This window comes from Stenotrophomonas sp. IS26 (assembly GCF_054188265.1).
This window is the reverse complement of sequence record NZ_JBSZJV010000003.1, coordinates 222027-327860: the sequence shown is the minus strand read 5'-3', so window position 1 is coordinate 327860 and position 105834 is coordinate 222027. Positions and strand designations below refer to the sequence as shown.

Sequence of the window (105834 nt, the reverse complement as noted above, 5' to 3'; positions counted from 1 at the left end):
CTGCTAGAATCTGCGCCCCGATGTTGCCTGGGTAGGGCATCGGGGTGTAACCAAACGGGAAAAGAGGCGCAGGATGCTCCTCGTGTTCCCCAGACCAGGAAGGGTCGCGCCATTCAGGCTTTGTCAACAGTACCCCTGTTGACTGCCAACTTGTATGCGCGCTATACTTTTTGTCTGGGCAGATCGGGAGACCGGTCTGCCTCGATTTTTGAGGTCTACGGAAAGATCTTGTCGCCGCGCAGGAATGTGCGGCGTCTGCATTCAGGATATTCATGGGACAAGGCAACCCAGAGGCCTTGTCCGTCGCTCTTTTAACGAAGGAACCCACCGTCATGGCGGACCAAAAGATCCGGATTCGGCTGAAGGCGTTCGATCATCGTTTGATCGACCGTTCGGCCAGCGAGATCGTAGAAACGGCAAAGCGGACCGGCGCGCAAGTGCGTGGCCCGATCCCCCTGCCGACCAAGATCGAGCGTTACACCATTCTCGTCTCGCCGCACGTCGATAAAGACGCGCGTGACCAGTACGAGACCCGCACGCATAAGCGCGTGCTCGATATCGTTGACCCGAACGACAAGACCGTGGACGCGCTGATGAAGCTCGAACTGGCTGCCGGCGTCGACGTTCAGATCAAGCTGACCTGAGGACTACGACCATGACGAAGAAATATTCGTTGGGCTTCGTGGGCCGCAAGGCTGGCATGAGCCGCGTGTTCACCGAAGATGGCCAGGCCATCCCGGTAACCCTGATTGAAGCTACCCCGAACCGCATCGCGCAGATCAAGACCGTCGAAGCTGACGGCTACAGCGCCGTGCAGGTGACCGTCGGCGCGCGTCGCGCTGCCCTGGTCAACAAGCCGGAAGCCGGTCACTTCGCCAAGGCGAAGGTCGACGCGGGCCGTGGCCTGTGGGAATTCCGCGTTGAAGACGCGCAGCTCGGCGATTTCGCCGTTGGCGGCGAAGTCAAGGCGGACATCTTTGAAGTTGGCCAGAAGGTCGACGTCCAGGGTGTCACCAAGGGTAAGGGCTTCCAGGGCACCATCAAGCGCTACAACTTCCGTATGGGCGATGCAACCCACGGTAACTCGCTGTCGCATCGCGCGCCGGGTTCCTTGGGCCAGCGCCAGACCCCGGGTCGTGTTTTCCCGGGTAAGAAGATGTCCGGCCACATGGGTTCGGTGCAGCAGAGCACCCAGAACCTTGAAGTGGTGAAGGTCGATGTCGAACGTGGTCTGATCGCAATCCGTGGTGCCGTTCCGGGCGCAGCGGGTGGTGACGTGATCGTTCGTCCGGCTAGCAAGGCATAAGGAGAGATGACGATGGAACTCGTTATCACGGGTAGCAACAACAAGGTCTCGGTCTCCGATGCCGTGTTCGGTCGCGATTTCAGCGAAGATCTGGTTCACCAGGTCGTCGTTGCTTACCGCAACGCCGGTCGCGCCGGCACCAAGGCACAGAAGACTCGCTCTGAAGTGGCTGGTACCACCAAGAAGTCGAAGAAGCAGAAGGGCGGCGGCGCGCGTCATGGCGCACTGACGGCTCCGATCTTCATCGGCGGCGGTGTCACCTTCGCGGCCAAGCCGCGCAGCTTCGAGCAGAAGGTCAACCGCAAGCAGTACCGTGCAGCCATGTGCGCGATCCTGTCCGAGCTGAACCGCCAGGGCCGTCTGACGATCGTGGAGTCCTTCGATGTCGAAGCGACCAACACCAAGTCGTTGATCGCCAAGCTGGCCGGCCTGGAAGTGGGCAAGCGTCCGCTGATCGTCACCGAAGATGCTTCCGAGCACCTGTACCTGTCGGCGCGCAACATTCCCTACGTGGAAGTGCGTGACGTGCAGGGCCTGGACCCGGTGTCGCTGGTCGGTGCCGACACGGTCGTCATCACCGCTGATGCGGTCAAGAAGGTCGAGGAGTGGCTGGCATGAGCAGCAACGAAAAAGTCTTCAGCGTGCTGCGCGCTCCGCGAGTCTCCGAAAAGACCGCGCGCCTGCAGGAACATTCCAACCAGTATGTCTTCGAAGTTTCGAACGAAGCCACCAAGGCCGATGTAAAGGCCGCGGTTGAGCAGCTGTTCGACGTCAAGGTCGAGTCGGTCAACGTGCTGAACGTGAAGGGCAAGAACAAGTCCTTCCGTAACCGCACCGGCCGCCGCGGCGATTGGCGCAAGGCGTACGTGCGTCTCGCCGATGGCCAGTCCATCGATGTAACGGCCAAGGCCTGAGGTCCATCCCATGCCATTGATGAAATTCAAACCCACTTCTCCCGGCCGTCGTTCGGCCGTGCGCGTGGTCACGCCCGATCTGCACAAGGGCGCGCCGCATGCAGCGCTGCTGGAGCCGCAGAGCAAGTCCGGTGGTCGTAACCACCACGGCCGCATCACCACCCGTCACGTGGGCGGTGGTCACAAGCAGCACTACCGAGTCATCGACTTCAAGCGCAACAAGGAAGGCATTCCGGCGCGCGTGGAACGCATCGAATACGATCCGAACCGCACCGCCCATATCGCCCTGCTGTGCTACGTCGACGGCGAACGCCGCTACATCATCGCACCGAAGGGCCTGAAGGCCGGTGACCAGGTGATCGCGGGTTCGGATGCGCCGATCAAGACCGGTAACACGCTGCCGCTGCGCAACATCCCGGTCGGTACCACTGTCCACGGCATCGAACTGAAGCCGGGCAAGGGTGCTCAGATCGCGCGTGCCGCCGGCGCTGCCGTGCAGCTCGTCGCTCGTGAAGGTATCTACGCCACCCTGCGCCTGCGCTCGGGTGAAATGCGTAAGGTGCCGGTCGAGTGCCGCGCCACCATCGGTGAAGTCGGTAACGACGAACACAACCTGGAAAAGCTGGGCAAGGCTGGCGCCAAGCGCTGGCGTGGTGTCCGCCCGACCGTTCGTGGTGCTGCCATGAACCCGGTTGACCATCCGCACGGCGGTGGTGAGGCGAAGGCCGGCCAGGGCAACCCGCATCCGGTCACCCCGTGGGGTGTCCCGACCAAGGGTTACAAGACGCGCCATAACAAGCGCACCCAGCAATTCATCGTCCGCGATCGTAGGGGCTAATCGACCATGGCACGTTCACTCAAGAAGGGCCCGTTTGTCGATCACCACCTCATCAAGAAGGTGGAAGCCGCTGCGGGTAGCAAGAAGCCGATCAAGACCTGGTCGCGCCGTTCGATGATCCTGCCGGAAATGGTAGGCGTCACCATCGCCGTTCATAACGGTAAGAACCACGTTCCGGTGCTCGTCAACGAGAACATGGTCGGCCACAAGCTCGGCGAATTTGCCATCACCCGGACCTTCAAGGGTCACGGTGGTGACAAGAAGTCGGGCAAGTAAGGAGAGATGACAATGGAAGCGAAAGCAATCCTGCGCTCCGCGCGCATCTCTGCGCAGAAAGCCCGCCTGGTCGCTGACCAGGTGCGCGGCCTGCCGGCCGAGCGTGCGGTCAACCTGCTGAAGTTCTCGGACAAGAAGGCTGCCCACCTGATCAAGAAGGTGGTGGAGTCGGCTATTGCAAACGCCGAGAACAACCAGGGCGCCGACGTCGACGAGCTGAAGGTACAGACCATCATGGTAGATGAAGGTCCGACCCTGAAGCGTTTCATGGCGCGGGCGAAAGGCCGCGGCACCCGCATCCTCAAGCGCACCAGCCACATCACTGTGGTTGTGGGCGCCGGCAAGTAAGCGGAAAGGAAAACACCATGGGTCATAAAGTTCATCCGATTGGTATCCGCCTCGGCATTTCCAAGGACTGGAACTCCAAGTGGTACGCCAACAAGGCCGAGTTCGCTGGTTATCTGGCAGCCGACCTGAAGGTGCGGGAAATGCTGCGCAAGAAGCTTGCGCAGGCCGGCATCAGCAAGATCCTGATCGAGCGTCCGGCAAAGACCGCTCGCGTGACGATCCACACCGCCCGTCCGGGCGTGGTGATCGGCAAGCGCGGTGAGGACATCGAGAAGCTGCGCAAGGAAGTGAGCGAAATGATGGGCGTCCCGGCGCACATCAACGTCACCGAAGTGCGTAAACCCGAGCTGGACGCACAGCTGGTTGCCGAGTCGATCGCGCAGCAGCTTGAGCGTCGCATCATGTTCCGCCGCGCGATGAAGCGTTCGGTCGGCAACGCGATGCGCCTCGGTGCCCTGGGCATCAAGGTCAACGTCGGTGGCCGCTTGAACGGCGCAGAAATCGCCCGTTCGGAGTGGTACCGCGAAGGCCGCGTGCCGCTGCATACGCTGCGTGCCGACATCGACTATGGCTTCGCTGAAGCCAAGACGACCTACGGCATCATCGGCATCAAGGTCTGGATCTACAAGGGCGAAGTCTTCGATTTCTCCCAGGTTGGCCAGGAAAAGCAGGACGACTCCCCGCGCAACGATCGTAACGATCGCGGCGATCGCGGTGACCGTCCGTCGCGCCCGGCTCGTGAAGCGAGGTAACGACAATGTTGCAACCCAAGCGAACCAAATACCGCAAGGTACACAAGGGCCGTAACGATGGTCTGAGCTGGAGCGGCAACGCTGTCAGCTTCGGCGAATACGGCCTGAAGGCAACCGCTCATGGTCAGCTGACCGCGCGTCAGATCGAAGCGGCTCGCCGCTCGATCAGCCGCTACGTCAAGCGCGGCGGCAAGATGTGGATCCGAGTGTTCCCCGACAAGCCGATCACCAAGAAGCCCATCGAAGTCCGAATGGGTTCTGGTAAGGGCAACGTGGAGTACTGGGTAGCCCAGATCCAGCCCGGCCGCATGATCTATGAAATCGAAGGCGTCGCAGAAGACGTGGCACGTGAGGCGTTCCGCCTGGCTGCTGCCAAGCTCTCCGTGACCACCACTTTCGTGACCCGGACGGTGCTCTGATGGATATCAAACAACTTCGCGAAAAGTCGGCTGACGACCTGAAGAGCCACCTGATCGACCTGCGTAAGGAGCAGTTCTCGCTCCGTATGCAGCAGGTCACTGGCCAGCTGCCGAAGACCCACGAAACCCGCCGGGTTCGCCGCGAGATCGCTCGCGTCAAGACCCTGCTCGGCAGCACCAAGTAAGGATGGCCGCGATGAGCGATAACAACGACAGCAAGACGCTGCGCACGGTCGAAGGCCGTGTCGTCAGCAACAAGATGGACAAGACGGTCACCGTGTTGGTGGAGCGCCTGGTCAAGCACGCCCTGTACGGGAAGTACATCAAGCGTTCGACCAAGCTGCACGCACACGACGCCGACAACACCTGCAACGAAGGTGATGTCGTTCGTGTGACCGAGATTGCTCCGATGTCCAAGACCAAGAACTGGCGCGTGGTGGAAGTCATCACGCGTGCGGTTCAATAAGGAGATCTGACTCATGATCCAGATGCAGAGCTACCTCGAAGTCGCGGACAATTCCGGTGCCAAGGAAGTGATGTGCATCAAGGTGCTCGGCGGCTCCAAGCGCCGCTACGCGCACATTGGCGACATCATCAAGGTCACCGTGAAGGATGCAATCCCGCGCGGCAAGGTCAAGAAGGGTGAAGTGTTCGACGCCGTCGTGGTGCGTACCCGCAAGGGTGTGCGTCGCGCCGATGGTTCGCTGATCCGTTTCGATGCCAACGCCGCGGTCCTGCTCAACAACAAGCAAGAGCCGATCGGTACCCGCATCTTCGGACCGGTGACGCGTGAACTTCGTTCCGAGAAGTTCATGAAGATCGTCTCGCTCGCTCCCGAAGTGCTGTGAGCGACAGGAGATAATCATGGCTAACCGTATCAAGAAGGGCGACCAGGTTGTCGTCAACACCGGCAAGGACAAGGGCAAGCAGGGCGAAGTCGTCCGCGTCGACGGCGATCGTGTGATCGTCGCCAACGTGAACATCGTCAAGCGCCACACCAAGCCGAACCCGCAGGCAGGCGTTGCCGGCGGCGTGGTCGAGCGTGAAGCGTCGATCCATATCTCCAACGTGAATGTGCTGAACCCGGCTTCGGGCAAGGGCGAGCGCGTTGGCTTCAAGGTGCTGGAGGATGGACGCAAACTGCGTGTGTTCCGCTCCAGCGGTGAGGCGCTCGACGCCTGAGGAATGAGCAGATGAATTCCCGTCTCGAAAAGTTTTACAAGGAAGAAGTGGTGCCGGCGCTGATGAAGCAGTTCGGCTACACCAATCCGATGCAGGTTCCGAAGCTGGTCAAGGTCACCCTGAACATGGGTGTCGGCGAAGCAGCCACGAACAAGAAGATCCTGGAAAATGCCGTCGCCGACATGGCCAAGGTCTCCGGTCAGAAGCCGATCGTGACCAAGTCCCGCGTCTCGGTGGCATCGTTCAAGATCCGCGATGGTTGGCCGATCGGCTGCAAGACCACGCTGCGTCGTGAAAAGATGTACGAGTTCATGGACCGTCTGATCAACATCTCGTTGCCGCGCGTGCGCGACTTCCGTGGTGTCTCGGGTCGTTCCTTCGACGGTCGTGGCAACTTCAACATGGGTGTGAAGGAACAGATCATCTTCCCGGAAATCGACTTCGACGCTGTCGACGCGATCCGCGGCATGGATATCGCCATCACCACCACCGCCAAGACCGATGCGGAAGCGAAGGCGCTGCTCGCAGCGTTCAAGTTCCCGTTCCGTAACTGATACGTCGAGGAATCCGAAATGGCAAAGACCTCCATGGTCAACCGCGACCTCAAGCGTGCGAAGCTGGCCGTCAAGTACGCCGGCAAGCGTGAAGAGCTGAAGAAGATCATCTCCAGCGCGACCGCGTCGTACGACGAAAAGGCCGAGGCCGTCATCAAGCTGCAGAAGCTGCCGCGCGATTCGTCGCCGAGCCGTCACCGCAACCGTTGCGAGCTCTCGGGCCGCCCGCGTGGCGTGTACAGCAAGTTCGGCCTGGGCCGTAACAAGCTGCGCGAAGCCACCATGCGTGGTGACGTGCCGGGCCTGCGCAAGGCCAGCTGGTAAGGGATTCGTCCCTTCAACTGCCCGGTGCCTTCATGGCGCAGGGCAGGGGAGAGGGGCCGGTTTTCCGGCTCTGATCCCGGATTAAGGGAGCCCGACGCAAGTCGGGCTCTTTTTGCCGTATACTCCCGCGTCTTGCTCGCCCGCAAGGCGTGAGCAGTGTGTGAAGACGGGCCCTGGCCCATTCCAGGTAGACACAAGATTTTCGCGAAAGCGGATATCGGTGCACTCAAAGGTATCGACTATGAGCATGACTGATCCCATCGCCGACCTGCTGGTACGCATCAAGAATGCGGCCGCGGTTGGCAAGCAGACGGTGAAAGCACCGTCCTCCAAGATCAAGGTGGCAATCGCAGAGGTGTTGAAGGCCGAAGGCTATATCACCGATCTGCGCGTGACCAAGATCGAGAACAACAAGGCCGAGCTTGAAATCGTCCTGAAGTATTTCGAGGGCAAGCCGGTCATCGAGACCCTGAAGCGCTTCTCGCGTTCGGGTCTGCGCCAGTACCGTGGCAAGTCCGAGCTGCCGAAGGTCCTCAACGGCCTGGGTATCTCCATCATCTCCACCTCCAAGGGCATCATGACTGATGCGCAGGCGCGCCAGTTGGGCGTCGGCGGCGAAGTCCTGTGCTTCGTGGCCTAAGGCGAGAAGGAACCAACTATGTCCCGCGTAGCCAAGAAGCCAGTCAACCTGCCCAAGGGCGTTGAACTGAACATCCAGCCGGAATCCGTCAGCGTGAAGGGCCCGAAGGGCACCCTGTCGCTTGCCAAGGTTGCTGGCGTTGAAATCACTGTCGACAACGGCGTTGCCACCCTGGCCGCCAACGATGCCTCGCTGGTTGCCCTCACCGGCACCGTGCGCGCCATCCTGGCCAACATGGTCAAGGGCGTCACCGACGGCTTCGAGCGCAAGCTTGAGCTGGTCGGCGTCGGCTACCGTGCTGCCATGCAGGGCAAGGATCTGAACCTGTCGCTCGGGTTCTCGCATCCGGTCCTGTTCGTGGCGCCGGAAGGCATCACCATCTCGACCCCGACCCAGACCGAAGTGCTGGTCCAGGGCACCGACAAGCAGCGCGTTGGCGAAGTTGCCGCCAAGATCCGTGGCTTCCGTCCGCCGGAGCCCTACAAGGGCAAGGGTGTGAAGTACGCCGGCGAAGTCATCATTCGTAAGGAAGCCAAGAAGGCCTAATTCAGGTCCTCAGCTTTCCAAGGAAAAAGATCATGAACAAGAACATCGCTCGTCTGCGTCGTGCCAAGTCGACCCGTGCACACATCCGTGTGCTCGGCGTGCCGCGCCTGTCGGTGCTGCGCACCGGCCAGCACCTGTACGCCCAGGTCTTCACCGCCGATGGCTCCAAGGTGCTGGCGTCGGCCAACACCACCCAGGCCGACGTCAAGGAAGGCCTGAAGAACGGCAAGAACAGCGACGCCGCCACCAAGGTTGGCAAGCTGGTCGCCGAGCGCGCCAAGGCTGCGGGCATCGAGAAGGTCGCTTTCGACCGCTCGGGCTACCGCTACCACGGCCGCATCAAGGCACTGGCTGATGCAGCCCGCGAAGGCGGCCTGCAGTTCTAAGGGATAAGGAAGCGGGGCTGGTCCCCGCTTCCGCCTGCCTGCCGGCGCGGGTTGCGCCGGGCGACGTCCTTCTTCTGCAGGGGCGCTCGATCCACCGCTTCATTTCACAGCTATAAGCGGCATTGAGCCGTACATACTCAATCAATCAAGGAATCAACATGGCAGAAGAACGTCAGCAGCGGGGTCGCGATCGCGATCGCCGCGAAGAGAAAGTCGACGACGGCATGATCGAAAAGCTGGTCGCGGTCAACCGCGTCAGCAAGACCGTCAAGGGCGGTCGCCAGTTCACCTTCACCGCACTGACCGTGGTCGGTGATGGCGCAGGCAAGGTTGGCTTCGGTTATGGCAAGGCGCGTGAAGTGCCGGTCGCGATCCAGAAGTCGATGGAACAGGCTCGCAAGAACCTGGCCAATGTCGATCTGAACAACGGCACGTTGTGGCACCCGGTGAAGTCCGGCCACGGCGCAGCTCGCGTGTTCATGATGCCGGCCTCCGAAGGTACCGGTGTGATCGCCGGTGGTGCCATGCGCGCCGTCCTGGAAGCCGTTGGCGTCAAGAACGTGCTGGCCAAGGCCGTCGGCTCGCGCAACCCGATCAACCTGGTTCGCGCCACGCTGAAGGGTCTGAGCGAAATGCAGTCGCCGGCCCGCATCGCGGCCAAGCGCGGCAAGAAGGTGGAGGATCTCAACCATGGCTAATGACACCACCAAGACCATCAAGGTCCGTCTGGTTGGCGGCCTGCGCGGCGCCCAGGCACGTCACCGCCTGTCGGTGAAGGCGCTTGGCCTCGGCAAGCTCAATAGCGTACGTGAACTGAAGGACAGCCCGCAGGTTCGCGGTCTGATCAACAAGGTCCACTACCTCGTCAAGGTTGAGGAATAATCCAATGACCATGCATCTCAATGAACTGAGCCCGGCACCGGGCGCTCGTAAAGAGCGTACCCGCGTCGGTCGTGGTATCGGCTCCGGCCTGGGCAAGACCTGCGGCCGCGGCCACAAGGGTTCGTTCGCCCGTAAGGGTGGCGGCAAGATCAAGGCAGGCTTCGAAGGCGGCCAGACCCCCATGCAGCGTCGTCTGCCGAAGGTCGGTTTCCGTTCCAAGATCGCCAAGGACACCGCTGAAGTGCTGTCCTACCAGCTTGAGCGTCTGGAAGCTGGCGAGATCGACTTTGCCGCGCTGCGCGCTGCCAAGCTGGTCCCGAGCACCGCTAAGCGTGCCAAGATCGTCATGAAGGGTGGCCTGACCAAGGCATTCACCCTGAAGGGCGTCGCTGCAACGGCCAGTGCCAAGGCCGCGATCGAAGCTGCCGGCGGCAGCGTACAGGAGTAAGACATGGCGCAAGCTGGCATTGGTAACCTCGGCGGCGGGCTCGGCAAGTTCACGGAACTCCGCCAGCGACTGCTGTTCGTCATCGGGGCATTGATCGTCTACCGCATCGGCTGTTATGTGCCGGTGCCTGGCGTCAATCCCGATGCCATGCTTGCGCTCATGCAGGCGCAGGGCGGCGGCATCGTGGACATGTTCAACATGTTCTCGGGCGGCGCCCTGCACCGTTTCAGCATTTTCGCGCTGAACGTGATGCCGTACATCTCGGCATCCATCGTGATGCAGCTGGCGGTCCACATCTTCCCGGCATTGAAGTCGATGCAGAAGGAAGGTGAATCGGGTCGTCGCAAGATCACCCAATATTCCCGCATCGGCGCCGTGTTGCTGGCGGTGGTGCAGGGCGGCAGCATCGCGCTGGCGCTGCAGAACCAGGTCTCCCCGGGCGGTGCCCCGGTCGTCTACGCACCGGGCATGGGCTTCGTGCTCACCGCCATCGTCGCGCTGACCGCCGGTACCATCTTCCTGATGTGGGTCGGTGAGCAGGTCACCGAGCGCGGCATCGGCAACGGTGTGTCGCTGATCATCTTCGCCGGCATCGTGGCCGGCCTGCCGGGCGCGGTCATCCACACCGTGGAAGCCTACCGCGACGGCAACATGAGCTTCATCGCCCTGCTGCTGATCGTGCTGGTGGTGCTGGCCTTCACCTACTTCGTGGTGTTCGTCGAGCGCGGCCAACGCCGCATCACGGTGAACTACGCACGTCGCCAGGGTGGCCGCAACGCGTACATGAACCAGACCTCGTTCCTGCCGCTGAAGCTGAACATGGCGGGCGTGATCCCGGCCATTTTCGCCTCGAGCATCCTGGCATTCCCGACGACGCTGGCCATGTGGTCCGGCCAGGCCAGTTCGGCCACGTGGCTGCAGAAGGTCGCCAACGCCCTCGGGCCGGGCGAGCCGCTGCACATGATCGTGTTCGCCGCGCTGATCAGTGGGTTCGCGTTCTTCTACACCGCGCTGGTGTTCAACTCGCAGGAAACCGCCGACAACCTGAAGAAGTCGGGCGCGCTGATTCCGGGCATCCGTCCGGGCAAGGCCACCGCCGACTACGTGGATGCCGTGCTGACCCGCCTGACGGCCGCCGGTTCGCTGTACCTGGTGATCGTCTGTCTGCTGCCGGAAATCCTGCGCACCCAGCTCGGCGCCTCGTTCTACTTCGGCGGCACCTCGCTGCTGATCGTGGTGGTGGTGGTGATGGACTTCATTGCCCAGATCCAGGCGCACCTGATGTCGCACCAGTATGAGAGCCTGTTGAAGAAGGCCAACCTGAAGGGCGGCAACCGCGGCGGTTTTGCCCGCGGCTGATTGACCTGTTACACTAGTCTTCTTGTTGCGAAGGCCCTCCGGTTCCCGGACTGGCCTTCCAAATCGAAGGGCGGCCCCTGCAGCGGTTTCGGGTGGGGGTGTGATGTGGTGGTCCTGCGCGGGAGTAGCGCGGGCGGCGGCGGGGGCAACCTCTGCAGTCAACGACATCCGGCGCCGGAGCATGGGCACACTCCCCACGCCGGGTCCATGGAACCTTCTGGTTCCACGGGCTTCCCAGTAAACCGAGACCTTGATAGAATCGCTAGTTCACTTTTTTGATCCATCCTGCCGGATTGGCGCGCCCATGGTGCGCTGTCGGCCATCACTCAGCTGGAGAACCGCGTCATGGCGCGTATTGCAGGCGTCAACCTGCCAGCCCAGAAGCACGTCTGGGTCGGGTTGCAAAGCATTTACGGCATCGGCCGTACCCGTTCGAAGAAGGTCTGCGACGCCGCAGGCGTGACCTCGACCACCAAGATCCGCGATCTGTCGGAGCCGGAAATCGAGCGTCTGCGTCTCGAAGTCGGCAAGTACATCGTGGAAGGCGATCTGCGCCGTGAAATCGGTATCGCGATCAAGCGCCTGATGGATCTGGGCTGCTACCGCGGTCTGCGTCACCGTCGCGGTCTGCCGCTTCGTGGCCAGCGCACCCGTACCAACGCCCGCACCCGCAAGGGCCCGCGCAAGGCGATCAGGAAGTAAGGGACCTAAGAAATGGCTAAGCCCGTCGCTAAGACCAAGAAGAAGATCAAGCGCGTCGTCACTGACGGCGTCGCCCACGTCCACGCTTCTTTCAACAACACCATCGTGACCATCACCGACCGTCAGGGCAACGCTCTGTCGTGGGCGACCTCCGGTGGCGCTGGCTTCCGCGGTTCGCGTAAGTCCACCCCGTTCGCTGCCCAGGTGGCTGCCGAGAAGGCCGGCCGTGCCGCGCTCGACTACGGCGTCAAGTCCCTGGAAGTCCGCATCAAGGGCCCGGGTCCGGGTCGTGAGTCGGCCGTGCGCTCGCTGAACAACGTGGGCTACAAGATCACCAACATCATCGACGTGACGCCAATCCCGCACAACGGGTGCCGTCCGCCGAAGAAGCGTCGCGTCTAAAGGAGCGATAAGAAATGGCTCGTTATATCGGTCCTACCTGTAAGCTCGCCCGCCGCGAAGGCGCCGACCTTTCCCTCAAGAGCCCGGCCCGTGCGCTGGACTCCAAGTGCAAGCTGGAGCAGAAGCCCGGCCAGCACGGCGCCACTGCCCGTAAGGGCAAGCTGTCCGACTACGCTACCCAGCTGCGTGAAAAGCAGAAGGTCAAGCGTATCTACGGTCTGCTGGAGCGTCAGTTCCGCAACTACTACAAGAAGGCCTCGACCAAGAAGGGCAACACCGGCGAGAACCTGCTGCAGTTGCTGGAAACCCGTCTTGACAACGTCGTTTACCGCATGGGCTTCGCAGTGACCCGTCCGGCTGCCCGTCAGCTGGTCTCGCACCGCGGTGTCACCGTGAACGGCAAGTCGGTCAATCTGGCTTCGTACCAGGTCAAGGCTGGCGACGCCGTCGCTCTGTCCGAGAAGGCTGCCAAGCAGCTGCGCGTCCAGGAAGCCCTGACCGTGTCTGCTACGCATGACCTGCGTCCGTCGTGGGTTGAAGTTGATTCCGGCAAGTTCGCCGGCATCTTCAAGGCCGTGCCGGATCGTTCGGACCTGCCTGCGGATATCAACGAAGCGCTGATCGTCGAGTTGTATTCGAAGTAATTCACATTGGAGAACCTCCGGGTCACACCGGAGGTTCGCAGGAGAACCCGCAACATGACGGTTACCGCCAACCAGGTTCTGCGTCCTCGCGGTCCGCAGATCGAACGCCTTACCGATACCCGCGCCAAGGTCGTCATCGAACCCTTGGAGCGTGGTTACGGGCATACGCTGGGCAACGCCCTGCGTCGCGTGCTGCTGTCGTCCATCCCGGGCTTCGCCATCACGGAAGTCGAAATCGATGGCGTACTGCACGAGTACACCACGCTTGAAGGCTTGCAGGAGGACGTGCTGGAAGTCCTGCTCAACCTGAAGGATGTGGCCATCCGCATGCATACCGGCGACAACGCTACGCTGTCGCTGTCCAAGCAGGGTCCGGGTGTCGTTACCGCTGCTGATATCAAGATTGACCATAACACCGAGATCCTCAATCCGGCTCATGTGATCTGCCATCTCACCAAGGATGTGGCGATCAACATGCGTCTGAAGGTCGAGCGCGGTTTCGGCTACCAGCCTGCTGCTGCTCGTCGTCGCCCGGATGAAGAAACCCGTGCCATCGGCCGCCTGGTCCTGGATGCGTCGTTCTCGCCGGTCCGTCGCGTCGCCTATTCGGTGGAAGCGGCCCGCGTGGAACAGCGTACCGATCTGGACAAGCTGGTGCTGGACATCGAGACCAACGCGACGATCGATGCCGAGGAAGCCGTGCGCACTGCCGCCGACATCCTCAGCGATCAGCTGTCGGTCTTCGGTGACTTCACCCACCGCGACCGCGGTGCGGCGAAGCCGGCCAACAACGGCGTGGATCCGGTGCTGCTGCGCCCGATCGACGATCTGGAGCTGACCGTGCGTTCGGCCAACTGCCTGAAGGCAGAGAGCATCTATTACATCGGCGATCTGATCCAGAAGACCGAAGTGGAGCTGCTCAAGACCCCGAACCTCGGCAAGAAGTCGCTGACCGAGATCAAGGAAGTCCTCGCACAGCGCGGTCTTTCGCTCGGCATGAAGCTGGAGAACTGGCCGCCGGCCGGTGTCGCCCAGCACGGCATGCTCGGCTGATCCAGCGCTACGCAAGATGCTTGACCCCGCACCTTCGGGTGCGGGGGCTTCACCCGCAACACCCCGCACCGACAGGTCGATAGCCTGCGGTGACGGCCAGCCAGGACGGCTGGCACCGGACCATCCGCAGTCCAAGCAGCAACGCCAGGATGGCGACAGCGATACCCAACCGATCCAACATTCACTTCAGGAATCACCGTCATGCGTCATATGAAGTCCGGTCGTAAGTTCAACCGCACCAGCGCCCATCGCGAAGCAATGTTCAAGAACATGGCCGCGTCGCTGTTCAAGCACGAGCTGATCAAGACCACCCTGCCGAAGGCCAAGGAACTGCGCCGCGTTGCCGAGCCGCTGATCACCCTGGCCAAGGTTGATTCGGTTGCCAACCGTCGTCTGGCGTTCGCTCGCCTGCGCGACAACGAAGCCGTCGGCAATCTGTTCACCACCCTGGGCCCGCGTTACGCGAGCCGTCCGGGCGGTTACCTGCGTCTGCTGAAGTGCGGTTTCCGCGCTGGCGACAATGCGCCGATGGCCTACGTGGAGCTGGTCGATCGTCCGGCTGCTGTGGCTGAAGCCGTCGAAGAGTAATCTTCGAGCTGTACCTGTTATTCGGTGAAGAACCCGGCCTTGTGCCGGGTTTTTCCGTTTCTGGGGTTTGATGGCGGCAACGGCAACGGCAACGGCAACGGCAGGAGCATCGCGCTGCGGGTGAGGGTGGGGCTTCGGCGCGGGCGGGTTGGCGGGACACGCCGTGAATCCGTCCATGGAGGCTCATGTCGCGCCATCCATGGCGCTCATGGTCCCGCCAACCCACCCGCGCCAACGCCTGCACACATGGTCGGTGCGCAGGGGGTAAAGCAAAGCATGTGGCGGTCGCGGTGCGTGGGTAGTGCCGGCCGCTGGCCGGCTCCTCAGTACCGTCGCTGCGTTGGGGTGGTTCCGCCTGATGTACGGAACATGCTGTCCGGTCCGCTGCGCCGATGGTCGGCAGGTGCGCATGGACGTGGGCGGTCACGGCCCTGTTAATCTTGGGGCCTGGACTTTCACGAGTGTTGGCAATGAATCCATTGCGTTGGAGTTTCCGCGCCCAGTTCCTGTTGGGGTTTCTGGTCTGCGCGGCGCTGTTGGGGTATGCGATCTTCCTGCAGTTGAAGATGGGGCTGGAGCCGTGTCCGTTGTGCATTTTCCAGCGGATTGCATTCGCGGCATTGGGGCTGCTGTTCCTGATCGGAGCGCTGCATGGTCCGCGTGATCCGGCCGGGCGGAAGACGTATGGGGTGCTGGCCTTCATCGCGGCCGCGGTCGGTATCGGTATTGCCGGGCGCCATGTGTATGTGCAGTTGCTGCCGCAGGACATGGGCTCGAGCTGTGGGCCGCCGCTGAGTTTCCTCAGTGAGACGATGGGGCCGTTCGAGGTGTTCCGCACCGTGCTGACCGGTACCGGCAACTGCGGCAACATCGATTGGCAGTTCCTGGGCCTGACGATGCCGATGTGGAGCCTGGTGTGGTTTGCGGCATTGGCGGTGTGGGCGCTGGTGACGGCGTTCCGTGCCCGTCGCCGCCACTGAGGCGTTTCTCAACTCAGTGACCTCGGCCTGGCCACGCAACGCGTGCCAGGCCGGGTGCTGCGATCAGGTCTGGATGCTGCTGATCTGATTGAATGGCAGGGCTTTCTCGCGAAGCTCAGAAGTCCTGCTGCAGGCTGAGGTAGGCGCCGCGGCGGGGACCCCATTGCGGGGCGAAGACGCCGATGCCGCCGCCGTCGCGCAGTTGGTAGCTGCGGTCCAGTGCGTTGACCAGGGCGAGCTGTGCATGCAGTGGGTGGCCGCTGTCGGCGTTGAAGTCGTGGCCGGCGCTGAGGTTGAGCTGCAGGTAGGCAGGGAGTTCGCCGCCATTGGGAACGCCATCGGCATCCGAGCGCAGGCCGCTGCCGAAGACGTAGTCCGCGCCAAGACGGTTGTGCCCGGCGAAGGCGTAGCTGATGCCGCCGGACGAGGTCAGTTTCTGGTCGTGGTCCAGATGGATCCAGTTGTTCTGGACGTAGGCCAGTGCCTCGGGAGCGAGGTTGTATTGGCCGGTGATGACCTGCTTGCCCATGGCCTTGTTGTAGGCGGCGTTGACGTAGGCGCTGAGCGGGCCGTTGCTGTAGTCGGCGCTGAACTCCACGCCGTGGATGTGGCCGAGGCGATAGTTGAAGGTGGAGTAGATGTAGGCGGCGCCGAACTGGCCTTCGTCCTGCAGGCGGTCGACCTTGCGGTCGTAAGCGTCCAGGCCCAGGGTGAGGTGTTCGCCCACCTGCTGGGAGACGCCGATGTCGTAGTAGTCGCTGCGCTCGGACAGCGGCGTGGTGCTCCCCCCGGTCGGTTGCTGGTTGGTGGTGCCGTCGTAGAGTGCGATGTCGCTGCTGGCCACCAGTTCGCTGGCCGGCGGGGTGAAGTAGCGCGAGTACCCGGCGTGCACGGTAGTGCTGTCGGTGGCGTTCCAGACCACGCCCACCCGCGGGCTGAGCTGGCCTTCGGTGCCGCCGAACGCTTTGTAGCGGTCACCGCGCAGGCCGTAATTGACCGTCCAGTCCTCGCCGAGGCGCCATTCGTCCTGCAGATAGACCGCGGTGGTGGTGGCGTTGAAGGCGCTCGCCTCCGGAATGCGCAGGGGCGTGGTGCTGGCCTGCTGGCCGTCGGCGTCGACCGGGAACACCCAGGTGTCGCTGCCGGCGGGCGCGTTCGGCGTTGACGTACAGGCCGTAGCGCAAGGTGTGGTTTTCGCCCAGCGGGGTGGAGAAATCGGCCTGCACGGTGTTGGCGCGGTTGCTGCGTTCCACCTGTGAGGCGACGCCGTTGAAGATCAGATCGCCGGCGAGGTCCGGGTTGAAGGACAGGTCGCTGTACCGCTGCCCGGCCGAAACCTGGTAGGCGGTGCTGCCCAGCGCACCCTGCAGCACCAGCATGCCGAAGCGGGTGGTCTCGCGCTGGGTTTCGTCCAGCGCGGCGGAGTCCGCAGTGACCGTATCCAGGTAGCCGAACTGCGGGGTCTGGCCAGGGTTGACCGGGATCTGGAAGCGGTTGTTGGAGAACCCGGCGAACAGGCTCAGGCGGGTGTCGTCGTTGACCAGATAGGTCAGGTCGGCGAATGCCTTGCCCTGGTGGGTGTCATCGTGGTCCGGCCTGCGCGAGGCGGTGGGGTTTTCCATGCCGACCTGGTTCTGGTCGTAGTTGCCGGTCAGATACCAGCTCCAGCGGCCCTGGCTGCCCCACCACGAGGCGTTGGGGTTGACCTTGCCGTAGGAGCCGGCAGTGAGGCCGGCGCTGCCGCCATCGCCCAACTCGGCGCCGCTGCGGGTGGTGATGTCCACCACAGCGGCCGTGCGCTCGCCGAACTGCGCCGGCAGCGCACCGTCCATCAGGCGGATGCTCTTGATCGCGCGGGCATCCAGGGTCTGGCCGAAGCCGGAGATCGATTCGGGCAGCAGCACGCCGTTGAGGCGGTACTGGAGGTTGGCATGGTCGCCGCGCACATGGACGCCGCCGTAGGAGTCCTGGACCACGCCCGGGGCCTGCAGCAGCACCTGGTTCAACGGGGTGGAGGCACCCCGCGGCAGGTTCTGGATATCTTCGGCGGTGATCTGGTACTGGCTGCTGCCGATATCCGGCGACAGCGCATTGCGCGCCTGGTCGAGTTTGGCGCTGACCGTGACCGCATCCAGCTCGGTCACCGCAGGGGCGGCGCTGGATGGGGTGGCGGCGAGGGCGGGCAGGCCGGTCAGGGCCAGGGAAACAGCGATACCGGTAGCAAGCAGGGAGGGCTTCATGAGGATGGCTTGGCTGGGCGATGGGAGGAGGGGCCGGCCTGGCAAGTGTTACTCCGTAACAAATCATGCGCCTGTCCGACGCCGCTGGACCATGCGCGATCTGGCCGATCGCCGTGACCTTTCTTCAGCGTTCAGCCTCCGGGCACGTGCCCGCCCCTTTGCGCCGGGGGCGCGCTCTGCGACCATGACCGGCCCCACACCCCGGAAGTCCGTGATGAGCCTGTCCGCCCCGCCTGTAGCCGATCCCGCCGCGACCGCTGTCGACGCTGCCTGGTCGCCGGAGAGCTGGCGTGGCAAGCCGGCGCTGCAGATGCCAACCTACCCGGACCCGCTGGCACTGGATGCCGCCCTGCACGAACTGAAGCGGCTGCCGCCGCTGGTGACCTCCTGGGAAATCCTGGCGCTCAAGCAGCAGCTGGCCGATGCCCAGGAAGGCAAGCGCTTCCTGCTGCAGGGCGGTGACTGCGCGGAGAATTTCAGCGACTGCGAATCCACCACCATCTCCAACCGGCTCAAGGTGCTGCTGCAGATGAGCCTGGTGCTGGTGCACGGCATGCGCAAGCCGGTGATCCGGGTCGGGCGTTTCGCCGGGCAGTACGCCAAGCCGCGCTCGGCCGATACCGAAACCCGCGACGGCCTGACCCTGCCCAGCTATCGGGGTGACGTGATCAATGCGCCGGAGTTCACCGAGGCCGCCCGTCTGCCGGACCCGCGCCGGATGCTGCAGGCGCATGCGCACTCGGCGATGACGATGAACTTCGTGCGGGCGCTGATCGATGGCGGCTTCGCCGATCTGCACCACCCCGAATACTGGAACCTGGAGTGGGTGCGGCACTCGCCGCTGGCTACCGATTACCAGAAGATGGTGTCCTCGATCGGCGATGCGGTGCGTTTCATGGAAACCCTGTCCGGCACGCAGGTGTACAACCTCAACCGGATCGATTTCTACACCTCGCACGAAGCGCTGCTGCTGCCCTACGAACAGGCGTTGACCCGCCAGGTGCCGCGCCAGCAGGGCTGGTTGAACCTGAGCACGCATTACCCGTGGATCGGCATGCGCACCGCCGCTCTCGATGGCGCACACGTGGAGTATCTGCGTGGCGTGCGCAACCCGATCGCGATCAAGGTGGGCCCGTCGGTGCAGCCGGACCAGCTGCTGCGCCTGATCGACGTGCTCAACCCCGAGGACGAGCCGGGCCGCCTGAGCTTCATCCACCGCATGGGGGCGGCACAGATCGCCGAAAAACTGCCGCCGCTGTTGAATGCGGTCAAGCGCGATGGCCGGCGCGTGCTGTGGGTGTGCGATGCGATGCATGGCAACACCGAGAGCACCAGCAACGGCTACAAGACGCGGCGTTTCGACAACGTGCGTGGCGAGGTCGAGATGTCCTTCGACCTGCACGCCGCGGCCGGCACGCGGCTGGGCGGCGTGCATCTGGAGCTGACCGGTGAGGACGTGACCGAATGCACTGGCGGTGCGCGTGAGCTGACCGAGCGCGACCTGGAACGCGCGTACCGTTCCTCGGTGGATCCGCGCCTGAACTACGAGCAGTCGCTGGAAATCGCGATGGCGATCGTGCGCAAACAGGCGCACTACGCCGACTGATACCGGTGCGTGTCCTCGACACGCACCTTACATTCGCCTGACACGATGGTCATGGTGGCACCGGCATGCTGTGCACTTCCTTGCGAAGAACACAGGAGCGTGCAGTGACCGTGGACTGGCAGCAGGCAGCGCTGTATCTATGGCCGATCTCGATCGCACTGGCGATCGGGATCAGCGGCTGGTGGTTGTTGATGGCGTTGACGCGGCGGCTGAAAGACCGCGACTACCGCCGCGCCCGCATCGCGCGCGTGATCAGCCGGCCGCTGGCATTTGCCCTGCCGCTGTTGCTGTTGATTCCCGCGCTGGAAGCGACGCCGCTGCACGAGCACCGGCTCGAACAGGCACTGCGGCTGCTGCACATCGGTGTGACCGGCTGCGTCATCTGGCTGCTGGTGCGGGCCGTGGCCGCGGGCGAGCAGGCGATCCTGCGCGACCATCCGATGGAGGTGTCCGACAACCTCGAAGCGCGCCGCATCCAGACCCAGACCCGGGTGCTGAGCCGCGTGTTGATGGGCGCGATCATCCTGGTCGGCGTCTCGCTGATCCTGCTCACCTTCCCGATGGTGCGCCAGATCGGCACCGCGCTGCTGGCCTCGGCCGGCATCATCGGCCTGGTCGCCGGTATCGCGGCCAAGCCGGTGTTCGGCAACCTGATCGCCGGCCTGCAGATCGCCTTGACCCAGCCGATCCGGCTGGACGATGTGGTGATCGTCGAGGGCGAGTGGGGCCGTGTGGAAGAGATCAACAGCAGCTACGTGGTGGTGCGGATCTGGGATGCGCGACGCATGGTGGTGCCGCTGACCTGGTTCATCGAACACCCGTTCCAGAACTGGACGCGGCGCAGCGCCGATCTGCTCGGCACCGCCTTCCTGTGGCTGGATTACACCGCGCCGATCCCGGCGATCCGCGCCGAACTGGAGCGCATCTGCAACGGCGAGGCGCTGTGGGATGGCCAGGTCTGCGTGACCCAGGTGACCGAGACCAGCGAACACACCCTGCAGGTGCGTCTGCTGGTGAGCGCACGCAACTCCGGCGATGCCTTCGATCTACGCTGCATCGTGCGCGAACGCATGCTCGATTTCCTCGCCCGCGAACATCCTCAGTCGTTGCCGCGCACCCGCGCCGAGCTCAATCAGGAGGCCACGCCGACGCGCCGCGCGCGTTCGCAGCCGGCCGAGGACGTGCGTTCGCCCGGTGCCGAAGATGGGGAGCCGGCGGTCCTGCCGGACCCGGGTGACGCATCCCGGTAATGCCGGCCGTTGGCCGGTACACGCCCCTCAGGGCGCGACGCCGTTCGTCAGCAGGGTGTCGGTCTGGAATCGCGGCGGGCGACGTGCGCGGGTGCGCTGCTCGTAGGCGTAGCCCAGCTCGATCAGCCGCGGCTCGCTCCAGGCGGTGCCCATGAACAGCAGCCCCAGCGGCAGCCCGTTCACGTGCGCCATCGGCACGGTCAGGCTGGGGTACCCCGCTACCGCGGCCGCGCTGTAGCTTTCACCGGGGAAGTCATCGCCGCGGCCGGGCCGGATCGGCCAGGCCACCCCGGTGGTCGGTGCCACCAGCGCATCGAGGTTCTGCTCGCGCAGCACTGCATCGATGCCGTCCGGGCCGGCCAGCCGGCGCGCATCGCTGCGTGCGCGGATGTACGCCGGGGTGCCCAGGCCGCCCATGGTGGTGGCGGTGTCCATCAGGTCCTGATCGAACAGCGCCAGTTCCTTGCCCGCATGCTGCCGGTTCCACGCGATGACGTCGTCCAGCGTGCGCACCGGCGCCTGGTAGGTGGTGAAGTAGCGCTGCAGCCCAGCCTTGAACTCATGCATCAGCACGATCTGCTCAGCCTCCTGCCACTGGCCCTGGGTCGGCAACTGCACCGGCACCACGGTCGCGCCCGCGTCGCGCAGCACGGCCACGGCATGCTGCAGGGCCGGGGCGATGCCCGGCTTCTGCAGCAGGTCGCCATACAGCACGCCGATCCGCGCACCGCGCAGGCCATCGGCGTTCAAGCGCGAGGTGTAGTCGTACACGGCGCGCCCCGGCATGGTGGCGGTAGCCGGGTCAGCCTCGTCCCGGCCGGCCATGGCGGTCAGCAGGGCGGCCGCATCGGCCACGCTGCGCGTCATCGGGCCGGCGGTGTCCTGGCTGAAAGAGATCGGGATGATGCCTTCGCGGCTGACCAGTCCCACGGTCGGCTTCAAGCCGACCACGCCGTTGACCGCGGCCGGGCAGACGATGCTGCCGTCGGTCTCGGTGCCGATCGCGGCCACCGCCAGATTGGCCGAGACCGCCACCGCGCTGCCACTGCTGGAGCCGCACGGGTTATGGCTGAGCCGGTAGGGATTGCGGGTCTGGCCGCCGCGCGCGCTCCAGCCGGAGATCGACTGGCTGGAGCGGAAGTTGGCCCACTCACTGAGGTTGGTCTTGCCCAGGATCAGCGCACCCGCCGCGCGCAGCCGCTTGACCAGGAACGCATCGTCGGGGCGGAAGCCTTCCAGCGCGAGCGAACCGGCCGTGGTGCTCATGGGGCTGGCGCCGATGTTGTCCTTGAGCAGCAGCGGGATGCCGTGCAGCGGGCCGCGCAGCTGCCCTTGGCGGCGCTCGGCGTCCAGCTGGGCAGCTTCGCGCAGCGCATCGGGATTGAGCTCGATCACCGCGCGCAGGCGCGGGCCGGCCCGGTCGAGGCGGGCGATGCGGTCCAGGTAGGCGCGGGCCAGAGTGACGCTGTCCAGCTCGCCGCTGGCCATCCGCGCTTGCAGCGCGCTGATGTCGGCCTCGGCATAGGCGAAGGGCAGCGCTGCGGTCGGTGAGGGCGTGGGCGATTCGCGGGCATGCAGAGGCGCCGGGCCCGGGCTGCAGCCGGCCAGTGCGATGAGCATCAATGACGTCAGTGTCAGGCGCATGCCTGTTCCCCCGAACCGGCCGACAGGCTAACCAGCACAGGCGGCGCTTGGCAACTCAAGCCGCGTTGGCGATCGTGCCGTGGCGTTTGCGGATATCGCGGGCAAGTACGCCGACCACGATCAGATTGATCACCAGCACCGACCACGAGGCCCAGCCCGGATGGCGGAGAATGGCGTAGATATCGAACGGCAGGTAGATGCCGGCGGTGACGCAGCCCAGCCAGGAAGCCCAGGCTTTGGCGCGCCAGAGGCCCCAGGCCTCGAATAAGTGCAGGACGCCGTAGGCGACCATCGCAGCAGCCGCCAGATGCACTGCATCGGGGCTGATCATGTTGAGCAGCGAGGGCAGGGTGCCGTGATCCGGGTCCAGGCTGAACCGGCGGATCAGGGCATTGACCGCATCGCGCAGGGGCTGCGGACCGAGCATTTCCAGCCCGGTCGCAGCCAATAGCGCCAGAACCGCCTTGCTGGCTTCCAGCAAGGCGATCAGGTGAAGCCCCGGATGCTTGTGAGGATCCGGGTTATAGGGCTTGTCGATCACGACAATGGGTCCGATCAGCCGCCGCGCGAGGCCTTCTTGCGGTCGCTTTCGGTCAGGCCCTTCTTGCGAAGGCGGATTTCCTTCGGGGTGATCTCGACCAGCTCGTCGTCTTCGATGAAGTCCAGGGCCTGCTCCAGCGAGTACTTGATCGCCGGGGTCAGCTGGATCGCATCGTCCTTGCCGGAGGCGCGCATGTTGGTCAGCGGCTTGGTCTTGATCGCGTTGACGGTCAGGTCGTTGTCCTTGGAGTGGATGCCGACCAGCTGGCCTTCATACACGTTGTCGCCTTCAGCAGCGAACAGCTTGCCGCGTTCCTGCAGCGGGCCCAGGGAGTACGCCGGGGTGGCACCCGGGGCATTGGCGATCATCACGCCGTTCTGGCGCTTGGCGATCGAACCCTGTTCCTTCGGGCCGTAATGGTCGAACACGTGGAACAGCAGGCCCGAACCCTGGGTCAGGGTCTTGAACTCGTTCTGGAAACCGATCAGGCCACGGGCCGGGATCTGGTATTCCAGGCGCACACGGCCCTTGCCGTCCGGCTCCATGTTCTTCAGCTGGCCCTTGCGGGTGCCCAGCTTTTCCATCACGCCGCCCTGGTGCTGCTCTTCGATGTCCACCACCAGCTGCTCGATCGGCTCCATGGCCTGGCCGTCGATCTGCTTGATGATCACTTCCGGACGCGACACGGCCAGCTCGTAGCCTTCACGACGCATGTTCTCGATCAGCACCGACAGGTGCAGTTCGCCACGGCCGGAGACCAGGAACTTGTCGGCGTCTTCCAGCTGTTCCACCTTCAGGGCCACGTTGTGGACCTGCTCGCGATCCAGGCGGTCCTTGATCTGGCGGCTGGTCAGGAACTTGCCACCGGACAGGTCCTTGTTGCCGGCGAACGGCGAGTTGTTGACCTGGAAGGTCATCGAGATCGTCGGTTCATCGACGGTCAGCGCCGGCAGGGCTTCCGGGGTATCCGGGTGGCACAGGGTGTCGGAGATGGTCAGTTCCGGAATACCGGAGATGGCGACGATGTCGCCGGCCTCGGCGGTGTCCTGCTCGATGCGCTCCAGGCCCAGGAAGCCCAGCACCTGCGCGACCTTGCCGTTGCGCTTCTTGCCTTCACGATCGATGACCGCGACCTGCATGTTCTTCTTCAGGGTGCCGCGCTGCACGCGGCCGATGCCGATCACGCCCACGAAGTTGTTGTAGTCCAACTGGCTGATGCGCATCTGGAACGGACCTTCCGGGTCCACTTCCGGCATCGGCGCGTGCTGCATGATCGCTTCGTACAGCGGGGTCATGTCGCCGTCGCGCACGGTGTCTTCCAGGCCCGCGTAGCCGTTCAGGGCCGAGGCGTAGACGATCGGGAAGTCGAGCTGCTCATTGGTGGCGCCGAGCTTGTCGAACAGGTCGAAGACCTGGTCGATCACCCAATCCGGACGCGAGCCCGGACGGTCGACCTTGTTGACCACGACGATCGGCTTGAAGCCCATCGCGAAGGCCTTCTGGGTCACGAAGCGGGTCTGCGGCATCGGGCCGTCCATCGCATCGACGAGGATCAGCACGGTGTCGACCATCGACAGCACGCGCTCCACTTCGCCGCCGAAGTCGGCGTGTCCCGGGGTGTCGACGATGTTGATCCGGTTCTTGATACCGGTCTTCTTGTCTTCCCAGGTGATGGCCGTGTTCTTGGCCAGGATGGTGATGCCGCGTTCCTTTTCCTGGTCATTGCTGTCCATCACGCGCTCAGCGAGCACGGTGCGCTCGGAGAGGGTGCCGGACTGCTTGAGCAGCTGGTCGACGAGGGTGGTCTTACCGTGGTCGACGTGGGCGACGATGGCGATGTTGCGAAGATTTTCGATAGACATGCGAAAGGGGGCCAGTCGGCGCCGGATTTGGAAAAAGAAGTCCAACATTATACGGCCAAGATGACCAATCGCGAAAAGTACGTCGCAAGCCTTGCCGGACGGGCATTCAGCTGTGTGAGGGGCGCCTGTCCGGGTGGCCGCGATGATGCAGGAAGCACCATCGCCCCCTGAGTCAGGGGGCTGCCGCGAAGCGGCGGGGGTGTGGGTGCTGGTAAGAGGGGCCCGCGGTTCGCGCAGCGAAGCGTGGGGCGGCAGCGCGCATGCGGTGGTGCATACCACGGGTGTATCCTATGGGGCTAACGACAAACCCCCGTACCCCAAGGATTTGCATGTCCCTCATCGCCACTTTCGACACCACCCAGGGCCCGATCAAGGTCGAGCTGTTCGCCGACAAGGCCCCGCTGACGGTCGCCAACTTCGTCAACCTGGTCAAGCACGGCTTCTATGACGGCCTGGTCTTCCACCGCGTGATCCCGGACTTCATGATCCAGGGCGGCTGCCCCAAGGGCCAGGGCACCGGCGGCCCGGGCTACAAGTTCGAAGATGAAAAGAATGGCGTGAAGCACCAGGTCGGTTCGCTGTCGATGGCCAATGCCGGCCCGAACACGAACGGCAGCCAGTTCTTCATCACCCACATCAAGACCGATTGGCTGGACGGCAAGCACACCGTGTTCGGCCAGGTGCTCGACGGCCAGGCCATCGTGGACTCGGTCAAGCAGGGCGACGTGATCCATTCGATCACCCTGGAAGGCGACACCGACGCCGTGCTGGCCGCCCAGGCCGAGCGCGTGGCGGAGTGGAACAAGCTCATCCCCAGCGCCTGATCCGATCCCGACGGCCCCCTGTGAAGGGGGCCGTTTTTACGATTCTTAGCAGAGGAAATCCCCATGAAAGCACCTGTTCGTGTTGCCGTGACCGGCGCCGCCGGCCAGATCGGCTACGCCCTGCTGTTCCGCATCGCCTCCGGCGACATGCTGGGCAAGGACCAGCCGGTCATCCTGCAGCTGCTGGAGCTGCCGGTCGACAAGGCCCAGGCCGCCCTGCGCGGCGTGATGATGGAACTGGAAGACTGCGCCTTCCCGCTGCTGGCCGGCATGGTCGGTACCGATGACGCCGAAGTGGCCTTCAAGGATGCCGATATCGCCCTGCTGGTCGGCGCGCGTCCGCGCGGCCCGGGCATGGAGCGCAAGGATCTGCTGCTGGAAAACGCCAAGATCTTCACCGCCCAGGGCGCGGCGCTGAACAAGGTCGCCAAGCGTGACGTCAAGGTGCTGGTGGTCGGCAACCCGGCCAACACCAATGCCTACATCGCCATGAAGTCGGCACCGGATCTGAACCCGCGCAACTTCACCGCCATGCTGCGCCTGGACCACAACCGTGCACTGAGCCAGCTGTCGACCAAGCTCGGCAAGCCGGTCGGTGGCATGGAGAAGCTGATCGTGTGGGGCAACCACAGCCCGACCATGTACCCGGATTACCGTTTCGCCACCGCCGAGGGTGCCTCCATCGCCGAGGCGATCAACGACCAGGAATGGAACGCCTCCACCTTCATCCCGACCGTGGGCAAGCGCGGCGCGGCGATCATCGAAGCCCGTGGCTCGTCCTCGGCCGCCTCGGCCGCCAATGCCGCCGTCGACCACATCCGTGACTGGGTGCTGGGCAGCAACGGTAAGTGGGTCACCATGGGCGTGCCATCCGACGGCTCCTACGGCATTCCGGAAGGCGTGATCTTCGGCTTCGCGGTCACCACCGAGAACGGCGAGTACACCCTGGTCAAGGATCTGCCGGTCGACGACTTCAGCCAGAAGTACATCGACAAGACCCTGGCCGAGCTGGAAGAAGAGCGTTCGGGCGTCGCCCACCTGCTGGGCTGATCGCACGCCACGACAGGTGCCGAAGAGAACGGCAGGAGCCGTTCTCAACGGTGCAAAGCGCCGGCCCGAAGGGTGAGCGCCAGGACGGCGCGAATATCGTTGGTCGGTACGAATTGAAAAAACGCCGGGCATTGCCCGGCGTTTTTTTTTGTTCTTCGCCCATAGGCGGTGCAAAGGCGCGTACTGAGTCTTTTCCGCGCGGCGGTCGGTGGGTCGGGCGCTGGGCCCCCATACCCTTTCCGGCGAATGTCCCCCGGCGTCGGCCTTCGGCCGCCCCCTCCTCCTTTATTTCGCCTACAAGGGTACGGGGGGCCCAGCGCCCGACCCACCGATCGGCCCTACGACCAAGGTCGGACGGCCCGCGCCTCACCATCGGACTATGCTCGATCCCATGACTTTGTCTGGGAGGGCCGTCATGCGTTACGAAGATGTCTATCGACGTTCGGTCGATGAACCCGAGGCGTTCTGGGGCGAAGAGGCCCATCGCATCTATTGGCATACCCCGCCGCAGCAGATCCTCGACTACAGCAATCCGCCGTTCCGGCGCTGGTTCGTCGGCGGGGAAACCAACCTCTGCTACAACGCGGTGGACCGTCATCTGGTCGACCGTCCCGATCAGCTCGCCCTCGTCGCCATCTCCAGCGAAACCGGCGTTACCCGCGAGATCACCTACCGCGAACTGCACCGCGAAGTGAATGCCTTCGCCGCCGTGCTGCAGCGGCTGGACGTACAGCGTGGCGACCGCGTGGTGATCTACATGCCGAACATGGCCGAAGCGGTGTTCGCGATGCTGGCGTGTGCACGCATCGGGGCGATCCACTCGGTGGTGTTCGGCGGTTTCGCCGCGCACAACCTGGCACTGCGCATCGATGACGCCGAACCGAAGCTGTTGATCGCCGCCGACGCCGGCAAGCGCGGTGGCAAAGTGATTCCGTACAAGGCGATGGTCGATGCCGCCTGCGCCGAAGCCGCCTCGCCGCCACCGCATGTATTGATCGTCTCACGCGGGCTGGACCCGGCCGAGCCGAAGGTGCCCGGTCGTGACGTCGATTACGCCACGCTGCGTGCCGAGGTAGGTGACCAGGATGTACCGGTGGTGTGGCTGGAATCCAGCGAGCCGAGCTATCTGCTCTACACCTCCGGCACCACCGGCAAGCCGAAGGGCGTGCAGCGTGATGTCGGCGGCTACGCAGTCGCGATGGCGCAGTCGATGGAGACGGTGTTCGACTGCAAGCCCGGCCAGGTGATGTTCTCCACCTCGGATGTGGGCTGGGCGGTCGGGCATTCCTACAACGTGTACGGCCCGCTGATCGGCGGCTGCACCTCGTTGCTCTATGAAGGGCTGCCGACCCACCCGGACCCGGGCATCTGGTGGGCGCTGTGCGAACAGTACGGCGTGCGCACGCTGTTCTCCTCGCCGACCGCGATCCGCGTGCTCAAGAAACACGACGCCGATTTCATCCGCCGCCACGATCTGGAAGCATTGAAGTACGTCTTCCTCGCCGGCGAACCGCTCGACGAGCCGACCGCGCACTGGATCAACGACGCACTCGGCAAGCCGATCATCGACAACTACTGGCAGACCGAAACCGGCTGGCCGGCACTGACCCTGCTGCCGGGCGTGGACATGAAACCGGTGCGCTTCGGCTCGCCCGGTTTTCCGAACCTCGGCTACCGGATGAAGGTGATCGACGAGAACACCGGCGAGACCGTCGCGCCGGGGCAGAAGGGCGTGCTGGTGATGATCCCGCCGCTGCCGCCGGGCTGCATGACCACGGTCTGGAAGGACGACGCGCGCTTCATCCAGAGCTACTTCAGCCACTTCAAGGAACTGCTGTACAGCTCGCTGGACTGGGCGATCCAGGACGAAGACGGCTACACCTTCATCCTCGGCCGCACCGACGATGTCATCAACGTGGCCGGGCACCGCCTGGGCACGCGCGAGATCGAAGAATGCATCGCCGGCCATCCGCTGGTGGCCGAGGCCGCCGTGATCGGGGTCAAGGATGAACTCAAGGGCCAGGTGCCGCTGGTGTTCGTCACCCTCAAGCAGGCCATGCAGGGCGATGGCAGTGCCGTCGCGGCCGAGATGATGCAGCGGGTGACCAACACCCTGGGCGCGGTCGCACGGCCGGCGCACATCCATATCGTCAACGCGCTGCCCAAGACGCGTTCGGGCAAGCTGCTGCGACGCTCGCTGCAGGCGCTGGCGGAGGAGCGTGATCCAGGGGATCTGTCGACCCTGGACGACCCGGCGGCCTTGGACGAGATCCGGCGCGCGCTGGGGAGCTGACCCGGTAGGCCCCCCGCACGATGCTGCAGCGCATTACCGGCGACACGAACGCTCGGGTAAGCTGCGGACGTGATCGTTGCGGGTCTTGCCGGCGGCACGCGCGCGCTGGGGATACGGCGCGCCTGGGGCGGCCGCCGGACATTGATGGCCTGGAAGATCACAGGGGGCGCGCAGGTAGCGGCGAACGGCCGGCCGACGCGTGTGATAGGGCACCACGTGAAGGGGGAACACATGGCGTATATCCAGGCCAAGACGGCCGCTGGCCGTCAGGAAATCGAGGACCGTGCGCGGCGCTTGCCGCCTGCGCTGCGGTCCATGCTGCTGATGGTCGATGGTCAGCGCGATGACGCCGCGTTGACCGCGTTGTTGCCGGGCCTGCGCGCACCGGACGATGCGCTGGCGCAGCTGTCGGCATTGGGGTTGATCGAGATCGTCGGCGGGAGTGCCGCACCGGTCATTGCTGCAGCGCTGACCGCCGGGCGCGAGCAGGATCCGGAGCTGTACAAGCGGCTGTATGACTGGATGAGCGAATCGGTGCGCAGGCATCTCGGTCTGAAGGGGTATTTCATGCAGTTGAAAGTCGAGCGCTGCACCGATGCCGGCGGCCTGGAAAAGCTGTGGCCGGACCTGGCCGCTGCGATCAGCAAGGCGAAAAGCCCGGCACTGGCCAACCGCTGGCTGGAAGAAACGCACGCGCTGCTGCACACCGAGGTCGTGATCGCCTGAGGCGATACGTCGACGGCAGCCAGGCAGCACGCTGTTTAGAATGCGTGCTGTTTCGTGTGCGGGAGGATGGCGATGGTGGATGAGATCGAGGACGACGGCGCCCCGGGTGGGATGCCATCGATGCCGCGTTGAAGGCGGTGTATCCCACGCAGGCGCCGCAGCATTACGGCCCGGTGCTGCGTTCGCTGCTGGGTGGCGAGGACCCGCTGGACGGCATCAGCGCATATTGGAACGATGCGCCGCTGCCGCACTGGCACTTCGTCAGCTATGGCTTCTCCGAGCTGTATGAAAAAGAGAGCGATGATCCGGCCACCAGTGGCTACGGCTTCGAGCTGAGCGTCCGGGTTGCCGCTGCGGCAGGCAGCGAGCCACCGCCGTGGGCGATGAATTTCCTGCAGAACCTGGCGCGCTACGTGTTCGCCAACGGCAAGGTGTTCCAGCAGGGCCACTACCTCAATGCGGGCGGGCCGATCGCCGCCGACACCGATACGCCACTGCGGCACGTCGCCTTCATGCGCGACCCGCAGCTGCCGCCGCGCGAGACGCCCAACGGTTCGCTGGCGTTCCTGCAGGTGATCGGGCTGACCGATGACGAGATGGAGGCGGTGAAGCGCTGGTCGACCACCGGCGTGCTCGAGGCGCTGCTGCCGAAGATGCCGCTGTGGATCACCGATATCGCGCGTGGCTCGCTGCTGGACGATCCCGCACTGGCGGCCGCCGTGGCCGAGGGTGCGGCACGCGAGGGCTCGCAGACGGCCTATCTGTTCCTGGAAAAGCTGGGCGGGTCGGTGCAGGGCGAGGGCGCAGGGCAGCAGTTGACCGTGACGCTGGGCGCGCGCCAGGTGGAATCGCTGCTCGCGTTGTTGCCGGCGCGGTTGCTGTTCGGCCAGCCATTGACGCTGGTCGGCAACGATCGGCAGATCACGCTGTCGCCGGCGGCCGCCAATGCGCTGGTGGTCGAGGGTGATGCGCTGGACTGCCAGCTGGCACCGGCCACGGTGCAGGCGCTGGTCGCCACGGTCATGCCCCGCCGTGGCACCTATGCGATCCCGGGTTGGCCGGCGCTGCAGGTGGTGGTGGAGCCGAGCGAACTGCGCGATGCCGAGGGCACTGTGGTCGAGGTCGTTGGCTGATGACCTCGCACGCGCTGGAAACGAAAAAGCCCGGCACTGCCGGGCTTCTTCTTATCCGTCTACGTCAGCCGCACCGGTCAGCTCAGGCCTTCGGCCTTCAGTACCGCCTGCACGCCGGCATCGGCGTCCATCCGCTGCTTGAAGGCAGCGATGTTGTCCAGGCCGCTCAGGTCGATCTTCGCGCCCGCGGCCCAGCGCAGGGTGATGTAGAAGTACGGGTCGGCGAAGCTGCGGAACCCGGCCAGCCAGGGGCGGTCGGCCAGCTGCGCATCGGCGCGCTCGAACAGGCCACGCAGGCGCTTGCGGGCGGTGGCGCGGAGCGCGTCGTACTGGGTGTCGTCTTCGATGAAGGTGGCCGGCCCGAACAGCGGCTTGAATGCCGGGTGCAGGTCCGAATTGACGAAGGACAGCCAACGGGTGGCTTCGGCGCGCTGCTTGGGGCTGCCGTCACCGGTCAGGCCGGCCTGCGGATAGGTATCGGCGATGTAGCCCAGGATGGCCGCGTTCTGGGTCAGCACGAAATCGCCGTCGACCACCACCGGGACCGAACCGGCCGGATTGATGGCCAGGAAGGCGGGGGCCTTCAGGGTGTCCTTGTCGAGCAGTTCCACCTCGAACGGCTGGCCGGTCCACTGCAGTGCGATGTGATCGGCGGTGGAGCAGGCTCCGGGCTTGCTGTACAGCTTCATGGGAACTCCGTTGCGGATGGGTGGAAGGTGAGCCGCCCACTATTCCAGAGCCGGCCTCGCATCCTCAACGGTATGGCCGTAACAGATCGTTACGACGCGCGCGGCTTGAGTTTCTGCACGCGGTAGAAGGTGTGATCGCCAATGGTGGCCACCTGGTAGGCGTTGCGCCAGCTCGGGTTGGCGATTGCCAGGGCGGCGAAGTGGCTCGCACCCGGGACGATCTCCTTGCGCTCACCGGCCGGCAGGGCCCAGTTGCGCTCGGCATCGAAGGCCACGGTCATCGCTTCCTGCCAGGCATCGGCGTTGCCGAGCTGGGTGCCGGGCGCCACGATGGTTGGGGCGAACTGCTTGCGGGCGGTCACCACCTGGCACATCGAGTCGCCCCACAGGCCGCTGTCCAGGCGGCGCAGGGCCACTTCCGCGACGGCTTGCTGGCCGCGCAGGGTCTGGTCACGCGCTTCGAGGTAGACGGTCGTGCTCAGGCACAACGAATCGGCGGCAGGCTGCGGCAACAACTGTGACAGCCAGAGAATCCAGGCCAGTTTCATAAATCTCCTTGCTCCGTGTAGGCCGCACCTGGCTGTTCCATCCGATCATGCGGACGGGGCGTGGGTACGACTTGGCGTCATGGGGAGGCGGCCATCGGGGCCGCCCGGGGGCGGACCCGAATAGACGTGGGGTCCGCGCGCTCACTCGAACTGGGTGGTGAGCGGGAAAGTTGGCGCACGATAGGGGGGGATTTCCCAATACATCCTGAACCCGAACGCTTGACATTCAGGTTAGGAGGTGGGGCTGAATCGGCCGTTCAGCCCCGTATTCAGGTCGGTTTCGACCCGGATCAGAGCGCGGCCGCGACCCGGCTGCCCTGATCGATCGCGCGCTTGGCGTCGAGTTCGGCGGCCACGTCCGCACCGCCGATCAGCTGCGCATGGATGCCGGCGGCCTGCAGCGCGGCGTGCAGATCACGGCGCGGTTCCTGGCCGGCGCAGACCACCACATGGCTCACCGGCAGCAGCTGTTCCTGGCCGTCCACGCCGATACGCAGGCCGCTGTCATCCACGCCCAGGTACGTCACGCCACCCAGCATGCTCACGCCCTTGGCCTTGAGCGTGGCGCGGTGGATCCAGCCGGTGGTCTTGCCCAGCCGGGCGCCGGGCTTGCCCGGGCTGCGCTGCAGCAGCCAGACCTTGCGCGCGGGTGCTTCAGGTGCCGGTTTGGCCAGCGCGCCCCGGCCCTCGAAGCTGGGGTCCACGCCCCACTCGGCCATCCAGCGTGCCGGGTCCAGCGCGGAGGAGGGCCCCTGGTGGACCAGGAACTCGCCGACATCGAAGCCGATCCCGCCGGCGCCGATGATCGCGACCTGCTCGCCCACCTGGACCCTGCCGAGCAGCACATCCAGGTAGGTGACCACCTTGGGGTGGTCGGCGCCGGGGAAATCCACTCGGCGCGGGGTGATGCCGGTGGCGATCACCACCGCGTCGAAACCGGCCAGCGCGGCCACGTCGGCCACGGTATCCAGCTTCACCTCGACACCGGTCTCGCCCAGCTTGTGGCGGAAATAGCGCAGCGTCTCGTGGAATTCTTCCTTGCCCGGGATGCGCTTGGCGACATTGAACTGCCCGCCGATCTCGCTGCCGGCGTCGAACAGCGTCACCGCGTGGCCACGCTCGGCAGCCACGGTCGCGCAGGCCAGCCCGGCCGGCCCGGCACCGACCACGGCGATCCGGCGCGGGGCGGTGGTCGGGTGGTAGACCAGCTCGGTCTCGTGCACGGCGCGCGGGTTGACCAGGCAGCTGGCGGTCTTGTTCTCGAACACGTGGTCCAGACAGGCCTGGTTGCAGGCGATGCAGGTGTTGATCGCCTCCGGACGCCCGGCGCGTGACTTGTTGGCCCACTGCGGGTCGGCCAGCAGCGGCCGCGCCAGCGACACCATATCGGCCCCGCCCGCAGCAAGGATGCGTTCGGCCACGTCGGGCATGTTGATGCGGTTGGTCGCGATCACCGGCACGCGGACATGCGGCTTGAGCTTGGCGGTGACCCCGGCAAAGGCGCCGCGTGGTACCGAGGTCGCGATGGTCGGGATGCGCGCCTCGTGCCAGCCGATGCCCGAATTGATCAGCGTGGCGCCCGCCGCCTCGATCGCCTGCGCCTGCTGCACGATCTCGGCCCAGTTGCTGCCGTCGGGCACCAGATCCACCAGCGAGAGCCGGTAGATGATGATGAAGTCCGGCCCGCAGGCCTCGCGGATGCGGCGCACGATCTCGACGGCGAAGCGCATGCGCTGTGCCGCGTCGCCGCCCCAGCGGTCGGTGCGCTGGTTGGTACGCGGGGCGATGAACTCATTGATCAGATAGCCTTCCGAACCCATCACCTCGACGCCGTCGTAGCCGGCCTCGCGGGCCAGCCGCGCGCTGCGCGCGTAATCAGCGATGTGGCGCTCCACCCCGCGCGCGGACAGCGCCCGCGGAGTGAACGGGTTGATCGGGGCCTTCAGCTTGGAGGGGGCCACCGAGAGGGGGTGGTAGGCGTAGCGGCCGGCATGCAGCAGCTGCAGGCAGATCTTGCTGCCGTTGTCGTGCACGGCCCGGGTGACCTGGCGATGCGGTCGCACTTCCCACGGCCAGGACAGCTTGCCACCGAACGGCTTGAGCCAGCCGACCACGTTGGGCGCGAAGCCGCCGGTGACGATCAGCCCGACGCCGCCGGCGGCACGCTCGGCGAAATAGGCCGCCAAGCGCGGGAAATCGCGCGCACGATCTTCCAGGCCGGTGTGCATGGACCCCATCAGGACCCGGTTGCGCAGCTGGGTGAAGCCCAGGTCGAGCGGGGTGAACAGATGCGGGTAGGCGGTGGATTCGGCGGCTGGCGACATGTGGATACGCTTGCGTACGGAAGCCCGCAGGGTGCCGCGAATGCCTCTGAAGAGCAAGCGCAGGCGCCCCGGCCGGTGCCGATCGCCGGTCCGGCACCGGCGCTGTTATGGCGCGACGGCGGCCGGGGCGGGCTTGCGGATGCCGAACAGCGGCAGGGTAACCCCGCACAGCGGGCCGATCAGCAGCGCGAAGGCGAGCGTGCCCACGCCGACATTGCCGCCGAGCCACCAGCCGATCAGCAGCACGGTGCCTTCGATCGCGCTGCGCACGATCCAGATCGGCCAGCCGGTGCGGGCGTGCAGGCCAGTCATCAGGCCATCGCGCGGGCCGGGCCCGAAGCGTGCGCCGATGTACAGGCCGGTAGCCAGCGCGACCAGCAGCAGGCCGCAGATGAACATCGGGATCTGCCAGGCCAGTCCCTGCACCTGCGGCAGCAGCCACAGCCCGAACTGCGCGCTTGGGCCGATCAGCAGCACGTTGAGCACGGTGCCCAGGCCGGGTTTCTGCCGTATCGGCCACCACAGCAGCAACACCAGCGCGCCGATCACGTTGGTGGCCACGCCGAAGGACAGCGGCGTCTGCAGCGCGATGCCCTGTGACAGCACATCCCAGGGCGCCACGCCGATCGCCGCGCGGATCATCACCGCCGCGCCGAAGCCATACAGGAACAGACCAAGCAGGAGTTGCAGCAGGCGCAGGGGCAGGGACGTGGGCATGTCGGTTTCACCGGAAGGGCCACTGACTGTAGGGGGCCCTTCGCACCGCCGACAGATACAGATACGCGCGAATCTGCGCAGACACATTGCCGCGCGCGTCAGTCCCAGCCGGACAGCACCAGTTTGCCGATCACGCCGCCGCCTTCCAGCTGGCGATGTGCCTCACGCAGGTTCGCTGCGGTGATCGAGCCCAGATGCGTATGCGCGGTCGTGCGCAGTTCGCCCGCGTCGATCAGGCTGGCGGCTCGGCTCAGAATGCGGTGCTGTTCGATCATGTCCTCGGTCTGGAAGCGCGACCGGGCAAACATGAACTCCCAATGGATGCCGATGCATTTGGCTTTGTACGGATCGCCGATGCGCAACGGTCCGCGCGGTTCAACGATCAGCCCCACATGTCCCTGCGGGGCCAGCAGCTCGCCCAGCGCCTCCCAGTACTGGTCGGTGTCGGCCAGGTTCAGCGCCACCTGCACCTGCGCGATGCCCAGTGCCTGCAATTGCGCAGCCAGCGGCTGGCGATGATCGATCACGTGGTCGGCGCCCATCTGCATGCACCACGCACGGGTTTCCTCGCGCGAGGCGGTGGCGATCACGCTGAAGCCGGCATGGCGCGCGAGCTGGGTCGCCATCGAACCGACGCCGCCGGCACCGCCGATGATCAACAGGTGCTGCCCGCGATGGCGGCGGTCTTCAAGGTGCAGCGGCATGCGCTGGAACAGCAGTTCCCACGCGGTCAGCGTGGTCAACGGCAACGCGGCGGCCTCGGCGAAATCCAACGTGGTGGGTTTGCGCCCGACCAGGCGTTCGTCCACCCACTGATACTGCGCATTGCAACCCGAGCGGGTGACATCGCCCGCGTAATACACCTCATCGCCGGGGGCGAACGCGGTGACCTCCGGGCCTACCGCCTCGACCACGCCGGCCGCGTCATACCCCAGGATCCGCGCAGGATTCTCCTGCTGCGGGCGCGGCGCGCGCTGTTTGGTGTCGACCGGATTGATGGAAACAGCCTGTATTCGCACCAGCAGGTCGCGTCCCTGCGGCGCGCCCGGTGGCGCAATGCTCAGGTCCTGAAGTGCGGCGGGGTCGTCAATCGGCAGATATCGGGTCAGTCCCACGGCTTTCATATCGGCTCCGGAAACGAGGGGGGCACCCTCATCATACGGATCACGACGTCGCTGTTTTTGCGCTGAATCAAGGCGCAATCGGCATTTGAACCCTCACGTGAAAAATGTGTCGCGACGTCGCCTGAATTAGGCAAAACCCTTGTCATTGCTGGGTCTTGCGGAATTTCATCAACCTGTATAGGGTGCCACCAGCTGGACCCGGTAGAGGTCTGGCGGTCGTCTTCACATGTTACGGGACTGTTAACATCACCTTCACTCGCCTGAGCATAATGTTCGCGGCGGTGGCGTGCTGAATCGGCAGTCTGAAAACGACGCAGTAGTGCTGGCCCATGCCTCTACCGGTTTCATACCCCCGAAATAGGAGCTGTACTCAATGAACAAGAAGATCCTCACTGCCGCGCTGCTGGGCGGTCTGGCTTTCGCCCAGGCTGCATCGGCGCAGGATTTTGACGACCGCTGGTACCTGACCGGTTCGGCCGGCTTCAACTTCCAGGATAGCGACCGTCTGACCAACGACGCTCCGTTCGTTACCCTGGGCCTCGGTAAGTTCATCAGCCCCAACTGGTCGCTGGATGGCGAGCTGAACTACCAGAATCCGAACTTCGACGCCAACCAGGATCTGAACTGGAGCCAGTACGGCGCCTCGCTCGACCTGCGTCGCCACTTCATCCAGGAAGGCCGCGGCTGGAACCCCTACCTGCTGATGGGTCTGGGCTACCAGAAGTCGGAAGAAGAGTATCCGGCACTGAACACCAATGGTCCGCGTGAGCGCAAGGACGGCAACTTCGCCGCCAAGGTCGGCGTCGGCCTGCAGACCACCTTCGAAAAGCGCGTCGCCGTGCGTGCCGAAGTGGCCTACCGCGCTGACTTCGACGACCAGAGCATTGCTGCTCCGAGCGAAGACTGGTTCGGCGACGTGCTGGCTTCGGTCGGCGTCGTGATCCCGCTGGGCCCGGCCCCGGTTGCTGCCGTGCCGGCTCCGGCTCCGGTTGCGCCGAGCTGCGCCGATCTGGATGACGACGGTGACGGCGTCAACAACTGCGACGACAAGTGCCCGAACTCGCAGCCGGGTCAGACCATCGGTCCGGACGGTTGCCCGGTCCCGGTGTCGATCGATCTGAAGGGCGTGAACTTCGACTTCGATAAGTCGAACCTGCGTCCGGACGCGGTTGCGATCCTGAGCGAGGCTTCGGAAATCCTGAAGCGTTACCCGGATCTGCGCGTTGAAGTGGCCGGTCACACCGATTCCAAGGGTACCGACGCTTACAACCAGAAGCTGTCCGAGCGTCGTGCTACCTCGGTGTACAACTACCTGACCCAGAACGGCGTTGACGCTTCGCGTCTGGTCGGTCCGATCGGTTACGGCGAGAGCCGCCCGATTGCGCCGAACACCAACCCGGATGGTTCGGATAACCCGGAAGGCCGCGCCAAGAACCGCCGTACCGAGCTGAACGTCCAGAACTAATCCTTCTGGTAGTACAGTCTCACTAAGCAGGGCCCGGCATTGCCGGGCCCTGTTTTTTTTTGTCTTCTCTCAACTCGACAGTTGGGCCCTTCCGCGCGCGTCACGCCCCGTAGCGACCGGTAGGCCCCTTGGCAAATGTCCCCCGGCCGCCGCCTGACGGCGACGGCCTCCTCCTTGATTTTGCCCAAGGGCCTACCGGCCGCTACGAGGCTCGGCGTGCTGTAAGTCCACTAAAACCCAGCCTTTCGTTGCGGCGCCAACGGGCTTTGCCCAGCGCTCGACGCACTGGCCGCCGAGAGTCAAAAAGTTCGCCGTTCGCTTCAAGAAGTGCCCTCGCCGATGGAGAAGCGCCTTGTCACGCATCCAGTCGGGTCGAATCCTGGAAATCGACAATAAATCCAATAAGTTGCCGTATTCATTGAAAGTGGCGCTTGAAAGACGTTGTGGCGCTGTTAAACTCGCCGCGTCGACCCCTTCCTGGATGCATCCCATGCAGCGTTTTGCACTGGCCGCCGCGCTTGGCCTGGCCCTGGTTCCCACCGCCCACGCTGCCGTGGACTGTTCGGCACCTGCCAGCGCATCGCCGCTGCCGCTGCCGGCCACCGCGATCGCACCGGTTGCCGAAGAGCTGTACATCCGCAACGTCCAGTTGGGCATGCCCGCCGGCGTGCTGACCTCCAGCTACGACCGCGAGCAGTCGCTGGACAGCGTGCTGCAGCGCCTGCGCATCGACGGCTGCCAGAACATCGCCAAGGCGATTCCCAGCGCACCGGTGATCAACCCGAACGATCCGGCGGCCTACAAGCCGCAGACCGAGTTCGACAACACGCCGTGGCGCTTTGACATGAGCCAGAACGGCAAGCGCATGACCGCCGAAGAATTCGACGCCTGGATGAAAGCGCGCGGTGTGCGCGTGGTCAAGGCGCGCCCGGTACCGGCTTCCGTGCCGGCCGCCACCAGCGAAGCACCGGCTGAGACCAAGCCGGCGGACAAGAAGTAAGCCGCCTGAGCGGAGCACGATGACGACACGCCGGCCACCCGCCGCGAACGCGTCCCGACCACGCCGCCCCGAGCGGCGTGCGAGCCCTGCAACAGCTGCCCGCAACGCCGCCTCCAGCACCCCTGCGGGCGCACCGCGCCATGGCCTGGCGCGCGTGCTGTCCAAGGCCGGGCTGTGCTCGCGGACCGAAGCCGCACGCTGGATCGCCGATGGCCGGGTGACGGTCGACGGCCGTGTCATCAACAACCCCGAATTTCCGATCATCGACGGGCGCCATCACGTGCGCGTCGATGGTCAGCCGCTGGATGCGCCCAAGCGCGTGCACCTGATGCTCAACAAGCCGCGCGGCCTGGTCACCACCGCGCAGGACGAGCGCGGCCGCGACACCGTTTATCGCTGCTTCGATGCTGCCAGCCTGCCGTGGATCGCGCCGGTCGGGCGCCTGGACAAGGCCAGCGAAGGCCTGCTGCTCTTCAGCAATGATCCGCAGTGGGCCGCGCGCCTGACCGATCCGGCCACCGGCCCGGACAAGACCTATCACGTCCAGATCGATGCCCTCCCCGATGCCGCGCAGCTGCAGGCGTTGTGTACGGGCATCGAGGATGAGGGCGAACTGCTGCGCGCGCGACGCGCCACGCTGCTGCGCAGTGGCGACAAGACCGCCTGGCTGGAAGTGGTGCTGGAGGAAGGCCGCAACCGGCACATCCGCCGCCTGCTCGCCGCGTTCGACATCAACGTGCTGCGCCTGGTGCGCGTGGCGATCGGCCAGCTGCCGCTGGGCGAGCTGGGCAAGGGCGCCTGGCGCGAGCTCAGCCCACACGATCTGGAGCTGCTTTACGCCGTGGCCGACAGCGCCGCGGCCACACCGTGACCTCGTGGCCTGCCGGCATGTGGCAGGCCATTCGACCCGGGCAATGGATGGCCTTCGAAGGGATGTTCCGTTCAATACCGGGAGTAAGACCATGCACGTCAGTACCCTCAACCGTTCCCTGTTCCGCGGCGCCTGCCTGTTGTTGCCGGCCGCGCTGCTGACCGCCTGTGGCGGCCACAAGCAGATCGCCAAACAGGATCCGCCGGTGACCGACAAGGTGGTGGAGATCAAGATCCCCGAGCTGGATGGCCGCGGCAGCTACCGCTTCCTGATGAGCGATGGCGACAAGCGCATGAGCGCCGACGAGTTCGATGCGTGGATGAAGGCCAACGGCATCCGCGTCGCCAAGGGCAACGGCCAGGATGGGCCGGTCGCCGCACCGGTGGTGGTGGCCAGCAAGGAACAGGCCCAGGACAAGAAGAAAAAGAAAAAATAAAAAAACGCCGGGCACTGCCCGGCGTTCTGTGGGGACGGCGCGCAGGGCGCCGTCGTCCGGTCACCCCTTGATCACGCCCAGTTCCAGGCCGATCCGGGTGAAGGCATCGATGGCACGGTCCAGGTGCGCACGCGTGTGCGCGGCGCTGATCTGGGTGCGGATGCGGGCCTGCCCCTTGGGCACCACCGGGAAGAAGAAGCCGATCGCGTAGATCCCTTCTTCGAGCAGGCGCTCGGCGAACTTCTGCGCCAGCGGCGCGTCGTACAGCATCACCGGGCTGATCGGGTGCACGCCCGGCTTCACATCGAAACCAGCAGTGGTCATCTTCTCGCGGAAGTAGGCAGTGTTCTGCGCCAGGGTATCGCGCAGGTCATCGGCGGCGGCCAGCATCTGGAAGGCCTTGATGCCGGCGGCGACCACGTGCGGCGGCAGCGAGTTGGAGAACAGGTACGGGCGCGAGCGCTGGCGCAGCAGTTCGATCACTTCGGCGCTGGCGCAGGTGAAGCCGCCCAGCGCACCGCCCATGGCCTTGCCCAGGGTGCCGGTGATGATGTCGATCTTTTCCAGCACGCCCTTGACCTCGGCCGAGCCGCGGCCGGTCGCGCCGAGGAAGCCGGTGGCATGGCATTCGTCGATGTGCACCAGTGCGTTGTACTTCTTGGCCAGTGCGGTGATCTCATCCAGCGGGGCGATGAAGCCGTCCATCGAGAACACGCCATCGGTGGTGATCAGCTTGGTCTTGCAGCCGGCCGCATCGGCGGCCTGCAGCTGGGCTTCCAGATCGGCCATGTCGCAGTTGGCGTAGCGGAACCGCTTGGCCTTGCACAGGCGCACGCCATCGATGATCGAGGCATGGTTGAGCGCGTCGGAAATGATCGCGTCGTGCTCGCCCAGCAGCGGCTCGAACAGGCCACCGTTGGCATCGAAGCAGGCCGCGTACAGGATGGTGTCCTGCTTGCCGAAGAAATCGGCGATCTGCGTTTCCAGCTGCTTGTGCAGGTCCTGGGTGCCGCAGATGAAGCGCACCGAGGCCATGCCGAAGCCATGGGTATCCAGCGCGTCCTTGGCGGCCTGGATCAGGTCCGGATGGTCGGCCAGGCCCAGGTAGTTGTTGGCGCAGAAGTTCAGCACCGTACGGCCGTCGTCCAAGGTGATCTCGGCCGACTGCGGGCTGGTGATGATGCGTTCGGACTTGAACAGGCCCTGGGCGCGGATCGCCTCCAGTTCTTCAACGTAGTGCTGGGTCAGCGAGGCGGTGGTGGCGTCGGTCATGGCAGGCAGTCTTCGGCACGGGAAACCCGGGATTTTACCCGTCGGGGGCGACGGCGGGGTTGCCGCCGGCGGTGGAAGGGCGGGGCAGGCCGGGGGACGGTTGCAGACGTGATTGTTGCATCGCAATATCAATCAGGTTAAAAAACTGTAAACCGCGCCGTTCCGCCCACCCCACCCACGTCTGGAGAGACCCCGCATGAACCACGCCACGCGCTGTACCACCGCCGTTGTGCTCTGCGCCGCCCTGCTTGCCCCGTTTGCCGCCAGCGCCCAGGACGAGGCCGAATCGCCGTTCAGCTGGAACGTCACCGCGGTGTCGGACTACGTGTTCCGTGGTGTGTCCCAGACCGATGAGGATCCGACACTGCAGGCCGGCTTCACCTATACCTCGCCGGTAGGCCTGTATGCGGGCGTGTGGGGCTCGGGCGTGGACTTCGGGCCGGGCGACCCAAGCACCGAGATCGACTACCTGATCGGCTACGGGGTGGATGTCACCGACGGCGTCAATTTCGATGTGCTGCTCAACCGCTACACCTATCCGGGCGCCAGCGAGCTGAACTACAACGAGCTGATCACCACCACCACCTTCGCCGAGCAGTACAAGCTGACGGTGGCCTACACCGATGACCTGTCCGGGTCCGATACCAAGAGCTGGTATTACGCGGTGGGCGGCGAGTGGGGTCTGCCCAATGATTTCACCCTGAGCGCGAACGTGGGCCGCACCTCGCTCGAGACCGATTTTGGCAAGGACTACACCGACTTCAACGTCGGCGTGAGCCGCCAGTTCGGCCTGTTCAACCTGGGCCTGGGGTACCACGGCACCGATGGCGCCGGTCGCGACAACAACGGCAAGCTGGCTGACAACCGCGTGGTGTTCACGGTCGCCGTTGGCAAGTAGCCGGCCACTGGCCGGCGCCGACACCGCCGGCCACCTCGCGAACCAGAAAAGGCGCCCGGATGGGCGCCTTTTCAATGTTGGCCTCACACCGGAACCCTTGCTGGAGAACAGCCCCCATGTTGTTCAAGGGGGCGCGCCAACGGCGCGGGAATCAAGGTGGAATGGACAATGGATCATCTGTGCCGAAGGCACAGGTGATCAATTCCAGCTCAAGACCACCTTGCCAGCCTTGCCCTGTTCCATCAGGTCGAAGCCCTTCTGGAACTCATCGATCGGCAGCTGGTGGGTCATCACCTTGCCGAGCGGGAAGCCGGACAGCACCAGCTGGGTCATCTTGTACCAGGTCTCGTACATCTTGCGGCCGTAGATGCCCTGCACGGTCAGGCCCTTGAAGATGATCTTGTCCCAGTCGCAGCCGGCACCCTTGGGCATGATGCCCAGCATGGCGATCTTGCCGCCGTGGTACATGCAGTCGAGCATGTCGTTGAACGCGCGCGGGTTGCCGCTCATTTCCAGGCCCACGTCGAAGCCCTCCATGTGCAGCTCCTTCATCACGTCCTTGAGCGAGGTGTTGGAGACGTTCACCACGCGGGTGGCGCCCATGTCGGCGGCCAGCTTCAGGCGGAAATCATTGACGTCGGTGACCACCACGTTGCGCGCACCGATGTGCTTGCAGATGCCGGCGGCGATGATGCCGATCGGGCCGGCACCGGTGATCAGCACGTCCTCGCCGATCACGTTGAACTCCAGCGCGCAGTGCGCGGCGTTGCCGTACGGATCGAAGAAGGCGGCCAGCTCGGACGGGATCTGATCTGGGATGGGCCACAGGTTGCTGGCCGGCATCACCATGTATTCGGCGAAGGCGCCGTTGACGTTGACGCCGATGCCCACGGTGTTCGGGCACAGGTGCTGGCGGCCACCGCGGCAATTGCGGCAATGGCCGCAGACGATATGGCCTTCGGCCGAGACGCGCTGGCCGATCTCATAGCCGGTCACGCCCGGGCCGATCTCGGCGATGCGGCCGACGAACTCGTGGCCGATGGTCAGGCCCGGCTTGATCGTACGCTGGCTCCACTCGTCCCACAGGTAGATGTGCAGGTCGGTACCGCAGATGGCGGTTTTTTCCAGCTTGATCAGGACCTGGTTCGGGCCGGGGGTGGGGACCGGAACTTCTTCCAGCCAGATGCCCTTGGCGGCTTCGCGTTTGACCAGGGCCTTCATTGTTTGCTGCGCCATCGGGGTGGAACTCGTCTGGGGGAAAACGCGGATTATAGAGGGCTGCGCGGAATTCCCATGTTGCGCTGCGGGTGCGTTGGCGGAACGAAAGGCGGGGGTGCATGGGCGTTTCGAACGGCGCCGCTGCGCTCGCCGGGCCATGCCCGGCGGACGGCGGCCTGGCCTGGCCCATGACTTCCGGGGATCGGGCCGTGGCAGGGGCTGGGCTACACTCGGCGGTTCTTTCACCAGGGGCTGCTCAATGCGCTCGAACCTGCTTGCCTTCTCCGTCGTCGCCAGCCTTGGGCTGGTCCAGGTCGCCCATGCCGCTGAAGGCATGTGGGTGCCGCAGCAGCTGCCGGAAATCGCCGGCCCGCTCAAGCAGGCCGGCCTGAAGCTGTCCCCGGAGCAGATCTCCAACCTGACCGGCGACCCGATGGGTGCGGTCGTGGCATTGGGCGGCTGCACCGCCAGCTTCGTCTCCCCGCAAGGCCTGGTGGTCACCAACCACCACTGCGCCTACGGCGCGATCCAGCTGAACTCGACCGCCGAGAAGAACCTGATCAAGGATGGCTTCAACGCCCCGACCCTGAAGGACGAACTGAGCGCCGGCCCGAACGCCCGCGTGTTCGTGCTGGACCAGATCACCGACGTCACCGACCAGGCCAAGGCCGCCATCGCCGCCGCCGGCAAGAACCCGCTGGCCCGGACCCGCGCGCTGGACGCCTTCGACAAGGCCCAGACGGCCGCCTGTGAAGCCGATGCCGGCTTCCGCTGCCGCCTGTACAGCTTCTCCGGTGGCAACACCTACCGCCTGTTCCGCAACATGGAAATCAAGGACGTCCGCCTGGTCTACGCGCCCCCGGGCAGCGTCGGCAAGTTCGGCGGCGACATCGACAACTGGATGTGGCCGCGCCACACCGGCGATTTCTCGTTCTACCGCGCCTATGTGGGCAAGGACGGCAAGCCGGCCGCCTTCTCGGCCGACAACGTGCCTTACCAGCCCAAGCACTTCCTGAAGTTCGCCGACCAGCCGCTGGGCGCCGACGACTTCGTGATGGTGGCCGGCTACCCGGGCCGCACCAACCGCTACGCCTTGGCCGGCGAGTTCAATGAAACCGCCAGCTGGACCTACCCGACCATCGCGCGCCACTACAACGCGGTGCTGAAGATGATCGACGAGGCCGGCAAGGCCGACCCGGACGTCAAGGTGAAGTACGCCGCCACTGCGGCCAGCATGAACAACGTGGCCAAGAACTATGCCGGCCAGCTGGAAGGTTTCAAGCGTATCGACGCAGCCGGCCAGAAGCAGGCCGAAGAAGCCGCCGTGCTGGCCTGGCTGAAGAAGCGCGGTGCCGCCGGCAAGCCGGCCCTGGCGGCGCATGCGCAGCTGGTCCAGCACCTGGACACCAGCAAGACCACGCGTGAGCGCGACCTGTTCGTCAGCCAGTTCAACAGTACGTCCGCAGTGGGCTCGGCGATCACCCTGTATCGCCTGTCGATCGAACGCAGCAAGGCCGATGCCGAGCGCGAAGTCGGCTACCAGGAACGCGATCTGCCCTCGATCGAAGGCGGCCTGAAGCAGATGGACCGCCGCTACGTGCCGCGCATGGACCAGCAGCTGCAGACCTACTGGCTGAGCCAGTACGTGGCCCTGCCGGCCGCGCAGCGCAGCAACGAGGTGCTCAACCAGTGGCTGGCGGGCAGCGATGCGGCGGCCGTGCAGGGCCTGGTCGGCAAGCTCTCGGGCACCAAGCTGGGCAGCCTGGATGAGCGCCTGACGTGGTTCAAGGCCGACCGCGCCGCCTTCGAGGCCAGCACCGATCCGGCGATCCAGTACGCGGTGGCGGTGATGCCGGCGCTGCTGAAGCAGGAAGAGCAGAAGAAGACCCGCGAAGGCGAGTCGCTGGTGTCGCGCCCGCTGTATCTGCAGGCCGTGGCCGACTACAAGAAGAGCAAGGGCGAGTTCGTCTATCCGGACGCCAACCTGTCGCTGCGCATCACCTTTGGCAACGTCATGGGCTACGGCAAGGACGGCGTGAACTACACCCCGTTCACCACCCTGGAAGGCGTGGCCGCGAAGGAAACCGGCGAAGACCCGTTCGATTCGCCCAAGGCGCTGCTGGAGGCGGTCAAGGCCAAGCGTTACGGCGGCCTGGAAGACAAGCGCATCGGCTCGGTGCCGGTGAACTTCCTGTCCAACCTGGACATCACCGGCGGCAATTCCGGTTCGCCGGTGCTGGATGCCAACGGCAAGCTGGTCGGCCTGGCGTTCGATGGCAACTGGGAGTCGGTCAGCTCGAACTGGGTGTTCGATCCGGTGATGACCCGCATGATCGCGGTCGACAGCCGTTACATGCAGTGGATCATGCAGGAAGTGGCGCCGGCGCCGCAGCTGCTCAAAGAACTGAACCTCAGCAAGTAAGCCGACCCGTCGGTTTCCAGAACCCCGCAGCGACATCTGCGGGGTTTTTTCATGTGCGAATGACAGTCAAACGCGTGGCGTCTTGCTTTCTCCTGCGGGAGCGCGCCGGGCAGGGCTGGGCGAGACACGGCGCGTCCTGCCAGAGGCTACCCGGCCTCAGCCTGCGCGGGCCAGTCAGGCGCCACGCTCTACGAGCCATCCGCCAGCAAGCCGCCGAGCAAGCAGATCACGTACACCAAACAGCCACACAGCTTCACCGCCGCGACCGGGTATCATCCCTGTTCCGCGTGCTTTCACAGGATGTGAACGAAGCGCCGGAACCTCATCCCCCAAGGACCCCTTGTCCGCATGCGCATCCTGCTTGCCCGTCACGGCGAAACGCCGTGGAATGCCGAAGGCCGCTACCAAGGCCAGATCGATATCCCGTTGTCGCCGATCGGCGAAGCCCAGGCCAAGGCACTGGGGGAACGTCTGAAGTCCGTCGACATCACCCGCGCCGTTGCCTCACCGCTCGCGCGCGCCCAGCTCACCGCCCAGCTCGCCCTCGGTGCCGAACGCGCCCCGATGCTGCAGACCGAGCCGGACCTGCAGGAAATCGCCCACGGCGAATGGGAAGGCCTGCTGGCCAGCGAGATCCACGACAAGGATCCCTCCCGCCTGCGCGCCTGGCGCGAAGAACCGGACACCGTGCTGATGCCCGGCGGCGAATCGCTGCGCCTGGTGCTCGAGCGCAGCTGGCGTGGCCTGGCCCGTGCCGCGGAAGGCCTGGGCGAGCACGACACCCTGCTGGTGGTCGCCCATGACGCCGTCAATCGCGTGATCCTGTGCCGCATCCTCGGCCTGCCGATCTCGCGCCTGTGGACCTTCCGCCAGGCACCGACCACCCTCAACCTGCTCGAAGGCCCCGACCTCGATCAGCTGGAAGTGGTCCGCCTCAACGACTGTGCGCACCACACCCCGTTCTTCGGCGAAGCCAAACACCGCGCGCTGTAACGTACTGCGTCCCATCCTGCCGTCCGCCCCAACGATTCCGATCCAACGACCATGACCACCATCGTCCGCCCGCAGACCCTCTCCGATTGGCTCAGCTACATCGAGCAGCAGCACCCCGCCACCATCGACATGGGGCTGGACCGGGTGCGTACCGTGGCGCAGGCGATGGGGCTGGGGGCGCCGGCCGAGCGCAGCATCGTGGTCGGTGGCACCAATGGCAAAGGCTCCACCGTCGCCTTCATCGAGGCCATCGCACGTGCCGCCGGCTGGAAGGTCGGTGCATACACCTCGCCGCACCTGCTGCGCTACAACGAGCGCGTGCGCATCGATGGCCGGGACGCCACCGATGACGCCCTGATGGCGGCCTTCAACGCGATCGAGGACGCGCGTGGAGACACCACGCTGACCTACTTCGAATACGGCACGTTGGCCGCCCTGCAGCTGTTCGCGCAGGCGGGCCTGGATCTGGCCGTGCTTGAGGTCGGCCTTGGTGGCCGTCTGGATGCGGTCAACATCGTCGATGGCGACGTGGCGGTGATCACCACCGTCGATATCGACCACAGCGACTGGCTGGGCGAGGACCGCGAAGCGATCGGGACCGAGAAGGCCGGCATCATCCGTGGGTGGAAGCCGGTCATCCTCGGTGAAATCGATCCGCCCTCGAGTGTGCTCGCGCGTGCCTATCTGGTGGGTGCCAACGCCATCCGTGGCGGCAGCGATTTCTTCGCCGATGCCATCGATGGCGAGCGCTGGCGCTGGCGCGATGTCGGCTTCCGTATCGAACTGCCGCACCCGACGCTGCGCGGGCCCATCCAGCGGGCCAATGCCGCGACGGCGATCGCCGCGCTGCGTGCGCTGGATCGTCCGCTGCCGCGCACCGCCTTCATCGAAGGCGTCGCCGCCGCGCGTATCCGTGGCCGTCTGCAGGCCTTCGATCGTGACGGCGTGGAGGTGCTGGTCGATGTCGGCCACAACCCGCAGGCCGCACGCGAACTGGCCACCGCACTGAAGGCCAGTCGCGTCACCGGCGACACCATCGCGGTGTTTGCCGCCCTGCAGGACAAAGATGCCGCCGGGGTGGTCGAGGCCTTGGCCGATCAGGTCCAGCAGTGGCATCTGGCCGGGCTGGAGGGGGCACGTGCGCAGAGCGCCGAGGAACTGCGGGAGCGCCTGGCCGGCACGGCTGCGGCCGGTGCTACGCCGCACGCCACCGTCGTGGACGCCCTGCAGCATGCCGTGACGCAGGCCAAGGCCGGCGATCGCGTGCTGGTGTTCGGTTCCTTCCACACCGCCGCGCAGGCGCTGCAGACCCTCGATCCCGGCGCCTGAGGCTGCTTTGCAGCGCCGTTCAGCCGCATCAGCCGCCGCACACGCGCGCACCCGTATAATCGCCGTGGCATTCCGCCGCGCCGCCTGCCTGCCTTCACGTGGATACTCCTCTGAAACAGCGACTGATTGGTGCCATCGTCCTGGTGGCGTTGGCCGTGATTTTCCTGCCCATGCTGGTCAAGGGTCCCGCACCTGACAGTGGTGTCGCCAACGTGCCGATCAGTGCACCGGCCGCGCCGTCGGATGGCCAGTTCGAAACCCGCGAGCTGCCGCTGGTCGCACCCACCGGTGGCGCCACCGGCCTGCAGAGCGGGGCATCCACCACCCAGCCGCTGGCCGACAGCCCTGCGGTCGCCGCCGATCCGGCGCCGGCGGACACCTCGCCGGCCGTGGCCGCCGGCAACTACGCGGTGAGCTTTGGCGCCTACGCCACCGAAGCCGATGCCGACCGCGTCATCGCCTCGCTGAAGAGCGCCCAGCTGGCCGGCTTCCGCGAGCCGGCCACGATCAATGGCCGCCAGGCCTGGCGCGTGCGCGTGGGCCCCTACGCCGATCGCGCGCTGGCTGAAGCCGGCCGCCTGCAGGCGGTGAAGGTGCGCAACGACGTCAAGGCCGAGGTCATCACCCTGGATGCCCGCGCCGATACCGCGGTTGCCGCCACGCCGGCCGCCACCACACCGGCCCCGGCGGCGGCTCCGCCTGCCTCCAGCGTTGCCGCCGCGCCGGCGGGCACTACCGTGAAAACCGAATCCCTGCCGGCCGAGCCGGTCGCGGCCGCCAAGCCGGAACCGAAGCCGGCCGCGCCCAAGCCCGAGCCCAAGCCGGCCCCGGCGCCGAAGCCCGAGACTGCCGTCGCGGCACCGGCGGCACCGGCTGCCCCGGCCGCCAGCAGCGTTGGTTTCGCCGTGCAGCTCGGTGCCTTCGGCCAGGCGGCCGAGGCCAATGCGCTGCGCGACAAAGTCCGCGCCGCCGGCTTCAGCGCCTTCGTTGAGCAGGTCCGGACCGACAAGGGCACCCTCAGCCGGGTCCGCGTCGGGCCGGTCGCCAACCGCGCCGATGCCGAGAACCTCAAGGCCCAGGTGGCCGCCAAGGTCGGCGTGGCCGGCATGGTCCGCCCGCACCCCTGATGCCTGTTCTGCGCCGCCCCGCACCCGCTGGACGGCGCCTACCGCGCGGCCTGCCGGCATGATCGACATCGTCCTGCTGGTCCTGATCGGGGCCTCCGTCCTGCTTGGCCTGATGCGTGGCTTTGTCGGCATCGTGGTCAGCACGCTGTCCTGGCTGCTGGCCGGCTGGGCCGCGTTCCTGTTCGGCAATGACGCGGCCCACTGGTGGGCGGCGCCGCTGGAACCGGGCACCGGCCATTACGTTGCCGGCTACCTGGGGGTGTTCCTGATCGTCATGATCGCCGTTGGCCTGATCGGCATGCTGATCAAGGCGGCCGTGAAGGTCACCTGCCTGACCGGCGCCGACCGCCTGCTGGGCGGGGCACTGGGTCTGGTCCGCGGCGCCTTCCTGGGCTGCGTGCTGCTGATGCTGGCCGCCTTCACGCCGCTGCCGCAGGAGCCGGCCTGGCAGACCTCGCAGGTGCGGCCGCTGCTGCAGCCTGGCGTGCGCTGGATGCAGGCGCAGCTGCCCGAGATGGCGTTGCCGGAGGTGAATCTGCCGCAACTGCCGACAATGGATTTGGGCAAGCCGCTCGCGACAGGCGATAATGGCGTCCTTGGCGAAGTAGTGGCAGGGCGCGGATGGCCGCGTCCCGTTGACGAGGGGAGGGAGACGGCACCTGCCGACGCTGCGGCGCGCGGGCCGGCTTCCACACTGCCAGTCAATATCGAGCCGGCGCACCCGCGTCCGGACGACACCGCTCCGGCACGGAACGGTACCCCCGGCCAGGCACGGCCACCTTCACTGTAGATGGGCGCAGCCCAGCGGAGAATTCGCACCATGTGTGGCATCGTCGGAATCGTCGGCAACCAGAACGTCGCCGGGCAGTTGTATGACGGCCTGACCGTCCTCCAGCATCGTGGCCAGGACGCGGCCGGCATCGCCACCGCCGACGGCACCCGCCTGCGCGTGCAGAAGGCCAATGGCCTGGTCCGCGATGTGTTCGATGCCAAGCGGATGTCCACGCTGGAAGGCCGCGTCGGCATCGCGCACGTGCGCTATCCCACCGCCGGTTCGGAAGGCATGGACGAGGCGCAGCCGTTCTACGTGAACTCGCCGTACGGCATCGCGCTGGCCCACAACGGCAACCTGATCAATACCGAAGCGCTGCGCCAGCAGGTGTTCGAGCAGGACCGCCGCAACGTCAACACCGATTCGGACAGCGAAGTGCTGTTGAACGTGTTCGCCTTCGAACTGGATGCGCAGCGCCAGCTGACCCCGGAAGCGGCGATCCGCGCCGTGGCCGCCGTGCACCGCCGCGTCAAGGGTGGCTATGCGGTGATCAGCGTGGTGCTGGGCCTGGGCTTGGTGGCCTTCCGCGATCCGCACGGCATCCGCCCGCTGGTGCTGGGCAAGCGCGCGCACGCCGAAGGCGACGAATACATCGTGGCCTCCGAATCGGCCGCACTGGACGTGCTCGGCTTCCAGCGCGTGCGTGATGTGCGCCCGGGCGAAGCCCTGGTGATCACCGCGCGTGGTGAGCTGTTCTCCGAAGTCTGCGCCGAGCCGGTCGAGCACAGCCCGTGCATCTTCGAATACGTGTACTTCGCACGCCCGGATTCGATGATCGACAACGTCTCGGTGCACAAGGCGCGCATGCGCATGGGCATCAAGCTGGGCGAGAAGATCCTGCGCCTGCGCCCGGATCACGACATCGACACCATCATCCCGATCCCGGATACCTCGCGCGATGCCGCGCTGGAGATTTCCAACACGCTCGGGGTGAAGTACCGCGAAGGCTTCATCAAGAACCGCTACATCGGCCGCACCTTCATCATGCCGGGCCAGGGTGAGCGGGTGAAGTCGGTGCGCCGCAAGCTCAACCCGATCCACCTGGAGTTCCGCAACCGCGTGGTGCTGCTGGTCGATGATTCGATCGTGCGCGGCACCACCAGCCAGCAGATCGTGCAGATGGCGCGTGACGCCGGCGCGCGCAAGGTCTACCTGGCCAGTGCCGCGCCGCCGGTGCGCTACCCGAACATCTACGGCATCGACATGCCGGCCGCCGAAGAACTGGTCGCGCACAACCGCAGCATCGAAGAAATCGAAAAGCACCTGGGCTGCGACTGGCTGATCTACCAGGACATCGAGGACATGGAAGCGGCGGTGAGCGAAGGCAATCCGGAGCTGACGTCGTTCGATTCCTCGTGCTTCAACGGCGTCTACCCGACCGGCATCGAGCCGGGGTATTTCGAGCGCATCCAGCAGCTGCGTTCGGACGATGCCAAGCACAAGCGTCGCGCCTGAGGGCAGGGCATGAGTGACGTGTTGGACAGCGCGGCCGGCGATCTGCTGCAGGCCGCGCAGCAGTGCCTGGGCGAGCCGGATCCGCTGCGCAAGGTCGCGCTGACCCAGCACTACGCCGTGCAGTTCCGCGCCGGTCGCCTGAAGGCACCGGCCGATGCGCCGGCGCCGGAGCCGATCCGGATGCCGGGGCGCCCGGCCAGGCCGACCCTGGTCCACCCGCGCGATCTGCCGCGGCGTGGCCTGGGCAGCGTGGAGGGGCGCGCCGCGTTCGTGCACGCCATCGCGCATATCGAACTCAATGCGATCGATCTGGCGTGGGATGCGGTGTACCGCTTCCGCGGCCTGCCGAGCTCCTTCCATGCCGACTGGGTCAGCGTGGCTGATGACGAATCGCGCCACTTCATGCTGCTGCACGATCGGCTGCAGGCCAACGGCTATGCCTACGGCGATTTCGACGCGCATAACGGGCTATGGGAAATGTGCGAGAAAACCGCGCATGACGGGCTCGCGCGCATGGCACTGGTGCCGCGTGTTCTCGAAGCGCGCGGGCTGGATGTCACGCCGGGCATGATCGTGAAGCTGCGTGCCGGTGGCGACCATGCCACCGCCGATGTGCTGGAGATCATCCTGCGCGAAGAGGTCGCGCATGTGGCCGCGGGTTCGCGGTGGTACCGCTGGTACTGCACGCGCGAGAACGTCGAGCCGCGCCCGCGGTTCATGGCACTGCTGCGCGAGTACGCCGGCGGCTTCCTCTATGGCCCGTTCAACCTGGAAGCCAGGCTGCTTGCCGGATTCGACGAAGAAGAACTGGCCGAGCTGATCGAACAGACCGAACTGCGCGGTCAGGTGTTGGCCAGCACCACGCGCTGACCGTTTTCGGTCGGCCGGTTGACATAGAACAGGCCCGGCCCCGGCCGGTACGGCAGTTCCCGCGTGCCTTCATCGGCGGCATAGAGCAGCGCAGTGTCACCCAGTGCATCGAAGTTCCAGTGCGCGGACTGCATCAGGTAATGCTGGCCAAGCGTGCGCTCCTGCGCGGCATCGAGCGGATGGCCGGCCAGCAACCGGGCCGCGATGGGCTGCAGTTCAGCGGGCAACGCCAATGCCGGCAGCTGGTCAGGCGAGGTTGTCCAGGCCACGCCCGCCGCTGCGGCATGCTGGTGCAGCAACCGCAAGGCGATGAACTGGTAACGCGCGTCGATCTCGCGGCGCAGCACCACCGCCGCGTAGGCACGCAGGGTAAATTGCGGCAGGACGCTGCGGCTGCCGGCGACACGCTGCTGTTGCCAGTGGTGCCAGACGTCCACCCAGATCGCGTCATCTCCCAGCCCCAGTGCGCGCTGCCAGCGCCGACACGTCGCCTGTGCGGCGCGGTAGACAGTGCTCGCGCGCAGCAGCGCCAGCGGCGGTACATCGCCTGCCGCCAGTCCGGTGCCACGCAGCAGCTGTCCCTGTGGGCGGCTCAGCAGCTTGGGTCCTTCGATGCGCTGGTCGTAGCCGCCGCCGATGTTGGCGTGCACGCCTGGCAACGCGATCTCTTCATGTTCGGGCGCCACGCTGGTCAGCGCGAAATGTTCGCGGTGCTCATCGCGCGCGACCAGCTGCACCACCTTGTCCGCACAGCCGGCGGGCAGTGCGACCGCCGGCATCTCACCGGGGTGCTGGCGGCCGATCGCCACCACCGTATCGAGCAGCCCGACGAAGCGCACCGGCCGCACCGCGGCTGGAAATCCCGGCGCCAATGACCAGCCCGAGCGCACCAGTTGCTCGCGCAGCCACGCGGCGGCACCGGGTGTGTTGAGCACGTTCACCGCGTCGCGCGCGCTGGCCGCGCCACGCGAATAGCCAAACAGATCCACCCGCGCGCTGCCGAGTACGCGGCCAGGGTGTGCGCGGGCGAGCTGGCGCAGCGCGTCGGGTAGCAGCTGCTCCAGGGCCCGGCGTCGCTTTGCGCGGACACCGGTGCGGCCGATGCCGAACGCCAGCCCCAGCAGGTCGTCCTCTTCACCGGTGCGCGTGCCCACACCCTCGATATAGATCGACAACGCGAGCATGCTACCTGCGGGCGGCATCTGCCGATGGTCCGGATACAGCGCATGCAGCCGCGCAATGTTGGTCAGGCCGTTGCTGTAGCTGCTGGTCAAGCGGCTCTGGTACGGGGAGGCATCATCGGCGACCACGGCGGGTGGGCGCGGTGTTGGCGTCGTGGCGCCTGCCGGGCGTGAGGCGCGCTGCAGATTGTCAGCGTTGTTGCGGGTGCCATCGAAGAACAGACCGATGTGCAGCGTACTGTCGAGGCGGGTGCGATCGGGTGGGCTCATATCCAGCGCCTGGTTCGGGTCTGCATGCATATCCGCCTGTGTCCGGCCATGATCGACCCGCGGGGTTGAGCAGCAATGGGGACGCACGGTAGGACGATAATTCAATACGCGGCGATGATCGAGATGTCGCTATCGGCATTTTGTTTTGATACCAAGGCCGATATAACGCAAGGTTTACGTGGCCGTGTCGAGCGGTGCCTATTCTGCAGGCCGTTTCCGCACAACGGGCCTTCCCATGACGCTTCACCCACCGGTCCTGAACCGGCGTCGTTTTCTCGGTCTGGCGGCGCTGGGAAGCACCGCGCTCAGCCTCCCCCGGCACGCTCTGGCACAGCATCTGGACGGAGCGCTTACCGCCACGTTCGATGCGGACTGGTGGTGGGGCGCTTTCCGCGCCCTGACCCTCAAAGCCCTGGCGGCGGTCCGGTTGCAGCGCGTGTGGCCAGCCGGGCTGCAGCCGGCGCTCCGGGACAGTGGGCCAGCCTGAACCAAGATGCGGTCGATCACAGTTCGGAAGTTTCGTCCTCAATTTCTATTGAATTCACGCGGTCATGTCGCGCCAGATGGGCATGCCGGCCCTATCGGCTGACCGCAGCACCGACTCCGCTCCCGTTTTTCACTCAAAGAGAGGCGACATGATGTCCAGTTCGATGAGCAAGGCCGCAGGTGTGATCGCGTTGTGTCTGTTGGGGGCCGGTGGCGCTGCCGCGGCGCCGTTGTTCGAGCCGGTCACTGTGTTGAGCCGGGCCGGCAACGCTCATCAACCTGCCCTGCAGGCCCTGATGGGCTCGCCGTCGACCAGCGCGGTGCAGGAGGTACGGGTGGATGCGAGGGCGGTCGCGCCGGCACAGAAACACCTGGAGTTCGAACTGCTGGGACAGCCGGTGCAGGCCCTGCAGAGCAAGGTCGAGACGCTCGCCGACGGCGGCAGCATCTGGTACGGCCAGATCGGCACGCGTGCCGGCGCTCGCCTGATCAAGGCCGGCGCGCCGGACCCGATGAACGCGGTGATCCTGGTGCGTTCGGGCGACACGATCACCGGCTCGATCCGGAAGGACGGCCAGCTGTACCGGCTGCGTCCGCTGAGCGATGGTCGCCATGTGCTGGTGGAAGTGGATGAGGCGCGCATGCCGACCGATCATCCCGCCGAGTACAACACCCTGCCCACCGTGGCGATGCCGGCCAATGACCGGCTCGGGATCGCGGCCGCCTCGTCGGGTACGCCGGCCACCATCCGCGTGCTGGTGGTAGCCACCAATGGTGCGGTGGCGGCCTATGGCGGCAACATGCAATCGCTGGTGCAGCTGGCGGTGGCCGAATCCAACCAGGGCTACAGCAACAGCAATGTCGGCATCACCCTGGAGCTGGCCGGGTACGAGACCACCAGCTACGCCGAGTCGAGCAGTTTTTCCACGGATCTGTCGCGCTTCCGCAACACCAGCGATGGGGTGATGGACAGCATCCATACCAGCCGCAACACCACCCGGGCCGATGTAGCGGTGCTGGTGATCAACAACGCCAGTTCCTGTGGCTTGGCCTCGGGGATCGGCTCCACGGCGGCGACGGCGTTTGCAGCGGTGCATTGGGACTGCGCGGCCGGGTACTACTCCTTCGCGCACGAAATCGGCCACCTGCAGAGCGCACGGCACGACATCGCCACCGACGGGAGCGCTTCGCCGTATGCCTACGGCCATGGCTACCGTTACGAGCCGGCGAGCGGCACCGGCTGGCGCACGATCATGGCCTACAACTGCACACGCAGCTGCCCGCGGTTGAACTACTGGTCCAACCCGAACGTCAGCTACAACGGGATCCCGATGGGCATCGCCAGCAGTGCCGACAACCAGCGCGTGCTGGTCAACACCAAGGCGGCTGTGGCCGCATTCCGCTGATCTGGATTTCCCGCGGCGGCCACTGGGCCGTCGCGGGGGCGGTTCAGTTCGCCAGGGCGTCCAGCGTCCAGCCATCGGGCGTGACGCGCAGCACCGAACCCTGTTCGTACCAGTCACCCAGCACGATGCGGGTGCAGTCTCGCCCGCCGGCCTGCAGCGCGTGGATGGCGGGGCGGTGGGTATGGCCATGGATCATCGTGTCCACGCCATAGCGGCCGAACGTGGCGTCGACCTCTGTCGGCGCGACATCGGTGACGGTTTCGAACTGGGCGCGATCGCCCTGTTTCATTTCCGACTGACGCGCTTGGCTCGCATCGCGCGCCTTCTGCGCGAACGCGATGCGTGCGGCCAGCGGCTGCGACAGGAACTGCGCCTGGAAGACCGGGTCGCGGGTCTGCGTGCGGAACTGCTGGTAGGCGACATCATCCGTGCACAGCAGATCGCCGTGCTGCAGCAGTACCGGACGGCCATACAGGTCGATGACGCTCGGGTCGGGGAGAATCGTGAACCCTGCGCGGCGCGCGTAGTCCTCGCCGACCAGGAAATCGCGGTTGCCGCGGATGAAGTACACCGGCACTCCGGCATCGGCCACGGCATGCAGCGCGATCGCCACCGCATCGGCGGCCGGGGAGGGCGTGTCATCGCCGATCCAGGCTTCGAACAGGTCGCCCAGGATGTACAGCGCCTCGGCCTGCATCGCTTCATCGCGCAGGAAGGCCAGGAACAGGTCGGTGATGGCTGGACGACTCGGGTCCAGGTGCAGATCGGAGATGAACAGCGTGGTCATGGACCCATTGTAAAACGCAGGTGCGCGATGCGCGCGTGCCTGTTGCTCACACCGGCAACGGCAGCCATTGCAGGCTGGCGGCAGCGAGCAGTGCGGCGATGCCGGTCGCGGCCAGCACATCGCTCGGGTAGTGCAGGCCCAGCACCACCCGCGACAGCCCGATCAGTACGGTGAAGGGCACCAGCAGCGGGGCCAGCCACGGGTAGTAGGCCAGTGCCACGATCGTGAAGGACACCGCGTGCAGGGTGTGCCCGGACGGGAAACTGAACTCGTCCAGCGGCGCCACCCAGGCACGGATGCGCAGGTCGGCGGCAAATGGCCGCGGGCGGCGCGTCCAGCGCTTGAGGCCCTTGTACAGCAGCAGTGCCATCAAGCCGGTGGCAGCCATGTGCAACGAAGCACGCAGGCCATCGAAGCCGTCCAGCAGCACCAGCGCGCCCATCAGCGCGTACCAGAACGCGCCATCGCCCAAGCGGCTGATCACCGCGAAGGCATGGCGGATCCGGCGGTGCCGGCAGTAGTGGTTGGCGCGGCGGCACCAACGGGTTTCGCGCCCGCGCAGGGCATCAAGCGGCGTGGTCGGCATGCGGCCTCCGGGCCTGGGCCAGTTCGGCCAGCAGCGCATCGAACTCGGCCACCACGTGCTGCGGATGCAGCCGCTTCATCGCAACGGCGGCCGTGCGGCCGAGCCGGTGGCGCAGGGCGTCGTCGCCGGCCAACTGCACGGCGGCGGTCACAAACTCGCTGTCGTCATTCACGGCAATGCCGTTTTCATCGGTGCGCAGGTACTCGCGGGCAGCGCCGTAATCGAAGGCGACCGTGGCCAGACCGCTGGCCATCGCTTCAAGGGTCACGTTGCCGAAGGTCTCGCTGCGGCTGGGGAAGAGGAACAGATCGCCGCTGGCGAAGTGCCGCGCCAGCGCATCGCCGCGCTGCACGCCGCAGAAGATGAAGTCCGGGTTGTCATGCGACAGCTTGGCGCGTGACGGTCCATCACCGACAAACACGAACCGCGCCTTCGGTCGCACCTGCTGCAGGCGGCGGAATGCTTTGACCGCCAGACCGAGGTTTTTTTCCGGTGCGATGCGGCCGACATAGATCGCCGCGAAGCCGTTGCCATCGATGCCCCATTCCTCGCGCAGTGCCGGATCGCGCCGCTCGGGCTCGAACTGGCTGCTGTCCACCGCGCGCGCCAGCAGACGCACCCGATCAAAGCCCTGTTCGCCGAGGAAGTGCTGCAGCTCCTGGGTCGGCACCAGCGTCGCATCGGCCTGGTTGTGGAAGCGCCGCATCCAGCGCAGGGCGGCCGCCTGCAGCCAGGCCACGCCGTAGTCGGGCAGGTACTCATCGAAGCGGGTATGGAAGCCGGTCGCGACCGGGATCCCGAGGCGCCGCGCGGTGCGCAGTGCCGACCAGCCCAGCGGGCCTTCGGTGGCGATGTAGATCGCGTCCGGCCGCTGGTGTTGCCACTGGCGGGCCAGGCGGGTGGGGGCGGGCAGGCCGAAGCGCAGGCCGGGATAGCGTGGCAGGCCGGCACCGGTGACCAGCACGGTGCTGTCCACCGCCTCGCTGTCGGACGGTTGCCGCGGCCGGACCAGATCGACCTGATGGCCCGCGGCACGCAAACCCAGTTCCAGGCCCTGCACGGTCAAGGCAACGCCGTTGACTTCAGGGGGGTAGGTTTCGGTGACGATGGCATAGCGCATGGCGGGCCTCCGGTATGCCACGCATGCTGGGGCCGGGCGATGTAGCCGACATGACCGCTGTATGACGCTTGGATGACGCACGCGCCGCCACAAAAAGCCACGGCCCCGAAGGGCCGTGGCAGTGACTTGGTGCTATCCGGCGGCGATCAGAAACGCTGCTGGTACTTCATGTACATGAAACGGCCGATGTCGTAGCCGCCGTAATAGGAGAACGCCGAGTTCGGCTGGCTGTACATGATGGGGCCATACTTCTGGAACACGTTGTTGGCGCCGACCGAGACAGTGGCATCCCAGGGCAGGTTGTAACGGAACTGCACGTCGTGGAAGGTGACAGAGCCGCGCCGGTTGTAGTCGCGCGAGCCGGCAAACCAGGGCGCCTGCATGCCCGGGTCGGAGCACTCGTCCGGCCGGGTCTTGACGTCGATGCAGCGTTCCTTCACCCCGGAGTAGTAGCGCGCGGTCCAGCTCACCCCGAAGTCGCCCACGTCCCAGCCCAGGGTCAGGTTGGAGCGCACGCGGAAGCCGCTGCCGATGCCGTTGCTTGGGGTCGGCACGACGTCGGTGTCGTTGGTCGAACGTGACAGGTACGAGCTGACATAGGTGGTCGACCATCCCGTGCTCAGCTTGCCGTAAGCGGTATCCAGATGGTGGCTGAGCTCCAGGTCGTAGCCTTCGGTTTCCACGAAGCCGGAATTGCGCTTGCCGTATTTCAACTGGTCGACGATGCCGGTGACCGGATCGCGGGTGAAGCCGCTGCAGCGCGATGCGATGCCAAGTTCATAGCAGTCACGCAGCATGTCGTTGGGGTGATCGTTGACGATGGTGTTGTCGATGCGGATCTTCCACCAGTCCAGTGCGACGTTGAGGTTGGGCACGAAGGTCGGGCTCCAGACCAGGCCCAGCGTGCGGCTGGTCGAGGTTTCCGGCTGCAGGTCCGGATTGGAGCCATTGGTGAACGGCACCGGGGTCTGGTCGCTGCTGCTGGTGATCGGCACGCCGCCCTGGCGCAGCTGACGGTAGCTGTCCGCATTGGCGATGTCAGCGGCACAGCGCGCGCGGACCTCGGCACTGCTGGCCGAGGCGCCGTAGACGGTATCGCAGGGGTCGCGGTAGCCGGTGGTGAAGGTCTCCGAGCCACCGCCGTACAGATCGGAGATGGTGGGTGCACGGAAGCCTTGCGCCCACGTGCCACGCACCAGCAGCTGCTCGATCGGCTTCCACTTGAAGCCGAATTTGCTGTTGAGGGTGGTGCCGAAGGTGCTGTAGTCCGAGTGACGGGTGGCGGCGTTCAGGCTCAGCTCGCGCGCACCCGGCAGGTCGGCCAGGATCGGCACGCTCAGCTCCAGGTAGGCCTCGTTGACCTTGTAGTCGCCGCCGGTCGGGCCGGCGGCCAGATTGGTGGTGGCGCCGCTCTGGGCCAGCGGATCGGGAATGAACTCACCGGCCTCCTTGCGGGTTTCCACGCCGAAGGCGAAGCCAAGACCGCCGGCTGGCAGCGTCATGACCGTACCGGCGATGCTGGCGAACCCGTTGCGGGTGGTGGTCTTGCCGCGGGAGACTTCCGGCGGGAACAGATAGTCGATCAGCGCCTGGTTGCCGGTCAGGCCATTGGGGTCATTGCTGCCGTAAGGCACCAGTGGATTCCAGGGCATGCAGCCGGCAATCGGCGCGCCAGGAACGCCGCATTCCACCTTGCCGGTAACCTCGTTGTAGTACGACGGGCCGACCGCGTTCTTGACGCGTTCCTTGTTGAGGTTGCCGGTGGCGCGCTGCAGCAGTTCGCTGCGGTTGTACTGGTAGCCCACTTCCCAATCGAAGTAGCGCTCGCCCACCTCGAAGCTGCCTTCCAGTGCCGCCACCGCACGCCAGGTGGTGAGGTCGCTGGTGCTGACCCGCGGGACCTCCCAGGTGCGGCGATTCCAGGCGATGTCGGTGGGGTTCTCGTACCCATGGTGATTGCCGAACGGATTGAACCAGCTGTCGGCCGACATCCGCCCGATGCCGGCGGTGGAGGACTGCAGCGGATAGCCGGCGATCTGGCGGGTGGACGTGCGCTTGTTGTAGCCCAGCTGAGTGGTCAGGCGGATGTCATCGGTCAACTCCAACCGGCCATCCAGGAACAGCGAATCGCGCTTGAGCGGCGAGATCAGGTGCATCTGTTCCTGCGCGTTGCTGACGTCGCCGGTGACGGGGGTCAAGTCACTGAGATGGTAGTTGCCCGGGTTGGTCGGGTCGGCGCCGCGGTCCAGTGAGTAGTTGCAGCCTGCCGCGGCGGTACAGCCCGGGCCCTTCAGGCCGTTGATCTGACCCCACTGACTGACCTGGGTCCAGTTGTCGCCGGGGTGGCGCGTGGTGTTCGGGAATTGGCTGAACCAGCGATCGCGTGCCCACACCCCCTTCTCTTCGGTGTGCTCGGCCGAGAAGGTCAGCGAAGCGCGGTCGTTGGACCAGCCGGCCACCACGTCGACGCTGTTGCGCGCGCCATCGCCCTGGCTGTACTGGCCGTGGTAGACGTTGGCAGTGACGCCATTGACGTTGTGGCGGGTGATGATGTTGATCACGCCGGCCATGGCGTCCGAACCATAGATCGCCGAGGCGCCGTCCTTCAGCACTTCCATGCGTTCGATCGCCGAGACCGGCACACTGGAGATGTCCTGGTAGCCGCCGGTGTTGATGCCCAGGCGCTTGCCGTTGATCAGCACCAAGGTGCGCTGTGCGCCCAGGTTGCGCATGTCGATGTAGGTGCCACCGGCGTTCTCGCCAGCGGCCAGGACGTTGGAGCGGCTGATGGACGGGCTGCCTACCGCGGTCAGGTTCTGCAGGATGTCGGCGACCGAGCTGAAGCCCTGGCGTTCGATGTCGGCGCGGCTGATCGCGAGCACCGGCTGCGCGGATTCGACATCAACCTGGCGGATGCGCGATCCGGTGATCTCGATGCGGTCCAGGGTGGTCGGGGTGGCGTCCTGGGCGAGGACGGCGGTGGAGGCCAGGCCAGCGGTGCCGGCCACGAGGGCAAGGCGGATCGCCTGCCACAACGGGGTGGTGGATGAAGACATGATCGACTCTCTCTCTCTTATCGGAACGACGTCCAAGAAGTCGGCGGACCCAAGTGCCGCCTGCTTCAAAAGTCCGGCCGTGTGAAGACCGGTGTCCCGAGAGTAGATCGATTGGTTAAGAAGCCATGAAGCACATGTGAGGCCGTTCTCACTATGAGTTCATGGGTGCAGCGATCTGCGAATTCAGCCCATGAATTGCTGCAGATGCACGTTTAGAAACGGTTGAAAAGCGTCATGCAACGAAGGGTCGGAACTGCACACCCAGCCCGGCCATACCCTCGGTTTCCCCGATCAGATCCGCGCGCAGCAGCGGACGCGCATCGATATACGCCTGTGGCAGGATCAGTGACAGTCGCGCGTCATCGGCGGTCAGTTCCAGCGCCGGCATCGGGGTGTCTTCGTGCGCGCGGTTGAGCAGGACCGCCAGGCGCAGCAGCGCGGTCATGCGCCGTGCCGGCTGCAGCAGACGTTCGGGCAGCGCCTCGAAGGCGGACTTGGAAATGTTGCGGCGATGGCTGCGCACCAGCGCGGCCAGCAGCTGCTGTTCCTGCCGCGAGAAACCGGCGATGTCCGAGTTCTCCAGCACGTAGCTGCCATGCACGTGGTAGCCGCTGTGCGCGATCATCAGGCCGAGCTCATGCAGGCGCGCGGACCAGCCGAGCATGCGCGCATCGTCCGGATCCAGCTGCCAGCTTTCTTCGACCTGGGCCAGCAGGTTCATGGCCGTGCGTTCCACACGATCGGCCTGCACGGTATCGATGCCGTAACGCTGGGTCAGTGCCGCGACCGATTCGTCGCGCAGGTCGTTCTCGCTGGCGCGGCCGAGGATGTCGTAGAGAATGCCCTCGCGCATCGCGGCCTTGCTGACCAGCAGCTTCTGCAGCCCGAGTGCCTGGAAGGCGGCTTCGAGCACCAGGATGCCACCGGCGATGATCGGGCGACGATCCGCGGACAGGCCCGGCAGATCGATGTCCTCGATGCGCTTGGCCTTGAGCAGTTCATCGCGCAGCTGCGGCAATGCTTCGGCGGTGATCGCGCCCTTGCTCAGTTTCATGGTGGCGCAGATTTCGCTGATCGCCTTGTGCGTGCCGGAGGACCCCAGTGCTTCGTGCCAGCCCAGTGCGCGGTACTTGTTGGCGAACTGCTGGAACTCCGCGCCGATTTCGGTCAGTGCGTCCTTCCAGCGCTTCTTGCTCAGCTTGCCGCCGGGGAAGAAGCGGCGCGTGCTGGCGATGCAGCCGGCCTGCAGGCTTTCGCGCTCCAGGGTCTGCATGCCCTGGCCGATGATGAATTCCGTGGAGCCACCGCCGATGTCGATCACCAGCCGGCGCTGGTCCGCCTTGGGGGGCTGCGCATGGGCCACGCCGAGGTAGATCAGGCGCGCTTCTTCGCGGCCGCTGACCACTTCGATCGCATGCCCGAGCGCGGTTTCGGCCGGCATCAGGAAGGCCTGCGGCGAGCGCAGCTGGCGCACCGTGTTGGTGGCCAGCGCGCGGACGCGCACCGAGGGGATCGCACGGATGCGCTGGCCGAACCGGGCCAGGCACTCCAGCGCGCGCTGGCGGGCCTCGGCGGACAGGCCGCCCTTGCCATCCAGGCCATCGGCCATGCGCACGGTTTCGCGCAGGCGGTCGACCACCCGCAACTGCCCGAGGGTGTATCGCGCGATGACCATATGGAAACTGTTGGATCCCAGGTCGATGGCGGCGAGCAGGTCGCCATCCTGCAAAGCGGGCGGAGTCGTGGAGGTATGCGGCATGGGCGAATGTTAGCCGAAGGCAGGGGCCCCGCGTCACCGCACCGCCTTCACAGGGGATGCGACGCGGGGTCGCAGGCTACAGACCCTGCAGCAGGGCCATCTGCGCCGCGTGCGGCGGCTCGTCGTGGCCGGGCGTGCACTTGATGTAGCTGCCGTCGGCCTGCAGTTCCCAGGCGTTGAGGTTGTCGTCCAGGTAGTTCTGCAGCACGTCGCGGTAGACCTTGCGCGCCAGTTCCGGGTCCAGGATCGGGAAACAGGTCTCGACCCGGCGCAGCAGGTTGCGCTCCAGCCAGTCCGCGCTGGCGCAGAACAGCTCCGAGGCCCCGTCATTGCCGAACCAGTAGACCCGGCTGTGTTCCAGGAAGCGGCCCACGATCGAGCGCACCCGGATGGTGTCCGACACGCCGGGCACGCCGGGTCGCAGCGTGCAGGCGCCGCGCACGATCAGGTCGATCTGTACGCCCGCCTGTGAGGCCGCGTACAGGGCCCGGATCATCTGGGGTTCGTTGAGGGCGTTCATCTTGGCGATGATCCGCCCGGGGCGGCCACTGGCGGCCAGGCGCGTTTCGCGCTCGATCCGTTGCAGCAGGCCCGGGTGCAGGGTGAAGGGCGACTGCAGCAGGCGCTTGAGCTTCATCCGCGGGGCCAGCCCGGACAGCTGCTGGAACAGCAGGTGCACATCGTTGCCGATGTCCGCATCGGCGGTGATCAGGCTCAGGTCGGTGTAGGCCCGCGCGGTACCGCTGTGATAGTTGCCGGTGCCCAGGTGCACGTAGCGGCGCAGCTTGCGGCCCTCGCGGCGCACGATCAGCAGCATCTTGGCGTGGGTCTTGAAACCGACCACACCGTAGACGACCTGCACGCCGGCTTCCTGCAGGCGGTCGGCCAGGCCGAGGTTGGCTTCCTCATCGAAGCGCGCGCGCAGCTCGACCACGACGGTCACGTCCTTGCCGTTGCGTGCGGCCTGGATCAGCGCATCGACGATCAGCGAATCCTTGCCGGTGCGGTACAGGGTCTGTTTGATCGCCAGCACATTCGGGTCGACCGCCGCCTGCTTGATCACATCCAGCACGGCGGTGAACGCATCGAAGGGATGGTGCAGCAGCACGTCCCGGCGCGCGACGATCTCGAAGATGCCATCGCTGTCGCGCAGGACGCGCGGGCTCAGCGATGGGTACTTCAGGTCCGGCCGCTGGATCACGTCATACAGCTGGACCACGCGGTTGAGGTTGACCGGGCCGTCGATGCGGTAGACCGCGTTCTCGGTCAGCCCGAAGTTCTGCAGCAGGGTGCGGACGATGTCGCGCGGGCAATCCTGCGCGATCTCCAGCCGTACGGCTGGGCGGTAGCCACGGTCGACCAGCTCATCGCGCAGGGCAAGCGCAAGGTTCTCGACTTCTTCCTCGTCCACCACCAGCTCGGAATTGCGGGTCACGCGGAACTGATACGCGCCCTGGACTTCCATGCCCGGGAACATCTCATCGACGAAGGTGGACAGCACCGAGGACAGGAACACGAAGGTCTGCGGGCCGCCGAGTTTTTCCGGCAGCTGGATGATGCGCGGCAGTGAACGCGGTGCACGCACGATCGCCAGATGCCCCGCGCGACCGAACGCATCGGTGCCCTTGAGCACCACCACGATGTTCAGCGATTTGTTGAGGATCTTCGGGAACGGGTGCGACGGATCCAGGCCAAGCGGGGACAGCACCGGCATGATCTCGTTGCGGAAATACGCCCGCAGCCAGCGCTTCTGGCGATGGTTCCAGGAGTGCCGGCCGAGCACGTCGATGCCGGCGTCATGCAGTGCCGGGCGCAGGGTCTCGTTCCAGCAGCGGTACTGCTGGTCGACCAACTGCGCGGCACGGTCATGGATGGCATTGAGGATCGCCTGCGGGGTCATGCCGTCCGGCGCGGGCGGCAGGCCGAATTCCTGCGCATGGCGCACCGCAGCCGCGCGGATCTCGAAGAATTCATCCAGGTTGGTGCAGGAGATGCACATGAAGCGCAGGCGCTCCAGCAGCGGCACCTGCGGGTCCATGGCCTGGGCCAGTACGCGGAAGTTGAAATCCAGCTGCGACAGCTCGCGGTTGATGTACAGCGCCGGATCGCGCAGCGGATCGCCGTCCACAGGCACGGCGACGGGAACAGGAGTGCTCATGCGGAAAAGTCTTCAGAAGAAGGAAGGGAGACGACCTCGTTGCGCGCACGCACCTGGTCGGTATCGAAATGGCAGGAGAACGTGCTGCCTTTGCCGACCTCGCTCTGGATCTCCAGACGGGCATGGTGCAGGCCGAGAATGTGTTTGACGATCGACAGCCCCAGCCCGGTGCCGCCGCTTTCGCGCGAGCGGCTGCTGGAGACGCGGTAGAACCGTTCGGTCAGGCGCGGCAGATGGTTGGCCGGAATGCCGTAACCGGTGTCGCGCACCGACAGCACCACGCCATCGCCTTCGCGCGCGAACGCCACTTCCACGCGGCCACCGGCCGGGGTGTAGCGCACCGCGTTGGTGACCAGGTTGGAGAACGCACTGTGCAGTTCCTTGTTGGAGCCCTGCAGATCCACACCGGCGGTATCGATGATGCTGATCTGGTGACGGCCCTGGCTGTGCGCTTCGGCCTCGCGGCGCAGCGTGGCCAGCATCGGCGTCATCGCCACGGCTTCGGCTTCGGTGTGCTCCTGCGATTCCAGCCGCGACAGGGTGAGCAGGTCTTCGACCAGCTGCGCCATGCGCTGGGATTGCTTGCGCATCTCCTCCAGCATCGGGCCGGTGCCGGGGAAATCCTCCGGATCCATCATGTCCAGGTAGCCGTGCACCACGGTCAGCGGCGTGCGCAGTTCATGCGAGACGTTGGCGACGAAGTCGCGGCGCACCTGTTCCAGTCGCAGCAGCTTGCTGACGTCACGCGCGATCAGCAGCCAGTAGTCCGGCGAGTAGGGAATCAGGCGCAGGTTGAGGCGGATCGCCGGATCGACCGGGGAGGGTACATCCAGGATCGGTTCGGCATTGCGGCCCCCGGCCAGCCAGTGCGCCAGCGGCATCGGCTGCAGGCGTTCAACCAGCGCTTCGCCCAGGTCGCCCGGGTGGTGCAGCCCGAGCAGCGAGGTCGCCGCTTCGTTGAACCACTGCACGCGCTGGCTGTTGCGGTCGACCACCACCACCGCATCCGGCAGCGCGGCCGCAGCAGCGCGATAACTGCGCAGCATGTCCAGCAGGCGCCGCTTGCGCGTGCGCATTTCCCACTGGTTGCGGTAGAGCAGGCGGTCCAGCTCGTTCCATACACCGGTGCCGTCACCCATGTCCCAGCGATGGCGCGCGGTGAGGCCACGCAGCACCCGGCGCAGCCGCCAGTAATGCCAGGCCAGTGCACCGATCGAGGCCAGTGCGATGCACATCCACACATGGCCGGCTGCCAGGCCCAGCAAGCCGGCCGCGAGCAGCAGGGCGGCGAGGGTGGCCAGCGTTTTCAACCAGGCAGAACGGATGTGGCGGGGCATTGCGGTCTCGCAGAAAGTGCGGTCCTCGGACTCGATCCAAGGTTATAGCAGGAGTGGCCGGAACCAGGCATGCGCGCCCGGGACCGGCCCGACGAGACTCAGGTGGAGGTGGAGAACCGGTAACCGGCGCCGCGCACGGTCTGCACCATGTTCTCCGCGGCGAACGGCTCCAGCGTCTTGCGCAGGCGGCGGATGTGCACATCGATGGTGCGCTCCTCCACATACACGCTGCCGCCCCACACGTGATCCAGCAACTGGGCACGGGTGTACACGCGCTCAGGGTGGGTCATGAAGAAATGCAGCAGGCGGTACTCGGTCGGGCCGATCGGCACCGGCTGGTCGCCGGCGAAGACGCGGTGTGCGGCGCCATCGATGCGGATCGTACCGACCGCGACGCTGCCATCTTCGTCATCGTCGCGGGCGCGGCGCATGACCGCACGGATGCGGGCCAACAGTTCGCGTGCCGAGAACGGCTTGACCACGTAGTCGTCGACACCGGCTTCCAGGCCACCGACACGGTCGTTCTCTTCCCCGCGTGCAGTCAGCATGATGATCGGCACCTCGCGGGTGAGGGCTTCTTTGCGCCAGCGCCGGGCCAGCTCCAGGCCGCTGGTGCCCGGGAGCATCCAGTCCAGCAGGATCAGGTCCGGGACGCGATCGGCGATGGCGGTCTGCGCCTCGCGCGCGTCGCCGGCATGGATCGGATCGTAGTCGCCCTTGCGCAGGGCAAAGGCGACCATCTCGCGGATCGCGGGTTCGTCATCGACGATCAGGATGCGTTTCTGCACGTGCCCACCGTATTGCTCATCAGATCGGGATTGAGCTCAGTAGACTACGGTTTCATGACAGGTTTGTGACGAGGTGGCCGTTACCGTCGTGGGCCGCCATCCCACCGTCATCCGGGCGCCCCTCAGCGGCGGTCCAGCTCGGGGTCGTCGATTCCCTGCCGGCGCATTTCCAGCACCGTGGGGGTGATGCTCTCGATCCGGGCATCGACCCGGGCACGGCCGACATAATCCAGGTTCGGCTGCCGCTTCAAGGCCTGCAGCTGGATCAGCGCCTGCTCCGGGCGGCCACTGAGGTACGCGGCTTCGGCATAGGCCTCGCTGGCCCGGGTGGTGTCGCCAGCCAGTTCACTGGCGCGGGCGAAGCGCTGCTGGAAGACCGGATCATTGCCGCTTTGCGACAGCATCGGGCGCAGCATCGCCTGCGCGCGCTGGCCGGCCTCGCGCCCGCCCTGTTCATTGAGGATGGCCGCATAGGTCAACGCGACCGGGCGGCTGCCGGGGTGCTGGCGCATCAGGGTTTCGAACCGGGCATTGGCCTGCACCGGCTGGCCGCTGCGCGACTCCGCCTCGCCCAATGCCAGCGCCACCCAGACGTTGTCCGGGTGGTCGCGCAGCATCTCGGCCAGATCGCGGGTGGCCTGCGCGGCCGCACTGTTGCGCAGCCGGCCCAGGGCCAGCCCGTAGCGTTGCGGCTCGGTCAACCCGTTCTTCTGCGCGCGTTGCAGGCTTTCGTATTCCCGGATGACATCGCCAGGGGTATCGGCACTGAGCACGCGCAGGCGCTCACGCGCCCACTCGAACTGGCCGGTGCTGCCGCGGCTGAGCGCGTTGACCGAAATCTGCATCGAGGCCGGCAGCAAGGGGTTGCTCCGTCGCACCAGCGGATCGGACAACGCCGGATCGGACGGGTTCACCCGCTCCTGGCGAACCCCGCCGGGCACCTCGGTGGTGAGCAGCACCGTGTCCTTCTTCATCTGCTCGGCGCGGGCCTTGGCCTCGCTGATGCGGGTGGTGGTGACCGGATGGGTCTGCAGGAAATCCGGGACGCTGTAACCGCCCTGGTTGCCCCGCATCGAGGCCGACATGCGCTCGAAGAAGCCGGCCATGGCATCCACGTCGTAGCCGCTGCGGGCCAGGGTGCGGATGCCCAGGCGGTCGGCCTCGGATTCGTTGGAGCGGGTGTAATTGATCTGGCGCTGCTGCATCAGGCCCATGCCCGAGGTGATCGCGGCCATGGTGGCATCACCGGAGGAATTGCCGCCGGCCTGCTGCGCGGCCACGATCGCGGCGAGCATGCCGAGCAGGATCGGGATCTGGTCGCGCTGGGCACGTTCGACACCGCGCAGCACGTGCTGCTGGGTGACGTGGGCGATTTCGTGGGACAGCACCGCGGCCACTTCGTCCTCGCGCTCGGCGGTCAGCACCAGGCCCGCGTTGACCCCGATATAGCCGCCGAGGGTGGCAAAGGCGTTGATCTGCCGGTCCTTGAGCATGAAGAACGTGTAGGACTGGCGCGGCTGGGCACTGTTGGAGCCCAGCCGGGCGCCCATGGTCTGCAGCCAGTCATCGACCAGCGGGTCATCGAGCAGATAGCCGTAATTGCGCAGTTCGCGCAGCATCATCCCGCCGTACTCGGCCTGCCGGGCCGGGGTCAGCAGCTCGCCGGCCGAGGAGCCGATGTCTGGCAGCTTGCTTTCCTGGGCCCCGGCCAGCGGCACGGCCAAGGCCAGGGTCAACGCGGCAGAGAGCAGCAAGGGGCGCAAACGGAGCTCCTGGGGGGAAGACGGACGACAGCGTGACAGGGCCAGTACAACCTGCAGTTAAACCACAGTGTTGCGGTGGTGACGTGGAAAATCCAGCGGACCGCTACCATATACAGACCAACGTTCCGCTGTGGAGTTTCCCGTGAGCCAAGATGCTGTTTCCACCTCCGGTGGCGCACCCGCCATCACCATCTACTCGACCGCGGTGTGCCCGTACTGCGTGGCCGCCAAGAACTTCCTGAAGAGCAAGGGCCGCGACTGGACCGAGGTCCGGATCGATCTGGACCCGGTCGAGCGCGATAAAATGATGGCCAAGACCCGCCGCACCAGCGTGCCGCAGATCTTCGTGGGCGAGGTCCATGTGGGTGGCTACGACGACATGATGGCGCTGCACCGTGCCGGCAAGCTGGAGCCGCTGCTGGCCGGGCAGGACCCGGCATGAGCGCGGCCGACGACGGCAGCAAGGACCGCATCGCCGAATTCACCGAGTTCCGCCAGCGCATGAACCAGCGCATCCTGGGTGAACCCAACCAGGTCGTGCGTCGCTTCTTCGCGCTGGACACCCAGACCTACCAGGCCGGTGCGCTGGATGTGAAGACCAAGGAACTGCTGGGCCTGGTCGCCTCGATGGTACTGCGCTGCGATGACTGCATCAGCTACCACGTGGCCCAGTGCAAGGACGCCGGCGTGACCCGCGAGGAGTTCTTCGAGACCTTCTCGGTCGGCCTGGTGGTCGGCGGCTCGATCGTGATCCCGCACCTGCGCCGCGCGGTGGACTTCCTGGACCAGCTCGAAGGCGGCGCCGATGCGCCGGCCGTTCACGAGCATTGAGACCGGGGCCCTGATGGCCCCGCCGCGGTAGAGCCGACCGTTGGTCGGCTGCTCCGGCACCCCGGCAATGGCGTCGCCCCCCGGTGGCGCACCGTTCAGGTGCGAGACCCCGTTCAGCAACCCGGATAGCAATGCCTCTGGAGGAAAGCCCCTTCTGTTGAAGGGGCGCGCCGACAGGCGCGGGGTAGAGGAGGAATGCGCGGGCAAACCGCTTCGCGGTTTGCAGGGGCGCGCCAACGGCGCGGGGTAGAGGAGGCATGCGCGGGCAATTCTGCCTTACCCACCTTGGACCAATGGCCTATTTGGGGTCCATCGGGCGGGTAAGGCATAATTGCCGATGAAACTTCCCTTGCGCCCGCGCTTTGCGCACCTCACGGATGGCGCTCCCCCTCGGTTCGGAATACACATCAATGACGCAGAAAATCACGGTCATCCGCGGTGACGGCATCGGCCCGGAGATCATGGACGCTACCCTGTTCGTGCTCGGCAAGCTGGACACCGGCTTTGAATACGAAGACGCCGACGCGGGCCTGGTCGCGCTGGAAAAGCACGGCGATCTGATGCCGGCCTCCACGCTGGAGTCGATCGCACGCAACAAGATCGCGCTGAAGAGCCCGCTGACCACGCCGGTCGGTGGTGGCTTCACCTCGATCAACGTCAGCCTGCGTCGCCACTTCGACCTGTACGCCAACGTGCGTCCGGCGGTGTCCTTCCCGAACACCAAGTCGCGTTTCGGCGACGGCGTGGACCTGATCACCGTCCGTGAGAACACCGAAGGCGCCTACCTGGCCGAAGGCCAGGAAGTGTCGGCCGATGGCGAGACCGCCTTCTCCGGCACCCGCATCACCCGCAAGGGCTCCGAGCGCATCGTGCGCTACGCCTTCGAGCTGGCCCGCAGCACCGGCCGCAAGAAGGTCACCGCCGTGCACAAGGCCAACATCATCAAATCGACCTCGGGCCTGTTCCTGGCCGTGGCGCGTGAAGTGGCGGCCAAGTACCCGGACATCGAGTTCCAGGAAATGATCGTCGACAACTGCTGCATGCAGCTGGTGATGCGTCCGGAACAGTTCGACGTGATCGTGACCACCAACCTGTTCGGCGACATCATCTCCGACCTGTGCGCCGGTCTGGTCGGCGGCCTGGGCCTGGCCCCGGGTGCCAACATCGGTGAGAACGCGGCGATCTTCGAAGCCGTGCACGGCACCGCGCCGGACATCGCCGGGCAGGGCAAGGCCAATCCGTGCGCGCTGCTGCTGGCCGCTGCACAGATGCTGGACCACGTCGGCCAGGTCGAGAACGCCGAGCGCCTGCGCAAGGCCATCGTGGCCACGCTGGAAGCCAAGGATTCGCTGACCGGCGATCTGGGCGGCACCGGCAACACCATGGGCTTTGCCCAGGCCATCGCCAGCCGCCTGTAAGCGCGCGGGTCGGTTGTCCAGAAAGCGGGGCGCTTCGGCGTCCCGCTTTTTTGTTGCCTGGCGCCTCATTCGGCAGGGGGTGGGGACATGAAAAAGGCGCCTTGCGGCGCCTTCGTCATCGTGCAGTGAGCGTGTGGCTCAGCGCTGCTGGATCTTGGACAGCAGGCGCAGGAATTCCACGTACAGCCACACCAGCGTGACCATCAAGCCGAACGCGCCGTACCACTCCATGAACTTCGGTGCGCGCGCCTCGGCACCGGTTTCGATGAAGTCGAAATCCAGCACCAGGTTCAATGCCGCCACCACGACCACGAACAGGCTGAAAGCGATCCCCATCCAGCCGCCCTCGTGGATCATCGGGATGTTGATGTTGAAGAAGCTCAGCACGAACGAGGCCAGGTACAGCAGCGCGATGCCGCCGGTTGCCGCCACCACACCCAGCTTGAAGTTCTCGGTGACCTTGATCAGGCCGCTGCGGTACACCGCCAGCATCACGAACATCGTGCCGAAGGTCAGCATCACGGCCTGCATCACGATGCCGGGGAACTTGGCGTTGAACATCGCCGAAATCGCACCCAGGAACAGGCCTTCGACCAGCGCATACATCGGTGCGGTGACCGGTGACCATTCCTTCTTGAACACGGTCACCAGGGCCAGCACCAGGCCGCCGATCGCGCCAACGAGCGTGTAGAGCATGGCGCTGGAGGTGGGCAGGCCGTTCGCATCGACTGACTGGCTCCACGCGAACGCGGCCGTCAGCACAGTGAGCAGCAGCAGGACGCCGGTCTTGTTGACGGTGCCGTTGATGGTCATCGCCTGGTCGGGGCGGGCCACGACCGAGCCGCTGGCCAGGTCGAGGAAGGTGGACTCGGAAAGTGCGGGATTGCCGCTGCGCATTGCCAATCTCCTTGATGGGGTAGGGGTTCGGCCATCCGGCCGCTGACCCGAGCATAGCGGAAGCGGCCATCGGCCATGACGACATGTGAATTGATGTGTGAAAACCGTTGACAGATGCCCTGTCGATTCCCACAATAGGCGGCTCTTTCGGGGGGAACCCCGGAGGGAAACAAACCGCCGGGGTATAGCGCAGTCTGGTAGCGCGCCTGCTTTGGGAGCAGGATGTCGGGGGTTCGAATCCCTCTACCCCGACCAAGCCCGCTGCTCAAATCGGGATTGGAATGCGACAATCCGGATCGAGCGCCCGTAGCTCAACTGGATAGAGCACCGGCCTTCTAAGTCGGCGGTTACAGGTTCGATTCCTGTCGGGCGCGCCATTCGGTGCAAGCGGTAGGAACAAGGTTTTCAGTGGTGGCTGTAGCTCAGTTGGTTAGAGTTCCGGATTGTGATTCCGGTGGTCGGGGGTTCGAGTCCCCTCAGCCACCCCACTGATTCAGACTGGTTCACCGAAAGTGAATCAGGGTTGCAAAAGGCAGCACACACGCTACAATGTGCGCCTGAGTTTTCAGGGCTGTTAGCTCAGTTGGTAGAGCAGTTGACTCTTAATCAATAGGTCCAAGGTTCGAATCCTTGACAGCCCACCAAGACAGAAGCCATCGGGTCCGCCCGGTGGCTTTTTTCTTGTTTTGAGACATCGCGTTGAACGGTGTAGTAGTTGAGCGTCTACGGACGCCATTCGCCATCCATTTAAATAAAACGCTTGCGTCGCGCGCAGGAAACCCTGCATAATTCGCCTCCCGATTTTCGGGCTGTTAGCTCAGTTGGTAGAGCAGTTGACTCTTAATCAATAGGTCCAAGGTTCGAATCCTTGACAGCCCACCAAGACGAAAGCCGCCTGGTCCGCCAGGCGGCTTTTTTCTTGTCAAAGCGCTTCAGCTTTGGGCGCGGGCCTGCAACAATGCGCGCCTGAGTGTTCAGACTCGCGAAAGTGGCGGAATTGGTAGACGCCCTGGATTTAGGTTCCAGTGCCGCAAGGCGTGGGGGTTCGAGTCCCCCCTTTCGCACCAGTGCAGGGCATTTTCGCCCGCACCATGACCATGGGCACGTCCCCGATCGGGGAGACGGCCACATGCTGGGCCCTGGCGGCCCCGGGCGTTCTCGGCCCGCGCTGGCGGCGCTGGCGTTTATCGGCGAAACTACAGGGCTGCGGCGGGCATGCGCGTCCACGACCCCGCGTCCAAAACCCGTTTCATCCATCACATCGTGCCGGGGCCCATGCCGCCGGTGGCAGGAGTCAACATGCAAGCTTCGATCGAATCCACTGGCAATCTGGAACGCCGCCTGACCTTCTCGCTGCCGGAAGACCGTCTGCAGACGCACATCAGCGGCCGTCTGGGCGAAATCGCCCGCACCACGCGCATCAAGGGCTTCCGCCCGGGCAAGGTGCCGGCCAAGGTGATCGAGCAGCGTTTCGGCCAGCAGGTCCGCAGCGAAGCCGTCGACGGCCTGCTGCGTGAGACCTTCGATGCCGCCCTGCGCGAGCACGAGCTGCGCATCGCCGGCACCCCGCGCATCGACAAGGGCGAGGGCGAGCTGTCCTTCGTGGCCACCGTCGAGCTGGTGCCGGACTTCGGCGACGTGGACGTCAGCAAGCTGACCGTGGTCCGCCACACCGCCGAGATCAACGACGCCGACATCGATCAGATGATCACCAACCTGCGCGAACAGCGCCGCAGCTGGAGCCCGGTCACCCGTGGCGCCCAGGACGGCGATCTGGTCGCCCTGGAAACCTGGTCGCAGGCCGGCGATGAGCGCCTGCCGGCCGAAGGCACCGAAAAGGGCAGCGTGATCGTCGGCCAGGGCATGATGTTCGAGCAGATCGAACAGGGCCTGGTCGGTCTGACCGCCGGTGAAGAAAAGACCCTGGACGTCGAGTTCCCGGCCGATTGGCGCGTGCCCGCGCTGGCCGGCAAGCAGGTCAAGGTCACCGTCAAGGCGGTGGACGTGTCCGCGCCGGTGCTGCCGGAGGTCGATGCCGAGTTCATCAAGAGCTTCGGCGTGAAGGGCGGCGACGTGGAGCAGTTCCGCAAGGACATCCGCGCCAACCTGGAGCGTGAGCTCAAGGGTGCCCTGATGAACCGCCTGCGCCGCGAAGTCGGCGAGCAGCTGATCGCCGCCTACGCCTCGGTGGAAATGCCGCCGCGCCTGGTCGAGAACGAAGCCCGCGCCATGCTGGATCAGCAGCTCGAGCAGATCCGCCGCAGCGGCCGCAACCCGGGCGACGTCCCGGCCGATGCCCATGAAGGCTTCAAGGAAGCGGCCGCCAAGCGCGTGCTGGTCGGCCTGCTGGTTGGTGAAGTGGCCCGCAAGAACGACCTGCGCCTGGACCCGAAGCGCCTGAATGAAACCATGCGCCTGATCGCGTCGACCTATGAAGAGCCGGAGCAGGTCATTGAGATGTACCGCAACGACCCCCAGCTGATGAGTGGGCTGCAGAATCGTGTGATGGAAGAGCAGGTGATCGACTGGATCGCCGAGCGCGCCCAGCACACCGAAGAGAAGCTGTCGTTCCAGGACGCGATCCGCCAGTAAGCGGCCCGCGTTTTACGCCCCGCGCCCCGGCGCGGGGTCGTTCCCCCCAAAATAGGTGCCTCACTAATGGACAACCGAACCACAGCCCTGAACATGGTTCCGATGGTGGTCGAACAGACCAGCCGCGGCGAGCGCGCCTATGACATCTATTCGCGCTTGTTGAAAGAGCGTCTGATCTTCCTCGTGGGCCCGATCGACGATCACATGGCCAACGTGGTGGTGGCGCAGCTGCTGTTCCTGGAAGCGGACAACCCGGAAAAGGACATCAGCATCTACATCAACTCGCCCGGTGGCGTGGTCACCGCCGGCATGGCGATCTACGACACCATGCAGTACATCAAGCCGGACGTGAGCACCATCTGCGTCGGCCAGGCCGCCTCGATGGGCGCCCTGCTGTTGGCGTCCGGCGCAGCCGGCAAGCGCTATGCGCTGCCGAATTCGCGCGTGATGATCCACCAGCCGCTGGGCGGCTTCCAGGGCCAGGCCACGGACATCGACATCCATGCCCGTGAAATCCTGACCCTGCGTTCGCGCCTGAACGAAGTGCTGGCCAAGCACACCGGCCAGTCGCTGGAGACCATCGCCCGGGATACCGAGCGTGACAACTTCAAGAGCGCGGTCGATGCGGTGGCCTACGGCCTGGTCGATCAGGTCCTGGAGCGTCGTCCGGAAGAGTCGATCCAGCCGGCGTAAGGTTGTGCCAGGCCGGGAAACCGGCTTGTTTCCACCGGGTCGGGCAGGACTGGCGTCCTCCTGACCCTGTGCTATTCTCGAATCGAACCCCCGTTCAGTCGGGTGGGGTAACTGGGTAAGCGAAGCATGAGCGAAGACCGCCAAGGTCGTTCCACGGACACCGGCAAGATCCTCTACTGCTCTTTCTGTGGAAAGAGCCAGCATGAGGTGCGCAAGCTGATTGCGGGTCCGAGCGTGTTCATCTGCGATGAATGCGTCGAGCTGTGCAACGACATCATCCGTGAGGAGCTGGAGGAGAAGGCGCAGTCGGCCCGCAGTTCGCTGCCCAAGCCGCGCGAGATCCTCGAGGTCCTGGACCAGTACGTGATCGGGCAGAACCGCGCCAAGCGGACCCTGGCCGTGGCCGTATACAACCACTACAAGCGCATCGAGAGCCGCCAGAAGAACGACGAGGTCGAACTGGCGAAGTCGAACATCCTGCTGGTCGGTCCGACCGGTTCGGGCAAGACGCTGCTGGCCGAAACCCTGGCCCGCCTGCTCAACGTGCCGTTCACCATGGCCGACGCCACCACGCTGACCGAAGCCGGTTACGTGGGCGAGGACGTGGAGAACATCATCCAGAAGCTGCTGCAGAAGTGCGACTACGACGTCGAGAAGGCACAGCAGGGCATCGTCTACATCGATGAAATCGACAAGATCTCGCGCAAGAGCGAGAACCCGTCGATCACCCGCGATGTGTCCGGCGAAGGCGTCCAGCAGGCCCTGCTGAAGCTGATCGAAGGCACCGTGGCCAGCGTACCGCCGCAGGGCGGTCGCAAGCACCCGCAGCAGGAATTCCTGCAGGTGGACACCAAGAACATCCTGTTCATCTGTGGCGGCGCGTTTGCCGGCCTGGACAAGGTGATCCAGCAGCGTTCCAACGATTCGGGCGGCATCGGCTTCGGTGCCAAGGTGAAGAGTTCCGAGCGCAAGCAGGAAGTGGGCAAGATCCTGGCCGAAGTCGAGCCGGAAGATCTGATCAAGTTCGGCCTGATTCCGGAGTTCGTCGGCCGCCTGCCGGTCGTGGCGACCCTGGAAGAGCTGGACGAGGCCGCCCTGGTGCGCATCCTGACCGAGCCGAAGAATGCCATCACCAAGCAGTTCAAGAAGCTGTTCGAGATGGAGCACGTCGAGCTGGAGTTCCGTCCCGACGCACTGGCCGCCATTGCCCGCAAGGCGCTCAAGCGCAAGACCGGTGCCCGCGGCCTGCGTACGATCGTCGAATCGGTCCTGCTGGACACCATGTATGACCTGCCCTCGGCAGAGAACGTCAGCAAGGTGGTGGTGGACGAATCGGTGATCGAACACAAGTCCGAACCGTACCTGATCTACCAGACGCCACCGGCGCCTGAACAGAAGGCGGCTGGTGCTGAATAATCAGTTCAAGTAATTGAATTGAAAGAATTTTTTCAGAACAGCTTGCATCTAGAAGCCGATGGCCCCATAACGAGGCCATCGGCTTTTTTTGTATCCGGGCGAGGCGCCCGGAGGCCATCCCCACTGTTCCACTGGAGCCCACATGGCCCGTTCCCCAACTGAGACTCTCGACCTGCCGGTACTGCCGCTGCGTGACGTGGTGGTGTTCCCGCACATGGTCATTCCGCTGTTCGTCGGCCGTGACAAGTCCATGCATGCGCTGGAGCAGGCGATGGAAGCGGACAAGCGCATCCTGCTGCTCGCGCAGAAGTCCGCCGAGACGGATGATCCGTCCGCCGCCGATCTGTACCAGGTCGGCACGCTCGCCCAGGTCCTGCAGCTGCTGAAGCTGCCCGATGGCACGATCAAGGTGCTGGTCGAAGGCCTGTCGCGCGTCAACGTCACCGACGTGACCGAGCGCGACGGCGCGCTGCACGGCGTGGGCATGGAAATCGAATCGGACGAGTCGCGCGAGCCGCGCGAGATCGAGGCGATCGCCCGTTCGCTGATGTCGCTGTTCGAGCAGTACGTCAAAACCAACCGCAAGCTGCCGCCGGAGCTGCTGCAGACCCTGGCCGGCATCGATGAACCCGCGCGCCTGGCCGATACCATCGCCGCGCACATCAGCGTGCGCCTGGCCGACAAGCAGCGCCTGCTGGAAACGCTGCAGATCGGCGACCGCCTGGAAATGCTGGTCGGCCTGGTCGATGGCGAGATCGACGTGCAGCAGATGGAAAAGCGCATCCGTGGCCGCGTGAAGTCGCAGATGGAAAAGAGCCAGCGCGAGTACTACCTCAACGAGCAGATGAAGGCCATCCAGAAAGAACTGGGTGACCTGGACGACGCGCCCGGCGAGATGGACGAGCTGGCCCGCAAGATCGCCGAGGCGGGCATGCCCAAGCCGGTGGAGACCAAGGCCAAGGCCGAGCTCAACAAGCTCAAGCAGATGTCGCCGATGTCGGCTGAAGCTGCGGTGGTGCGCAACTACCTGGATTGGCTGCTGGGCGTGCCGTGGAAGAAGCGCAGCAAGGTCCGCAAGGACCTCAAGGCCGCGCAGGACACGCTGGATGCCGATCACTTCGGCCTGGACAAGGTCAAGGACCGCATCCTGGAATACCTGGCGGTGCAGTCGCGCGTGAAGCAGATGAAGGGCCCGATCCTGTGCCTGGTCGGCCCGCCCGGCGTGGGCAAGACCTCGCTGGGCCAGTCCATCGCCAAGGCGACCAACCGCAAGTTCGTGCGCATGAGCCTGGGCGGCGTGCGCGACGAGGCAGAGATCCGCGGGCACCGTCGTACCTACGTGGGCTCCATGCCGGGCCGCATCGTGCAGAACCTCAACAAGGTCGGCAGCAAGAACCCGCTGTTCGTGCTGGATGAGATCGACAAGATGTCGATGGACTTCCGTGGCGATCCGTCGTCGGCGCTGCTGGAAGTGCTCGACCCCGAGCAGAACAACGCGTTCAACGATCACTACCTGGAAGTGGACCTGGACCTGTCCGAAGTGATGTTCGTGGCGACGTCCAACTCGCTCAACATCCCCGGCCCGCTGCTGGACCGCATGGAAGTGATCCGCATCCCCGGTTACACCGAGGATGAGAAGCTCAACATCGCCATGCGCTACCTGGTGCCCAAGCAGATCAAGGCCAACGGCCTGAAGCCGGAAGAGCTGGAGATCGAGGCGGACGCGATCCAGGACATCGTGCGCTATTACACGCGCGAATCCGGCGTGCGCAACCTCGAGCGCGAAGTCGCCAAGATCTGCCGCAAGGTGGTCAAGGAGATCGCGCTCGCCGGCCCGGTGGCACCGGCCAAGGCCGTCAAGCCGGCCAAGGCCGGCAAGAAGGCCAGCGCAAAGAAGAAGGCGCTGGTGGTGGTCAACGGCAAGAACCTGGACAAGTACCTGGGCGTGCGCCGGGTCGATTTCGGCCGGGCCGAAGAGCAGAACGAAGTGGGCCTGGTCACCGGCCTGGCCTGGACCGAAGTGGGCGGCGATCTGCTGCAGATCGAATCCACCCTGGTGCCGGGCAAGGGCCAGCTGATCCTGACCGGCCAGCTGGGCAACGTGATGAAGGAATCGGCCTCGGCGGCGCTGTCGGTGGTGCGTTCGCGCGCCGAGCGGCTGGGCATCGACAACGAGTTCCTGCAGAAGCACGACGTGCACGTCCATGTGCCTGATGGTGCCACGCCCAAGGATGGCCCCAGCGCGGGTATCGCGATGGTGACCTCGCTGGTGTCCACGCTCACCAAGGTGCCGATCCGGGCCGAAGTGGCGATGACCGGCGAGATCACCCTGCGTGGCCGCGTGACGGCCATCGGCGGCCTGAAGGAGAAGCTGCTGGCGGCGCTGCGTGGCGGGATCACCACGGTCATCATCCCCGAGGAGAACCGCAAGGATCTGGCCGATATCCCCGCCAATGTCACCCGCGATCTGAAGATCGTGCCGGTGAAGTGGATCGAGGAGGTGCTCGACCTGGCCCTGGAGACGCCACTGACTGCACCGAAGCCGAAGAAAGATGGGCAGCGTGTCACGGTACGTGGCAAGTCCAAGACAGCTTCCACGACGCGCGTCAAGCACTGACGCGTGCTGTGGAAATGCCCGAAACCCGCGTCGTTATTGGCTTTTCAGCTTGCGCGGGTAGGGGGGCACTGGTATAAAAGCACCACTCGCAAGTCAGCGTCATGCTGAATTCGGCGAACTGAGAACTTCACTGGCATCCGGCGGCGTATCGTCCTCGGGTGTCTCAATGTTGAATCCGCGGAATCCCCGCCAAAGGAGCTGTAGAGAATGAACAAGACCGAATTGATCGACGCCGTTGCTGAAGCCGCCGACCTGACCAAGGCCGAGTCCAGCCGCGCCGTTGATGCCGTCATCGCTTCCGTCACCAAGGCCCTGAAGGGCGGTGACGCGGTGACGCTGGTGGGCTTCGGCACGTTCCAGGTCCGCGACCGCGCTGCCCGTACCGGCCGCAACCCGAAGACCGGCGACACCATCAAGATCGCTGCGTCGAAGAATCCGTCGTTCAAGGCTGGCAAAGCCCTGAAGGATGCCGTAAACTAAGCGGCTTGCTGGGGTGCTTAGCTCAGCGGTAGAGCGTCTCCTTTACACGGAGAGGGTCGGGGGTTCGAAACCCTCAGCACCCACCAGGCACTGCCAGTAAAAGTTTTGAAATGTGGAGCGGTAGTTCAGCTGGTTAGAATGCTGGCCTGTCACGCCGGAGGTCGCGGGTTCAAGTCCCGTCCGCTCCGCCAGTTTCAATAGGGCCCCTGAGCGATCGGGGGCCTTGTTTTCTCCAGCGACGCAGGTCGCGGTGGAAACAAAAGCGGTTTAGTGCGGAGCGGTAGTTCAGCTGGTTAGAATGCTGGCCTGTCACGCCGGAGGTCGCGGGTTCAAGTCCCGTCCGCTCCGCCAGTTTTAAAAAAACCTCGAAAAAAGCAGTATTTCGGGGTGGGCAATCTGAATATCTTCGGATAGAATGAGCGCCTGCAAAGTTCAAGTGCGGAGCGGTAGTTCAGCTGGTTAGAATGCTGGCCTGTCACGCCGGAGGTCGCGGGTTCAAGTCCCGTCCGCTCCGCCAATCTTTGAAAGGCCCTTGGTGAAAACCAAGGGCTTTTTTTTTGTTTTCAATTCAGCATGTCGATCGACGAGGCGGCGCACGCCCGTCGTCCGCCACGGTCAGCGGGTGTGGCAGCGGGCGGATCGCGCGCAGGGGCGGCCGCGGGCACTTTTGGAGCCTGCCGCGAAGCGGGTTACACTGCCGGGCTCGCCAATCAGGCCTTGATTTTTCCCATGCTGCAGAAACTTCGCGACAAGACCTCGGGCTGGATCGTTACCGTGATCCTGGGGCTGCTGATGATTCCGTTCCTGTTCGTGATCGACTCCAGCTACCTCGGTGGCGTCGGCTCGCAGAACGTGGCCAAAGTGGCCGCCCCGCCGACCTGGTGGAAGTCCGCCCCGTCGTGGTGGCCGGTCTCGTTCCTGTGGCAGCACCATGAGATCAGCTCCAACGATTTCCGCGTGCGCTTCGAACAGGCGCGCCAGCAGGCACGCCAGGAACAGGGCGAGGATTTCGATCCGCGCCAGTTCGAAAGCACCGAAAGCAAACTGGCCGTGCTCGATCAGATGATCGATGAGCAGGTCGTGCGCCTGGCCGGCGAACAGTCCGGCATCGTGATCGGTGATGGTGCCGTGCGCGAGTACATCGCCTCGATCCCGGCCTTCCTGGATGCGGATGGCAAGTTCAACCAGGACAACTACCGCATCGCGCTGGCCAGCGGTAATCCCCCGCGCACCCCGACGCAGTTCGAAGCGCTGGTGCGCGAGAGCATCCAGCAGTCGATCATTCCGTCGGCCCTGCAGCGTTCCGGGTTCACCACCCAGAGCGAAGCCGAGCGCCTGATGAAGCTGCTGGGCGAAACCCGTGATGTCGAACTGGCCGCGCTGCCGGAAACCCCGGCCGATACCGCCGAAGTGACCGACGCGCAGATCAAGCAGTGGTACGACAGCCACGCCAAGGATTTCCGCCAGCCGGAAACCGTGTCGCTGGAGTACGTCGAGATCAACGGCGCGAACCTGCCGGCGCCGGCGGCGGCAGACGAAGCCACCCTGCGCAAGCGCTATGAGGATGAGAAGGCACGCTTCGCGACGCCGGAACAGCGTCTGGCCTCGCACATCCTGATCAGCGCCGACGGCAGCGATCCGGCCAAGCTCAAGGCCGCTGAAGAAAAGGCCACGCGCCTGGCTGCGCAAGCCAAGGCACCGGGCGCCGATTTCGCCGCACTGGCCAAGGCCAACTCCGAAGATCCGGGTTCCAAGGACACCGGCGGCGACCTGGGCTGGGTGGAACGCGGCGCGATGGTGAAGCCGTTCGAAGATGCCCTGTTCGCCATGAAGGCGGGCGAGGTCACCGGGCCGGTCAAGACCGACTTCGGTTTCCACGTGCTCAAGCTGCGTGAGACCAAGGGCGGCGAAGGCCGTTCGTTCGACGAGGTTCGTGACCAGCTGGCGGCCGAGCAGCTCAAGGCCGACACCGACCGCGTGTTCACCGAGCTGAGTGGCCGTCTGGTCGATCTGGTCTACAAGAACCCGACCTCGCTGGAAGGCCCGGCCAAGGACATGAGCCTGCCGGTGCAGACGATCGGTCCGTTCACGCACGCCACCGCCAGCGGCATCGCCGCCAATCCGGCCGTGCTGCGCGCGGCGTTCTCCGACATCCTGACCCAGGATGGCACGGTGAGCGACCCGATCGAACTGGGCCCGAACCACAACGTGATGATCCGCGTGACCGAGCACAGCCCGGAGCAGGCGCTGCCGCTGGCCAAGGCCCGTGAGCAGGTGATCGCCGCGATCCATGCCGACCGCACCCGCCAGGCCTCGGAGAAGGCCGTGGACGCCGTACTGGCCAAGCTGAAGGCCGGGCAGACCCTGCAGGCGCTGGCGACCAGCGACAAGCTGCAGATCAGCCCGCTGCCGGGCCTGCCGCGTACCCAGCCGGTGCCGACCCCGGAGATCAACCGCGCCGTGTTCAGCGCGCCGCTGCCGGCCGAAGGCAAGCCGAGCTACGGCAAGGTTGCCGTGCAGGGCCGCTACGTGATCTACGCGGTGACCAAGGTCACCCCGGGCAACGTGGCCGAAGTGGATCCCGCCCAGCAGCAGCAGCTCAAGGAGCAGCTGAGCCAGATCGACGGCATGGCCGCCGCCAAGGCCTACGTCGACGCCATGCGCAAGCACTTCAAGGTGCAGACCGAAGAAGCCAACCTCTAACCGGGTCGGCGTCTGCTGCACAGCAAAAAGCCCGGCAATGCCGGGCTTTTTGTTGAAAACGACACTGCCCGGCAGGACCGGGCAGTGTCGTCACCCGCGATGCGATCCGCGCGCTCAGTCTTCGACGCGCAGCACCGCACCGGGCTTGAGCACACTGCTCCCGCTGAGCCCATTGAGCGACAGCAGGGCCTTCAGCGGCATCCCGTAACGGCGGGCGATGGTCCAGGGCGACTCGCCGTCGCGCACGGTATGCCGGCGGCTGCGCGGGCGATCCGCGCTGGCGACGGTACGGGTGGCTGCCGGCGCAGGGGTCGTGCGGGCCGCCGTGGTGTCCGCCGGTGCGCTGGGAGCCATCGCAATGGCGGCCACGCTGGCGCTGGCATCCACCGGCGCGTGCGCGGTTGGGGCCAGAACCGTCACCTGGCCGGACGGGCGGCCTTTGCCGCTGGCCAGGGCCGGGTTGAGGCGGGCGATCCGCGCCGGGTCCAGATCGCGCTGCTGGGCCCACTGCTGGACGCTGGTGCCGGCCGGCAGGGTGTGGCCCTTGAGCACGGGCACGGTGCGATCCAGCGAGGCCATCACCGCAGGCTCGGTTTCCGCATCTTCCAGCACGCAGGCCAGCGCATGCAGCTTCTCGACATAGGCATAGGTGACCGGCGACAGCCCCGGCAACTCGGCCGGCCGCGCGTTCTGCGCGTTCATGCCCGCCTTGCGCAGCGACTGCAGCACCCGGTACTCGCCGGCGTTGTAGGCCATCGTCGCCAAACGCCAGTCGCCGCCGAACATGCCGTGCAGGGTCTTGAGGTACCGCACCGCGGCCTGGGTGGAATCCACTGCCGAGAGGCGACCGTCGTAGCCCGGGGTCATCTGCACGCGGTGGTTCTTGGCGGTGGTGGCGATGAACTGCCACAGGCCGGCCGGGCCGCCGCCGTTGCGGGCGTTGGGCCGGTAACCGCTTTCCACGAAGGGAATCAGCGCGAATTCGGTGGGCAGGTCGGACTTGCGCAGCTCTTCGACCACATAGCCGAACAGCACCAGCGCATCATCATCCTGGTTGGCCAACCGCGAGGGGGCATGCGCGAACTGCTTCTGCCAACGCGGGCTGGTCGCCTCGGCGTCGCAGGTGGGTTCGGCCAGGCCATCGCGGAAGCTGGCGAAAATGTCCTGCCCGTTGCGCACCGAGGCCGGCGGCAGCGCCGCAGCGGTCAGGGGGAGGGAGGAAAGGCCGGCCACGTTCTGCGACATGCCGGCGGTCAACGACTGGGCGCCCGCGCTGCCGGCCACGGCGATCGCCAGGCCAAGCGCGAGCGGCAACAATCGCCGACTCATGTTCGAAATCCGTCTTTCCAGTGTCGCAGCCCTGCGACAACATCGACTTCATCGGTAACGGGACGCCCGAGATGGGCGCTGACGGCCGCCTGGATGGCGGGGGTGTTCGTACGCAGGAACGGGTTGCATTCCAGCTCGCTTGCCAGTGAAACCGGCAGCGTTGGCAGGTCATCGCGGCGCATGGCCAAGGCCTCCTCATGGCGCTGCGACAGCGCAGCGTTGGTGGGGTCTACATGCCGCGCGAAGACGGCATTGGACAGGGTGTACTCGTGGGCGCAACAGACCATCAGTTGCGCTGGCAGGGACGCCAGCTTCCGCAGGGATGCCAGAAGCTGGGGAGGCGTACCTTCGAACATGCGCCCACAGCCCAGGCTGAACAACGCATCGCCACTGAAAAGGTGTTCAGCGGTGTGAAACGCGATATGGCTCCGGGTGTGCCCGGGCACGGATACTACGTGGAACCCCAGCCCCAATGCCTGAACGCATTCACCTTCGGCGACCCGATGGGCCGGGACCTCAATGCGCGGTTCCGCCGGTGCATAGACCTCCACCGCCGGAAAACGGGCCTGAAGTTCGGCGACGCCGCCGATGTGGTCGTCGTGGTGATGGGTCAGCAGAATGCTGTGCGGGGCCCATCCCTGCTGCGCTGCGGCGGCCAGGACGGGGTCGGCGTGGCCGGGGTCGATGACCACGGCGCGGCCGTCGTCGGCGACCAGCGCCCAGATGTAATTGTCCGCAAACGCGGGTAGGGCGGTCAGTCGCATAGAATTGGACCATGCCCCTCGTGCCGAGCCCCCGTCAAGCGACAGTCGCATCCTGGTTTGATACTGAACCGGCACAAGCGTTGTGCCGTCTGGAATCCGAGCGGTTGCGCACCCTCCTCGCCGAGCGTCCGGTGAACCCCTGGCTATGGCTGGCACCGACGCCTGGCTGGTTGGGGAGTGTGGAACTGCCCGGCCGTGGCCTGCGCCTGTTCCGGGACGGCGCGGCCTACGCCGGGGATGTGCACTGCGGGCTGCCGTTGCCGCTGCCGGATGAGAGCGTCAATGCGATCGTCCTGCAGCATGTCACCGCGCGGGATGCCGAGGCGTTGATCGCCGACTGCGCCCGTGTCCTGATGCCGGGCGGCCGCCTGTGGCTTTCCACGCTCAACCCGTTCAGCCCGTACCGCCGCCAGTGGCGCCATCACGGGCTGGTCGTGCGCAGCCCGCAGCGGCTGCGCCACACCCTCACGCAGGCCGGCCTGAGCTGCGAAGACCTGCAGTACCTCGGCCCGATGTGGCGTGACCGCTCGCCGGCGCGGCGCGATCTGGCCCCGCTGCGGGCTGCCTGTCTGTTCACCGCTGAAAAACGCACTCTGGCCTTGCCGGGACCGACGCCCGTGGCTGCGCCACGCTGGCACGGCACCGTGGCCACCTGATCTGGAATGGAATGAAGACGATAGAAATCCACACCGACGGTTCCTGCCTCGGCAATCCCGGTCCCGGCGGCTGGGCGGCGTTGCTGCGCTACAACGCGCACGAGCGCGAACTGAGCGGTGGTGAAGCGCATACCACCAACAACCGCATGGAGCTGATGGCGGCCATCTCGGGGCTGGAAGCGCTCACCGAGCCGTGCAACATCGTGCTGTTCACCGATTCGCAGTACGTGCGCCAGGGCCTGACCGAGTGGATGCCCGGCTGGATCCGCAAGAACTGGAAGACCGCCGGCGGCTCGCCGGTCAAGAACCGGGAGTTGTGGGAGCGCCTGCACGCGGCCACGCTCAAGCACACCATTGACTGGCGCTGGGTCAAGGGTCATTCCGGCGACCCGGACAACGAGCGCGTGGATCAGCTGGCGCGCGACGCCGCGATCCGGATCCGCGCCGCTGGCCCGGTACACTGAGCCCATGCGTCAGATCATCCTTGATACCGAGACCACCGGCCTGGAATGGCGGAAGGGCAACCGCATCGTCGAAATCGGCTGTGTGGAACTGCTCGAGCGCCGCCCCAGTGGCAACAACTACCACCAGTACCTCAAGCCGGACTGCGAGTTCGAACAGGGCGCGCAGGAAGTCACCGGCCTGACCCTGGAGTTCCTGGCTGACAAGCCGGACTTCGCCCAGGTCGTCGACGACTTCCTCGCCTACATCGACGGCGCCGAGCTGATCATCCACAACGCGGCGTTCGATCTGGGCTTCCTGGATAACGAGCTGTCGCTGCTGGGCGACCACTACGGCAAGATCACCGACCGCTGCACGGTGATCGATACGCTGAAGATGGCGCGCGAGCGCTTCCCCGGCCAGCGCAATTCGCTGGATGCACTGTGCCGTCGCCTGGGCGTGGACAACGCCCACCGCCAGCTGCACGGCGGCCTGCTCGATGCCCAGATCCTGGGCGATGTGTACATCGCCCTGACCTCGGGCCAGGAAGAAATCGGCTTCGGCTCGGCCGATGAGCAGAAAACCGGCAGCGCCCACGCGCAGACCTTTGACACCTCGCGCCTGCTGCCACGCCCGCGCGTGGTTGCCACCGCCTCCGAGCTGGAAGCGCACGAAGCGCGGTTGGCCAAGCTGCGCAAGAAGGCCGGCCGCGCGATCTGGGATGGTGAGCCTGAAGCGGTGGAAGCGGTCAGCGCCTGACGGCCCGCCCCCGGTAGATCCCGGCCGTTGGTCGGGATGCCTGCCTCAATGACACCGCACCAGGATCACGGTGATGTTGTCCGAACCGCCGCCATCCAGCGCGGCGGCGACCAGCGTATCCACGCATTCCTGCGCACTGGCATCATCGAAGGCGAGGGTACGGGCGATGCCCTTGTCCTCGACCTCTTCGGTCAGCCCGTCGCTGCACAGCAGCAACTGCATGCCCGGGCGCAGCTCACCGGTGGTGGTCGCCACATTCAGGTGCGCCGGATCGGTTACGCCCAGCGCCTGGGTCACTACATTGCGATGCGGATGCGCACGCGCCTGCTCGGCGGTCAGATTGCCCTGCGCGACCAGTTCCTGGACCACGCTGTGATCCTGGCTGAGCTGGGCCAGCGTGCCGTCGCGCCACAGGTACGCGCGGCTGTCGCCGACCCACGCCACCTCATACCGACTGCCCTGCACACGGGCCGCCACCACGGTGGTGCCCATCGGCAGGCTGTCGTTGCGGCGGCGCGAGGTGCGGATGATCTCCTCATCGGCGATGCGGATCGCATGCGCCAGCGTCGCCCCGCGGCGGATCTCGCGCACGATGGTCTCGCGCGCCAGCGCACTGGCCACCTCACCGCAGGCGTGCCCGCCCATGCCATCGGCGACCAGCCAAAGCGCCAGTTCGCCATCGCCGTAATACGTATCCTCATTGAGGTCACGGCGCAGGCCGGGGTGGGTCAGGTGTCCGAATTCGATCATGAAGGCGCGTGCCGGTGAGGATTGCGAGGGATAACGGCATGATCGCGGCCCGCCGGACATCCGGCAAGGCATCCATACAGAAGAAATTCACTTCTTTGCCCGCAATGACTTGTCGCCAGCGCGTCCTGCCCGTATCATTCGCGTCCCGGTTCGCCGGGACCATCTGGAGAGGTGGCAGAGCGGTTGAATGTACCTGACTCGAAATCAGGCAGGCGTTTATAGCGCCTCGGGGGTTCGAATCCCCCCCTCTCCGCCAGATACATGAAAAAGGCCGCCCATTGGGTGGCCTTTTTCATGTCCGAGATCGGGCGTCTTCCGACCGCTACGAAATGAGCGGCGCCCAATTGCGGGGGGACGAGAACCCCCGACGGGGGTTCGACGGATCTGCAGGAGCAGATCCGGACAGACGAACGTCTGGCCCTGGAGCGCGCAAGCGCGGAAGGGCGGGGTGCAGGGATGCACCCCGCAATCCCAATGAAGCGGCCACCCTGTTTCCGAAGCCCTCAGCGCCATCACCGACATTCCCGGGCGCGCGGCGACGCGGTCATCCCCAACGGCGTCTCCAGCTCTGGGAGGCGCGGCCCTGGAGCGCGCAGCGCGGAAGGGCTGGGTGCATGGATGCACCCAGCAGTCCCAATGAAGCGGCCGCACGCTTGCCCCACACCCCTCCAACATGCGCTCCGCTAAACTGCCCACCTCACGTATACGGATCCCCACCATGACCGCTGAAATCCTCGTCCCCGTGTCCTTCGGTGAACTGCTCGACAAGATCTCGATCCTGCAGATCAAGTCCGAGCGCATCAGCGACGAGGCCAAGCTGGCCAACATCCGCACCGAGCTGAGCGCGCTGGAAAAGACCTGGATGGCGCACCCGGCCGGGGTCAAGGACATCGCGCGTCTGCGTGCCGAGCTGAAGGCCGTCAACGAGCGCCTGTGGGACATCGAAGACAACATCCGCCTGCAGGACAAGGCCCAGGCCTTCGATGACCACTTCGTCGAACTGGCCCGCAGCGTCTACCAGCAGAACGATGAGCGTGCCCGCATCAAGAAGGACATCAACCTGGCGCTGGGCTCGCTCTACGTGGAAGAGAAGTCGTACAAGGATTACGCGCCGCGCGGGGCGTAATCGGCCACATAACGTTCGAAGGCGGCAATGCCGTCCTCGACCGTGATCAGCTGCATCACGTCGTCGAATTCGACCTTCGCACCCCATTTCAGTTCGCTGGCCGGCTTGCCCAGGAATCTGCGCGCGGCAGCGTCGTAGCGGTCCACGCAGTAGCGGCGGTCGGAGTAGGGGCCGCTGCGGTGCGGGTTGCTGGCCGCATGCAGGCCCAGCACCTTGGCGCCCATCGCGTTGGCGATATGCATCGGGCCCGAATCGGGCGTCATCACCAGCGCGGCGCGCGCCAACAGGGCGGGCAGCTGCTTCAGCGTGTCCTTGCCGACCAGATCCAGCGCCGGGGTGGTGAGCTGTGCCTGGATGGCATCGGCCATGCCGCGCTCCAGGTCGCTGCGCCCACCGCACAGCACCACCCGCCAGCCGCGTGAGGTGGCGTGGTTGGCCACGGCCGCATAGCGGTCGGCATACCAATTGCGGCGCACGTGGCTGGAGCAGGGCGAGATCATCAACACCGGGCGGCCATCGTCGGCCCATTGGGCATTGGCCCACTCGAACGCCGCCGGCGGCACGGCCAGGTCCCAGCTGACCTCGGTCTGTTTCAGGCCCAACGGCTCGCAGAAGCTGCCGATCGCGTCGAGTACGTGGATGCCCGGGCGGTCGGGAATGCGCTCATTGATGAAAAGCCCGTGAAGATCCTTGGAGCGCGATCTGTCGTAGCCGATGCGGCGTTTGGCGGGTACGAAGGCAGACAGCACATTGGCGCGGAAGGCGACCTGCATCTGCAGCAGCGCATCGAACCGCCCCGCGGGAAGGCTGTCGCGCAGGGCCCGCATGCCGGCCAGGCCGGTCTTCTTGTCGTAGCTGTGGAAGGTCACGCCGGGCAGCCCGTCGAGCAGCTTGTGGCCGGCCTTGTCGATGATCCAGTGCAGTGACACCCCGGGATCGGCCTGCTGCAGGGTGCGCACCAGCGGCACCACGTGGGTCACGTCCCCCAGCGCGGACAAACGCAAAAGACACAAGGAAGAGGACGTTGGTGCCATGGTGTTGTTAGACTCGAAGGAATGGTCGCATTCGACGCCACTGAAGCGCTGACGCCCTGCCGCGATGGACGCGGTATCGGCGCCATTCTGTTCGACCGCGAAGCCTTGCGGCAAGCCGAGATGAGCCTGTTCGCGCCGGCCCACTGGGGCGAGCGGGCACGACCGGTCGCCGATGGCGGACGCGGCGGCGCCTGGTTCGTCGATGCGCCCTTCGGTCATGCCGTGCTGCGCCAGTACCTGCGCGGCGGCCTGGCGGCCAAGCTCAGCCGGGACCACTACCTCTGGCGCGGCGCCAACCGCACCCGCAGTTTTGCCGAATTCCGGCTGATGCGCGCCCTGCACGCACAGAAGCTGCCGGTACCGCGCCCGATCGCCGCGTTCTACATGCGCGAAGGCCTGCGCTACAAAGCGGCGATCCTGATGGAGCGGCTGGAGGGCGTGCGCTCGCTGGCCGACCGCGCGCTGGTCGCCGGGCGCGGCGCGCCATGGGAAGAGACCGGCCGGCTGATCGCGCGCTTCCATCGCGCCGGGCTGGACCATGCCGATCTCAACGCCCACAACATTCTGTTCGACGCCAACGGCCACGGCTGGCTGATCGATTTCGATCGCGGCGTGCTGCGTATCCCGGCCACCCGCTGGCGCGAACGCAATCTCAAGCGGCTGCTGCGCTCGCTGATCAAGCTGCGCGGTGAACGCAGTCATGACGACGTCGAAAAGGACTACGCACGGCTGCGCCGCGCCTACGACCTGGCCTGGAACCGGGGTTACTGATGGACTGGGCATTGCGCTTCATGGGGGTCGGCAATGCGTCGGCCGTGCAGCTGGGTTCGCCGATGGCGGTGATCGAGCGCGACGGCCGCCCGTGGCTCACCATCGATTGCGGCGGGGAAGGGCTGACGGCCTTCCAGGCGCACTACGGGCATGTGCCGCAGGCCCTGTTCGTCACCCATGTGCACCTGGACCATGTCGCCGGTTTCGAACGCCTGTTCGTGGATGCCTATTTCTCGCCGCAGCGTCGTGGGCGCATCCGCGTGTACGTGCCGGCGACGGTCGTGCCGCTGCTGCACAAGCGCGTGGCCGATTATCCGAACGTGCTGGCCGAGGGCGGCGCCAACTTCTGGGATGCCTTCCAGCTGATCGTGGTCGGCGATGCATTCTGGCATGACGGCGTGCGCCTGGAAGTCTTCCCGGTCCGCCATCACTGGCCGGAAACCGCATATGGGCTGCGCCTGAAGGGCGCGGTCACCTGGAGCGGCGATACCCGCCCGATTCCGGAAATGTTGGCGCGCTATGCCGACGACAATGAACTGATCGCCCACGACTGCGGCCTGCACGGCAATCCCTCACACACCGGTGTGGATGACCTGGAGCGTGAGTACACGCCCGAGCTGCAGGCGCGGATGTTGCTGTACCACTACGCCAGCGAGAGCGACGGCGATGCGCTGCGCCAGCGTGGCCACCGCGTGGCCCTGCCCGGTGAACGTGTGGCGCTGGCCACCCCGACCGCCGTGCACGTGCTGGCCCAGGATCCGCCCTGAGCATGGATGACGCGCTGGCCGCCCATCTGCAGGCGCTCGAACGCGCGTTGCATGGGCCGGCGGTCCGCGGTGATGTCGCGCAGCTGGCGGCGCTGTTGGATGACGACTTCCGTGAGATAGGCAGCTCGGGCGCGTGTTTCGACCGTGCTGCTGCGCTGGCCGAGATTCCGCGCGAGCGCGCGCAGGTGGAGATCGTGTCCAGCGATTACGAGGTCGGCCTGCTGGCCCCGACGCTGGCGCAGGTGCGCTACCGCAGCTGGTATGTGATCGACGGGGTGCGCCAGCGCGAGGTGCTGCGCAGCTCGCTGTGGCGGCTGCACGGCGAGGCATGGCGGATGGTGTTCCACCAGGGCACGCCCGCAGCGCCTTGAGCGGCAGCATCGCGTGGGGAAAACCGGGAGCCCAAAAAGGTGGCGGCCCCGCCGGCTGACCTCGGCGCCCGCGTCGATCGATACCGTTGCTGCCTTCCGGCCCTGGCGGGATTTTCGACCTAGCGTCGCGAGGGGCCGACGGGGCCACCATAGAGACGTTCCGGCTGCAGGGCGATCAAGGATCAGCCGGCCGCAGGCGGAAGGTGCACCGCAGGAACAGGCCCGGCAGTGCAGTCGCGCATTCTAGCGCATGCGTGGCACGCAGTGCCAGACGCGGAGGCTGAATCCCGTGTAGCCCGTCGTGACACGGAGCGGCCAATGCGCGGGCGGGTTGCTAAAATGCGCTGCACAGGAGGAACGGCCTCCCCCATTTCGGGAATCACTGACCAGGACGGCCTGGCCCCCATCAAGGAGGGCCGCATGGCCTGGATCTATCTGTTGGCAGCCGGTGTACTGGAAATTGTCTGGGCGTTCTCGATGAAGCAGTCCGAGGGGTTCAGCAAGCTCACCCCCTCGATCATCACCCTCGTGACCATGATTGCCAGCTTCTGGCTGCTGTCGTTGGCAATGCGCACGTTGCCGTTGGGCACCGCGTACACGATCTGGACCGGCATCGGCGCGGTTGGCGCGTTCGTGATCGGCATTACCTTCCTCGGCGAGCAGGTCAGCGCGATGCGGATTGCCGCGGCGGTGTTGATCGTGAGCGGGTTGGTGTTGATGAAGTTGAGCAGCAGCTGAGGCGTTCAAAACGCACGCTGCGCGCTCGGGGGTAGGGCCACGCGATGCGCGGCTGACGTAACCCTGACGTACTCCAATCACTGGCGCCGCTCAACGTGGCGCCAGTTCGAGTGCCATCTCCACCGCATCCAGTCCGGGGCCGTGCCCATCGGGGGTGATGTGGGTGACGACGAAGCCGAGGCCGGCGTAGAACGCCTGCGTGTACTGGCTGGTGCTGAGCGTGACGCGCTGGGCGCCGAGCGTTCTTGCGTGAGCCAGGCGTGCGTGGGAGAGCTGCGTGCCCAGGCCCTGGCGATGCCGGGTGCGGTCGACCATGCCCCAGCAGAAGGCCGCGGTGTGTTCGTTGTCGAGGGCGAGGCCGCCGCAGGCGACAAGGTGGCCGTTGTGTTCGATGACCAGATAGTCGTGGGCGCGGTGTGGGTGGAGCAGGTAAGTGGCGAAGTCGTGGCGTTCGTGTGGGGCGAAGTAACGCGGCACGTTGGTGTCGAACAGTGCGAGGCAGGCGGGGGCGTCAGTTGGGGTGTAGGGGCGGAGGGTGGGCATGGGGGGACTTTGGCATGGGGTGGCTGCGCAAAGAGCAGCCGACCAGCGGTCGGCTCTACCGTTAGCGGTGGCGACGGTTTGCGTGGCGCTAGCGTTGGCGGCGCAGAGGCTTCGGATGCAGGGTGGCCGCTTCATTGGGATTGCTGGGTGCATCCATGCACCCAGCCCTTCCGCGCTGACGCGCTCCAGGGCCAGCCGTTCGGCTGTCCGGATTCGCTCCTGGCGAATCCGTCGAACCCGTTGGGGTTCTCGTCCCCCATGCTGTCCGTCGCACAAATAAAAAGGCCGCCCCTGAGGGCGGCCTTTTTATTTGTGTGGCGGAGAGAGGGGGATTCGAACCCCCGAAGCGCGGTTTAGACGCTTACACACTTTCCAGGCGTGCTCCTTCAACCGCTCGGACACCTCTCCGGACCTGCTGCGATAACCCGCTGCAGGGGCGCAGATTCTAGCGGGGGAATTGGATTCGCACAAGCGGTTCGTCACGAAGGGCAGGGGGGCTGGACAGGCGTGGCACAATGGTCGTCCCGATGAAGACGGTGGCCTGATGTCCTATCTCGTCCTTGCCCGCAAGTGGCGTCCTAAGCGTTTTGCCGAGCTGGTGGGCCAGGAACACGTGGTCCGTGCGCTCAGCAATGCGCTGGACAGCGGCCGGGTGCACCATGCGTTCCTGTTTACCGGCACCCGCGGGGTCGGCAAGACCACCATTGCCCGTATTTTCGCCAAGTCGCTGAACTGCGAGCAGGGCACCAGCGCCGATCCATGCGGTCAGTGTCCGGCCTGCCTGGATATCGACTCCGGCCGCTACATCGATCTGCTCGAGATCGATGCTGCGTCCAATACCGGTGTGGATGATGTCCGCGAGGTGATCGAGAACGCCCAGTACATGCCCTCCCGCGGCAAGTACAAGGTCTACCTGATCGACGAAGTGCACATGCTGTCCAAGGCGGCGTTCAATGCGCTGCTCAAAACGCTGGAAGAGCCGCCGGAGCACGTGAAGTTCCTGCTGGCCACCACCGATCCGCAGAAGCTGCCGGTGACGGTGCTTTCGCGCTGCCTGCAGTTCAACCTGAAGCGGTTGGACGAGGACCAGATCCAGGGCCAGATGACCAAGATCCTGGCGGCCGAGGAAATCGAGTCCGACCCGACCGCGATCGTGCAGTTGGCCAAGGCCGCCGATGGCAGCCTGCGTGACGGCCTGTCGCTGCTGGATCAGGCGATCGCCTATGCCGGCGGTGCGCTGCGCGAGGATGTGGTGCGCGCGATGCTGGGCACGGTGGACCGCACCCAGGTCGCCGCGATGCTGGATGCGCTGGCCGATGGTGATGGCCCGCGCCTGCTGCAGACCGTGGCCCTGCTGGCCGAGTTCTCGCCGGACTGGAGCGGGGTGCTCGATGCCCTGGCCGAGGCCCTGCACCGGATCCAGGTGCAGCAGCTGGTGCCGGGCGCCGCGACGGCGGGCGAGGGGATCGATGCCGAGGCCTTCGCCCAGCGCCTGCGCCCGGAAGTGGTCCAGCTCTGGTATCAGATGGCCCTGGGCGGCCGTCGTGACCTGCACCTGGCCCCGAGCCCGCGCGCCGGGTTCGAGATGGCCGTACTGCGCATGCTGGCCTTCCGTCCCGCCGCCGCGGTACCGCCCGTGCCCCGCGATCCGGGCACCGGGACCGGCGTGAACAGTGGTGGCCAGGCCAGCGGCCACGGCACCGGCATGGCCGCTGCGGCAGCGAGCGCGGCGTCTGCTTCGGTCGTGGCGCCGGTCAAGGCGAGCGCCCCCGTCGCTCAGCCGGCCCCGCTGGAGCCAGTGGTTGCTCCTGTCTCCGCGGCACCTGAGCCCGCACCGCCGGCACCGAAGCAACCTTCCCCGGCCCCGAACCCGGCCCCGGCCCCGGCAGCCGCCGAGCCGGTGAAACCGGCCAAGCCCAGCGTCACAGCGCCCGCTGCCGACGACGATCTGCCGCCGTGGCACCACGAGAGCGATGCCGCCGATCGCGACGAAGCGCTGGCTGCTGAAATGGCCACCCCGGATGCGGCCATGGTCGCCCCGTGGGAAGCGCCGGCCGAGCGGACCGTGGCACCTGCTGCGCCCGCGCCTGTACGTGATGCCCCCGCCCCGGTGGCCCGCCCGCAGGGCATCGCCATCGCCCCATCTGCTCCGGACACCGCGCCCGTCGGCGAAAGCGGTGACCTGACCGCCGATGCCTGGCTGGAACTGGTGGCCGGCAGCCAGCTCAATGGCCCGTCCAAACAGCTGGCTGCGCACTCGGCGTTCATCAGCTACCAGCACGGCGTCTTGAAACTGGCGATTTCGCCCGGATTTGAGTACTTGAGTTCGGACCGCTCGCAGGCGGCGCTGATCGCGGCGTTGACCGGCCCCTTGGGGCAGGCCCCGCGCCTGGTGATCGATACCGGTGCAGCCGGTGCCGAGACCCTGCATCAGCGCGCTGACCGCCAGCGTGGCGAACGCCAGACGGCGGCGGAAGCCGCTTTCATGGCCGACCCTTCGGTGCAGTTGCTGGTGCAGCAACACGGTGCCCGGGTCGTCGCCGATTCCATTCGTCCTTTTGAAGAGTAAAGACCCATGCGCGGCAATATCGCCCAACTGATGCAGCAGGCCCAGAAGATGCAGGAAAACCTGCAGAAGGCCCAGGAAGACCTCGCCAAGCTGGAAGTCACCGGCAGCGCCGGCGGCGGCATGGTCAGCGTGACCCTGACCGGCACCAAGGAATGCCGCAAGGTGCGCATCGATCCGTCGGTGCTGTCCGATGCGGAAATGACCGAAGATCTGGTGGCCGCCGCGTTCAACGATGCCTCCAACAAGATCGACGCCGAGTCGAAGAACCGCATGGGTTCGGCGACCGCCGGCATGCAGCTGCCCCCGGGCATGAAGCTGCCGTTCTGACCCACCGCCTGCGCCGGGTGTCTGCCTGGCGCGACCGTGTTGACCGCGCCGCGAAGCCTCCGGGCTTCGCGCGCTTGTTTCTGAGATGAGCGATCCGCCATGAGCCTGCCCCTGCTCGAACAATTGATCGAGGCCTTCCGCGTGTTGCCGGGCGTGGGCCAGAAGACCGCCCAGCGCATGGCCTACCACGTGCTGGAGCGCGAGCGCGAGGGCGGCCAGAAGCTGGCCGAGGTGCTGGCCAAGGCGATCGAGCGGATCGGGCATTGCGAGCAGTGCCGGGATTTCAGCGAGACCGATATCTGTGCGGTCTGCGCCAACGGCAGCCGCGAGCGCCAGCAGCTGTGTGCGGTGGAATCACCGGCCGATCGCCTGGCGATCGAAACGGCCACCGGTTACCGCGGGGTGTACTTCGTGCTGCAGGGGCGGCTGTCGCCGCTGGATGGCATTGGCCCGCGCGAGCTGGGCCTGGATCAGCTGGAGGCGCGGCTGAAGCAGGGCGAGGTCAACGAGTTGATCATCGCCACCAGCGCCACCGTGGAAGGCGAAGCGACCGCGCATTACCTGGCGCAGATGGCGCGCAGCTGCAAGGTGCGGCCCAGCCGCCTCGCGCAGGGTCTGCCGCTGGGTGGCGAACTGGAATACGTGGATCGCGGCACGCTGTCGCACGCCTTCGGCACGCGTACCGAAGTGCAGGAATGACGCGGCGCACCGCGCGGCAATGATCGAAACCGGGTGCGCATCCGCGCTACTCTCCAAGGCCCTGTTCCACGAGGTGCCCTCATGAGTCACGACACCCTGTTCGGCAAGATCATCCGCCGCGAAATTCCGGCCACCATCGTCTACGAAGACGAGGAGGTGCTCGGCTTCAAGGACATCGCCCCACAGGCGCCGGTGCACGTGTTGTTCATTCCCAAGCACGAGGCGATCCCGACCCTGGATGACGTGCGCCCGGAGCAGGCACACCTGATCGGCAAGCTGGCCATGGCCGCCGCGGAGTACGCGCGCCGCGAAGGTTTCGCGCAGGATGGCTACCGGATCGTCATGAACTGCCGTGAGCACGCCGGGCAGACGGTGTTCCATATCCACCTGCACCTGCTGGCCGGCGCGCAGTTGGGTCACTTCGGAACGCCCAACGGCTGAGCCGGCCAGGCACAGACAAAAACGCCGCCCGAGGGCGGCGTTTCTGCGTCAGCGTGTTACCACCAGCCCCAGCCGCGGTAGCCCCAACCCGGACCCCAGCCCGGGCCCCACGGGCCGTACGGGTAGGCGGGCACCACATCCACCTGGCGCTGTTCCGGCCACAGGTAGATGACGTCGGCATCCAGCTTCGGCAGGCGATAGTCGTACTCGCCGATCCGGGTGTTCTCGTAGCCGCCGATCTTGCCGATGAAGGTCACATCGCGGCCCGGCTCGAACACCGCTGGATCATAGAAGCCGGCGCGGCAGGCGATGAAGCGGCCGTCACTGGCGTCGGCCGAGGTGGTGCTCGGGCGGCCACTGCCGTTGAGCGGGCGCGAAATCATCTGGAAGCAGGTCTGGCCCTGGCCCGGATTGGTTTCGATGATGCGGCCACCCCAGCGCACCGGGGTGCCCACCTGCTGGGTGGGAACCGCGTCGCGCGGGCTGACCATACTGAACTGCCCCTGCAACGGCTTGGGCGCGGTGGCGCAGGCAGCCAATGCCAGAGAGGCAGCAAGGGGAAGCAGGATTTGAATCTTCATGGGGATGCTCCGGAGGTCGGGCGATGCCTGCGCAGGTCGCGCAATAATGAAGTGAGGTCGACGTCAGCGCCAGCGTAGCGCGCCTGGACGAAACGCGCGCTGAGCGACAGCAGCGCAGGATCGGGTCGCTGCCGGTCTACCCGGCGTGCCCACTCGCCAGCCGGTTCGGCGCTGGCGCGGGACAGTCCATAGCGCGCGTACCGGCGTCCCAGCACGTGCCACGCGCGCAGCAGCGGGTCGCGCTCGCGTTCGCCCCGGGCCAGCAGCCATGCCATCCAGCCTAGCGCGGCCAGTGCGAAGACGATGAAAATTCCCACCAGCTGGCTCGGGTCCAGCCGCTCGAAACCAAACGGTTCAAGAAGCTGCTGCTGACGGTTGGCATCGAAGGACAGGACCAGGTCGTTCCAGCCCCGGCGCAGCCAGTCGCCCATCTGCCCGATCTGCAGCCATCGGCTGTCCAGCGTGGCGCCGGCGGCGCCGGCCCCCAGCCGGTCCTCAAGCGTGTCGTAAACGCGCTCCGGCGCAACGGCGGCGGTCGGATCGACCCGCACCCAGCCACGCCCCGGCAGCCACACTTCGGCCCAGGCATGTGCATCCATCCGGCGCAGCACCCAGTAGTCGCCATACGGGTTGCGGATGCCGCCCGCGAAGCCGGTCACCACCCGCGCCGGGATGCCTGCATTGCGCATCAATACGACGAACGAGGAGCTGAAGTGCTGGCAGAAGCCGGCCTGCTGATCGAACAGGAATTCGTCCGCGCCATCGCGACCGGGCTCGGGCGTATCCAGGGTGTAGACGAAACGCGCCCGCACCCAGTCGAGCGCGCGCTGCACGATCACCGCATCATTGCTGCCCGCGTCCTGTCGCCACTGCCGGGCCAGGGCTGCCGTGCGCGGATTCAAGCCGTCGGGCAACTGCAGCGCAAGGCGCCGCTCGTAAGGCGTCAGCGCGTCGGTATAGGCCACCGCCGGTGCCGAGGTCAGCCGCCAACGGGTCAGCGCGTTCAGTGCCGCATGGCTGCGCAGGCTGTGGTTGGCATCCAGGTCACTGCCGGGCGGTGCCTGCAGCGGCAGATCCAGCGCGACCAGCTGGCGGCGATCGGTTGGCTCGTAATCGATCTGGTAGTCCCACTGCGTGCTGGCGTGGGTCACCGCGGCCGGCGCACGCGCGATCTGCCGCCGGTCCTGCTCCCAGCGCTTGCCATCGAAATGGGTCAGTACCGGCCCGCGCCAATAACGTTGCTGCGGCGCCGGGATCGCGCCGAAGAACTGCACGCGAAGCGCCGGGGTGTCATCGGCCATCAGGTCCAGCCACTCCCCGGGCTCCATCGTGTCGGACAGGCCGGGCTTGCCCACCGCGCGGTCCGGGATGCCCCAGAGCGGTTCGCTCAAGCGCGGGAACAGCCAGAAACCGGCCAAGGCCAGCGGCAGGCCGAGCAGGACCAGCCGGCCGATGCCGCGCAACTGGCGTTTGAGGGGCGCTGGCGGTGCCTGTCCCTCCAGGTGTGCCAGGCGTTGCAGGGCGAGCAGGGCGACCAGGCCGGCCAGCACGGCCAGCGTCATCGTCAACGGGCCTTGGTCCAGCAGGAACGCGGCGAACGGGCCGAACAGCCCGAAGCCGACCAGGCTGCGGCCATCGCGCAGGCTGCGCAGCTCGCTGGATTTCAGGGCGAGCATTGCGGCCAGCAGCGCGCAGCCGGTGTCGCGGCCAGGCCGTGGACCCATCTGCCAATAAATGGCGGCCAGCATGGCCAGCACCAGCAACAGGCGCAGGGCGCCCGGCAGCAGCCGCTGCCGCGAGGCCAGCGCGGTCAGCAGTGCGACACCGGCGATGACGGCGGCCAGCACGGTGGGCAGCTGCAGCAGCAGCGGCAACAGGCCCAGCGCCGCGCTGGCCAGCGTCCAGTAGCGCGCGCCGGGACTGAGCAGGGACACGGGCCGGTCAGTCATGGGGCAACAGCGCCAGCGCGCGCTGGCACAGATGGTGATGGGCACTGCCGTTGCCGGGCCCGAGCACCGGTTGGCCCGGCAGCTTGAGCTTGTAGCGGCGGCCTTCGCGCTCGGCCAGGTCGATCCAGCGCGCCATGCGTGCGATCCGTGCTTCGGTGCCCAGCGGTGCCAGGTGCCACCAGTCCAGCACGATCTCCACCCCGACCGGCTTTTCGTACTCGCGCACCAACAGGGTGTCGCGTCGCGCGGAGTGTTTCCACGCGATGCTGCGCATCGGGTCGCCAGCGCGATACGGGCGCAGCTGATGCAGCTCGTCGCCACTGGCATGCACGCGGGTATGCAGGGGGTCGCCGCCGCTTTCCGGCAGGGCGGGTGCGTGCGTTTCCGGTGCGGCATAGACCAGCAACGGCGTTTCCGGCCAGACCCACGACCACGCGCGCACCAGACCGAGCGGTTGCGTGGTGGCGATGCGGATGCGGGCCAGGTCGAACCAGCCGCGCCGGTGCGTGGGCAGCTCGAGATCCACTTCGATCTGGTCGCTGTCGATCAGGTGCCCGAACGCGGCCACGCCCTCGTGCTCCACCTGCAGGCCGCGCCGGGCACGGGTATCGGCGCGCGACAGGCTGATGCGCAGCCGCAACGGCGCGCCCGCGGTGACCGGCTCGGCGGAGACCGCATCCACCTGCAACCCGGACAGCTGCAGGTGCGCGCTGATCGCACTGGCGATGCTGACCGTCGCCAGCAACAGGGCCAGCAGCAGCGCAGGATTGTTGTTGTAGTTCAGCGCGCCGAGCAGCATCGCCGACAGCAGCGCGGCGACGAACAGCCCGAACCGCGTCGGCAGCACATAGATGCGGCGCCGGTCGAACCGGCACGGCAGGTGCTCTGGGCGGCGCGGTCGCGCCAGATGTTGCAGTTGCTGCCAGCGGGCTCCCCAGCCGCGGCGCATCTCAGTCGACCTGCACGGTCTGGAGGATGGCGCGGGCCAGTGCCGGCCCGTTGCCGGCTTCGGCCTCGGGCACCAGGCGATGCCCGGCCACTGCCACGAACAGGGTCTGCACGTCTTCGGGCACCACATGCGCGCGGCCGAGCAGCAGCGCATGCGCCCTGGCGGCGCGCAGCAATGCCAGGCCGGCACGCGGCGACAGGCCCACGCGCACCCCGGCGTGCTGGCGGCTGCGGGCGAGCAGGGCCTGCACATACGTGATCAACGCCTCGCTGGCATGCACCTGGCCCACCGCCTCGCGCAGCGTGCGTACGTCCACCTCGCTCAGGCGCGCGGTGGCCTGCGCGATCAGATGGCGGCGATCGGTGCCGCGCAGCAGCTCGCGTTCCGATTCCGGATTGGGGTAGCCCAGGGCCAACCGGAGCAGGAAGCGATCCAGCTGCGAGTCCGGCAACGGGAACGTACCGGAGAGGTCGACCGGGTTCTGGGTGGCGATGACGAAGAAGGGATCCGGCAGCGGATGGGTCACGCCATCCAGGGTGACCTGCTGCTCGGCCATCGCTTCCAGAAGCGCACTCTGGGTACGCGGCGGCGCGCGGTTGATCTCGTCGGCCAGCAACACATGCGTGAAGACCGGGCCGGGGTGGAACTGGAACTGGCGGCTGCCGGCGTCATACACCGAGACGCCAAGCACATCGGCCGGCAGCAGATCGGAGGTGAACTGCACCCGCTGGAAGCCCAGCCCGAGGCTGCAGGCCATGGCGTGGGCGAGGGTGGTCTTGCCCAGCCCGGGCAGGTCCTCGATCAGCAGATGGCCGCCGGAGAGCAGCGCCACGAACGCCAGCCGCACCTCCTGTGCCTTGCCCAGCACCAGCCCGTTGACCTGATCCTGGGCGGCGCGAAGGGACTGACGCAGTACATCGGTTAGCATGGCTGGCACGGGGGGCGAATGATCCATGTCCGTCTCGATTCGATGATTCCACTGATTCTATAGAGCAATGCAGGGCGAACAACGCGCACGCACCATATTCCTGTTGTTGTGGACGCTGGTCACCGCCGTCAAGCTGGTGGTGGCCGCACGTCTGCCCTTGTTCGTGGACGAAGCTTTTTACTGGCAGGAAGGCCAGCACCTGGCGGCGGCCTATTCGGACCTGCCGGGCCTGACCGCCTGGCTGGCACGCCTGGGCGTGGAAGTGGGCGGCAATCATGTGCTCGCGCTGCGCCTGCCGTTCCTGGCGATCGGAGCGTGGCTGCCATGGCTGGTGTCACGCATCGCCACGCGCTGGTTCGGTGCGGTGGCCGGTTGGCAGGCCGGCAGTCTCACGTTGCTGATGCCGCTGTCGGCCACGCTGGGCATGCTGGCCGTGCCCGATGTGCCGATGGCGCTGGCTGCGGTGCTGTGCCTGGATGCCGGCGCGCGCCTGCTGCGCAGTGTCGATGCCGCGGCGGCAGTAAAACTGGCCGCCGGCCTGGCGATCGGCGCACTCAGCCATTACCGCTTCATCGGCGTGATCGTGGTCGGCTTCATCGCGCTGCTGGTGCTGCCGCAGGGCCGGCGCATGCTGCGCGATCCGCGCGTCTGGGTGGCCCTGGCGGTGGGTGTGCTGGCGTGGCTGCCGCTGCTGTCGTGGAATGCCGACAACCATGATGCGGGCCTGAAATTCCAGGTGATCGAGCGCCACCCGTGGGCGTTCGAATGGAGCGGGCTGTGGTTCCTGGTGATCCAGCCGATGCTGGTCACCCCGATCCTGTGCATCGCGATGTGGAAGGTGGCCCTGGCGGGCACCCGCTCCGGTGGCGGCGCACGCGCGCAATGGCGTTACTTCGGCCTGATCGGCGCGGTGTCGACGCTGTCCATCTTCGGCCTGGGCTTCTTCACCGATGTGGAGCGCATCAGTTTCCACTGGCCGCTGCCGGGTTATCTGGCGCTGCTGATCGCCGTGCCGGTGGTGCTCAACGGCTGGCCGCGCTGGTTGCGCCGTACCGGCTGGTGGTTGGCCGGCGCCGGGCTCGCGCTGGCCTTCGGCTATTACCTGACGGCGTCCATCCCGAGCGTGCGCGAGCAGTTGGCCGGCTACAAGTATTACCCACGCAACTTTGCCGGCTGGGAACCGTTGGCAGGCGCCGTGCGCGACGAGCTGAAAAGCATGCCGCCCGGCACGCGCGTGCTGGCCGGCAACTTCAAGGTGGGGGCGGAGCTGGGCTTCCAGTTGCGCGATCCCTCGATCGAGGTGCTGCGCCACCCGCTGAACGACAAGCACGGCCGCAGTGCGCAGCTGGGGCTGTGGGGGCTGCTGCACGATGGCCAGCGCGACGCGCCGATGCTGCTGGTGCTGTCGCCCAGCGATCAGCGCTATCGCGATCTGCTGGCGCGCTACCACGCGGTCTGCGAACAGGTCGGCCCGCTGCCGCCACCGCGTGTGGTCAGCAACGATCATGGCTTCCAGCGCTTCCTGCTGTTCAAGCTGCCGGCCGAACGCGTGGAGGGGCCGTGCGTCACGCCGGCGATGGCCTGGCTGGATGCGCCACAGCCCGGTGCCGCGGTGGGGAGCCCCCTCGAGGTGCGTGGCTGGGCCTTCAAGGATGGCGTGGGCATCGCGCGTGTCGAGCTGCTGGTCGATGGCAGGCCGGTGGGCGATGCGGTCTACGGGCGGCCCTACGACATCACCGGCGCGTGGAAGATCTCCACCGATCCGCAGCACCCGAATGTGGCCTTCGATGCCACGCTGAAGACCGACCACCTCGCGCCCGGCCGTCATTGGCTCGGCATGACGCTGCACGGCAAGGACGGCAGCGTGGAGCAGTGGCAGGAACAGGCCTTTACCGTCCCCGCGCGCTGAACGTGCGTGCTCTTCCATGGATGACACCGTCATGCGCGATGCGCCGCAGGAATCTACCCCCTTGTCTGCTTCCCATCCGTACCCCGCGCCGGTGGCGCCTGCGCTGATCCGGACGTTGTGGTGCGCGGTGGCGGGCATCGTTTCGGTGGGTGTGGCCGCCATGCTGTGGCTGTCGCCACGCGTGCTGTACGCCGATCCGTGGCGCTTCACCCAGAAGCTGCTGGAGATGCCGTGGCCGGGCAACGTACTGGTGTCGGACAATGGCCACCGTGAAATCCTGCCGAACCTGGTGCGCTATGCCGAGCTGGAGTGGCTGCACGGCAATCAATGGCTGCAGATCGGTACCGGCGTTGCGTTGGCACTGGCGACAGCAGGGCTGCTGGCCCGGATCATCAGGGCCGATGCCATGGCACCACCGGTGCGCGCCGCCGCCGCCCTGGTCGCGGCGCTGTCGATCTTCTGGCTGGGCAGCCAGCGCGCGCTCACCCATGCCAACGAATCGGTCCACGCGTACCTGATCACCGCAGCGCTGATGGCCGGCGTCGCCCTGCTGCTGCGTGGCGATCGTCGCGGCGCGGTAGTGGCCGCCGTGTGTGGCGTCGCGGCGACGTTCTCCTTCGGCAGCGGCGTGGCCGTGTTCGTGGGGTTGGCGGCGGTGATGATGGTGCGGCGTGCGCCGTGGTCGCACTGGGTGCCATGGACCGCCGCCCTGCTCGTGGCGGTCGGGCTGCACCTGGGCATGGGGCGGACGGGCATGCCGACGCAGATGGCGCTTGCCCCGCTGCCGCAGCTGGACGTGCTGCTGCGCTGGCTGGCCTCGCCCTTCATCTATCTGGCCTGGCCGGCACTGGATCCAGCGGCGGCGCAGCAGTTGCCGTTCGCGCCCGTGCGCGGTGCGGTCCAGTCCGTGGCGAGCGCGTATGAGGCGCTGTTCGGACCGGTGCTGACCTCGCGCTGGCCGCATCTGCTGATCGGTGCGTCGGGGCTGACCGCGTTGTTCGGCATGACCTGGCGCACCTGGCAGCGCGGCCGCAGCGCCGGGGCCGGGGAGTCGGTGGGGCTGGCGATGGCATGGTTCGGCCTGGCCGTGGGCGCGCTGGTCGCACTGAGCCGCTGGAGTTACTTCGCTGACTACCCCACGCAGGTGGCCGCAACGCGCTATGTGCCCTGGTCGTGGCTGTTCTGGTCCGGTCTGGTGTTGTGGACGATCGTGCGCGTCGGCCTGCGCCATCCCGGGCGGGTGGCGTGGGCAGCCCTGCTGCTGGCGCTGGTGGCCGTGCCGAGCACGGCGTGGATGGCCTATCTCGGCGCCGGCATGCAGCGGGTGGCCAACATGACCGCCACGGCGGCCGCGGCCGGTGTGGTCGATCCGGATCAGACCCATGGCGAAAGCGTGCCCGGCGAAGTGCTGGCGGCGCTACCCAGCCTGCGCGCGCACGGGGCCTCCGTGTTTGCCTGGCCGGAAGCCCGCTATCTGGAGGGTGCGCCAACGGCGGCACCCGGCGTGGTCGTTCCGGTCGGCGATGTCTCCCTCGTGGCGGTGCGCAACACCCTCGGGGGCTCGGCCTGGCGCATCCAGTTCAGCGCCCAGAGCAGGGCGCCGCGGCTGGTCCTGCAATGCGGTGGGCGTCCCGTGGGCCTGGCCATGCCGCTGGCGGGCCGCTGGGTTGGCTGGGCCACCGGCGAACTTGATGCCAGCTGCCTGGAGGCGCTGCAGCTGCGCTGAGGCTCAGGGCAGGGTGTGGCCGGCCTGGCGCAGCAGCTGGCTCAGCGCGATCAGGGGCAGCCCGATCAGTGCGGTCGGGTCGCGGTTCTCGATCGCCTCGAACAAGGTGATGCCCAGGCCTTCACATTTGAAGCTGCCGGCGCAGTCCAGCGGCTGCTCGGCGGCCACGTAGCGGGCGATCTCTTCAGCCCCCAGGGCACGGAAGTGGACCCGGGTCAGATCACAGGTCGCCAGGGCCTCGCCGTCGCGCACCAGGCTCACGGCCGTGTGGAAGTCCACGACCTGCCCGGACATCGCGGCCAGCTGCGCATGCGCGCCCTCCACCGTGCCCGGCTTGCCCAGCGGGGCGCCGTTCAGTTCCGCTACCTGGTCCGAGCCGATCACCCACCGGCCCGGGTGCAGGCGGGCAACCGCCTCGGCCTTCGCGCGCGCCAGCCGCACCGCCAAGGCCCGTGGGGCCTCACTGGGGCCGGGGGTCTCATCCACCTTGGGGCGGGCGGTCTCCAGGGGCAGGCCGAGCCGCTCCAGCAGGTCACGGCGGTAGCGGGAAGTAGAGGCAAGCAGCAGCGGGGTCATGCGACAATACCGGGCACGGAAGGGCGGCAGTCTGGCCCCTCGGGGCGGGGATCGGCAACCTGACTGCGCAGGCATTTGACAGCGGCCCGGACGATCCTTAACATTCAGCGGCTTATGTCCGCAAACGTGCCCGAAATGCTGGATGCTTGGCGGATGGTCGCAGCACGCAGGTGCTTCGACGGCCAGGTGGATCTAGCGGAATTGACCCGCCTCCAGGGCCTTGTCGCCGATACCGAAGGAACGTGCACCTATGCACTGGAATTCGCGCACGACGACATCCTGCAGGTATCCTATGTTGAACTGTCCATCGACACCGCGCTGCCGCTGATCTGTCAGCGCAGCCTGCAGCGCTTCCTGTTGCCGGTTTCGATGGTGCAGCGGCTCGGCCTGATCCGCAGCGAAGAGGAAGAATCCTCGCTGCCGGAAGGCTGGGAACCGTGGCTGGTGCCCGAAGACGGCATGCTGCGACCGCTGGAGCTGGTCGA

At 66.0% G+C, this 105834-nt stretch carries 103 protein-coding genes, 12 tRNA genes, 1 other RNA gene and 1 pseudogene (1 of these 117 cut by a window edge); 83 read left to right on the top strand and 34 right to left on the bottom strand.

The annotated features are described in order from the left end of the window. Positions 1–332: 332 nt before the first annotated feature. The 28 genes from rpsJ to ACW6W5_RS05120 all read left to right on the top strand — a co-directional run bounded on the left by rpsJ (position 333) and on the right by ACW6W5_RS05120 (position 15543). Positions 333–644: a 30S ribosomal protein S10 gene (gene rpsJ, locus ACW6W5_RS05255; RefSeq protein WP_010341589.1), complete on the top strand. Its 312-nt coding sequence runs from the start codon at positions 333–335 to the stop codon at positions 642–644. 11 nt (positions 645–655) lie between these two features. Beyond that, positions 656–1306 carry a 50S ribosomal protein L3 gene (gene rplC / locus ACW6W5_RS05250; RefSeq protein ID WP_019186145.1) on the top strand — a complete coding sequence of 217 codons (651 nt, stop codon included), beginning with the start codon at positions 656–658 and terminating at the stop codon, positions 1304–1306. Between the two features lie 12 nt (positions 1307–1318). Continuing rightward, positions 1319–1924 (top strand): 50S ribosomal protein L4, encoded by a 606-nt coding sequence (gene rplD / locus ACW6W5_RS05245; RefSeq protein ID WP_019186146.1) that lies wholly within the window; start codon positions 1319–1321, stop codon positions 1922–1924. Beyond that, positions 1921–2220, top strand: coding sequence for a 50S ribosomal protein L23 (gene rplW / locus ACW6W5_RS05240; RefSeq protein ID WP_019186147.1), 300 nt, complete (start codon positions 1921–1923; stop codon positions 2218–2220). Before rplD ends, rplW begins: the two co-directional genes overlap by 4 nt. Positions 2221–2230: 10 nt before the next feature. Continuing rightward, positions 2231–3058, top strand: a complete 828-nt coding sequence (gene rplB, locus ACW6W5_RS05235) for a 50S ribosomal protein L2 (protein ID WP_017355408.1) — start codon at positions 2231–2233, stop codon at positions 3056–3058. Positions 3059–3064: 6 nt separating this feature from the next. Next, on the top strand, positions 3065–3334 hold the full coding sequence (gene rpsS / locus ACW6W5_RS05230; RefSeq protein ID WP_019186148.1) for a 30S ribosomal protein S19: 270 nt from the start codon (positions 3065–3067) through the stop codon (positions 3332–3334). A gap of 12 nt (positions 3335–3346) precedes the next feature. Continuing rightward, positions 3347–3682 carry a 50S ribosomal protein L22 gene (gene rplV / locus ACW6W5_RS05225; protein ID WP_017355410.1) on the top strand — a complete coding sequence of 112 codons (336 nt, stop codon included), beginning with the start codon at positions 3347–3349 and terminating at the stop codon, positions 3680–3682. A 17-nt stretch (positions 3683–3699) separates the two neighbouring features. Beyond that, positions 3700–4434: a 30S ribosomal protein S3 gene (rpsC, locus tag ACW6W5_RS05220; RefSeq protein ID WP_121042874.1), complete on the top strand. Its 735-nt coding sequence runs from the start codon at positions 3700–3702 to the stop codon at positions 4432–4434. Between the two features lie 5 nt (positions 4435–4439). Then, positions 4440–4853, top strand: a complete 414-nt coding sequence (gene rplP / locus ACW6W5_RS05215) for a 50S ribosomal protein L16 (RefSeq protein ID WP_019186150.1) — start codon at positions 4440–4442, stop codon at positions 4851–4853. Further along, positions 4853–5038, top strand: a complete 186-nt coding sequence (gene rpmC / locus ACW6W5_RS05210) for a 50S ribosomal protein L29 (RefSeq protein ID WP_019186151.1) — start codon at positions 4853–4855, stop codon at positions 5036–5038. Before rplP ends, rpmC begins: the two co-directional genes overlap by 1 nt. An 11-nt stretch (positions 5039–5049) precedes the next feature. After that, on the top strand, positions 5050–5319 hold the full coding sequence (gene rpsQ, locus ACW6W5_RS05205; RefSeq protein WP_121042876.1) for a 30S ribosomal protein S17: 270 nt from the start codon (positions 5050–5052) through the stop codon (positions 5317–5319). 13 nt (positions 5320–5332) lie between these two features. Further along, complete coding sequence (rplN, locus tag ACW6W5_RS05200; protein ID WP_017355415.1) at positions 5333–5701, top strand: 50S ribosomal protein L14; 369 nt, start codon at positions 5333–5335, stop codon at positions 5699–5701. A 16-nt stretch (positions 5702–5717) separates the two neighbouring features. Continuing rightward, a complete protein-coding gene (gene rplX / locus ACW6W5_RS05195) occupies positions 5718–6035 on the top strand; it encodes a 50S ribosomal protein L24 (RefSeq protein ID WP_017355416.1) in 318 nt (105 codons plus the stop codon). A gap of 11 nt (positions 6036–6046) precedes the next feature. After that, entirely contained in the window at positions 6047–6589 is a 543-nt protein-coding gene (gene rplE / locus ACW6W5_RS05190; RefSeq protein WP_019186154.1) for a 50S ribosomal protein L5, read from the top strand. Positions 6590–6607: 18 nt separating this feature from the next. Continuing rightward, on the top strand, positions 6608–6913 hold the full coding sequence (rpsN, locus tag ACW6W5_RS05185) for a 30S ribosomal protein S14 (protein WP_121042878.1): 306 nt from the start codon (positions 6608–6610) through the stop codon (positions 6911–6913). 241 nt (positions 6914–7154) lie between these two features. Beyond that, on the top strand, positions 7155–7553 hold the full coding sequence (gene rpsH, locus ACW6W5_RS05180) for a 30S ribosomal protein S8 (RefSeq protein ID WP_019186156.1): 399 nt from the start codon (positions 7155–7157) through the stop codon (positions 7551–7553). Positions 7554–7571: 18 nt separating this feature from the next. After that, positions 7572–8099: a 50S ribosomal protein L6 gene (gene rplF, locus ACW6W5_RS05175; protein ID WP_121042880.1), complete on the top strand. Its 528-nt coding sequence runs from the start codon at positions 7572–7574 to the stop codon at positions 8097–8099. A 32-nt stretch (positions 8100–8131) separates the two neighbouring features. Then, entirely contained in the window at positions 8132–8485 is a 354-nt protein-coding gene (gene rplR, locus ACW6W5_RS05170) for a 50S ribosomal protein L18 (RefSeq protein WP_121042882.1), read from the top strand. 158 nt (positions 8486–8643) lie between these two features. Beyond that, the gene (gene rpsE, locus ACW6W5_RS05165) at positions 8644–9183 is read left to right on the top strand and encodes a 30S ribosomal protein S5 (RefSeq protein ID WP_121042884.1); all 540 of its coding nucleotides are present in this window, start codon (positions 8644–8646) and stop codon (positions 9181–9183) included. Further along, positions 9176–9367 carry a 50S ribosomal protein L30 gene (gene rpmD, locus ACW6W5_RS05160; RefSeq protein WP_121042886.1) on the top strand — a complete coding sequence of 64 codons (192 nt, stop codon included), beginning with the start codon at positions 9176–9178 and terminating at the stop codon, positions 9365–9367. Before rpsE ends, rpmD begins: the two co-directional genes overlap by 8 nt. Before the next feature lie 4 nt (positions 9368–9371). Then, positions 9372–9815, top strand: a complete 444-nt coding sequence (gene rplO / locus ACW6W5_RS05155; RefSeq protein ID WP_121042888.1) for a 50S ribosomal protein L15 — start codon at positions 9372–9374, stop codon at positions 9813–9815. A gap of 3 nt (positions 9816–9818) precedes the next feature. Then, the gene (gene secY, locus ACW6W5_RS05150; RefSeq protein WP_019186162.1) at positions 9819–11174 is read left to right on the top strand and encodes a preprotein translocase subunit SecY; all 1356 of its coding nucleotides are present in this window, start codon (positions 9819–9821) and stop codon (positions 11172–11174) included. 345 nt (positions 11175–11519) lie between these two features. Beyond that, on the top strand, positions 11520–11876 hold the full coding sequence (gene rpsM, locus ACW6W5_RS05145; RefSeq protein WP_019186163.1) for a 30S ribosomal protein S13: 357 nt from the start codon (positions 11520–11522) through the stop codon (positions 11874–11876). A 12-nt stretch (positions 11877–11888) separates the two neighbouring features. Beyond that, complete coding sequence (gene rpsK / locus ACW6W5_RS05140; protein ID WP_017355427.1) at positions 11889–12278, top strand: 30S ribosomal protein S11; 390 nt, start codon at positions 11889–11891, stop codon at positions 12276–12278. A 14-nt stretch (positions 12279–12292) separates the two neighbouring features. Beyond that, complete coding sequence (gene rpsD / locus ACW6W5_RS05135) at positions 12293–12922, top strand: 30S ribosomal protein S4 (protein WP_019186164.1); 630 nt, start codon at positions 12293–12295, stop codon at positions 12920–12922. A 54-nt stretch (positions 12923–12976) separates the two neighbouring features. Continuing rightward, complete coding sequence (locus tag ACW6W5_RS05130; protein ID WP_121042890.1) at positions 12977–13975, top strand: DNA-directed RNA polymerase subunit alpha; 999 nt, start codon at positions 12977–12979, stop codon at positions 13973–13975. A 201-nt stretch (positions 13976–14176) separates the two neighbouring features. Then, positions 14177–14563, top strand: coding sequence for a 50S ribosomal protein L17 (rplQ, locus tag ACW6W5_RS05125; RefSeq protein ID WP_121042892.1), 387 nt, complete (start codon positions 14177–14179; stop codon positions 14561–14563). A gap of 470 nt (positions 14564–15033) precedes the next feature. Then, complete coding sequence (locus tag ACW6W5_RS05120) at positions 15034–15543, top strand: disulfide bond formation protein B (protein ID WP_070426690.1); 510 nt, start codon at positions 15034–15036, stop codon at positions 15541–15543. 115 nt (positions 15544–15658) lie between these two features. Here ACW6W5_RS05120 and ACW6W5_RS05115 read toward each other — a convergent pair. Continuing rightward, a pseudogene (locus ACW6W5_RS05115) lies at positions 15659–17783 on the bottom strand (TonB-dependent receptor). A 214-nt stretch (positions 17784–17997) separates the two neighbouring features. Here ACW6W5_RS05115 and ACW6W5_RS05110 point away from each other — a divergent pair. Together ACW6W5_RS05110 and ACW6W5_RS05105 are read left to right on the top strand one after the other, a co-directional pair. After that, positions 17998–19389: a class II 3-deoxy-7-phosphoheptulonate synthase gene (locus ACW6W5_RS05110; protein WP_121042896.1), complete on the top strand. Its 1392-nt coding sequence runs from the start codon at positions 17998–18000 to the stop codon at positions 19387–19389. A gap of 104 nt (positions 19390–19493) precedes the next feature. Beyond that, complete coding sequence (locus tag ACW6W5_RS05105) at positions 19494–20639, top strand: mechanosensitive ion channel family protein (RefSeq protein ID WP_458233629.1); 1146 nt, start codon at positions 19494–19496, stop codon at positions 20637–20639. Positions 20640–20666: 27 nt separating this feature from the next. Here ACW6W5_RS05105 and ACW6W5_RS05100 read toward each other — a convergent pair whose 3' ends face one another. The 3 genes from ACW6W5_RS05100 to typA are packed head-to-tail and all read right to left on the bottom strand — an operon-like array spanning position 20667 to position 24686. Continuing rightward, the gene (locus ACW6W5_RS05100) at positions 20667–22283 is read right to left on the bottom strand and encodes an amidase (RefSeq protein WP_152154328.1); all 1617 of its coding nucleotides are present in this window, start codon (positions 22281–22283) and stop codon (positions 20667–20669) included. A 55-nt stretch (positions 22284–22338) separates the two neighbouring features. Beyond that, the gene (locus tag ACW6W5_RS05095; RefSeq protein ID WP_121042900.1) at positions 22339–22824 is read right to left on the bottom strand and encodes a DUF2127 domain-containing protein; all 486 of its coding nucleotides are present in this window, start codon (positions 22822–22824) and stop codon (positions 22339–22341) included. A gap of 14 nt (positions 22825–22838) precedes the next feature. Then, positions 22839–24686 carry a translational GTPase TypA gene (gene typA, locus ACW6W5_RS05090; protein WP_121042902.1) on the bottom strand — a complete coding sequence of 616 codons (1848 nt, stop codon included), beginning with the start codon at positions 24684–24686 and terminating at the stop codon, positions 22839–22841. A 329-nt stretch (positions 24687–25015) separates the two neighbouring features. Between typA and ACW6W5_RS05085 the strand changes: the two genes are divergently transcribed. From ACW6W5_RS05085 to ACW6W5_RS05065, 5 genes are all read left to right on the top strand, one after another. Further along, a complete protein-coding gene (locus ACW6W5_RS05085) occupies positions 25016–25510 on the top strand; it encodes a peptidylprolyl isomerase (RefSeq protein WP_121042904.1) in 495 nt (164 codons plus the stop codon). Positions 25511–25573: 63 nt separating this feature from the next. Further along, positions 25574–26560: a malate dehydrogenase gene (locus ACW6W5_RS05080; protein ID WP_121042906.1), complete on the top strand. Its 987-nt coding sequence runs from the start codon at positions 25574–25576 to the stop codon at positions 26558–26560. Positions 26561–26975: 415 nt separating this feature from the next. Then, positions 26976–28853: a propionate--CoA ligase gene (gene prpE / locus ACW6W5_RS05075; protein ID WP_152154330.1), complete on the top strand. Its 1878-nt coding sequence runs from the start codon at positions 26976–26978 to the stop codon at positions 28851–28853. Between the two features lie 231 nt (positions 28854–29084). Next, positions 29085–29579 (top strand): hypothetical protein, encoded by a 495-nt coding sequence (locus ACW6W5_RS05070; protein WP_152154332.1) that lies wholly within the window; start codon positions 29085–29087, stop codon positions 29577–29579. 137 nt (positions 29580–29716) lie between these two features. Further along, complete coding sequence (locus tag ACW6W5_RS05065; RefSeq protein ID WP_226956717.1) at positions 29717–30712, top strand: suppressor of fused domain protein; 996 nt, start codon at positions 29717–29719, stop codon at positions 30710–30712. 77 nt (positions 30713–30789) lie between these two features. Here ACW6W5_RS05065 and ACW6W5_RS05060 read toward each other — a convergent pair whose 3' ends face one another. From ACW6W5_RS05060 to ACW6W5_RS05040, 5 genes are all read right to left on the bottom strand, one after another. Further along, entirely contained in the window at positions 30790–31401 is a 612-nt protein-coding gene (locus ACW6W5_RS05060) for a glutathione S-transferase family protein (protein ID WP_121042912.1), read from the bottom strand. Positions 31402–31490: 89 nt separating this feature from the next. Beyond that, positions 31491–31949: a cell wall hydrolase gene (locus ACW6W5_RS05055; RefSeq protein ID WP_088435200.1), complete on the bottom strand. Its 459-nt coding sequence runs from the start codon at positions 31947–31949 to the stop codon at positions 31491–31493. 290 nt (positions 31950–32239) lie between these two features. Then, positions 32240–34273, bottom strand: a complete 2034-nt coding sequence (locus ACW6W5_RS05050) for an NADPH-dependent 2,4-dienoyl-CoA reductase (RefSeq protein WP_152154336.1) — start codon at positions 34271–34273, stop codon at positions 32240–32242. Between the two features lie 105 nt (positions 34274–34378). Continuing rightward, the gene (gene yczE, locus ACW6W5_RS05045; protein ID WP_121042915.1) at positions 34379–34990 is read right to left on the bottom strand and encodes a membrane protein YczE; all 612 of its coding nucleotides are present in this window, start codon (positions 34988–34990) and stop codon (positions 34379–34381) included. Positions 34991–35088: 98 nt separating this feature from the next. Then, complete coding sequence (locus ACW6W5_RS05040; protein WP_152154338.1) at positions 35089–36114, bottom strand: zinc-binding alcohol dehydrogenase family protein; 1026 nt, start codon at positions 36112–36114, stop codon at positions 35089–35091. Positions 36115–36487: 373 nt separating this feature from the next. Here ACW6W5_RS05040 and ACW6W5_RS05035 point away from each other — a divergent pair, with 373 nt between their 5' ends. From ACW6W5_RS05035 to ACW6W5_RS05020, 4 genes are all read left to right on the top strand, one after another. Next, positions 36488–37579 (top strand): OmpA family protein, encoded by a 1092-nt coding sequence (locus ACW6W5_RS05035; protein ID WP_121042919.1) that lies wholly within the window; start codon positions 36488–36490, stop codon positions 37577–37579. 490 nt (positions 37580–38069) lie between these two features. Next, entirely contained in the window at positions 38070–38579 is a 510-nt protein-coding gene (locus tag ACW6W5_RS05030; protein WP_152154339.1) for an HAD family hydrolase, read from the top strand. A 19-nt stretch (positions 38580–38598) separates the two neighbouring features. After that, positions 38599–39450 (top strand): pseudouridine synthase, encoded by an 852-nt coding sequence (locus ACW6W5_RS05025; protein WP_121042923.1) that lies wholly within the window; start codon positions 38599–38601, stop codon positions 39448–39450. 91 nt (positions 39451–39541) lie between these two features. After that, the gene (locus ACW6W5_RS05020) at positions 39542–39886 is read left to right on the top strand and encodes a hypothetical protein (protein WP_121042925.1); all 345 of its coding nucleotides are present in this window, start codon (positions 39542–39544) and stop codon (positions 39884–39886) included. A 60-nt stretch (positions 39887–39946) separates the two neighbouring features. On the opposite strand, the gene kbl is transcribed toward ACW6W5_RS05020, so the two are convergent. Further along, positions 39947–41158, bottom strand: a complete 1212-nt coding sequence (gene kbl, locus ACW6W5_RS05015; protein WP_121042927.1) for a glycine C-acetyltransferase — start codon at positions 41156–41158, stop codon at positions 39947–39949. 196 nt (positions 41159–41354) lie between these two features. Between kbl and ACW6W5_RS05010 the strand changes: the two genes are divergently transcribed. Next, on the top strand, positions 41355–42056 hold the full coding sequence (locus ACW6W5_RS05010) for a TorF family putative porin (protein WP_152154341.1): 702 nt from the start codon (positions 41355–41357) through the stop codon (positions 42054–42056). Positions 42057–42254: 198 nt separating this feature from the next. Here ACW6W5_RS05010 and tdh read toward each other — a convergent pair whose 3' ends face one another. Further along, on the bottom strand, positions 42255–43277 hold the full coding sequence (gene tdh / locus ACW6W5_RS05005; protein WP_026070190.1) for an L-threonine 3-dehydrogenase: 1023 nt from the start codon (positions 43275–43277) through the stop codon (positions 42255–42257). Between the two features lie 256 nt (positions 43278–43533). On the opposite strand from tdh, the gene ACW6W5_RS05000 reads away from it, so the two are divergent. From ACW6W5_RS05000 to ACW6W5_RS04970, 7 genes are all read left to right on the top strand, one after another. Next, positions 43534–45696 carry a S46 family peptidase gene (locus ACW6W5_RS05000; protein WP_458233628.1) on the top strand — a complete coding sequence of 721 codons (2163 nt, stop codon included), beginning with the start codon at positions 43534–43536 and terminating at the stop codon, positions 45694–45696. A gap of 348 nt (positions 45697–46044) precedes the next feature. Further along, positions 46045–46689, top strand: coding sequence for a histidine phosphatase family protein (locus ACW6W5_RS04995; RefSeq protein WP_458233627.1), 645 nt, complete (start codon positions 46045–46047; stop codon positions 46687–46689). 51 nt (positions 46690–46740) lie between these two features. Continuing rightward, complete coding sequence (gene folC, locus ACW6W5_RS04990; protein ID WP_458233626.1) at positions 46741–48018, top strand: bifunctional tetrahydrofolate synthase/dihydrofolate synthase; 1278 nt, start codon at positions 46741–46743, stop codon at positions 48016–48018. 98 nt (positions 48019–48116) lie between these two features. Beyond that, complete coding sequence (locus tag ACW6W5_RS04985) at positions 48117–49145, top strand: SPOR domain-containing protein (RefSeq protein WP_458233625.1); 1029 nt, start codon at positions 48117–48119, stop codon at positions 49143–49145. Positions 49146–49203: 58 nt separating this feature from the next. Next, a complete protein-coding gene (locus ACW6W5_RS04980; RefSeq protein WP_121042942.1) occupies positions 49204–49935 on the top strand; it encodes a CvpA family protein in 732 nt (243 codons plus the stop codon). 30 nt (positions 49936–49965) lie between these two features. Next, on the top strand, positions 49966–51432 hold the full coding sequence (gene purF, locus ACW6W5_RS04975; RefSeq protein WP_121042944.1) for an amidophosphoribosyltransferase: 1467 nt from the start codon (positions 49966–49968) through the stop codon (positions 51430–51432). A gap of 9 nt (positions 51433–51441) precedes the next feature. Beyond that, positions 51442–52302 (top strand): ferritin-like domain-containing protein, encoded by an 861-nt coding sequence (locus ACW6W5_RS04970; RefSeq protein ID WP_282260392.1) that lies wholly within the window; start codon positions 51442–51444, stop codon positions 52300–52302. Here ACW6W5_RS04970 and ACW6W5_RS04965 read toward each other — a convergent pair. Next, on the bottom strand, positions 52275–53753 hold the full coding sequence (locus tag ACW6W5_RS04965; RefSeq protein ID WP_282260391.1) for a phospholipase effector Tle1 domain-containing protein: 1479 nt from the start codon (positions 53751–53753) through the stop codon (positions 52275–52277). The two genes, ACW6W5_RS04970 and ACW6W5_RS04965, sit on opposite strands and share 28 nt — an antisense overlap. A gap of 635 nt (positions 53754–54388) precedes the next feature. Between ACW6W5_RS04965 and ACW6W5_RS04960 the strand changes: the two genes are divergently transcribed. Next, complete coding sequence (locus tag ACW6W5_RS04960) at positions 54389–55645, top strand: zinc-dependent metalloprotease (RefSeq protein ID WP_121042950.1); 1257 nt, start codon at positions 54389–54391, stop codon at positions 55643–55645. A 43-nt stretch (positions 55646–55688) separates the two neighbouring features. Here the strand turns inward: ACW6W5_RS04960 and lpxH are convergent, their stop codons facing one another. The 9 genes from lpxH to ACW6W5_RS04915 all read right to left on the bottom strand — a co-directional run bounded on the left by lpxH (position 55689) and on the right by ACW6W5_RS04915 (position 68999). Continuing rightward, on the bottom strand, positions 55689–56432 hold the full coding sequence (gene lpxH / locus ACW6W5_RS04955) for a UDP-2,3-diacylglucosamine diphosphatase (RefSeq protein WP_121042952.1): 744 nt from the start codon (positions 56430–56432) through the stop codon (positions 55689–55691). Positions 56433–56478: 46 nt separating this feature from the next. Further along, the gene (locus ACW6W5_RS04950; protein ID WP_121042954.1) at positions 56479–57018 is read right to left on the bottom strand and encodes a phosphatase PAP2 family protein; all 540 of its coding nucleotides are present in this window, start codon (positions 57016–57018) and stop codon (positions 56479–56481) included. Beyond that, positions 56999–58138, bottom strand: coding sequence for a glycosyltransferase family 4 protein (locus tag ACW6W5_RS04945; RefSeq protein ID WP_121042956.1), 1140 nt, complete (start codon positions 58136–58138; stop codon positions 56999–57001). The genes ACW6W5_RS04950 and ACW6W5_RS04945 overlap by 20 nt, the downstream gene beginning before the upstream one ends. Before the next feature lie 146 nt (positions 58139–58284). Continuing rightward, positions 58285–61194 carry a TonB-dependent receptor plug domain-containing protein gene (locus tag ACW6W5_RS04940; protein ID WP_458233624.1) on the bottom strand — a complete coding sequence of 970 codons (2910 nt, stop codon included), beginning with the start codon at positions 61192–61194 and terminating at the stop codon, positions 58285–58287. 232 nt (positions 61195–61426) lie between these two features. Then, entirely contained in the window at positions 61427–62953 is a 1527-nt protein-coding gene (ppx, locus tag ACW6W5_RS04935; protein WP_121042961.1) for an exopolyphosphatase, read from the bottom strand. Positions 62954–63029: 76 nt separating this feature from the next. Beyond that, the gene (gene ppk1 / locus ACW6W5_RS04930; protein ID WP_121042963.1) at positions 63030–65111 is read right to left on the bottom strand and encodes a polyphosphate kinase 1; all 2082 of its coding nucleotides are present in this window, start codon (positions 65109–65111) and stop codon (positions 63030–63032) included. Beyond that, the gene (gene phoR, locus ACW6W5_RS04925; RefSeq protein ID WP_121042965.1) at positions 65108–66448 is read right to left on the bottom strand and encodes a phosphate regulon sensor histidine kinase PhoR; all 1341 of its coding nucleotides are present in this window, start codon (positions 66446–66448) and stop codon (positions 65108–65110) included. The genes ppk1 and phoR overlap by 4 nt, the downstream gene beginning before the upstream one ends. A 98-nt stretch (positions 66449–66546) precedes the next feature. Further along, a complete protein-coding gene (gene phoB, locus ACW6W5_RS04920; RefSeq protein WP_121042967.1) occupies positions 66547–67236 on the bottom strand; it encodes a phosphate regulon transcriptional regulator PhoB in 690 nt (229 codons plus the stop codon). 122 nt (positions 67237–67358) lie between these two features. Further along, positions 67359–68999 (bottom strand): M48 family metalloprotease, encoded by a 1641-nt coding sequence (locus ACW6W5_RS04915; protein WP_121042969.1) that lies wholly within the window; start codon positions 68997–68999, stop codon positions 67359–67361. Between the two features lie 142 nt (positions 69000–69141). Here ACW6W5_RS04915 and grxC point away from each other — a divergent pair, with 142 nt between their 5' ends. The 3 genes from grxC to ACW6W5_RS04900 all read left to right on the top strand — a co-directional run bounded on the left by grxC (position 69142) and on the right by ACW6W5_RS04900 (position 71248). Then, entirely contained in the window at positions 69142–69441 is a 300-nt protein-coding gene (grxC, locus tag ACW6W5_RS04910) for a glutaredoxin 3 (protein ID WP_458233623.1), read from the top strand. Further along, complete coding sequence (locus tag ACW6W5_RS04905) at positions 69438–69830, top strand: carboxymuconolactone decarboxylase family protein (RefSeq protein WP_256776270.1); 393 nt, start codon at positions 69438–69440, stop codon at positions 69828–69830. The genes grxC and ACW6W5_RS04905 overlap by 4 nt, the downstream gene beginning before the upstream one ends. Before the next feature lie 410 nt (positions 69831–70240). Beyond that, positions 70241–71248: an isocitrate dehydrogenase gene (locus ACW6W5_RS04900; protein ID WP_121042973.1), complete on the top strand. Its 1008-nt coding sequence runs from the start codon at positions 70241–70243 to the stop codon at positions 71246–71248. Between the two features lie 138 nt (positions 71249–71386). On the opposite strand, the gene ACW6W5_RS04895 is transcribed toward ACW6W5_RS04900, so the two are convergent. Then, positions 71387–72145 (bottom strand): Bax inhibitor-1/YccA family protein, encoded by a 759-nt coding sequence (locus tag ACW6W5_RS04895; RefSeq protein ID WP_458233622.1) that lies wholly within the window; start codon positions 72143–72145, stop codon positions 71387–71389. Positions 72146–72323: 178 nt separating this feature from the next. On the opposite strand from ACW6W5_RS04895, the gene ACW6W5_RS04890 reads away from it, so the two are divergent. The 16 genes from ACW6W5_RS04890 (at position 72324) to ACW6W5_RS04815 (ending at position 82646) form a co-directional block, all read left to right on the top strand. Continuing rightward, a tRNA-Pro gene (locus tag ACW6W5_RS04890) sits at positions 72324–72400 on the top strand. 45 nt (positions 72401–72445) lie between these two features. After that, positions 72446–72522, top strand: a tRNA-Arg gene (locus ACW6W5_RS04885). Between the two features lie 34 nt (positions 72523–72556). Then, positions 72557–72633: transfer RNA gene (locus ACW6W5_RS04880), tRNA-His, on the top strand. 80 nt (positions 72634–72713) lie between these two features. Beyond that, positions 72714–72789 (top strand) — tRNA-Lys (locus ACW6W5_RS04875). Positions 72790–72951: 162 nt separating this feature from the next. After that, positions 72952–73027 (top strand) — tRNA-Lys (locus ACW6W5_RS04870). Between the two features lie 100 nt (positions 73028–73127). Then, a tRNA-Leu gene (locus tag ACW6W5_RS04865) sits at positions 73128–73212 on the top strand. A gap of 232 nt (positions 73213–73444) precedes the next feature. Then, a complete protein-coding gene (tig, locus tag ACW6W5_RS04860) occupies positions 73445–74737 on the top strand; it encodes a trigger factor (RefSeq protein ID WP_121042977.1) in 1293 nt (430 codons plus the stop codon). A gap of 66 nt (positions 74738–74803) precedes the next feature. Further along, positions 74804–75430: an ATP-dependent Clp endopeptidase proteolytic subunit ClpP gene (clpP, locus tag ACW6W5_RS04855; protein WP_121042979.1), complete on the top strand. Its 627-nt coding sequence runs from the start codon at positions 74804–74806 to the stop codon at positions 75428–75430. A gap of 126 nt (positions 75431–75556) precedes the next feature. After that, on the top strand, positions 75557–76846 hold the full coding sequence (clpX, locus tag ACW6W5_RS04850; RefSeq protein WP_019185803.1) for an ATP-dependent Clp protease ATP-binding subunit ClpX: 1290 nt from the start codon (positions 75557–75559) through the stop codon (positions 76844–76846). Between the two features lie 142 nt (positions 76847–76988). Then, the gene (gene lon / locus ACW6W5_RS04845; RefSeq protein WP_458233621.1) at positions 76989–79463 is read left to right on the top strand and encodes an endopeptidase La; all 2475 of its coding nucleotides are present in this window, start codon (positions 76989–76991) and stop codon (positions 79461–79463) included. Between the two features lie 207 nt (positions 79464–79670). Then, complete coding sequence (locus tag ACW6W5_RS04840; protein ID WP_019185801.1) at positions 79671–79943, top strand: HU family DNA-binding protein; 273 nt, start codon at positions 79671–79673, stop codon at positions 79941–79943. An 11-nt stretch (positions 79944–79954) separates the two neighbouring features. Continuing rightward, a tRNA-Val gene (locus tag ACW6W5_RS04835) sits at positions 79955–80029 on the top strand. A gap of 28 nt (positions 80030–80057) precedes the next feature. Next, a tRNA-Asp gene (locus ACW6W5_RS04830) sits at positions 80058–80134 on the top strand. 83 nt (positions 80135–80217) lie between these two features. Further along, positions 80218–80294: transfer RNA gene (locus ACW6W5_RS04825), tRNA-Asp, on the top strand. Positions 80295–80383: 89 nt separating this feature from the next. Then, positions 80384–80460 (top strand) — tRNA-Asp (locus ACW6W5_RS04820). Between the two features lie 212 nt (positions 80461–80672). After that, positions 80673–82646 (top strand): peptidyl-prolyl cis-trans isomerase, encoded by a 1974-nt coding sequence (locus ACW6W5_RS04815; RefSeq protein ID WP_282260354.1) that lies wholly within the window; start codon positions 80673–80675, stop codon positions 82644–82646. A gap of 114 nt (positions 82647–82760) precedes the next feature. On the opposite strand, the gene ACW6W5_RS04810 is transcribed toward ACW6W5_RS04815, so the two are convergent. Both ACW6W5_RS04810 and gloB read right to left on the bottom strand, forming a co-directional pair. Beyond that, positions 82761–83975 carry a transglycosylase SLT domain-containing protein gene (locus ACW6W5_RS04810; protein ID WP_458233620.1) on the bottom strand — a complete coding sequence of 405 codons (1215 nt, stop codon included), beginning with the start codon at positions 83973–83975 and terminating at the stop codon, positions 82761–82763. Beyond that, a complete protein-coding gene (gene gloB, locus ACW6W5_RS04805; protein WP_121042987.1) occupies positions 83972–84739 on the bottom strand; it encodes a hydroxyacylglutathione hydrolase in 768 nt (255 codons plus the stop codon). Before gloB ends, ACW6W5_RS04810 begins: the two co-directional genes overlap by 4 nt. Positions 84740–84750: 11 nt before the next feature. On the opposite strand from gloB, the gene ACW6W5_RS04800 reads away from it, so the two are divergent. Genes ACW6W5_RS04800 through dnaQ form a run of 3 tightly spaced genes read left to right on the top strand, consistent with a single transcriptional unit; the run spans position 84751 to position 86595 of the window. Next, the gene (locus ACW6W5_RS04800) at positions 84751–85395 is read left to right on the top strand and encodes a methyltransferase domain-containing protein (protein ID WP_121042989.1); all 645 of its coding nucleotides are present in this window, start codon (positions 84751–84753) and stop codon (positions 85393–85395) included. Between the two features lie 11 nt (positions 85396–85406). Continuing rightward, positions 85407–85859, top strand: a complete 453-nt coding sequence (gene rnhA, locus ACW6W5_RS04795; RefSeq protein ID WP_121042991.1) for a ribonuclease HI — start codon at positions 85407–85409, stop codon at positions 85857–85859. Between the two features lie 4 nt (positions 85860–85863). Further along, positions 85864–86595 carry a DNA polymerase III subunit epsilon gene (gene dnaQ, locus ACW6W5_RS04790; RefSeq protein WP_121042993.1) on the top strand — a complete coding sequence of 244 codons (732 nt, stop codon included), beginning with the start codon at positions 85864–85866 and terminating at the stop codon, positions 86593–86595. 45 nt (positions 86596–86640) lie between these two features. On the opposite strand, the gene ACW6W5_RS04785 is transcribed toward dnaQ, so the two are convergent. After that, positions 86641–87345 (bottom strand): PP2C family protein-serine/threonine phosphatase, encoded by a 705-nt coding sequence (locus tag ACW6W5_RS04785; protein ID WP_121042995.1) that lies wholly within the window; start codon positions 87343–87345, stop codon positions 86641–86643. Positions 87346–87510: 165 nt separating this feature from the next. Here ACW6W5_RS04785 and ACW6W5_RS04780 point away from each other — a divergent pair. Next, positions 87511–87601, top strand: a tRNA-Ser gene (locus ACW6W5_RS04780). 462 nt (positions 87602–88063) lie between these two features. Beyond that, the gene (locus ACW6W5_RS04775) at positions 88064–88471 is read left to right on the top strand and encodes a DUF6165 family protein (RefSeq protein WP_019185792.1); all 408 of its coding nucleotides are present in this window, start codon (positions 88064–88066) and stop codon (positions 88469–88471) included. On the opposite strand, the gene ACW6W5_RS04770 is transcribed toward ACW6W5_RS04775, so the two are convergent. Further along, positions 88450–89505 (bottom strand): glycosyltransferase family 9 protein, encoded by a 1056-nt coding sequence (locus ACW6W5_RS04770; RefSeq protein ID WP_458233619.1) that lies wholly within the window; start codon positions 89503–89505, stop codon positions 88450–88452. The genes ACW6W5_RS04775 and ACW6W5_RS04770 overlap by 22 nt on opposite strands. A gap of 21 nt (positions 89506–89526) precedes the next feature. Between ACW6W5_RS04770 and ACW6W5_RS04765 the strand changes: the two genes are divergently transcribed. The 3 genes from ACW6W5_RS04765 to ACW6W5_RS04755 are packed head-to-tail and all read left to right on the top strand — an operon-like array spanning position 89527 to position 91414. Then, positions 89527–90276, top strand: a complete 750-nt coding sequence (locus ACW6W5_RS04765; RefSeq protein WP_458233618.1) for a 3-deoxy-D-manno-octulosonic acid kinase — start codon at positions 89527–89529, stop codon at positions 90274–90276. After that, positions 90276–91043 (top strand): MBL fold metallo-hydrolase, encoded by a 768-nt coding sequence (locus ACW6W5_RS04760; protein ID WP_121043001.1) that lies wholly within the window; start codon positions 90276–90278, stop codon positions 91041–91043. Before ACW6W5_RS04765 ends, ACW6W5_RS04760 begins: the two co-directional genes overlap by 1 nt. Positions 91044–91045: 2 nt before the next feature. Further along, on the top strand, positions 91046–91414 hold the full coding sequence (locus ACW6W5_RS04755) for a nuclear transport factor 2 family protein (protein ID WP_121043003.1): 369 nt from the start codon (positions 91046–91048) through the stop codon (positions 91412–91414). A gap of 45 nt (positions 91415–91459) precedes the next feature. Here ACW6W5_RS04755 and ffs read toward each other — a convergent pair. Continuing rightward, an RNA gene (gene ffs / locus ACW6W5_RS04750) (signal recognition particle sRNA small type) lies at positions 91460–91556 on the bottom strand. A 278-nt stretch (positions 91557–91834) separates the two neighbouring features. On the opposite strand from ffs, the gene ACW6W5_RS04745 reads away from it, so the two are divergent. Further along, positions 91835–92152 (top strand): DMT family transporter, encoded by a 318-nt coding sequence (locus ACW6W5_RS04745; protein ID WP_123728503.1) that lies wholly within the window; start codon positions 91835–91837, stop codon positions 92150–92152. Between the two features lie 90 nt (positions 92153–92242). On the opposite strand, the gene ACW6W5_RS04740 is transcribed toward ACW6W5_RS04745, so the two are convergent. Together ACW6W5_RS04740 and ACW6W5_RS04735 are read right to left on the bottom strand one after the other, a co-directional pair. Next, on the bottom strand, positions 92243–92695 hold the full coding sequence (locus ACW6W5_RS04740) for a GNAT family N-acetyltransferase (protein ID WP_121043007.1): 453 nt from the start codon (positions 92693–92695) through the stop codon (positions 92243–92245). 315 nt (positions 92696–93010) lie between these two features. Continuing rightward, positions 93011–93103: transfer RNA gene (locus tag ACW6W5_RS04735), tRNA-Ser, on the bottom strand. Between the two features lie 136 nt (positions 93104–93239). On the opposite strand from ACW6W5_RS04735, the gene dnaX reads away from it, so the two are divergent. From dnaX to ACW6W5_RS04715, 4 genes are all read left to right on the top strand, one after another. Next, positions 93240–95264, top strand: coding sequence for a DNA polymerase III subunit gamma/tau (gene dnaX, locus ACW6W5_RS04730; protein ID WP_152154347.1), 2025 nt, complete (start codon positions 93240–93242; stop codon positions 95262–95264). A 6-nt stretch (positions 95265–95270) separates the two neighbouring features. After that, a complete protein-coding gene (locus tag ACW6W5_RS04725) occupies positions 95271–95591 on the top strand; it encodes a YbaB/EbfC family nucleoid-associated protein (RefSeq protein ID WP_019185335.1) in 321 nt (106 codons plus the stop codon). A gap of 99 nt (positions 95592–95690) precedes the next feature. Continuing rightward, the gene (gene recR, locus ACW6W5_RS04720; protein WP_121043040.1) at positions 95691–96290 is read left to right on the top strand and encodes a recombination mediator RecR; all 600 of its coding nucleotides are present in this window, start codon (positions 95691–95693) and stop codon (positions 96288–96290) included. An 81-nt stretch (positions 96291–96371) separates the two neighbouring features. Next, positions 96372–96731 (top strand): histidine triad nucleotide-binding protein, encoded by a 360-nt coding sequence (locus ACW6W5_RS04715; protein ID WP_152154349.1) that lies wholly within the window; start codon positions 96372–96374, stop codon positions 96729–96731. A gap of 56 nt (positions 96732–96787) precedes the next feature. On the opposite strand, the gene ACW6W5_RS04710 is transcribed toward ACW6W5_RS04715, so the two are convergent. Genes ACW6W5_RS04710 through ACW6W5_RS04695 form a run of 4 tightly spaced genes read right to left on the bottom strand, consistent with a single transcriptional unit; the run spans position 96788 to position 101165 of the window. Beyond that, positions 96788–97312 carry a Slp family lipoprotein gene (locus ACW6W5_RS04710; protein ID WP_019185338.1) on the bottom strand — a complete coding sequence of 175 codons (525 nt, stop codon included), beginning with the start codon at positions 97310–97312 and terminating at the stop codon, positions 96788–96790. Then, positions 97309–99261 carry a transglutaminase TgpA family protein gene (locus ACW6W5_RS04705; RefSeq protein WP_152154352.1) on the bottom strand — a complete coding sequence of 651 codons (1953 nt, stop codon included), beginning with the start codon at positions 99259–99261 and terminating at the stop codon, positions 97309–97311. The genes ACW6W5_RS04710 and ACW6W5_RS04705 overlap by 4 nt, the downstream gene beginning before the upstream one ends. Continuing rightward, entirely contained in the window at positions 99254–100210 is a 957-nt protein-coding gene (locus tag ACW6W5_RS04700; protein WP_152154354.1) for a DUF58 domain-containing protein, read from the bottom strand. The genes ACW6W5_RS04705 and ACW6W5_RS04700 overlap by 8 nt, the downstream gene beginning before the upstream one ends. A 1-nt stretch (position 100211) precedes the next feature. Further along, positions 100212–101165: an AAA family ATPase gene (locus ACW6W5_RS04695; protein WP_121043048.1), complete on the bottom strand. Its 954-nt coding sequence runs from the start codon at positions 101163–101165 to the stop codon at positions 100212–100214. Positions 101166–101205: 40 nt separating this feature from the next. On the opposite strand from ACW6W5_RS04695, the gene ACW6W5_RS04690 reads away from it, so the two are divergent. Together ACW6W5_RS04690 and ACW6W5_RS04685 are read left to right on the top strand one after the other, a co-directional pair. Next, complete coding sequence (locus ACW6W5_RS04690; RefSeq protein ID WP_152154356.1) at positions 101206–103047, top strand: glycosyltransferase family 39 protein; 1842 nt, start codon at positions 101206–101208, stop codon at positions 103045–103047. A 61-nt stretch (positions 103048–103108) separates the two neighbouring features. Then, positions 103109–104773: a hypothetical protein gene (locus ACW6W5_RS04685; RefSeq protein WP_226956718.1), complete on the top strand. Its 1665-nt coding sequence runs from the start codon at positions 103109–103111 to the stop codon at positions 104771–104773. A gap of 3 nt (positions 104774–104776) precedes the next feature. On the opposite strand, the gene ACW6W5_RS04680 is transcribed toward ACW6W5_RS04685, so the two are convergent. Further along, positions 104777–105349, bottom strand: coding sequence for a Maf family protein (locus ACW6W5_RS04680; protein ID WP_152154358.1), 573 nt, complete (start codon positions 105347–105349; stop codon positions 104777–104779). Between the two features lie 114 nt (positions 105350–105463). On the opposite strand from ACW6W5_RS04680, the gene ACW6W5_RS04675 reads away from it, so the two are divergent. Next, positions 105464–105834: the 5' portion of a YceD family protein gene (locus ACW6W5_RS04675; protein ID WP_121043054.1), read on the top strand. 139 nt of this gene lie beyond the right edge of the window; the window shows 371 of its 510 coding nt (coding positions 1–371); the start codon lies at positions 105464–105466; the stop codon falls past the right edge of the window.

Bases quoted from the DNA above. Each gene is read 5' to 3' on its own strand.
- rpsJ (WP_010341589.1), top strand. From the start codon at position 333: ATGGCGGACCAAAAGATCCGGATTCGGCTGAAGGCGTTCGATCATCGT.
- rplC (WP_019186145.1), top strand. From the start codon at position 656: ATGACGAAGAAATATTCGTTGGGCTTCGTGGGCCGCAAGGCTGGCATG.
- rplD (WP_019186146.1), top strand. From the start codon at position 1,319: ATGGAACTCGTTATCACGGGTAGCAACAACAAGGTCTCGGTCTCCGAT.
- rplW (WP_019186147.1), top strand. From the start codon at position 1,921: ATGAGCAGCAACGAAAAAGTCTTCAGCGTGCTGCGCGCTCCGCGAGTC.
- rplB (WP_017355408.1), top strand. From the start codon at position 2,231: ATGCCATTGATGAAATTCAAACCCACTTCTCCCGGCCGTCGTTCGGCC.
- rpsS (WP_019186148.1), top strand. From the start codon at position 3,065: ATGGCACGTTCACTCAAGAAGGGCCCGTTTGTCGATCACCACCTCATC.
- rplV (WP_017355410.1), top strand. From the start codon at position 3,347: ATGGAAGCGAAAGCAATCCTGCGCTCCGCGCGCATCTCTGCGCAGAAA.
- rpsC (WP_121042874.1), top strand. From the start codon at position 3,700: ATGGGTCATAAAGTTCATCCGATTGGTATCCGCCTCGGCATTTCCAAG.
- rplP (WP_019186150.1), top strand. From the start codon at position 4,440: ATGTTGCAACCCAAGCGAACCAAATACCGCAAGGTACACAAGGGCCGT.
- rpmC (WP_019186151.1), top strand. From the start codon at position 4,853: ATGGATATCAAACAACTTCGCGAAAAGTCGGCTGACGACCTGAAGAGC.
- rpsQ (WP_121042876.1), top strand. From the start codon at position 5,050: ATGAGCGATAACAACGACAGCAAGACGCTGCGCACGGTCGAAGGCCGT.
- rplN (WP_017355415.1), top strand. From the start codon at position 5,333: ATGATCCAGATGCAGAGCTACCTCGAAGTCGCGGACAATTCCGGTGCC.
- rplX (WP_017355416.1), top strand. From the start codon at position 5,718: ATGGCTAACCGTATCAAGAAGGGCGACCAGGTTGTCGTCAACACCGGC.
- rplE (WP_019186154.1), top strand. From the start codon at position 6,047: ATGAATTCCCGTCTCGAAAAGTTTTACAAGGAAGAAGTGGTGCCGGCG.
- rpsN (WP_121042878.1), top strand. From the start codon at position 6,608: ATGGCAAAGACCTCCATGGTCAACCGCGACCTCAAGCGTGCGAAGCTG.
- rpsH (WP_019186156.1), top strand. From the start codon at position 7,155: ATGAGCATGACTGATCCCATCGCCGACCTGCTGGTACGCATCAAGAAT.
- rplF (WP_121042880.1), top strand. From the start codon at position 7,572: ATGTCCCGCGTAGCCAAGAAGCCAGTCAACCTGCCCAAGGGCGTTGAA.
- rplR (WP_121042882.1), top strand. From the start codon at position 8,132: ATGAACAAGAACATCGCTCGTCTGCGTCGTGCCAAGTCGACCCGTGCA.
- rpsE (WP_121042884.1), top strand. From the start codon at position 8,644: ATGGCAGAAGAACGTCAGCAGCGGGGTCGCGATCGCGATCGCCGCGAA.
- rpmD (WP_121042886.1), top strand. From the start codon at position 9,176: ATGGCTAATGACACCACCAAGACCATCAAGGTCCGTCTGGTTGGCGGC.
- rplO (WP_121042888.1), top strand. From the start codon at position 9,372: ATGACCATGCATCTCAATGAACTGAGCCCGGCACCGGGCGCTCGTAAA.
- secY (WP_019186162.1), top strand. From the start codon at position 9,819: ATGGCGCAAGCTGGCATTGGTAACCTCGGCGGCGGGCTCGGCAAGTTC.
- rpsM (WP_019186163.1), top strand. From the start codon at position 11,520: ATGGCGCGTATTGCAGGCGTCAACCTGCCAGCCCAGAAGCACGTCTGG.
- rpsK (WP_017355427.1), top strand. From the start codon at position 11,889: ATGGCTAAGCCCGTCGCTAAGACCAAGAAGAAGATCAAGCGCGTCGTC.
- rpsD (WP_019186164.1), top strand. From the start codon at position 12,293: ATGGCTCGTTATATCGGTCCTACCTGTAAGCTCGCCCGCCGCGAAGGC.
- ACW6W5_RS05130 (WP_121042890.1), top strand. From the start codon at position 12,977: ATGACGGTTACCGCCAACCAGGTTCTGCGTCCTCGCGGTCCGCAGATC.
- rplQ (WP_121042892.1), top strand. From the start codon at position 14,177: ATGCGTCATATGAAGTCCGGTCGTAAGTTCAACCGCACCAGCGCCCAT.
- ACW6W5_RS05120 (WP_070426690.1), top strand. From the start codon at position 15,034: ATGAATCCATTGCGTTGGAGTTTCCGCGCCCAGTTCCTGTTGGGGTTT.
- ACW6W5_RS05110 (WP_121042896.1), top strand. From the start codon at position 17,998: ATGAGCCTGTCCGCCCCGCCTGTAGCCGATCCCGCCGCGACCGCTGTC.
- ACW6W5_RS05100 (WP_152154328.1), bottom strand. From the start codon at position 22,283: ATGCGCCTGACACTGACGTCATTGATGCTCATCGCACTGGCCGGCTGC.
- typA (WP_121042902.1), bottom strand. From the start codon at position 24,686: ATGTCTATCGAAAATCTTCGCAACATCGCCATCGTCGCCCACGTCGAC.
- ACW6W5_RS05085 (WP_121042904.1), top strand. From the start codon at position 25,016: ATGTCCCTCATCGCCACTTTCGACACCACCCAGGGCCCGATCAAGGTC.
- ACW6W5_RS05080 (WP_121042906.1), top strand. From the start codon at position 25,574: ATGAAAGCACCTGTTCGTGTTGCCGTGACCGGCGCCGCCGGCCAGATC.
- prpE (WP_152154330.1), top strand. From the start codon at position 26,976: ATGCGTTACGAAGATGTCTATCGACGTTCGGTCGATGAACCCGAGGCG.
- ACW6W5_RS05070 (WP_152154332.1), top strand. From the start codon at position 29,085: ATGGCGTATATCCAGGCCAAGACGGCCGCTGGCCGTCAGGAAATCGAG.
- ACW6W5_RS05060 (WP_121042912.1), bottom strand. From the start codon at position 31,401: ATGAAGCTGTACAGCAAGCCCGGAGCCTGCTCCACCGCCGATCACATC.
- ACW6W5_RS05055 (WP_088435200.1), bottom strand. From the start codon at position 31,949: ATGAAACTGGCCTGGATTCTCTGGCTGTCACAGTTGTTGCCGCAGCCT.
- ACW6W5_RS05050 (WP_152154336.1), bottom strand. From the start codon at position 34,273: ATGTCGCCAGCCGCCGAATCCACCGCCTACCCGCATCTGTTCACCCCG.
- yczE (WP_121042915.1), bottom strand. From the start codon at position 34,990: ATGCCCACGTCCCTGCCCCTGCGCCTGCTGCAACTCCTGCTTGGTCTG.
- ACW6W5_RS05040 (WP_152154338.1), bottom strand. From the start codon at position 36,114: ATGAAAGCCGTGGGACTGACCCGATATCTGCCGATTGACGACCCCGCC.
- ACW6W5_RS05035 (WP_121042919.1), top strand. From the start codon at position 36,488: ATGAACAAGAAGATCCTCACTGCCGCGCTGCTGGGCGGTCTGGCTTTC.
- ACW6W5_RS05030 (WP_152154339.1), top strand. From the start codon at position 38,070: ATGCAGCGTTTTGCACTGGCCGCCGCGCTTGGCCTGGCCCTGGTTCCC.
- ACW6W5_RS05025 (WP_121042923.1), top strand. From the start codon at position 38,599: ATGACGACACGCCGGCCACCCGCCGCGAACGCGTCCCGACCACGCCGC.
- ACW6W5_RS05020 (WP_121042925.1), top strand. From the start codon at position 39,542: ATGCACGTCAGTACCCTCAACCGTTCCCTGTTCCGCGGCGCCTGCCTG.
- kbl (WP_121042927.1), bottom strand. From the start codon at position 41,158: ATGACCGACGCCACCACCGCCTCGCTGACCCAGCACTACGTTGAAGAA.
- ACW6W5_RS05010 (WP_152154341.1), top strand. From the start codon at position 41,355: ATGAACCACGCCACGCGCTGTACCACCGCCGTTGTGCTCTGCGCCGCC.
- tdh (WP_026070190.1), bottom strand. From the start codon at position 43,277: ATGAAGGCCCTGGTCAAACGCGAAGCCGCCAAGGGCATCTGGCTGGAA.
- ACW6W5_RS05000 (WP_458233628.1), top strand. From the start codon at position 43,534: ATGCGCTCGAACCTGCTTGCCTTCTCCGTCGTCGCCAGCCTTGGGCTG.
- ACW6W5_RS04995 (WP_458233627.1), top strand. From the start codon at position 46,045: ATGCGCATCCTGCTTGCCCGTCACGGCGAAACGCCGTGGAATGCCGAA.
- folC (WP_458233626.1), top strand. From the start codon at position 46,741: ATGACCACCATCGTCCGCCCGCAGACCCTCTCCGATTGGCTCAGCTAC.
- ACW6W5_RS04980 (WP_121042942.1), top strand. From the start codon at position 49,204: ATGATCGACATCGTCCTGCTGGTCCTGATCGGGGCCTCCGTCCTGCTT.
- purF (WP_121042944.1), top strand. From the start codon at position 49,966: ATGTGTGGCATCGTCGGAATCGTCGGCAACCAGAACGTCGCCGGGCAG.
- ACW6W5_RS04970 (WP_282260392.1), top strand. From the start codon at position 51,442: ATGAGTGACGTGTTGGACAGCGCGGCCGGCGATCTGCTGCAGGCCGCG.
- ACW6W5_RS04965 (WP_282260391.1), bottom strand. From the start codon at position 53,753: ATGAGCCCACCCGATCGCACCCGCCTCGACAGTACGCTGCACATCGGT.
- ACW6W5_RS04960 (WP_121042950.1), top strand. From the start codon at position 54,389: ATGATGTCCAGTTCGATGAGCAAGGCCGCAGGTGTGATCGCGTTGTGT.
- lpxH (WP_121042952.1), bottom strand. From the start codon at position 56,432: ATGACCACGCTGTTCATCTCCGATCTGCACCTGGACCCGAGTCGTCCA.
- ACW6W5_RS04950 (WP_121042954.1), bottom strand. From the start codon at position 57,018: ATGCCGACCACGCCGCTTGATGCCCTGCGCGGGCGCGAAACCCGTTGG.
- ACW6W5_RS04945 (WP_121042956.1), bottom strand. From the start codon at position 58,138: ATGCGCTATGCCATCGTCACCGAAACCTACCCCCCTGAAGTCAACGGC.
- ACW6W5_RS04940 (WP_458233624.1), bottom strand. From the start codon at position 61,194: ATGTCTTCATCCACCACCCCGTTGTGGCAGGCGATCCGCCTTGCCCTC.
- ppx (WP_121042961.1), bottom strand. From the start codon at position 62,953: ATGCCGCATACCTCCACGACTCCGCCCGCTTTGCAGGATGGCGACCTG.
- ppk1 (WP_121042963.1), bottom strand. From the start codon at position 65,111: ATGAGCACTCCTGTTCCCGTCGCCGTGCCTGTGGACGGCGATCCGCTG.
- phoR (WP_121042965.1), bottom strand. From the start codon at position 66,448: ATGCCCCGCCACATCCGTTCTGCCTGGTTGAAAACGCTGGCCACCCTC.
- ACW6W5_RS04905 (WP_256776270.1), top strand. From the start codon at position 69,438: ATGAGCGCGGCCGACGACGGCAGCAAGGACCGCATCGCCGAATTCACC.
- ACW6W5_RS04900 (WP_121042973.1), top strand. From the start codon at position 70,241: ATGACGCAGAAAATCACGGTCATCCGCGGTGACGGCATCGGCCCGGAG.
- ACW6W5_RS04895 (WP_458233622.1), bottom strand. From the start codon at position 72,145: ATGCGCAGCGGCAATCCCGCACTTTCCGAGTCCACCTTCCTCGACCTG.
- tig (WP_121042977.1), top strand. From the start codon at position 73,445: ATGCAAGCTTCGATCGAATCCACTGGCAATCTGGAACGCCGCCTGACC.
- clpP (WP_121042979.1), top strand. From the start codon at position 74,804: ATGGACAACCGAACCACAGCCCTGAACATGGTTCCGATGGTGGTCGAA.
- clpX (WP_019185803.1), top strand. From the start codon at position 75,557: ATGAGCGAAGACCGCCAAGGTCGTTCCACGGACACCGGCAAGATCCTC.
- lon (WP_458233621.1), top strand. From the start codon at position 76,989: ATGGCCCGTTCCCCAACTGAGACTCTCGACCTGCCGGTACTGCCGCTG.
- ACW6W5_RS04840 (WP_019185801.1), top strand. From the start codon at position 79,671: ATGAACAAGACCGAATTGATCGACGCCGTTGCTGAAGCCGCCGACCTG.
- ACW6W5_RS04815 (WP_282260354.1), top strand. From the start codon at position 80,673: ATGCTGCAGAAACTTCGCGACAAGACCTCGGGCTGGATCGTTACCGTG.
- ACW6W5_RS04810 (WP_458233620.1), bottom strand. From the start codon at position 83,975: ATGAGTCGGCGATTGTTGCCGCTCGCGCTTGGCCTGGCGATCGCCGTG.
- gloB (WP_121042987.1), bottom strand. From the start codon at position 84,739: ATGCGACTGACCGCCCTACCCGCGTTTGCGGACAATTACATCTGGGCG.
- ACW6W5_RS04800 (WP_121042989.1), top strand. From the start codon at position 84,751: ATGCCCCTCGTGCCGAGCCCCCGTCAAGCGACAGTCGCATCCTGGTTT.
- rnhA (WP_121042991.1), top strand. From the start codon at position 85,407: ATGAAGACGATAGAAATCCACACCGACGGTTCCTGCCTCGGCAATCCC.
- dnaQ (WP_121042993.1), top strand. From the start codon at position 85,864: ATGCGTCAGATCATCCTTGATACCGAGACCACCGGCCTGGAATGGCGG.
- ACW6W5_RS04785 (WP_121042995.1), bottom strand. From the start codon at position 87,345: ATGATCGAATTCGGACACCTGACCCACCCCGGCCTGCGCCGTGACCTC.
- ACW6W5_RS04775 (WP_019185792.1), top strand. From the start codon at position 88,064: ATGACCGCTGAAATCCTCGTCCCCGTGTCCTTCGGTGAACTGCTCGAC.
- ACW6W5_RS04770 (WP_458233619.1), bottom strand. From the start codon at position 89,505: ATGGCACCAACGTCCTCTTCCTTGTGTCTTTTGCGTTTGTCCGCGCTG.
- ACW6W5_RS04765 (WP_458233618.1), top strand. From the start codon at position 89,527: ATGGTCGCATTCGACGCCACTGAAGCGCTGACGCCCTGCCGCGATGGA.
- ACW6W5_RS04760 (WP_121043001.1), top strand. From the start codon at position 90,276: ATGGACTGGGCATTGCGCTTCATGGGGGTCGGCAATGCGTCGGCCGTG.
- ACW6W5_RS04755 (WP_121043003.1), top strand. From the start codon at position 91,046: ATGGATGACGCGCTGGCCGCCCATCTGCAGGCGCTCGAACGCGCGTTG.
- ACW6W5_RS04745 (WP_123728503.1), top strand. From the start codon at position 91,835: ATGGCCTGGATCTATCTGTTGGCAGCCGGTGTACTGGAAATTGTCTGG.
- ACW6W5_RS04740 (WP_121043007.1), bottom strand. From the start codon at position 92,695: ATGCCCACCCTCCGCCCCTACACCCCAACTGACGCCCCCGCCTGCCTC.
- dnaX (WP_152154347.1), top strand. From the start codon at position 93,240: ATGTCCTATCTCGTCCTTGCCCGCAAGTGGCGTCCTAAGCGTTTTGCC.
- ACW6W5_RS04725 (WP_019185335.1), top strand. From the start codon at position 95,271: ATGCGCGGCAATATCGCCCAACTGATGCAGCAGGCCCAGAAGATGCAG.
- recR (WP_121043040.1), top strand. From the start codon at position 95,691: ATGAGCCTGCCCCTGCTCGAACAATTGATCGAGGCCTTCCGCGTGTTG.
- ACW6W5_RS04715 (WP_152154349.1), top strand. From the start codon at position 96,372: ATGAGTCACGACACCCTGTTCGGCAAGATCATCCGCCGCGAAATTCCG.
- ACW6W5_RS04710 (WP_019185338.1), bottom strand. From the start codon at position 97,312: ATGAAGATTCAAATCCTGCTTCCCCTTGCTGCCTCTCTGGCATTGGCT.
- ACW6W5_RS04705 (WP_152154352.1), bottom strand. From the start codon at position 99,261: ATGACTGACCGGCCCGTGTCCCTGCTCAGTCCCGGCGCGCGCTACTGG.
- ACW6W5_RS04700 (WP_152154354.1), bottom strand. From the start codon at position 100,210: ATGCGCCGCGGCTGGGGAGCCCGCTGGCAGCAACTGCAACATCTGGCG.
- ACW6W5_RS04695 (WP_121043048.1), bottom strand. From the start codon at position 101,165: ATGGATCATTCGCCCCCCGTGCCAGCCATGCTAACCGATGTACTGCGT.
- ACW6W5_RS04690 (WP_152154356.1), top strand. From the start codon at position 101,206: ATGCAGGGCGAACAACGCGCACGCACCATATTCCTGTTGTTGTGGACG.
- ACW6W5_RS04680 (WP_152154358.1), bottom strand. From the start codon at position 105,349: ATGACCCCGCTGCTGCTTGCCTCTACTTCCCGCTACCGCCGTGACCTG.